At 73.2% G+C, this 112,893-nt stretch carries 96 protein-coding genes and 8 pseudogenes; 58 read left to right on the forward strand and 46 right to left on the reverse strand.

Translation table 11 applies throughout. The features are described from left to right. Window positions 1-114: 114 nt before the first annotated feature. Genes IE313_RS29005 through IE313_RS29015 form a run of 3 tightly spaced genes read right to left on the reverse strand, consistent with a single transcriptional unit; the run spans window position 115 to window position 4,099 of the window. Window positions 115-2,217, reverse strand: coding sequence for a dipeptide ABC transporter ATP-binding protein (locus IE313_RS29005; RefSeq protein ID WP_229925049.1), 2,103 nt, complete (start codon window positions 2,215-2,217; stop codon window positions 115-117). Continuing rightward, on the reverse strand, window positions 2,214-3,116 hold the full coding sequence (locus tag IE313_RS36080) for an ABC transporter permease (RefSeq protein ID WP_189937403.1): 903 nt from the start codon (window positions 3,114-3,116) through the stop codon (window positions 2,214-2,216). Before IE313_RS36080 ends, IE313_RS29005 begins: the two co-directional genes overlap by 4 nt. 35 nt (window positions 3,117-3,151) lie before the next feature. Further along, window positions 3,152-4,099 carry an ABC transporter permease gene (locus IE313_RS29015; protein ID WP_189937405.1) on the reverse strand — a complete coding sequence of 316 codons (948 nt, stop codon included), beginning with the start codon at window positions 4,097-4,099 and terminating at the stop codon, window positions 3,152-3,154. Between the two features lie 729 nt (window positions 4,100-4,828). Here IE313_RS29015 and IE313_RS29020 point away from each other — a divergent pair. The 6 genes from IE313_RS29020 to IE313_RS29045 all read left to right on the forward strand — a co-directional run bounded on the left by IE313_RS29020 (window position 4,829) and on the right by IE313_RS29045 (window position 10,915). Continuing rightward, the gene (locus IE313_RS29020; RefSeq protein ID WP_189937407.1) at window positions 4,829-6,469 is read left to right on the forward strand and encodes an ABC transporter substrate-binding protein; all 1,641 of its coding nucleotides are present in this window, start codon (window positions 4,829-4,831) and stop codon (window positions 6,467-6,469) included. Between the two features lie 5 nt (window positions 6,470-6,474). Next, window positions 6,475-7,473 (forward strand): Gfo/Idh/MocA family protein, encoded by a 999-nt coding sequence (locus tag IE313_RS29025; RefSeq protein ID WP_189937408.1) that lies wholly within the window; start codon window positions 6,475-6,477, stop codon window positions 7,471-7,473. After that, window positions 7,470-8,225, forward strand: a complete 756-nt coding sequence (locus IE313_RS29030; protein WP_189937410.1) for an SDR family NAD(P)-dependent oxidoreductase — start codon at window positions 7,470-7,472, stop codon at window positions 8,223-8,225. Before IE313_RS29025 ends, IE313_RS29030 begins: the two co-directional genes overlap by 4 nt. A 101-nt stretch (window positions 8,226-8,326) precedes the next feature. After that, window positions 8,327-9,295: a polysaccharide deacetylase family protein gene (locus IE313_RS29035; RefSeq protein WP_189937412.1), complete on the forward strand. Its 969-nt coding sequence runs from the start codon at window positions 8,327-8,329 to the stop codon at window positions 9,293-9,295. A gap of 53 nt (window positions 9,296-9,348) precedes the next feature. After that, window positions 9,349-10,149 (forward strand): sugar phosphate isomerase/epimerase family protein, encoded by an 801-nt coding sequence (locus tag IE313_RS29040; protein ID WP_189937415.1) that lies wholly within the window; start codon window positions 9,349-9,351, stop codon window positions 10,147-10,149. Then, window positions 10,139-10,915: an SDR family NAD(P)-dependent oxidoreductase gene (locus IE313_RS29045; RefSeq protein ID WP_189937417.1), complete on the forward strand. Its 777-nt coding sequence runs from the start codon at window positions 10,139-10,141 to the stop codon at window positions 10,913-10,915. The genes IE313_RS29040 and IE313_RS29045 overlap by 11 nt, the downstream gene beginning before the upstream one ends. Before the next feature lie 58 nt (window positions 10,916-10,973). Here the strand turns inward: IE313_RS29045 and IE313_RS29050 are convergent, their stop codons facing one another. After that, window positions 10,974-11,684: a GntR family transcriptional regulator gene (locus IE313_RS29050; protein WP_189937419.1), complete on the reverse strand. Its 711-nt coding sequence runs from the start codon at window positions 11,682-11,684 to the stop codon at window positions 10,974-10,976. Continuing rightward, window positions 11,677-13,053 (reverse strand): dihydroorotase, encoded by a 1,377-nt coding sequence (locus tag IE313_RS29055; protein ID WP_189937421.1) that lies wholly within the window; start codon window positions 13,051-13,053, stop codon window positions 11,677-11,679. The genes IE313_RS29050 and IE313_RS29055 overlap by 8 nt, the downstream gene beginning before the upstream one ends. A gap of 82 nt (window positions 13,054-13,135) precedes the next feature. Here IE313_RS29055 and IE313_RS29060 point away from each other — a divergent pair, with 82 nt between their 5' ends. Continuing rightward, window positions 13,136-13,900, forward strand: a complete 765-nt coding sequence (locus tag IE313_RS29060; protein WP_189937423.1) for an SDR family oxidoreductase — start codon at window positions 13,136-13,138, stop codon at window positions 13,898-13,900. 65 nt (window positions 13,901-13,965) lie between these two features. Here the strand turns inward: IE313_RS29060 and IE313_RS29065 are convergent. After that, window positions 13,966-14,252, reverse strand: a pseudogene (locus IE313_RS29065) (GTP cyclohydrolase II); the annotation flags it as partial. Between IE313_RS29065 and IE313_RS35680 the strand changes: the two are divergent. Together IE313_RS35680 and IE313_RS29075 are read left to right on the forward strand one after the other, a co-directional pair. Continuing rightward, window positions 14,249-14,930, forward strand: a pseudogene (locus IE313_RS35680) (transposase); the annotation flags it as partial. The pseudogenes IE313_RS29065 and IE313_RS35680 overlap by 4 nt on opposite strands. A gap of 167 nt (window positions 14,931-15,097) precedes the next feature. Beyond that, complete coding sequence (locus IE313_RS29075; RefSeq protein WP_189937426.1) at window positions 15,098-15,601, forward strand: DinB family protein; 504 nt, start codon at window positions 15,098-15,100, stop codon at window positions 15,599-15,601. Here IE313_RS29075 and IE313_RS29080 read toward each other — a convergent pair. From IE313_RS29080 to IE313_RS29100, 5 genes are all read right to left on the reverse strand, one after another. Then, window positions 15,586-16,482, reverse strand: a complete 897-nt coding sequence (locus IE313_RS29080) for a Gfo/Idh/MocA family protein (RefSeq protein ID WP_268256804.1) — start codon at window positions 16,480-16,482, stop codon at window positions 15,586-15,588. The genes IE313_RS29075 and IE313_RS29080 overlap by 16 nt on opposite strands. Window positions 16,483-16,738: 256 nt before the next feature. Further along, window positions 16,739-18,004: an ROK family protein gene (locus IE313_RS29085; RefSeq protein WP_189937430.1), complete on the reverse strand. Its 1,266-nt coding sequence runs from the start codon at window positions 18,002-18,004 to the stop codon at window positions 16,739-16,741. 84 nt (window positions 18,005-18,088) lie between these two features. Beyond that, a complete protein-coding gene (locus IE313_RS29090; protein WP_189937432.1) occupies window positions 18,089-18,955 on the reverse strand; it encodes a carbohydrate ABC transporter permease in 867 nt (288 codons plus the stop codon). Beyond that, on the reverse strand, window positions 18,955-19,971 hold the full coding sequence (locus IE313_RS29095) for a carbohydrate ABC transporter permease (protein ID WP_189937434.1): 1,017 nt from the start codon (window positions 19,969-19,971) through the stop codon (window positions 18,955-18,957). The genes IE313_RS29090 and IE313_RS29095 overlap by 1 nt, the downstream gene beginning before the upstream one ends. A gap of 20 nt (window positions 19,972-19,991) precedes the next feature. After that, the gene (locus IE313_RS29100) at window positions 19,992-21,461 is read right to left on the reverse strand and encodes an ABC transporter substrate-binding protein (RefSeq protein ID WP_189937436.1); all 1,470 of its coding nucleotides are present in this window, start codon (window positions 21,459-21,461) and stop codon (window positions 19,992-19,994) included. 149 nt (window positions 21,462-21,610) lie between these two features. Between IE313_RS29100 and IE313_RS29105 the strand changes: the two genes are divergently transcribed. Genes IE313_RS29105 through IE313_RS29115 form a run of 3 tightly spaced genes read left to right on the forward strand, consistent with a single transcriptional unit; the run spans window position 21,611 to window position 24,813 of the window. Then, the gene (locus IE313_RS29105; RefSeq protein ID WP_189937438.1) at window positions 21,611-22,657 is read left to right on the forward strand and encodes a zinc-dependent alcohol dehydrogenase; all 1,047 of its coding nucleotides are present in this window, start codon (window positions 21,611-21,613) and stop codon (window positions 22,655-22,657) included. A gap of 12 nt (window positions 22,658-22,669) precedes the next feature. Beyond that, a complete protein-coding gene (locus IE313_RS29110) occupies window positions 22,670-23,470 on the forward strand; it encodes a sugar phosphate isomerase/epimerase family protein (RefSeq protein ID WP_189937440.1) in 801 nt (266 codons plus the stop codon). Then, complete coding sequence (locus IE313_RS29115; protein ID WP_189937442.1) at window positions 23,467-24,813, forward strand: MGH1-like glycoside hydrolase domain-containing protein; 1,347 nt, start codon at window positions 23,467-23,469, stop codon at window positions 24,811-24,813. The genes IE313_RS29110 and IE313_RS29115 overlap by 4 nt, the downstream gene beginning before the upstream one ends. Window positions 24,814-25,384: 571 nt before the next feature. Here IE313_RS29115 and IE313_RS29120 read toward each other — a convergent pair. From IE313_RS29120 to IE313_RS29135, 4 genes are all read right to left on the reverse strand, one after another. Then, on the reverse strand, window positions 25,385-25,570 hold the full coding sequence (locus tag IE313_RS29120; protein WP_189937444.1) for a hypothetical protein: 186 nt from the start codon (window positions 25,568-25,570) through the stop codon (window positions 25,385-25,387). A gap of 251 nt (window positions 25,571-25,821) precedes the next feature. Then, a complete protein-coding gene (locus IE313_RS29125; protein WP_189937446.1) occupies window positions 25,822-26,190 on the reverse strand; it encodes a DUF3618 domain-containing protein in 369 nt (122 codons plus the stop codon). Further along, on the reverse strand, window positions 26,187-26,603 hold the full coding sequence (locus IE313_RS29130) for a phage holin family protein (protein ID WP_229925050.1): 417 nt from the start codon (window positions 26,601-26,603) through the stop codon (window positions 26,187-26,189). Before IE313_RS29130 ends, IE313_RS29125 begins: the two co-directional genes overlap by 4 nt. Before the next feature lie 96 nt (window positions 26,604-26,699). After that, window positions 26,700-27,875: a YihY/virulence factor BrkB family protein gene (locus IE313_RS29135; protein ID WP_189937465.1), complete on the reverse strand. Its 1,176-nt coding sequence runs from the start codon at window positions 27,873-27,875 to the stop codon at window positions 26,700-26,702. Between the two features lie 99 nt (window positions 27,876-27,974). Between IE313_RS29135 and IE313_RS29140 the strand changes: the two genes are divergently transcribed. Further along, window positions 27,975-28,454: an MSMEG_6728 family protein gene (locus IE313_RS29140; protein ID WP_189937467.1), complete on the forward strand. Its 480-nt coding sequence runs from the start codon at window positions 27,975-27,977 to the stop codon at window positions 28,452-28,454. Here the strand turns inward: IE313_RS29140 and IE313_RS29145 are convergent. Then, window positions 28,409-29,551: an MGDG synthase family glycosyltransferase gene (locus IE313_RS29145; protein ID WP_189937469.1), complete on the reverse strand. Its 1,143-nt coding sequence runs from the start codon at window positions 29,549-29,551 to the stop codon at window positions 28,409-28,411. The two genes, IE313_RS29140 and IE313_RS29145, sit on opposite strands and share 46 nt — an antisense overlap. Window positions 29,552-29,889: 338 nt before the next feature. Here IE313_RS29145 and IE313_RS29150 point away from each other — a divergent pair, with 338 nt between their 5' ends. From IE313_RS29150 to IE313_RS29160, 3 genes are read left to right on the forward strand one after another with little or no spacing between them, the layout of a single operon-like run. Further along, window positions 29,890-30,699 carry an SDR family NAD(P)-dependent oxidoreductase gene (locus IE313_RS29150; RefSeq protein WP_189937471.1) on the forward strand — a complete coding sequence of 270 codons (810 nt, stop codon included), beginning with the start codon at window positions 29,890-29,892 and terminating at the stop codon, window positions 30,697-30,699. Window positions 30,700-30,703: 4 nt separating this feature from the next. Continuing rightward, window positions 30,704-31,717, forward strand: coding sequence for a DMT family transporter (locus tag IE313_RS29155; protein WP_189937473.1), 1,014 nt, complete (start codon window positions 30,704-30,706; stop codon window positions 31,715-31,717). Further along, complete coding sequence (locus tag IE313_RS29160) at window positions 31,714-32,487, forward strand: polysaccharide deacetylase family protein (protein ID WP_189937475.1); 774 nt, start codon at window positions 31,714-31,716, stop codon at window positions 32,485-32,487. Before IE313_RS29155 ends, IE313_RS29160 begins: the two co-directional genes overlap by 4 nt. A gap of 31 nt (window positions 32,488-32,518) precedes the next feature. On the opposite strand, the gene hypE is transcribed toward IE313_RS29160, so the two are convergent. The 6 genes and pseudogenes from hypE to IE313_RS29190 form a co-directional block, all read right to left on the reverse strand. Then, window positions 32,519-33,580: a hydrogenase expression/formation protein HypE gene (gene hypE, locus IE313_RS29165; protein ID WP_308439224.1), complete on the reverse strand. Its 1,062-nt coding sequence runs from the start codon at window positions 33,578-33,580 to the stop codon at window positions 32,519-32,521. After that, entirely contained in the window at window positions 33,573-34,727 is a 1,155-nt protein-coding gene (gene hypD, locus IE313_RS29170; protein ID WP_189937477.1) for a hydrogenase formation protein HypD, read from the reverse strand. Before hypD ends, hypE begins: the two co-directional genes overlap by 8 nt. A gap of 206 nt (window positions 34,728-34,933) precedes the next feature. Next, window positions 34,934-35,206, reverse strand: a pseudogene (locus IE313_RS29175) (HypC/HybG/HupF family hydrogenase formation chaperone); the annotation flags it as partial. Continuing rightward, a complete protein-coding gene (locus tag IE313_RS29180) occupies window positions 35,169-37,601 on the reverse strand; it encodes a carbamoyltransferase HypF (protein ID WP_373317086.1) in 2,433 nt (810 codons plus the stop codon). The pseudogene IE313_RS29175 and the gene IE313_RS29180, both read right to left, overlap by 38 nt. 86 nt (window positions 37,602-37,687) lie before the next feature. Beyond that, entirely contained in the window at window positions 37,688-38,572 is an 885-nt protein-coding gene (gene hypB / locus IE313_RS29185; RefSeq protein WP_189937481.1) for a hydrogenase nickel incorporation protein HypB, read from the reverse strand. Then, window positions 38,572-38,928: a hydrogenase maturation nickel metallochaperone HypA/HybF gene (locus tag IE313_RS29190; RefSeq protein ID WP_189937483.1), complete on the reverse strand. Its 357-nt coding sequence runs from the start codon at window positions 38,926-38,928 to the stop codon at window positions 38,572-38,574. Before IE313_RS29190 ends, hypB begins: the two co-directional genes overlap by 1 nt. Window positions 38,929-39,298: 370 nt before the next feature. On the opposite strand from IE313_RS29190, the gene IE313_RS29195 reads away from it, so the two are divergent. The 10 genes from IE313_RS29195 to IE313_RS36085 all read left to right on the forward strand — a co-directional run bounded on the left by IE313_RS29195 (window position 39,299) and on the right by IE313_RS36085 (window position 48,671). Next, window positions 39,299-41,020: a hydrogenase maturation protein gene (locus tag IE313_RS29195; protein ID WP_189937485.1), complete on the forward strand. Its 1,722-nt coding sequence runs from the start codon at window positions 39,299-39,301 to the stop codon at window positions 41,018-41,020. A gap of 89 nt (window positions 41,021-41,109) precedes the next feature. After that, entirely contained in the window at window positions 41,110-42,165 is a 1,056-nt protein-coding gene (locus IE313_RS29200) for an NADH-quinone oxidoreductase subunit B family protein (RefSeq protein WP_229925051.1), read from the forward strand. A gap of 162 nt (window positions 42,166-42,327) precedes the next feature. Next, window positions 42,328-44,076 carry a nickel-dependent hydrogenase large subunit gene (locus IE313_RS29205; RefSeq protein WP_229925064.1) on the forward strand — a complete coding sequence of 583 codons (1,749 nt, stop codon included), beginning with the start codon at window positions 42,328-42,330 and terminating at the stop codon, window positions 44,074-44,076. Beyond that, window positions 44,073-44,627 carry a NifU-related iron-sulfur-binding protein gene (locus IE313_RS29210; RefSeq protein WP_189937490.1) on the forward strand — a complete coding sequence of 185 codons (555 nt, stop codon included), beginning with the start codon at window positions 44,073-44,075 and terminating at the stop codon, window positions 44,625-44,627. The genes IE313_RS29205 and IE313_RS29210 overlap by 4 nt, the downstream gene beginning before the upstream one ends. Next, entirely contained in the window at window positions 44,624-45,433 is an 810-nt protein-coding gene (locus IE313_RS29215) for a DUF5947 family protein (protein ID WP_189937492.1), read from the forward strand. The genes IE313_RS29210 and IE313_RS29215 overlap by 4 nt, the downstream gene beginning before the upstream one ends. Beyond that, entirely contained in the window at window positions 45,426-45,635 is a 210-nt protein-coding gene (locus IE313_RS29220) for a hypothetical protein (RefSeq protein ID WP_189937494.1), read from the forward strand. The genes IE313_RS29215 and IE313_RS29220 overlap by 8 nt, the downstream gene beginning before the upstream one ends. Beyond that, window positions 45,632-46,480: a DUF6084 family protein gene (locus IE313_RS29225; RefSeq protein WP_189937497.1), complete on the forward strand. Its 849-nt coding sequence runs from the start codon at window positions 45,632-45,634 to the stop codon at window positions 46,478-46,480. Before IE313_RS29220 ends, IE313_RS29225 begins: the two co-directional genes overlap by 4 nt. Further along, a complete protein-coding gene (locus tag IE313_RS29230; protein ID WP_189937499.1) occupies window positions 46,468-47,526 on the forward strand; it encodes a hypothetical protein in 1,059 nt (352 codons plus the stop codon). Before IE313_RS29225 ends, IE313_RS29230 begins: the two co-directional genes overlap by 13 nt. An 88-nt stretch (window positions 47,527-47,614) precedes the next feature. Beyond that, window positions 47,615-48,514, forward strand: coding sequence for a hydrogenase maturation protease (locus IE313_RS29235; protein ID WP_189937501.1), 900 nt, complete (start codon window positions 47,615-47,617; stop codon window positions 48,512-48,514). A gap of 25 nt (window positions 48,515-48,539) precedes the next feature. Further along, window positions 48,540-48,671, forward strand: coding sequence for a DUF6893 family small protein (locus tag IE313_RS36085; protein WP_268256803.1), 132 nt, complete (start codon window positions 48,540-48,542; stop codon window positions 48,669-48,671). 173 nt (window positions 48,672-48,844) lie between these two features. Here IE313_RS36085 and IE313_RS29240 read toward each other — a convergent pair whose 3' ends face one another. Continuing rightward, on the reverse strand, window positions 48,845-49,660 hold the full coding sequence (locus IE313_RS29240; protein WP_189937503.1) for an enoyl-CoA hydratase: 816 nt from the start codon (window positions 49,658-49,660) through the stop codon (window positions 48,845-48,847). 393 nt (window positions 49,661-50,053) lie between these two features. Between IE313_RS29240 and IE313_RS29245 the strand changes: the two genes are divergently transcribed. The 19 genes from IE313_RS29245 (at window position 50,054) to IE313_RS29335 (ending at window position 80,167) form a co-directional block, all read left to right on the forward strand. Beyond that, a complete protein-coding gene (locus IE313_RS29245) occupies window positions 50,054-51,226 on the forward strand; it encodes a fumarylacetoacetate hydrolase family protein (RefSeq protein ID WP_229925052.1) in 1,173 nt (390 codons plus the stop codon). Next, window positions 51,223-52,692: an FAD-binding oxidoreductase gene (locus tag IE313_RS29250; protein WP_308439225.1), complete on the forward strand. Its 1,470-nt coding sequence runs from the start codon at window positions 51,223-51,225 to the stop codon at window positions 52,690-52,692. Before IE313_RS29245 ends, IE313_RS29250 begins: the two co-directional genes overlap by 4 nt. A gap of 640 nt (window positions 52,693-53,332) precedes the next feature. Beyond that, window positions 53,333-54,829: a 3-phosphoshikimate 1-carboxyvinyltransferase gene (locus IE313_RS29255; RefSeq protein ID WP_229925053.1), complete on the forward strand. Its 1,497-nt coding sequence runs from the start codon at window positions 53,333-53,335 to the stop codon at window positions 54,827-54,829. After that, window positions 54,810-56,324, forward strand: a complete 1,515-nt coding sequence (locus tag IE313_RS29260; protein ID WP_229925054.1) for an aspartate aminotransferase family protein — start codon at window positions 54,810-54,812, stop codon at window positions 56,322-56,324. Before IE313_RS29255 ends, IE313_RS29260 begins: the two co-directional genes overlap by 20 nt. After that, a complete protein-coding gene (locus IE313_RS29265) occupies window positions 56,321-57,538 on the forward strand; it encodes a Coenzyme F420 hydrogenase/dehydrogenase, beta subunit C-terminal domain (RefSeq protein ID WP_189937507.1) in 1,218 nt (405 codons plus the stop codon). Before IE313_RS29260 ends, IE313_RS29265 begins: the two co-directional genes overlap by 4 nt. Further along, a complete protein-coding gene (locus IE313_RS29270) occupies window positions 57,535-58,677 on the forward strand; it encodes a 3-hydroxyacyl-CoA dehydrogenase NAD-binding domain-containing protein (protein ID WP_189937509.1) in 1,143 nt (380 codons plus the stop codon). Before IE313_RS29265 ends, IE313_RS29270 begins: the two co-directional genes overlap by 4 nt. Beyond that, the gene (locus tag IE313_RS29275) at window positions 58,674-60,653 is read left to right on the forward strand and encodes a non-ribosomal peptide synthetase (protein ID WP_189937511.1); all 1,980 of its coding nucleotides are present in this window, start codon (window positions 58,674-58,676) and stop codon (window positions 60,651-60,653) included. Before IE313_RS29270 ends, IE313_RS29275 begins: the two co-directional genes overlap by 4 nt. Beyond that, a complete protein-coding gene (locus IE313_RS29280; protein WP_189937513.1) occupies window positions 60,646-65,463 on the forward strand; it encodes a type I polyketide synthase in 4,818 nt (1,605 codons plus the stop codon). The genes IE313_RS29275 and IE313_RS29280 overlap by 8 nt, the downstream gene beginning before the upstream one ends. A gap of 2 nt (window positions 65,464-65,465) precedes the next feature. Then, window positions 65,466-66,497 (forward strand): MupA/Atu3671 family FMN-dependent luciferase-like monooxygenase, encoded by a 1,032-nt coding sequence (locus tag IE313_RS29285; RefSeq protein WP_189937515.1) that lies wholly within the window; start codon window positions 65,466-65,468, stop codon window positions 66,495-66,497. Further along, window positions 66,494-67,888 (forward strand): condensation domain-containing protein, encoded by a 1,395-nt coding sequence (locus tag IE313_RS29290; RefSeq protein WP_189937517.1) that lies wholly within the window; start codon window positions 66,494-66,496, stop codon window positions 67,886-67,888. Before IE313_RS29285 ends, IE313_RS29290 begins: the two co-directional genes overlap by 4 nt. After that, complete coding sequence (locus IE313_RS29295; RefSeq protein WP_189937519.1) at window positions 67,885-68,886, forward strand: acyl carrier protein; 1,002 nt, start codon at window positions 67,885-67,887, stop codon at window positions 68,884-68,886. The genes IE313_RS29290 and IE313_RS29295 overlap by 4 nt, the downstream gene beginning before the upstream one ends. A gap of 97 nt (window positions 68,887-68,983) precedes the next feature. After that, window positions 68,984-69,949 (forward strand): acyl carrier protein, encoded by a 966-nt coding sequence (locus IE313_RS29300; protein ID WP_189937521.1) that lies wholly within the window; start codon window positions 68,984-68,986, stop codon window positions 69,947-69,949. A 6-nt stretch (window positions 69,950-69,955) separates the two neighbouring features. Beyond that, window positions 69,956-70,270, forward strand: coding sequence for an acyl carrier protein (locus IE313_RS29305; RefSeq protein ID WP_229925055.1), 315 nt, complete (start codon window positions 69,956-69,958; stop codon window positions 70,268-70,270). After that, window positions 70,267-71,610 carry an MFS transporter gene (locus IE313_RS29310; RefSeq protein WP_189937524.1) on the forward strand — a complete coding sequence of 448 codons (1,344 nt, stop codon included), beginning with the start codon at window positions 70,267-70,269 and terminating at the stop codon, window positions 71,608-71,610. Before IE313_RS29305 ends, IE313_RS29310 begins: the two co-directional genes overlap by 4 nt. Further along, window positions 71,607-74,837, forward strand: coding sequence for a non-ribosomal peptide synthetase (locus tag IE313_RS29315; RefSeq protein WP_189937525.1), 3,231 nt, complete (start codon window positions 71,607-71,609; stop codon window positions 74,835-74,837). The genes IE313_RS29310 and IE313_RS29315 overlap by 4 nt, the downstream gene beginning before the upstream one ends. Before the next feature lie 139 nt (window positions 74,838-74,976). After that, window positions 74,977-75,951: a GNAT family N-acetyltransferase gene (locus tag IE313_RS36090; RefSeq protein ID WP_189937527.1), complete on the forward strand. Its 975-nt coding sequence runs from the start codon at window positions 74,977-74,979 to the stop codon at window positions 75,949-75,951. Between the two features lie 642 nt (window positions 75,952-76,593). Next, complete coding sequence (locus IE313_RS29325; RefSeq protein ID WP_189937529.1) at window positions 76,594-77,766, forward strand: hypothetical protein; 1,173 nt, start codon at window positions 76,594-76,596, stop codon at window positions 77,764-77,766. 218 nt (window positions 77,767-77,984) lie between these two features. Next, window positions 77,985-79,061 (forward strand): hypothetical protein, encoded by a 1,077-nt coding sequence (locus tag IE313_RS29330; RefSeq protein ID WP_189937531.1) that lies wholly within the window; start codon window positions 77,985-77,987, stop codon window positions 79,059-79,061. Between the two features lie 176 nt (window positions 79,062-79,237). Then, a complete protein-coding gene (locus IE313_RS29335; RefSeq protein ID WP_189937533.1) occupies window positions 79,238-80,167 on the forward strand; it encodes a DNA repair protein RecN in 930 nt (309 codons plus the stop codon). A 104-nt stretch (window positions 80,168-80,271) separates the two neighbouring features. On the opposite strand, the gene IE313_RS29340 is transcribed toward IE313_RS29335, so the two are convergent. From IE313_RS29340 to IE313_RS29360, 5 genes are all read right to left on the reverse strand, one after another. Further along, a complete protein-coding gene (locus IE313_RS29340) occupies window positions 80,272-81,159 on the reverse strand; it encodes an aldo/keto reductase (protein WP_229925056.1) in 888 nt (295 codons plus the stop codon). Then, window positions 81,152-82,018, reverse strand: a complete 867-nt coding sequence (locus IE313_RS35695) for a TetR/AcrR family transcriptional regulator (RefSeq protein WP_229925057.1) — start codon at window positions 82,016-82,018, stop codon at window positions 81,152-81,154. Before IE313_RS35695 ends, IE313_RS29340 begins: the two co-directional genes overlap by 8 nt. Window positions 82,019-82,264: 246 nt before the next feature. Beyond that, complete coding sequence (locus IE313_RS29350) at window positions 82,265-83,176, reverse strand: alpha/beta hydrolase (protein ID WP_189937537.1); 912 nt, start codon at window positions 83,174-83,176, stop codon at window positions 82,265-82,267. Between the two features lie 43 nt (window positions 83,177-83,219). After that, the gene (locus IE313_RS29355; RefSeq protein WP_229925058.1) at window positions 83,220-83,873 is read right to left on the reverse strand and encodes an alpha/beta hydrolase; all 654 of its coding nucleotides are present in this window, start codon (window positions 83,871-83,873) and stop codon (window positions 83,220-83,222) included. A 356-nt stretch (window positions 83,874-84,229) separates the two neighbouring features. Continuing rightward, on the reverse strand, window positions 84,230-85,087 hold the full coding sequence (locus IE313_RS29360; protein WP_189937539.1) for an NAD-dependent epimerase/dehydratase family protein: 858 nt from the start codon (window positions 85,085-85,087) through the stop codon (window positions 84,230-84,232). A 356-nt stretch (window positions 85,088-85,443) separates the two neighbouring features. On the opposite strand from IE313_RS29360, the gene IE313_RS29365 reads away from it, so the two are divergent. Further along, window positions 85,444-87,537 (forward strand): SpoIIE family protein phosphatase, encoded by a 2,094-nt coding sequence (locus IE313_RS29365; protein ID WP_189937541.1) that lies wholly within the window; start codon window positions 85,444-85,446, stop codon window positions 87,535-87,537. A 493-nt stretch (window positions 87,538-88,030) separates the two neighbouring features. On the opposite strand, the gene rpsR is transcribed toward IE313_RS29365, so the two are convergent. Genes rpsR through rpmG form a run of 4 tightly spaced genes read right to left on the reverse strand, consistent with a single transcriptional unit; the run spans window position 88,031 to window position 89,933 of the window. Further along, window positions 88,031-88,273: a 30S ribosomal protein S18 gene (gene rpsR / locus IE313_RS29370; protein WP_189937543.1), complete on the reverse strand. Its 243-nt coding sequence runs from the start codon at window positions 88,271-88,273 to the stop codon at window positions 88,031-88,033. 58 nt (window positions 88,274-88,331) lie between these two features. After that, on the reverse strand, window positions 88,332-89,486 hold the full coding sequence (locus IE313_RS29375; RefSeq protein ID WP_189937545.1) for a CobW family GTP-binding protein: 1,155 nt from the start codon (window positions 89,484-89,486) through the stop codon (window positions 88,332-88,334). Further along, on the reverse strand, window positions 89,483-89,737 hold the full coding sequence (locus IE313_RS29380) for a type B 50S ribosomal protein L31 (protein ID WP_189937547.1): 255 nt from the start codon (window positions 89,735-89,737) through the stop codon (window positions 89,483-89,485). Before IE313_RS29380 ends, IE313_RS29375 begins: the two co-directional genes overlap by 4 nt. 31 nt (window positions 89,738-89,768) lie before the next feature. Continuing rightward, window positions 89,769-89,933 carry a 50S ribosomal protein L33 gene (rpmG, locus tag IE313_RS29385; protein WP_189937549.1) on the reverse strand — a complete coding sequence of 55 codons (165 nt, stop codon included), beginning with the start codon at window positions 89,931-89,933 and terminating at the stop codon, window positions 89,769-89,771. A gap of 65 nt (window positions 89,934-89,998) precedes the next feature. Here rpmG and rpmB point away from each other — a divergent pair. The 4 genes and pseudogenes from rpmB to IE313_RS29405 all read left to right on the forward strand — a co-directional run bounded on the left by rpmB (window position 89,999) and on the right by IE313_RS29405 (window position 92,593). Further along, window positions 89,999-90,234, forward strand: a pseudogene (gene rpmB, locus IE313_RS29390) (50S ribosomal protein L28). Next, window positions 90,234-90,539: a 30S ribosomal protein S14 gene (gene rpsN, locus IE313_RS29395; protein WP_189937551.1), complete on the forward strand. Its 306-nt coding sequence runs from the start codon at window positions 90,234-90,236 to the stop codon at window positions 90,537-90,539. Before rpmB ends, rpsN begins: the two are co-directional and overlap by 1 nt. A 522-nt stretch (window positions 90,540-91,061) precedes the next feature. Beyond that, the gene (locus IE313_RS29400) at window positions 91,062-92,015 is read left to right on the forward strand and encodes a phosphotransferase family protein (protein ID WP_189937553.1); all 954 of its coding nucleotides are present in this window, start codon (window positions 91,062-91,064) and stop codon (window positions 92,013-92,015) included. Between the two features lie 152 nt (window positions 92,016-92,167). Further along, window positions 92,168-92,593 carry a pyrophosphohydrolase domain-containing protein gene (locus tag IE313_RS29405; RefSeq protein WP_189937555.1) on the forward strand — a complete coding sequence of 142 codons (426 nt, stop codon included), beginning with the start codon at window positions 92,168-92,170 and terminating at the stop codon, window positions 92,591-92,593. 298 nt (window positions 92,594-92,891) lie between these two features. On the opposite strand, the gene IE313_RS29410 is transcribed toward IE313_RS29405, so the two are convergent. The 3 genes from IE313_RS29410 to IE313_RS29420 all read right to left on the reverse strand — a co-directional run bounded on the left by IE313_RS29410 (window position 92,892) and on the right by IE313_RS29420 (window position 95,613). After that, window positions 92,892-93,773 (reverse strand): metal ABC transporter permease, encoded by an 882-nt coding sequence (locus IE313_RS29410; RefSeq protein WP_189937557.1) that lies wholly within the window; start codon window positions 93,771-93,773, stop codon window positions 92,892-92,894. Beyond that, the gene (locus tag IE313_RS29415) at window positions 93,770-94,582 is read right to left on the reverse strand and encodes a metal ABC transporter ATP-binding protein (protein ID WP_189937607.1); all 813 of its coding nucleotides are present in this window, start codon (window positions 94,580-94,582) and stop codon (window positions 93,770-93,772) included. The genes IE313_RS29410 and IE313_RS29415 overlap by 4 nt, the downstream gene beginning before the upstream one ends. 83 nt (window positions 94,583-94,665) lie before the next feature. Further along, the gene (locus IE313_RS29420) at window positions 94,666-95,613 is read right to left on the reverse strand and encodes a metal ABC transporter solute-binding protein, Zn/Mn family (protein ID WP_189937559.1); all 948 of its coding nucleotides are present in this window, start codon (window positions 95,611-95,613) and stop codon (window positions 94,666-94,668) included. Window positions 95,614-96,158: 545 nt separating this feature from the next. Here IE313_RS29420 and IE313_RS29425 point away from each other — a divergent pair. Beyond that, window positions 96,159-96,389, forward strand: a pseudogene (locus tag IE313_RS29425) (ANTAR domain-containing protein); the annotation flags it as partial. Between the two features lie 53 nt (window positions 96,390-96,442). Then, the gene (locus IE313_RS29430) at window positions 96,443-96,667 is read left to right on the forward strand and encodes a hypothetical protein (RefSeq protein WP_189937561.1); all 225 of its coding nucleotides are present in this window, start codon (window positions 96,443-96,445) and stop codon (window positions 96,665-96,667) included. A gap of 109 nt (window positions 96,668-96,776) precedes the next feature. Here the strand turns inward: IE313_RS29430 and IE313_RS29435 are convergent, their stop codons facing one another. After that, window positions 96,777-97,790 carry a proline racemase family protein gene (locus IE313_RS29435; RefSeq protein WP_189937563.1) on the reverse strand — a complete coding sequence of 338 codons (1,014 nt, stop codon included), beginning with the start codon at window positions 97,788-97,790 and terminating at the stop codon, window positions 96,777-96,779. 102 nt (window positions 97,791-97,892) lie between these two features. Between IE313_RS29435 and IE313_RS29440 the strand changes: the two genes are divergently transcribed. After that, window positions 97,893-98,816 (forward strand): ornithine cyclodeaminase family protein, encoded by a 924-nt coding sequence (locus IE313_RS29440; protein WP_189937564.1) that lies wholly within the window; start codon window positions 97,893-97,895, stop codon window positions 98,814-98,816. A gap of 36 nt (window positions 98,817-98,852) precedes the next feature. Here the strand turns inward: IE313_RS29440 and IE313_RS29445 are convergent, their stop codons facing one another. Then, window positions 98,853-99,791 (reverse strand): LysR family transcriptional regulator, encoded by a 939-nt coding sequence (locus IE313_RS29445; RefSeq protein WP_229925060.1) that lies wholly within the window; start codon window positions 99,789-99,791, stop codon window positions 98,853-98,855. 84 nt (window positions 99,792-99,875) lie between these two features. Here IE313_RS29445 and IE313_RS29450 point away from each other — a divergent pair, with 84 nt between their 5' ends. Continuing rightward, on the forward strand, window positions 99,876-101,189 hold the full coding sequence (locus IE313_RS29450; protein WP_189937566.1) for an aspartate aminotransferase family protein: 1,314 nt from the start codon (window positions 99,876-99,878) through the stop codon (window positions 101,187-101,189). 134 nt (window positions 101,190-101,323) lie between these two features. Here IE313_RS29450 and IE313_RS29455 read toward each other — a convergent pair whose 3' ends face one another. Together IE313_RS29455 and IE313_RS29460 are read right to left on the reverse strand one after the other, a co-directional pair. Next, a complete protein-coding gene (locus tag IE313_RS29455; protein WP_189937568.1) occupies window positions 101,324-102,568 on the reverse strand; it encodes a cytochrome P450 in 1,245 nt (414 codons plus the stop codon). Between the two features lie 64 nt (window positions 102,569-102,632). Then, window positions 102,633-102,830: a ferredoxin gene (locus tag IE313_RS29460; RefSeq protein WP_189937569.1), complete on the reverse strand. Its 198-nt coding sequence runs from the start codon at window positions 102,828-102,830 to the stop codon at window positions 102,633-102,635. A 159-nt stretch (window positions 102,831-102,989) separates the two neighbouring features. Here IE313_RS29460 and IE313_RS29465 point away from each other — a divergent pair, with 159 nt between their 5' ends. Next, window positions 102,990-103,478, forward strand: coding sequence for a MarR family winged helix-turn-helix transcriptional regulator (locus IE313_RS29465; RefSeq protein ID WP_189937572.1), 489 nt, complete (start codon window positions 102,990-102,992; stop codon window positions 103,476-103,478). Window positions 103,479-103,619: 141 nt separating this feature from the next. On the opposite strand, the gene IE313_RS29470 is transcribed toward IE313_RS29465, so the two are convergent. Together IE313_RS29470 and IE313_RS29475 are read right to left on the reverse strand one after the other, a co-directional pair. Next, window positions 103,620-105,041, reverse strand: coding sequence for a M20/M25/M40 family metallo-hydrolase (locus tag IE313_RS29470; protein WP_189937574.1), 1,422 nt, complete (start codon window positions 105,039-105,041; stop codon window positions 103,620-103,622). Window positions 105,042-105,194: 153 nt separating this feature from the next. Further along, complete coding sequence (locus IE313_RS29475) at window positions 105,195-106,292, reverse strand: esterase-like activity of phytase family protein (protein ID WP_189937576.1); 1,098 nt, start codon at window positions 106,290-106,292, stop codon at window positions 105,195-105,197. A gap of 914 nt (window positions 106,293-107,206) precedes the next feature. Between IE313_RS29475 and IE313_RS29480 the strand changes: the two genes are divergently transcribed. Beyond that, the gene (locus IE313_RS29480; RefSeq protein ID WP_189937578.1) at window positions 107,207-108,139 is read left to right on the forward strand and encodes an RNA polymerase sigma-70 factor; all 933 of its coding nucleotides are present in this window, start codon (window positions 107,207-107,209) and stop codon (window positions 108,137-108,139) included. Between the two features lie 193 nt (window positions 108,140-108,332). Here the strand turns inward: IE313_RS29480 and IE313_RS29485 are convergent, their stop codons facing one another. Then, a complete protein-coding gene (locus IE313_RS29485) occupies window positions 108,333-109,094 on the reverse strand; it encodes a sigma-70 family RNA polymerase sigma factor family protein (protein ID WP_189937580.1) in 762 nt (253 codons plus the stop codon). Between the two features lie 436 nt (window positions 109,095-109,530). Continuing rightward, complete coding sequence (locus tag IE313_RS29490) at window positions 109,531-109,956, reverse strand: VOC family protein (protein WP_189937583.1); 426 nt, start codon at window positions 109,954-109,956, stop codon at window positions 109,531-109,533. A gap of 158 nt (window positions 109,957-110,114) precedes the next feature. Here IE313_RS29490 and IE313_RS35700 point away from each other — a divergent pair. Beyond that, window positions 110,115-110,210, forward strand: a pseudogene (locus tag IE313_RS35700) (short-chain dehydrogenase); the annotation flags it as partial. 73 nt (window positions 110,211-110,283) lie between these two features. Here IE313_RS35700 and IE313_RS35705 read toward each other — a convergent pair. Further along, window positions 110,284-110,643, reverse strand: a pseudogene (locus IE313_RS35705) (hypothetical protein); the annotation flags it as partial. Between the two features lie 133 nt (window positions 110,644-110,776). Between IE313_RS35705 and IE313_RS29500 the strand changes: the two are divergent. Further along, window positions 110,777-111,619 carry a TIGR03621 family F420-dependent LLM class oxidoreductase gene (locus IE313_RS29500; protein WP_189937587.1) on the forward strand — a complete coding sequence of 281 codons (843 nt, stop codon included), beginning with the start codon at window positions 110,777-110,779 and terminating at the stop codon, window positions 111,617-111,619. A 50-nt stretch (window positions 111,620-111,669) separates the two neighbouring features. Here IE313_RS29500 and IE313_RS29505 read toward each other — a convergent pair. Further along, window positions 111,670-112,021, reverse strand: a pseudogene (locus IE313_RS29505) (SCO5918 family protein). A gap of 313 nt (window positions 112,022-112,334) precedes the next feature. Next, the gene (locus IE313_RS29510) at window positions 112,335-112,538 is read right to left on the reverse strand and encodes a cold-shock protein (RefSeq protein WP_189937589.1); all 204 of its coding nucleotides are present in this window, start codon (window positions 112,536-112,538) and stop codon (window positions 112,335-112,337) included. Window positions 112,539-112,893 lie beyond the last annotated feature (355 nt).

A 112,893-nucleotide genomic window follows, 5' to 3' on the forward strand; every position in this document is an offset into this window, starting at 1 on the left:
GGAGCTGAGACCGCGCCCCCCGGGGGGCGCGGTCTCAGCTCCGCGTACCCGGCGGAGGGCCGGACCTACGCGTGGACGAGCCGTCCAGGGCTCGCCCTGCCCTGGACGGCTTGCTCAGCGGTCCTCGCCCGCGGGCTCGACCACAGGCTGCGTGGCGGTGCTGTCGAGGGGTCCCCGCTGGATCTGGAGGAGTTCCTCGGGGGCGATATGACACCGGTACGTGTTCCCGCCCGGGGCGTGCTGCCAGGGCGGCTGCACGGTGCCGCAGATGTCGCCGATCCGGCGCGGGCAGCGGGTGTTGAATCGGCAGCCGCTCGGGGGTGCCGCCGCGTTCGGGTAGGAGCCGTCGAGCCGGATGCGCTCCTGGGCGTCGTCGGAATCCAGGGAGGGCGCGGCGGACATCAGCGCTTCGGTGTACGGATGGTGCGGGGGCTGGAAGACCGCGTCGGCCGTCCCCGTCTCCATCATCTGCCCGAGATACATCACGCCGACGCGGTCTGCGATGTAGCGCACCACCGCCATGTCGTGGGAGATGAAGATATAGGAGACACCATGGGACGCCTGGAGGTCGACGAGCAGGTTGAGGATGGCTGCCTGTACCGACACGTCGAGCGCGGAGACGGGTTCGTCGCACAGCACCAGCGAGGGAGACCCGGCGAACGCCCTGGCGATGGCCGCGCGCTGCTTCTGGCCGCCGGACAGCACGGTCGGCCGGGACCGCAGATGACGGTCTTCGAGTCGTACGGAGTGGGCGAGGTCGGTGACCCGGTTCTCCCTGTCGGCCCCCCGCACTGTGCTGTCGAGCAGGGAGAGCGCACGCCGCAGGATGCGTCCGACCGTGTGGCGCGGGTTGAGCGCCGTGTCCGGGTTCTGGAAGACCATCTGGATCTTCCGTCGGGTGTCTCGCTGTGCGCGGCGAGCGCGGACGGTGAGCGGGACGTCCTCGAAGGTGAGGGTCCCCTCCGACGGGTCGAGCATGCCCACGATGCACTTGGCGAGGGTGGTCTTGCCGCTGCCCGACTCGCCGACGAGGGCGAAGGCCTCGCCCCGGTGCACCTCGAAGGACACGTCCTGCACGGCGGTGATCTCGTGGCCACCCGACCGGTAGCGCTTCGTCAGGTTCTCCACCCGCAGTAGCACGTCCGTGGTCGCGGGGGAGGTCGGGGACGCCGCTTCGGCCACGCTCTCGATGCACTGGGTGCGCGTGTGGTGGAAGCATCGCGCCAGCCGACCGGGGGCCACCGGCTCCAGGACGGGGACCTGGGTGTGGCACTGGTCCGTCGCGATCGCGCAGCGCGAGGCGTATGGACAGCCCGGCAGGTCGGCGCCGAGCGGGGGGAGCGAGCCGGGGATCGAGTCGAGGCGGTTGCCGGTCTTGGTGTGACCCCAGCGCGGTGCTGCTCGCAGCAGGCCGAGGGTGTAGGGGTGGCGGGGGTCTTTGAACAGCCGCTCCGCGGGTCCCTCCTCGATGAGGCGCCCGGCGTACAGCACGCCGACCCGGTCGCAGACGCGCGCCACGACACCGAGGTTGTGGCTGATGAAGAGCACGGCGGTTCCGTACTCAGCGCGCAGGGCCACCACGAGGTCCAGCACCTCCGCCTCGACGGTGGCGTCGAGACCTGTCGTGGGCTCGTCCATGATGAGCAGATCTGGGCTGGTGGCCAGGGCCATGGCGATCATGACACGCTGCTGCTGGCCGCCGGAGAGCTGGTGCGGGTAGCGTGCCATGGCGGCCACCGGGTCGGGCATCCGGACTTTGGCGAGCATGGCCTCCGCTGCCGCCCTGGCCTCGGGTTGCGTCATGGCGGAGTGGGTGCGGAAGATCTCGGCGAGTTGTGTGCCGATGCTCATGGAGGGGTTCAGGGCGCTGCCGGGGTTCTGGTAGACCATGGCGACCCGGTTGCCGCGCCAGGACCGCAGGGTGGGCTCGTCCGCCGAGAGGAGGTCCTCGCCGGCGAACGTCACCCGGCTCGCACCGTCGACGACGGCGTTGTCCGGCAGATACCGCATCAGTGACATGGCCACGGTCGTCTTGCCGCAGCCTGATTCGCCAACGAGGCCGTACGCCTCGCCCGGCCGGATCTGGAACGAGACGTCGTGCACCACACGCGCCGGTCGTGTGCCACGTCGGTAGTCGATGCTCAGGTTCGCCACATCGAGGGTCGGCCTGGGGGACGCAGCGGACATGTGGTTCGCCTCCTCGGCGGTCGTGGTCATGCCTTCACCGCCTGGGAAAGGCCGTCGGCAACGAGGTTGACGGCAACCACCAGTGTCGCCAGGGCCAGTGCGGGGAACAGCACGATCCACGGGGCGACTTGAAGGTTCGCCTGCCCGAGCGAGATGGTCAGCCCCCAGTCCGGCGAGGGCTGCTGGATGCCCAGAGACAGGAAGGACAGCGTCGCGGAGGTGAAGATCGCATAGCCGAGGCGGACTGTGCCCTCGACGATGATCGGGCCGAGGACGTTGGGGAGGATCTCAGCGACCATGATCCGTGGCCCCGACTCGCCCTGGAGCCGCGCGGCCGCGACGTAGTCGAGGTCGCGCTGCGCCAGCACCGCGGACCGCACCGTGCGGGCGACCAGCGGGGTGAACGTGACACCGATGAGGATGATGACGTTCAGCTCCGACGGGCCGAGTGTGGTGAGCACCAGCACCGCGAGGATCACCAGCGGGAAGGCGAGGAACGCATCCACGACGCGCATCGCGACATCGTCGACCAGCCCGCGGTAGTACCCGGTGACGAGGCCGAGTGCAACGCCGCCGAGCAGGCCGAGCGCGGTGGCCGCGGGCGCGACCGTCAGTACGGTGGACGCCCCGGCCAGCAGGCGCGACAGGACGTCCCTGCCCAGGTTGTCGGTGCCCAGCAGGTGGGCGGCCGAGGGGCCCTGAAGTATCTCGGGGAAGACCTTCTGGGGGTCCTGGGGGGCCAGGAACGGCCAGAAGATTGCGTCCACCACCCAGAATAGAAGGACGAGTGCCCCGGCCAGGAAGGCGGGCGAGCGGAACAGGCCGCGGGCCACCTGCCGGCGACGTGGCTGTGCCGCGCGGGCGGTGCCGCCGGGGCCCGGGGCATCGCCCACCGCCAGGGCCGCGGTGGCAGGCGGAGTCGGCGTCATGGTTCTCCCTCTGTCGTGTCGCACGGCGTTCCCGATCACTCGGACGTCAGGCGGATGCGGGGGTTGAGTACGCCGTAGAGGAGGTCGGCGCAGAGGTTGGCGACGGTGAACAGTGCCGCGATCATCAGCACGGCCGCCTCCAGGACGGGCAGGTCATGGCCGGTGGCCGAGGTGTAGATCAGTGAGCCGACGCCCGGGTAGTTGAACAGCTTCTCGACGACGACGAGGCCGCCGACGAGGTAGCCGGTCTGCGCGCTGATCACCGTGATGGACGGCAGCAGCGAGTTGCGCAGGACGTGCTGGAAGAGCACTCGCCGGCGGGGGAGCCCCTTGAGGACGGCGGTGCGGACGTAGTCCGACTCCAGGGCCTCGATGGTGCCCGCTCGCGCCATCCGGGAGATGTAGCCGAACAGGACGCACATCAGCGGGATCGACGGGAGCAGCAGTTGTCTGACGATGTCGGCGGGATCGCCGTTCGGGACGGCCGATGAGACCGGGAACCACTTCAGGGTGACGCCGAAGACGACGAGGAGAATCGTTCCTGCCACGAACTCCGGCAGCGCGATGAGCGAGAGTCCCGTGATCGAGATGATCCGGTCGACGAACCCGTTCCTGCGGTGGGCCGCGAGCACACCGAACCCGAGCGAGATCGGCACGATGAGGATCATGGCGAACAGGCCGAGGACGAGCGAGTCGCCGAGGTGGCCGACGACGAGAGCGCGGACCGGTTGCTGCAACAGGTACGAGGTGCCCCAGTCGCCGGTGACGAAGCCCCGGACGAATTCGAAGTAGCGCACGGCCAGGGGACGGTCGACACCCAGTTGCGCGTCGAGCTGCGCTACCTGGGCGTTGGTCGCGTACGGGCCCAGGATGGTCCTGCCGATGTCTCCGGGGAGTACCTGGGCGACCAGGAAGACGACCACCGAGACGAGCAGGAGTGTCAGGAGACTCAGGGCGAGTCGCTTTGCGATGAAGGCGCCCATGTGTCATCCGCCTCCGCCTGGGCGGGGCCGACTTCTTCCAGTCGTCTGATCGTGCACTTCGACCTCTTGGGGGTACGGCCCGGTCGGGGACTGCCGGGGGTGTCGGGTCTGTGACGCGGTGAACGGCCCGGGGCCGTGCGGCGCCTCGACGAACGTTGTCGCTGCTTCTTGAGTCTCGCTCTTGCCCGTGGCGCGGCCGGGTGGGGGCTCCCAGCGGCCGCGGAACTTGGTGTTCGGTGGTCGTCGGCCCCTCTGCCATAGGCGGACGGGTGAGGGTGTCCCCCGACCGTGGATGCCGGGCGGGACGGGCCCCGAGGCCCTCGGGTGGCGGACACGATATTCCGTATAGCGCATCTCGGCAAGCGGCGCCTTCTCCGGTATCCGGTGGGCAACACGGCGCTCTGGGTCCCGATTTTCATGGACGACACATGAAGGGAACAGGGAAGACTCAATCGCGTCCGAGCTTGGACCCGTTCGGCGAAATTCCTCGAAAGACCTCATTGCCCCACGAGGGAGCCAAGGATATGGTGCCTGGAATATCAGATCTCAGGCGGTCGGCCGAGGAGGCCGTGCGGACGGCCCGAGCCGGTTTCACCGGGTCGGCGGGTGCCACCGCCGAAGCGATCGATCCTCTGAGCCCCGCTCCACAGCGACGCTGTGTCCGGGGGAGTCTCGTCCACAGCCGCCGCGGTCGCCGTCGGTCGGCAGCACATCTGAGTGAGGCACCACATGGATGAATACGAGCACCACCTGCTGGAGGAGTTGCGGGCGCGTCGCCTCAGCCGCCGGCGCTTCCTGATGAGAGCGAGCGCCGCGGGGCTCGCCGTCCCGGCGGTGAGCTCCATCCTCGCCGCCTGCGGCCCGTCGGACACGAGCCCGCAGCAGGGCACACCGTCGGGCAAGCCCCGCCGCGGTGGTACGGCCAACGTCGCGATCACCAAGCCCGCCTCCGTCGTCGACCCCGTCACTCTCTACAACCAGGGCGGCCAGACGACCGCGCAGATCGCGGGCGAGTACCTGTGCTTCCCCCGCGCCGACTACACCCTCGATCCGCGGCTGGCCGTGTCGTGGAAGGCGAAGAAGCCCGACGAGTGGACCTTCGTCCTGCGCAAGGGCGTCAAGTGGCACGACGGCAAGGACTTCACCGCCGACGACGTCGTATACACCATGAACCTGCTCACCGATCCGAAGGTGAACTCCTCCGCGCTCTCGGCGTTCAAGGGGATCTTCTCCCACGGGAACATCGAGAAGGTCGACGACCACACGGTGACCTTCCACCTGGACACGCCGTTCGTCGACTTCCCCTACCTGGTGTCGTCGTTCAACTTCAACGCGATCATCCTGCCCAAGGGCTACCAGGTCGGGGACTTCGCCAAGGGCCGCATCGGTACCGGCCCGTTCATCATGACGCAGTACCAGACGGAGACCGGTGCCACCTTCGAGCGCAACCCCCACTACTGGGACCCGCGCTACCCCCTCCTCGACGGCATCAAGCTCACGTACTACGCCGACGACGCGGCCATCGCGCTGAACATGCAGGGCGGTAAGGAGCAGGTCTGGCAGGTCGCGCCCTACCAGAATTCCCAGGCCCTGCTGAAGAACCCGAATCTGACCGTCATCAAGAGCAAGTCGAGCGGCTACCGCGGCGTCCACATGCGCACCGACCAGGCGCCGTTCGACAACCAGCACCTGCGCGAGGCCGTCGCGCTCTGCATCGACCGGCCGTCGCTGGTCAAGTCGCTCCTGGGCGGATTCGGAAGCGTCGGCAACGACCACTCCTTCGCGCCGGTCTACCCGCTGGCCGCCGACGCCCTCACGGGGATCCCCCAGCGCAAGCAGGACTACGCGGCGGCCAAGGCCGCGCTCGCCAGGGGCGGCAAGCCTCGCGGCTTCTCCGTGACCCTCACCACCGAGCAGTACCTGGAGATACCCCAGTACGCGGTGCTGATCAAGCAGGCGTGCAAGAAGGTGGGCATCGACATCAACCTCAACGTGATGCCCCAGAGCGCCTACTACGGAAACGGCGGGAACCAGCCGTGGCTGCAGGTGCCGATGGGCATCGTGGACTGGGGCGCGCGCGGCGTCCCGAGCCAGGCCATCCTGCCCGCCTACACCGCCCATGGCATCTGGAACTCGGCGCACTGGGCGGACCCGGAGTTCGACAAGCTCTTCGTCCGGCTCAACGGCACGCTCGACGAGCAACGGCGGCTGAGCATCGCCAAGCAGATGGCGGGCATCCAGCACGAACAGGTGCCGGAGCTGATCGGCTACTGGATCAGCAACCTCAGGATCACCAGTTCCAAGATCGGCGGACTCGCCGCCGGTCCCTCCGACCACTTCGATCCGCGCACGCTGTACATGAAGGGCTGACGCACATGGCAGGCATCTCCTCTCGCCTGCGGGTCGCCGTCATCGGGCTCGGCTGGATCGGCGAGGCGCACCTCGCCGATCTGGCCGGCCGCGACGACGTGACGATCGCCGCCGTGCACGACGTCGACCCTACGCGGGTCAGTGACTGCGCGGACCGTTTCGGGGCCCGCGGGTACACCGACGCCGCAGAGCTGTTCGCGCACGAGTTGCTCGACGCGGTGTGGATCTGCACACCGCCCCAGCACCACCTCGACCCCACCCTGCTCGCCGTCTCGCACGGTGTGCCGGTGTACTTGGAGAAGCCCGTCGCGCGGGAGCGCGCCGACGCACTCAGGATCGTCGAGGCGGTGGCCGACAGCGGCCTGGTGTGTGCCGTCGGGTACCAGTGGCACGCCCTCGACCTGCTCACCACCGTGCGTGGGGAGCTCGCGGGCCGACCCGCCGGGTTCCTGCTCGGCCAGAGCTTCGGCCCGACCGCGGCCCGGCCGTGGTTCCTCGACCGGAGCCAGGGCGGGGGCAACCTACTGGAACGCGGCAGCCACCACATCGACCTGGTGCGTGCCGTGGCCGGCGAGGTGACCGCGGTCCAGGCGGCCGCGAGCACGGTTCGCCTGGCGCGGCCCGAGGCCGGGGAAGGGGACATCGACGACGCGCTCACCCTCGTACTGCACCTGGCCTCGGGGGCGATCGCCACCATCGTCGTCGCGTGGACCCGGGACGACGGCCCCGCCCGGTACGGCCTGGACGTGGTCGCGAGCGAGAGCGTGTTCCGCATCGAACTCGACCCGCGTTTCCGCCTCTCGGGCCGCAGCGGAGGGGGCGACATCGACGAGAGGGCCTCCTGCGCCCCGTTCACCGCCTCCATCACGAAATTCCTCGACGCGGTCCGCGCGGGCGACCCCGGTGCGGTCGCCTGCACGCCCGCGGACGCGCTGCGCACCCTGGAGGTGGCGCTGGCCGGTGAGGAGGCGCTGGCCAGCGGCGCCACGGTGCGTGTTTCATGAGCACCGCACCGCGTACCGTCCTGGTCACGGGTGCGGCATCCGGTATCGGGCTCGCCGTCGCCGAGTCCTGCGTCGAAGGGGGCTTCGCGGTCGGCGCCGTCGATGTGGACGCCACGGCGCTCGCCGCCGTGGCCACACGTCTCGGCGACCGCTTCGTGGCCGCCGACGCGGACGTGTGCGACGAGACGTCTGTGGCGAGCGCGGTCGGTCTCCTCGCCGACCGCCTCGGCGGCTTCGACGCCCTCGTCAACTGCGCGGGCGTGGGCGGCTATACCGGGGATGTCACCGAGACCTCCCCCGCCCAGTGGCGGCGTGTCCTCGACGTCAACCTCACCGGCGCCTACCTGGCGTCCCGGGCGGCCCTGCCCTGGCTGCGGGGCCGCCCGGGAGCCGCGGTGGTGCACGTGAGCTCGCAGTACGGGCAGGTCGGCGGCGCGGGCTTCCCCGCGTACTGCGCGGCGAAGGCCGGTGTCATCGGGCTGACCCGGGCCATGGCGGTCGACCACGCCCCGGAGGGCATCCGCGTCAACTGCGTCTGCCCGGGCCCCACCGACACCCCGATGCTGCGGCGGAGCGCTGCGTCGCCGAAAGTACGCCACCGTGAGGACGACCGGGTGGCCGGGCGCAGCCTTCTGCCCTCCCCGGCCGATCCCGCGCGGGTCGCGGACGTGATCGATTTCCTGCTGGGGCCTGGTGCCGCGAACGTGACGGGCGCCGTCGTACCCGTGGACGGCGGGTGGACGGCGGGTTGAGGTCCCACCGGCGACCGGCGCCGGGGGTCCAGGCCCGCCGCCCCGGCCCCGCGACCACCGTCGCACGACGCCACAACAGACCGAGAAAGAACGTGCCAGAGATGTCATCCTTTTCTCCCTTCACGCCACCCGCGCAGGATCGTCCTGACAAGCGGCCCCGGGACTTCGTCGGCTACGGCCAGCATCCGCCGCAGGTGCGTTGGCCGGGCGGCGAGAAAGTCGTCGTCAACATCGTGGTCAACTACGAGGAGGGCGCGGAGTACTCGATCCCGGACGGCGACGGCCGCAACGACGGCTGGGGCGAGTACGACTACGAGATCGACGGGTCGGTGCGCGACCTCGGCAGCGAGACGCACTACGAGTTCGGCAGCCGCGTGGGGATCTGGCGCCTCGCCAGGATCTTCGACCGCTACGACGTGCCCGTGACCATCGGCGTGTGCGCGGTGGCGCTGGAACGCAATCCGGCCGTCGCCGGGTGGATCGCCGAGCGCGGTCACGACGTCATCGGCCACGGTTACCGCTGGCTGGAGTACAGCAGGGTGAATGAGGAGCAGGAGCGCGAACACCTGCGGCTCGCGATCCGGTCCATCGAGGAACTCACCGGGGAACGCCCGCTCGGCTGGTACTTGCGGTCCTTCCCCAGCGAGAACACGCTCGACCTGTTGGTCGAGGAGGGCGGCTTCCTCTACGACTCCGACCCCTGCAACGACGAACTGCCCTACTACACAAGGGCAGGCGGCAAGGACCTGCTGATCCTGCCGTACTCCAAGGTCTACAACGACACCCGCTACCTGCTGAACCCCACGTACAGCACGCCCCACCACTTCTTCGAGAGCCTGCGACTGGGCCTCGACTACCTCTGCGACGAGGTCGACCAGGGCCTCGGGCCGCGGATGATGACGGTGGGTCTGCACCCACGCTGGAGCGGCCAGGCCAATCGGGCGGGCGCGGTCCGGGACTTCGTCCGCTACGTCGACCAGAAGCCCGGGGTGTCGTTCATGCGCAGGCTGGACATCGCGCGTTGGTGGGACGCGCACCACCACGAGTGGTCCACCGGCGGCTCTCAGTGACCGCCCGGGCCGCGCGGGCTCTTCCGCCGTCCGCTGTCCCCGAGGGGCGCCGCTTGCTGGCCATCGCCAGCGCGGCGTTGCCCGAGCACGACCCCGAGCAGGTATGCGCGACCGCGGCGCTGTCCGGTCTGACGGCCGTGGAGTGGGGGGCGGGACCGGGTCAGGCACTGCCCCTCGACGCGCCGGACGCCGCGGTTCGCCGACTGGTGGAGGCCACCTCCGGGGCCGGGTTGCTGTGTTGCGGGCTGTCGGTGCACGACGACGTGGTGCTGGCCTCGCCGCTCGGCGTGTGGCAGCGTCTCGTGGCTGCCGCCGCCTCACTCGGGGCCCCGCACCTGCGCGTCTACGCCTGCCCGCCACAGGGGACGTTCGCCGAGGACTTCGCGTTGCTGCGCGAGCGGTTCGCGGCTCTGGCGCGGATCGCCGCGGCACACGATCTGCGCCTGCTGATCGAGCCGGCGCCGGGGACGCTGGTTCCCGGCGTGGTACTGGCACGTGACGCGCTGTCAGGGCTGACCCCCCGCCACGCCGGGGTCGTCTACGACCCGGGAAGCCTCGCGCGCGAGGGCTGGCTCGACCCGTTCCTGGCCGTCGACGTGCTGGGGGAGATGCTGAGTCACGTACACGTGAAGAACACGGCGCCGCAGCGGACACCGGAGGGCGGGTGGACCTGGCAACGCGCTTCCCTGGACAGCGGGATCGTCCACTGGGCACGAGTGTTCGCCGCGCTGCGCCAGGCGCGCTACGCGGGGTGGATCGTGCTCGACCACCTCAGTTCGCGGGAGGGCGACAGTCTGCGTCGCGACCTCGCGCACCTGCGCACCCACTGGGGAGAGGAGTCACATGGCGATTGATCTGACCGGGCGGACCGCGATCGTGACGGGCGCCGCCTCCGGAATCGGCCGGTCCGTCGCCGTGCGCCTCGCGGCGGCGGGCGCCTCGGTCGTGATCGCCGACCGCACACCCCTGCCCTGGCACGGCGGGCCGTCCACCGAGCACCTTGTCACCGCGGCGGGCGGCACGGCGGAGTTCATGGCGTGCGACCTCGCGGTGACCTCGTCGGTCGAGGCGATGTTCGCGCGCGCCGAGGCCCGATGGGGCCACGTGGACATCGTGGTGAACAACGCCGCCGTCAGCACCGGGACGTCGTTGACCGACACCGACGACGCGGACTGGAACCACGTCCTCGCGGTCAATGTCACCGGGGTGTTCACCCTGTGCCGCGCCGCGGTACGGCACATGCTCGATCGGCCGCCCCGCGGCGAGGTGCGCGGACGGATCGTCAACATCACCTCTCAGCACGGGATGGTCGCAGCGCCCGAGGACATCGCCTACGGTGTCTCGAAGGCCGCGGTGGCGCAGCTCACACGGCAGATCGCCGTAGAGTACGCCGCGCAGGGCATCGTGTGCAACGCCGTCGCGCCCGGCAAGATAGAGACCGGACCCTCCGCCCGCGCGGAGGATCCCCGCTGGCACGAGTACTGGACCTCGCGGACTCCGTGGCCGCGTCTGGGCCGTCCCGAGGACGTTGCCGGAGCGGTGCTGTTCCTGGCGAGCGACGAGGCGTCCTACATCACGGGCGTGAACCTGATGGTCGACGGTGGCTGGATGGCTGGTTGACAAACCGACGGGCGCCGTCGTGAGGGTACTTCCTCACGACGGCGCCCGCCTCGGACGTTCAGTGGGCGTCGGCGAACTGCGCCAGCACTTCCGCGCCGACGTGCCGCACATGCTCAGACATCAGGCGGTGCGCCTCCGTGGCGTTGCGCTCCAGCAGGGCGGCGGCGATCTGCATGTGTTGCTCCGCGCAGAGCGGGGAGGCGTCCATGCCCGGGATGTCGCGCTGCCGCAGCGCCGTGACGAGGGCGTTGATGTCGTCGAGCAGCCGGGCGAGGTGATCGTTGCCGCCGGCGGCCGCGATCGTCCGGTGGAACGCCTCGTCGGCCTCCCGGTAGGCGGCGTTGTCCCGCCGGTCGGCCGCGACGACCGTGCGCTCGGCCTCGCGCTGGGCCGTTATCAGCAGTCCCCGCTCACCCCGTTCGGCGGCGAGCCGGGCGGAGGTGGATTCCAGGGACTCGCGCACCTCGTAGGCGTTGCGGGTGATCTCCAGGGAGGGGGAGACGATGCGTCCGGTCGTCGGGCCGTTCGCCTCGATGAGGCCGATCTCCTTGAGCCGCAACAGCGCCTCGCGTACGGGTGTCTTGCTGACGCCCAGTTCCTTGGCGAGTCGCGCCTCGGTCACCTTCGAACCCGCGGGAAGCTGGCCCTCGATGATGGTCTGGCGGATGGTGTTGTACACCCAGAGGGCGAGGCTGTCGGGGCGCTGAGCCAGTTGGGCCGCGTTCAGCGTGACCGCGGGACCGATTCGCAGCTGCGAGGTGTCACTCATGCCCGCTTGTATCCCTTCTCGGCACCACCAGGCGTCCCCGCTCGGGAGTTGACGCCATTTCCCCGTCCCGCGCCAGTACACGGCCACGCAGCGAGACCAATCTTACCCGGCCCTTGACCCGCCTGCCCTCGTACGGGCTGGTTCCCGTACCGTCGCGGAAGGAGTCGGCGTCGACCGTCCATTCCGGCTCGGGGTCCCAGACCACCAGGTCGCCGTCGCTGCCCGGTGCGATCCTGCCCTTGGCGGGCCCGTAGCCGAAGCTGTCGGCGGGGCCCGTCGACAGGACGTGGGACAGCCGCTCGATGGGGATGCCCCGTGCAAGGCCCCACGACAGCAGCAGCGGCAGCCTGGCGCCGATGCCGGCGATCCCGTACTCCGCGTCGCGGCAGGGGCAGATGCGTTCGTCGACCGCGGTGCGCTGCTGGGAGTGGTCGGAGCCGACGGTGTCCAGGGTGCCGTCGGCGAGCGCCTGGCCCACCGCGTCGACGTGCTCGCTCGTGCGCAGCGGGGGTGCCACCAGCAGTTCGCCCGCGGCGGGGGACGTGTACTCGTCGACGCTGAGCAGGAGGTGGTGCAGGCACGCCTCGGCGCCGATCTCGACGTGGCCACCGGCTCGCGCCCTGCGGACGTGGCCGATCGCGCCCGTGCTGGACAGGTGGGTGATGTAGACGCGGGACCCGGTCAGCTCCGCGATGGCCAGCGCGCGGTACACGGCGACCTCTTCCAGGACCGGGGGGCGGACCTCCGCGAAGGCGACGGGCCCGCTCCTGCTGCCCTCCGCCGCCTCCTCGACCAGGGCCTCGATCAACTCGCCGTCCTCGCAGTGCACTTGCACGGGGATCCCGGCGCGCTTCGCGGCGGTCATGACCCGGTGCAGACCGTCGCCCGTGGCCATGATGCCCAGCTCCGGGTAGGCGAGGAACACCTTCACCGCGTCGGCGCCCAGCTCGGTGAGGCGTGCCACGTCGGCGCCGGTGAGCTCATTGGGCTGGTAGCACATGGCATGCAGGCCGATGTCGATGAGGGACTCGCCGCCGGTCACCTGCGCACGGGCCCGCTGGAAGGCGGAGACGGTCTCCTCGCCTTCACGGGGCAGCGAGAAGGACAGGGCGGTGGTGGTGCCTCCGAGGGCGGCGGCGATGCTGGCCTGCCCCAGGTCGGCCATCAGGTGGCAGTGGGGGTCCACCCCGCCCGGCAGGAGGTAGCACCCCGCGGCGTCGACGACTTCGCGGGCACCCGCGGCGTACGGGGCGCCGACGTCGGGACCGACGGCCCGCACCACACCGTCGGCGACCACGACGTCCCCGGTCCTCACCCCCTCGGGGGTCACGACGTGCCCGCGGAGTACGACCAAGTCAGCAGTTGTCACGGGGTTACAGTACACGACACAGCCCAGATCTCGTGCATGAGATATCGTATGCAAGCTGTTGATGGTGGAGTAAGGAGTGCTCATGGACCTCGGGCTGCGAGATCGCGTTTATGTCGTCACCGGTGGTACGTCCGGGCTCGGCCGGGCGACCGTCGACGCATTGGTCGCTGAGGGGGCGCGCGTCGTCGTCTCCTCGCGTGATGCGGGCAAGGTGGCGGAAGTCGCCGACCGCTTCCCGCGGAGCGTGGTGGGCATCGTCGCCGACAACGCCGACCCCGAAACACCGGAAAGACTCACCACTCTCGCCCAGGACACGTTCGGGCGCGTCGACGGCGCCCTGGTGAGCGTCGGTGGTCCGCCCCCCGGGCGGACCACGGCCCTCACCGACGAGGCGTGGCGGGAGTCCTTCGAAAGCGTCTTCCTCGGCGCCGTGCGGCTTGCTCGCCACCTCGCGCCGCTGCTGAGCACCGAATCCGGGCGCGAGGACGGTGGCGCGCTGGGCTACGTGCTGTCCAGTTCCGTCAAGACCCCGCTGCCGAACCTCTCGATCTCGAACGGCCTGCGCGCGGGACTCGCGATGCTCATCAAGGACTTGGCGGACGAACTCGGACCGCAGGGCACCCGGGTCCTCGGCCTGGTGCCCGGGCGCATCCTCACCGCGCGCACGGTCCAACTGGAGCGCGGTGACCCGCAGGCGCGTCAGCGGAGCGAGGCCGTCATCCCGCTGCGCAGGCTCGGCGACCCGGAGGAGTTCGGTCGCATGGCCGCGGTGCTCCTGTCGCCCGCCGCCTCGTATGTGACGGGCTCGCTCATCCCGATCGACGGCGGCATGATGCGCGCGCTGTGAGCCGGTGAGGCGGCGGCGCTCACCGAGACATGCCGCCGCACGGGGCCAAGGCGCGCCGCCTCCCGGTTCGCGGCGAACGTGTCCAGGCCCTGGTCCTGGAGACAGTAGGCGTCGAGTTTGTCGTACAGCCCGATGCCGCGCCCTTCCTGGCGGAGGGACAGCGGGATTCCGCCCGTTTCGGCGCACAGGTCGACTCCTTCGGCGCGTTGCGGTCCGCAGTCGCAGCGGGCGGAACCGGACACATCTCCCGTGAGGCCTTCCGAATGCACGCGCACGAGGGGCACGGAGCTCCCGGCGGGGAAGACGACGGCGATGTGCTCCCGCCGTGGGCGAGCCCGTTGAAGCTGATCATTCGAGCAGGCCGTCACCGACGCCGGCGAGAAGGCCGCCGCCAAGGCCCGGCCCAAGCCCAAAGCCCAAAGCCCAAAGCCCAGGCCAACTTCACCGACCCCGACTCGCGGATCATGAAGAACAGCGACGGCGCCTGCATTCAGGCGACAGCGCCCAGGCCGTCGTCGATGAAGAGCACCAGGTCATCACCGCAGCCGACGTGACGACCAACCCCTCCGACGCGCTGAACTGCACCAGCATGCTCGACCAGTTCGCGGCGAACACCGGCGTCCACCCCAAGCAGGCACTGGTCGACGCCGGGTACTGCTCCGAGACCCTGAGGCCGCGCGAGAGCGCCAACTGGCCTGCGGCACCGACACGTTCATGGCCACCGGCCGACTCGCCCACGACGAGCAGGTCCCGCCCGCACCACGCGGACGCATCCCCGCCGGCGCCACCCTCAAGGAGTGCATGGCCCGCAAGCTGCGGACCAAGCCCGGCAAGGCCGCCTGCAGCCGCCGCAAGGCCATCGTGGAACCCGTCTTCGGACAGGTCATGACCTGCCAGAACGGCCGCCGGCTCCTCCTGCGCGGCGAGGACGGAGCCCGCGGCGAGTGGCGACTGCCGGCCGCCCGCCCACAACCTCCGCAAGATCTTCCGACACGCCGGGACCACCGGGCTCGCCGCCCTGGCCGGCTGACCGGCCAGGCACCCTGACCACGCCACGAGCCCTACCAGCCGAACACCTGCCGGGCAGGACCCAACCATGGCCTCACAGATGCCCACGGGACGGCCACGACCGATCCCATTGATCACAGCCAGCAGGCCCCTTGCTCGTTACCGAGACACGCTCCTGGCGTCCGCCGCATGGCAGAACGCATACCGCCGTACACCGGCACCGAGAAGGAGAACCTGTGCGCCGGCCTGGCCAGACACCGCGAGGCGGTGCTGCGGAAGGTCGAGGGACTCAACGACGAGCAGTTGAGACGGCCCATGACGCCGTCAGGGACCAACCTCCTGGGCCTGGTGAAGCATCTCGCCGCCGTCGAGTACGCCTGGTTCTGCGAGACCTTCGGCAGAGGGACGGAACCCCTGCCCTTCGACCCGGACGACGAGAACGCCGACCTGCGGGTCACCGCGCAGGAGAGGACCGCCGACATCCTCGCGTTCTACGAGCGGGCCCGCGCCGCCGCCGACCGGACCATCGCAGAACTGGACCTGGACACCACGGGCACCGCATGGTTCGGCGAGCCGGTCTCCCTGCGGTGGGTGCTCGTCCACATGGTCGAGGAGACCGCACGGCACGCCGGGCACATGGACATCGTGCGCGAGCTGATCGACGGCGCGAGCGGTGATCACCGCAGGACCTGAGTCCCCAGGGCCATCTCCAGCAGTTCCTGGAGCCGCAGCCCACGCGCCGCGTCGAGCGGCGAGGGCCGGCCCGAGCGGACCGCCGCCGCGAACTCGCGCCGCAGCACCGGCCAGCACTCCTCGTGGTCCATCCCCGCCGTGTCGTACACCAGCGGCTCACCGGGGCCGAAGAGCTCCACCCGGGTCTGTGCGTCGGCCAGGCGCACGGCACCCGACAAGGACGCCTGGCTGACCGCTCCGTTGGTGTGTTCGCAGCTCAGCTCGATCCAGCGGCGGGAGTCCCCGGTGGCCCGTATGGCCGCGATGGGGCCGATCGCCGCGTCCAGCAGGTCCAGCAGGTGCGGCCCCAGATCCAGCAGCGCACCCTGCTCCAGCCGCCACGAGGTCGCGAACTCGCCGCCGAGGAAGGCCCCGTGGAGGTAGCAGGAGCGGGCCCCGGTGACCACCGTGTCCGCGGCGGCCCGCAGGAAGGCACGGGTCACCGGGTGGTAGCGCTTGGTCAGCACCAACTGGGAGACCACACCGTTTGCGGCCACCGCGTCCGCGACCCGGCGCGCCGACGCCAGGTCGCCGCCCAGCGGCTTCTCCAGCAGCAGCGCCTTGCCCGCCGCGGCGGCCCGCACCGCGTACTGCGCCTGCACCGCGGGCGGCACCGCGAACGCCAGCGCCTCGCAGCGGTCGAGGAGTTCCTCGAACGAGGCGGCCACCACCGCACCGTAGGGGCGCGCGGTCTCCTCGGCGGCTTCCGTCCGGCGCGCCCACACCGCCGTCAGCGCGGTCTCGGGCCCGGCCGCGATGATCCGCGCGTGCATCGTCCGAGCCCACGGGCCGGCCCCGACCAGACCCACCCGCAGCGGCGGCGCCGCGACACTGCCGTGCAGGGCCTCGGCGGCGGCCGGCTCCCGCGCGGCACCGGGAGGAACGGTGTCCGGCGCGGTGACGTGCGGCGCGGCGGGGTCCTGGGCCCCCACCTGCCGGGCGGGGGCGTCGGAGGCGGCGTCGTCCGAAGGGAGCGGGCCGGAGGCGGACGGGCGAGCCGGACGGCTGGTTGACACAGGACACTCCAGGGTGTGCTCGGGATCGTTGCAGGAGAAGGGCGGGGCGGCCGTCCGGGCGGGACGGGGCCCGCCGTGCGGCTCAGCCCCCCACGAGTGCCGCCAGCCGTGCGTCGGCGCGGTCCGGCGCGTACAGGTGCTCCACCACCATCGCCCCCGCGCCCGCAAGGGCCGCATGGTCGCCGAGCCGTGAGGTCACCACATCCAGATGGACGGTCGTACGGGGCATGGCACGCTGGTAGAGCAGTTCGCGCACCCCGGTCAGGAACGGCGTCCCGGCCAGATCGCCGGCGAGCACCAGCACCCCGGGATTGAGCAACGTCACCACCGTGACCAGTACTTCACCGACCCGCTGCCCCGCCTCCCTGGCCAGCCGCACCGCATCCGGCTGGCCCGCCGCCAGATGCCGGCGCACATCGGAGCCGGACGTGGTCGACGTGCCGCAGGCACTGAGCCGCCGCGCGATGGCCCGTCCGCTGGCGACCGCCGCCAGGCAGCCGTACGAGCCGCACATGCACAGCGCCTCCGGCTCGTCGTGCAGCCTGATGTGCCCGATGTCGCCGGCCCCGCCGTCGATGCCGCGGTACGGCTCGCCGTCGACGACGACCCCCGCGCCGATCCCGGTGGAGACCTTCAGCAGCAGGAACGCCGAGCAGTCCGGGTAGAAGCGGCGCTGCTCCGCGTAGGCCATCAGATTGGCGTCGTTGTCGACGAGCACCGGCACGGGGGCGGCGCCGGGCGCCACATGGCGTGCGTACGCCTCCTGCATCCGCTCAGGAACGGGGTACTGGTCCCAGCCGGGCATGATCGGCGGCTGGACGACCCGGCCGGTGGCCCAGTCCACCGGGCCCGGCACCGAAAGACCGATCCCGCAGACCCGCGAGGCGTCCGTGCCCGCTTCGTCGAGCAGCGGCGGGAACCACCGTGCGAGGGTGTCGAGCACCTTGTCGGGGCCGTCCGCGACCAGCAGCGGTGCGGTGTGCTCGGCGAGCAGGCGGCCGTCCAGGTCGAGCACCGCCGCCTGGGCGTGCCGGGTCTCCACGTCGACGGCGAGCACGACCGCGTGCGAGGAGTCGAACTCCAGGCGGGCGGAGGGCCGTCCACCGGTGGCCGGCGGACCCGAGGAGGCCCGGCCCGCCGCCGCCCGTGCCGCCACCGCCACGGCCGGCACCGCACCCGGCACGCCGTTGGCCTCCCGCAGCCAGCCCGCACCGAAGAGCTGGTCGAGCCGGTGGCCGACGGTGGACCGGGACAGTCCCGTGGCGTGCTGGAGCTCGCCCCGGGTGGTGGCCCGCCCGCTGCGGATCAACTGCAGCAGATGGCCTGCGCTCGCCTGACTGGCCGGCATGGTCGGTACTCCTCGCTCGTCCCTGGCTCGTCCTGACGCTGCGCACGGGCGGCACCCGGACGCCCCCGTGGGCCACGGCCGCGGCTACGCCTTGTCCGCGCCGCTCGTCAGCCCCTCCGTCAGCAGCCGCTCCGCAGCGTAGAACAGCACCACCACCGGGATGGTCAACACCACGGACCCGGCCATCAGCACCGTCTTGGGCACCTCGATGCCGCCCGCGAGCTGCTGCAGCCCCAGCGGCACCGTCCACCTGTCCGGCGATGCCGCGAGGAACAGCAGGGCGAAGAGGAACTCGTTCCAGGCGATCATGAACACATAGAGCCCGGTGGCCATCAGGGACGGCAGGCTCAGCGGCAGCACCACCCTGTACACGGTCTGCAGCCGCGAACAGCCGTCCAGGGCCGCCGCCTCCTCGATGCTGTACGGGATGGTGGCGAAGTAGTTCTTCATCATGTAGATGGAAACGGGCACGGTCTGGGCGATGTACACGATCGCGAGACCCACCAGGCTTCCGGAGAGGCCGACCTTGGCGAACATCACGAACAGCGGCACCGCGAGCAGCGTCGCCGGGAACAGGTAGACCGCGAGGAAGAGCGCGCTGACCTGCCGGCTGCCGAAGAACCTCAGCCGGCTGACGGCGTAGGCGCCGGGCACGGCCGCGGCCAGGGTCAGCAGCACCGTGCCGAGTGCCACCAGCGCCGAGTTGAGCAGCATCCGCAGGAACCCCTGGCCGCCCTCGGAGGTCGGCTTCAGCACACTGCGGTAGGTGTCCAGGGTGAAGTCCCGCGCCGACACCCAGAGCGAGCCCGGGTCGAGCAGCAGCGCGTCGATCGGCTTCACCGACAGCATGAGCATGTAGTAGAAGGGCACGATGGTGATGATCGCCAGCACGGCGATCGTCACCCAGCGGGCCACCCCGAAGAAGCGCTCCTCGAACTGTGCGCGGCTCATCACGCCTCCTCCTGGGTCTTCCTGGCGAAGAACGCGAAGTACAGGCCCAGCAGGACCATCAGCACCACGGCCAGGACCAGGGCCTGGGCGGATGCGGCGCCCACGTCGAACCGGGCGGTCAGGAAGTCGTAGACCCGCACGGCCACCACATCGGTGCCCGAGCTGCCGCCGGTGAGCAGGTAGACGTCGTCGAACTTGTTGAACGTCATGATGAAGCGCAGCACGGACAGCAGGGCGATGACCGGCATGAGCTGCGGCAGCAGCACGTAGCGGAACCGCTGGGTGGGTGTGGCGCCGTCGACGCGGGCCGCCTCCTCCAGACCGGGCGGGACCGCCTGGAGCCGGGCCAGCAGGAACAGGAACGCGAAGGGGAAGTACCGCCAGGTCTCGAAGGCGACGACGGTCAGCAGCGCGAGCGGCACGCCGACGTGCCAGCCCAGCAGGTCCACCTCGTAACTGCGCGTGGACAGGAAGGCGATGGGGTCGTGCCAGCCGAGGAAGCGGGTCCCCCAGTTGTTGACGATGCCGTACTGCGGGCTGAGCGCCACCTCCCACACGAAGGTGACCGCGACGACCGGCGCCACGTACGGCAGCAGCATGGTGCCGCGCAGCAGTCCGCGGCCGCGGAAGGGGCGGCGCAGGGCCAGGGCCGCTATCAGGCCGAGCACGAGGGAGCCGGCGGTGCCGCCGACCGTGTAGACCAGGGTGGTGAGCAGGCTGGACCAGAAGCCGGGCGAGCTGAAGACCTGGGAGAAGTTCTGGAGCGACCAGTTGCCGAACAGGCCCATGCCCTGGATGTCGACCAGCCGGGCCCGCTGGAAGGCGAGCAGAACGGTCCACAGGATGGGCACGATCACCACCACCAGCACCACGACGAAGGTCGGGGTGACGAAGGCGAGTCCGGTGCGGTTCTCGCGCTGCGCCCCGGTCAGCGGGCGCTTTCGCCGGCCGCCGGGCCGGGCGTGCGTGCCGGCCGTGCGGGGTGCTCTGGTGGGGCGGGTTGCGGGTGTGCTCATGGGGATTTCCTCGGCGGCGGCTACTGGAGGGACTTCTGGAGTGCGGACACCTCGTCCTGGGCGTCCTGCGCGGCCTGGCGGGGCGAGGTCTGGCCGCTGGTCATCGCGGTGAGCGCCTTGGGCACCGGCAGCTCGCCGTTGATGGCGCCGACCAGGGCGCCCTGGCCCTGGGTGATGCCCCACCGCTGCATCGTGCCGACACCGGCGACGAGCTGGTCGAGCAGGGCCTTCGGGTACACCTGGTCGAGCGGCTTGAGGGTGTCCACGCCGATCTTCGCGGACCGCCAGGCGGCCTGGTACTGGTCCGGGTGGGCCGCGGTGCCCTTGCGGACCGGGATCTTGCCCTCGGGCGCCATGCCGAACCAGTCCTCGTAGCCCTTGTTCATCATGTACGTGATGAACTTCTCGGATGCTGCGGTCTCCGCGGTCTTGCTGACCGCCCAGGACGTCACCTCGCCGAACTGCGCGGGCCTGGGGTGGCCCGGGCTCGACAGTGCGGTGACCAGGCCGCTGTGCGAGGCGAGGAAGCCCTTGTCCTTCTTGCACTCGGGGCAGCTCGGCAGCGCGTCGGAACGCAGTCCGGCCAGCTCGTCGAGGAGCGAGGACGACCAGAGGACGATGGACGACTGCCCGGCGAAGTAGGTGGCCCGGGTGGAGTCGACGGTCTGGGTGCCGGGGGCGCCGTAGTCGGCGGCCAGCTTGTCGTAGGTGCTGAAGGCGGTGCGGCAGGCGGGGGAGTCGAGGGTGACTGCGCCGCCGCCGTTCACCAGTTGGCAGCCGCCGGCCAGTGCCAGGTCCTCGAAGCTCTGCTGGGTGAAGGGGTCGGAGGCGTCGGTGGCGACCGAGGTGCCGTACTTCCCGCCCTTGGTGAGGGCGGCGGCGTCCTTGACCAGTGAGGCGTAGGTGTCGGGGACCGGAAGGTGCGCCTTGGCCAACCGGTCCTTGCGGTAGACCAGCAACTGGAGCCAGGCGTCGGAGGGCACGGAGAGCTGCGTGCCGGAGTCCGAGGTGAGCCGCAGCGCATTGGCGTCGAAGGTGCCGCGCCCCAGGCCCCGCACGATGTCCCCGCTGACCTTGGTGTTCAGCAGGCCGTTGCTGTACATCTGCCAGATCTGGCCCATCGGCACCGCCCCGAGCACATCGGGCAGCGTGCCGGAGGCCGCGGCGGACATGATCAACTGCGGGAGCTGGGCCTCGTCGACCCCGACCAGCTTCACCTTGATCCCGGTGTCGTGCTCGAAGCGGTGGATGATCTTGTTGGTCACCGCCATCCGCGGAGGCAGGTTCTCCTCCGACCAGACCGTGATGGTGTTGTCCGGCGCGGCCGGTCCGGTGTGCGTGGCGCACCCGGCCAGCAATCCCGCGCCGAGCGCCGCCGCGAGCCCGGTCGCCAGCAGCGGCCGGGCCCTGCCCGGCAGCCGGGACGCCCTGCCGCGCCGGGCCTGTCCGGCAGCCGGAGCCGTTGTCGAACGGCGGATCCACCAATGCATGTGCTGTCCTCCCCCTACTTTCGCTGGGTTCTGACGCATCTCAGCATTAGTTTTGCGTATTGACAAGACATAAGTCGCAGGTATCTTCGACGTTGTCCCAACGGCTGGGTCTTTCCGGCCGACTGAACCTGAGCCCACGGAGTCGCCACGTGGAACGTGTCGTCCAGTTCACCGGCCCACGACAGGTGGAGGTGGCCGAGCATCCGCGTGCCGCGCTGCCCGCCGGGCACCTGCGGGTGCGCACCCGTTACTCGGGTGTGTCCGCGGGCACCGAACTCACCGCCTACCGCGGCACCAACCCGTACCTGACCCGCACCTGGGACGCCGAGGCCCGGATCTTCCGGGACGGCGCGGCCGGCATCCAGTACCCGGTGGCGGGCTGGGGCTACTCCGAGACGGGCGAGGTCACCGAGGTCGCCCCGGACGTCGCGGGCGCGCCCGGCGTGCCCGCGGTGGGAGACCTGGTGTTCGGCATCTGGGGGCACCGCAGCGAGGGCGTCGTGCCCGCCGAGCGCCTCCTCGGGCACACCCTGCCCGCCGGGTCCGACCCGCTCGCGGCCACCTTCGCCCGGGTCGGCGCGATCGCGCTCAACGCCGTCCTGGCCGCCGACATCCACCTCGGCGAGGACGTCGCCGTCTTCGGCCAGGGTGTCATCGGCCTGCTCACCACCCGCCTCGCCCAGCTCAACGGCGCCCGGGTCACCGCCGTCGACGCCCTGGACGGCCGTCTGGCCACCGCGCGGACCCACGGCGCCACCGCCACCCTCAACGCCCGCACCGACGCCGTCGCGGAGACCCTGCGCGCCGCCACCGGCGGCCGTGGCGCGGACGTCGCCATCGAGATCAGCGGTGCCTACCCTGCGCTCCACGAGGCGCTGCGCTCGGTCACCACCGGTGGCCGCGTGGTGGCCTCCGGCTTCTACCAGGGCGACGGCATCGGGCTGCGGCTCGGTGACGAGTTCCACCACAACCGCATCCAGTTGATCTGCTCCCAGATCGGCGGCGTGCCCCCGCAGCTCGCGCCGCGCTGGAGTGTCGAACGCCTCCAGCAGACCTTCCTCGCGCTCGTCGCCGAACAGCGCGTGGACGTGGCCTCGCTGGTCAGCCATGTCATCCCGGCCGCCCGGGCGGCCGACGCCTACGTCCTGCTCGACGAGCGCCCCGCCGACGCCCTCCAGGTCGTCCTGGAATTCTGAGAGGCCCCCCACATGCTGAAGACCGCCTGCCAGGAGCAACTGCTGCCCGGAACGACCCTCCAGGAGAAGTGGGAGTTCGCGCAGAGCGCCGGATACGACGGCATCGAGCTGCGCGCCAAGGGCGACCTGCACTTCCAGGGGCGGCTTCCCGAGCTGCGCAGGGCCCTCGCCGACGGTGTCGTGATGCCCACCGTCTGCGTCGAGATGCTGCACTTCTTCGGGGCCTTCGACGCCGAGCAGCGCCGTGACGCACTCGTGCAGATGAAGTCCCAGCTCTCCGTGATCGCCGAGCTGGGCGGCCTGGGCGCCCAGACCCCCGCCTCGTACGGGATGTTCTCCCGCCGTCTGCCGCCCTTCGAGCCGCCGCGCGGCGAGGAGGAGGAGCGCGCCATCCTGGTCGAGGGCCTCACCGAGCTGGGCGAGCACGCCCGGGCGGAGGGCGTCACGCTCTTCCTGGAACCGCTCAACCGCTACGAGGACCACATGGTGAACCGCCTCGACCAGGCGGTGGACCTGATCCGGGCCACCGGTCTCGACTCGGTGCGCATCGGCATCGACAGCTACCACATGAACATCGAGGAGGCCGACCCGCCGGGCGCCATCCTCGCCGCCGCCCCCTACATCGGCCACGCGCAGGTCAGCGACTCCAACCGGTTCCAGCCCGGCGCGGGACACCTCGACTGGCCCGCCTGGCTCGGTGCCCTGGAAGCGGCCGGGTACGACGGCTACCTCGCCGTCGAGTGCCGGCTCACCGGTGACCCGGTCGACGCGGTCCGCTCCGTCCCCGCCTTCCTGCGCAGGAACGGCGCATGACCCGGACCGCCCTCGGCGCCCCGGCCACCCCCATCCCCACCGGCCGTTCGCAGCGCAGCAGCGCGGTGAGCGTGCTGCTGTCCCACTGGACGGGATCGGGCACCGTGCCCTCGCTCACGCTCTACCCGCACCAGTGGAGCTGGGACTCCGCGTTCATCGCGATCGGCCTGCGCCGCCTGTCGCCCTACCGGGCGCAGCGCGAGCTCGAAACCCTGTGCGGGGCGCAGTGGGGGGACGGCCGCATCCCGCACATCGTCTTCAACCCGGCGGTGCCCCCGGGCGCCTACTTCCCGGGTCCCGCCTTCTGGCGCTCGGGGCAGGCGGGCGCCGCGGCAGGCGCGCCCGCCGGGATCGACACCTCGGGGATCGTCCAGCCACCGGTGCACGCCCTGGCGGCCTGGCTGGTCCACGAGAGCGATCCTGAGCTGTCCCGCCGGCGCGGTTTCCTCGCCCGGCTCTACCCGCGGCTCGCCGCCTGGCACGGCTATCTGGCGGACCACCGCGACCTCGGTGGGCAGGGCCTGGCCGCCGTGGTCCACCCGTGGGAGTCCGGCATGGACAACAGCCCCTGCTGGGACGGGCCGCTGGCGCGCGTCGAACCGGCGCCGACCGGCTCCTTCCGGCGCGCCGACCTCACCCACGGCGCCGCGGCCGACCGGCCCACCGACGAGGACTACGGACGCTACGTGGGGCTGGCCGCGCGCTACCGCGACCAGCACTACCGCGATACCGCGGCCTCGCACCCGTTCGCCGTCGAGGACCCCGCGTTCAACGCCTTCCTCGCCGTCTCCGAGCACGCACTGGCCTCGATCGCACAGAGCCTCGGAAGGAGCCCGGTGCCGCACCGGGCCAGGGCCGGGGCCCTGACCGAGGCGCTGGTGGCGCGGCTCTGGGATCCGCAGTCGGGCCAGTTCCTCTGCCGCGACCTGGTCCCGGACGCCCTCGTGGCCGAGCGCAGCGTCAGCGGTCTGCTGCCGCTGGCCGTGCCCGGCCTGCCCGATCCGGTGGTCCGCGCCCTGCTGGACACCCTGTCAGGACCGCACTTCGACCTCGGCGCGGGCAGCACGGGACTGGTGCCCAGCTACGACCTGCTGGGCGGCGCCCACGACGCCTCGCGCTACTGGCGGGGCCCGGCGTGGTTCAACGTCAACTGGACGCTGGAGCGGGGCCTGCGGCAGTACGGCGCGCGGGCCGCGGCGGACCGGCTGGCCGGGGCCATCCTGACGACGGCAACCGCCTCCGGGTTCGCCGAGTACGTCGACGCCCGCACCGGACAGGCCCTCGGCAGCCGGGACTTCGGGTGGACGGCGGCCATGGCGCTGGACGTGCTCGCCCGCTCCTGACACGGACGAGCGCATCCAGAGCGCGACACGCCGGCCGACCCCGCACCGGGCCGGCCGGGCAAGTGACGCGCACCCCCTCCGCCCGGGCCGACGGGCCCGGGCGGAGGCACTCCCGCGGGGTGGCGCCGGGTCGCTGTACCGCTGCCCGGCCACTCCGGGGAGCACGCCGGTGCGCCCGGCCGCTCCGCGAGCGGGCCCGTACCGGGTGCCGCCTGAAAGACCCTGCGCACCCGCGGCCGCGCGACCTGCCCGCCGCGCCCCCTTCACTGGGCGCCCGCACACCGCCAGGCTCCTGCTGAGCAGGCCCCTGCGGAGCACACGCCCCTGCTCAGCAGGGCCGTGTCCTCCGCAGGGCTGATGTCTTCCGCAAGGCTCTGTGCGGGGTCACGGCGACGAAGTGCGGCCGGGTCCTGGTGTCCCTCCGGATGCGCGGAACGGGCCGGCAGGTGCACGGCACCGGCCGGCCCGCAAGGGACCGCTCGTGATCTCTCCTGGGCCGCCCGCTGCCCGATGGCTCCGCCCGCCCGCGGTCCCGCCCGGCGGGAGCGTCGGCACGGCAGGCGGCGCGGCGTCAGTCCTCGCCGCGCACGATGTGGGAGTCGGGATCCGCCTCGGCGGGCTCCTGGTAGCCACCGCGACCGCGCAGGGCCGGGATGCAGGTACGGACGCCTCCGCGTACCTGCCGGGGACCACGTGCGAGGGCCCCCGGCGCTACCGGACGGGTATACGCGTGCTTCTGCTTGCGGGATATGTCCATGGTCGGTCATCGTCCTTCTTCGTCGAAGCTGAAGACCAGCACGTCGATCGAGTGCCCCAAAAGGGACGTTCCTAACGGAAGCGCGGACACTGCCGGCGGCCCGGGCTCGCCCGACCCGGCTGCCCGCGCCGGTTCCTGACGTGGCGCGGGCAGCCGGGTCGGACGCGGTCCGCAGCCGCCGGACCCGCGGTGGGCCCGGCGGCTGCGGACATGCCCTGCGTGGCCGAGCGGGCTCAGCGTGCCGAGCGGGCTCAGCGGCTCCGGTGGCAGTAGCGCTGGCGCCCCACGGCGATCGCGATGCCCGCGGCCGTCGCCACGGCGAGCGCGATGAGCAGGCGTTTGTCCTTCATGACGGGTGCGGTCGATGCGCCCTTGCCACCGCTTCCCCCCGAGGCCGCACCGCGCGGATGCCGCAGGTGCGACGCCCTGCTCCTGGCATGCGTGGTCCGCTCGTGCATCTGCTCCTTGACCTGGGCCGCCCGCTGCTGGGCCCGGGACTTGACGTCCGCCTTGGCGGCCAGCGCCTCCACGGTGTGGCCCAGCTCCGCCCTGAGATCCTCGACCTGCGCGCGCAGTTCGGCGGGCGTGGCGGAGGATCCGGGATGTGAGTTGCGGTTCATCGGTGCGCAGCCTCCTTCAGCTCGGCCACATCGGTCTTGACGCTGGCGATGGCCTGCCGTGGCGCCGCGGGTGCGGCCCGGCGCATCTCCAGCCGGCCGGCGATGCCCAGCGCGCCCGCGATCAGCAGCAGCGCGCCGACGACGACCAGGGCGGCGGCCCACACCGGCAGGACCACCGTCACAGCGGCGATCGCCGCGGCCACCAGCGCCTGGAGGGCGAGGAAGGCCATCAGCCCCGCACCGGTGAACAGGCCGCCGCCGATCCCGAACCGTTTGCCCTTCTGCCGCATCTCCACCTGCGCGAGCTGGAACTCCTGACGCACCAGCTGCGACACCTGCTCCGACGCACGGGAGACCAGCACGCCCACCGACTCGTCGGTGGTGCCCTGCCCGTCGTGATAGGCGGTGCTCACGCCCCTCACCTGCCTTTCCCTGCCGATGGTCGCTTCAGCAGCACGGGGTACCCACGACATCGGCGACGATGCCGGGGGCCGGACGCCGGCGGGGCCTCACTCCTCGGCGCGCCGCCGGTCCCGCGCGCTCCACTTGCGGGTGCCCCTGGGCTCGGCGTACCTTACGCGCCTGCCGCGACCGGTGAGGGCGCGCTCCCTGGCCAGTTCCGAGTCGAACTCCAGGCCGAGCAGGACCGCCAGATTGCCGATCCACATCCACACCAGGAAGACGATCACACCGGCGAGTGCGCCGTAGGTCTTGTTGTACGAGCCGAAGTGCGCCACGTACACCGCGAATCCCGCGGAGGCGGCCATCCAGATCAGCAGGGCCAGGCAACTGCCCGGTGCGACCCAGCGCACCCCGCGGGCCTTCACGTTCGGGCTCGCCCAGTACAGCAGCGAGATCATGGTGGACACCAGCACCACGAGCACCGGCCACTTGGCCACCGACCACGCCGTGAGCGCCGTGTCCCCCGCGCCCAGGGCCGATCCCGCACGGCGCGCCACACTGCCGGTGAACACCACGATCAGCGTGCTCGCGCAGGCCAGCAGCGTCAGCGCCACCGTCACCCCGAGCCGTACCAGCAGCACCTGCCACGCCGGGCGGCCCTCCGGGATGCCGTAGACCGCGTTGGCCGTGCGGATGAACGCCGCCACGTAGCCCGACGCCGACCACACCGCACCCAGCAGGCCGACGACGGCCAGGGCCGAGCCGACGGAGGAGTTGGCCTGCACGTGCCGCACCGCTTCGGTGATGGTGTCCCCGGCGGAGGCGGGCGCGAACCTCCTGAGCGTGTCCACGACGTGTCCGGTCGCGTCGTGCCCGGCGACGCCGAGCAGCGAGACCAGCACAAGCAGGGCCGGGAAGAGCGAGAGCACGCCGTAGTACGTCAGCGCCGCCGCCCGGTCGGTCAGCTCGTCCTCCCCGAACTTGCGGGCGGTGCGGCGCAGCACCGCCCATCCGGAGGGTCCGCGGCGCCGCGCGGGGCCACCGCCCTGGCCGGACCCGGCCCGGGCGCCACCGCCGCCGCGGTCGTGCCCCGCGTCCCCGGGCCCCTCACCCCCGTCCCCCGATCCGTCCCGAGTCCCGTTCCCGGCCCGGTCCTGCGCCCCTTCGCCCGAGTGCTCGGGCGGCCCGTGCCGGCCGTCGCCGTCCGTGCGGCCGAGCGCCATGTAGCCGTCCCGGGCGCGACCGTGCCGTGCGAGGTGTCCGATGTGCGTCAGCCGTGTCATACCCGTACGGATAACCCGAGTGGCCGCGAACAGCCCCCGCCGGCCCACGCCGCCGCCGCGTCCCGCGCGGCGGCGGTGCCCGGCGGGTACAGCACCCCCATGCAGACGTTCCTGCCGTACCCGGACTTCGCCGCGACCGCGGCCGTGCTGGACGACCGGCGGCTCGGCAAGCAGCGCGTGGAGGCCCTCCAGGTGCTGCGGGGCCTGACCGTGCCCGGCCACGGCTGGCGGCGGCACCCCGCGGTGCGGATGTGGCGCGGCTACGAGGAGGCGCTGGTCCGCTACGGCCTTCAGGTGTGTGCGCGGTGGACGTCACAGGGACGCGCCGACACCTGCGCGGCCTCCCTGCTGTCCTCCTTCGCGGGGGACCGCGCAGGCCGTCCGGTGCGCCCGCAGCCGGAGCTGGCCGCGGACGGCGAGCTGCCGCCCTGGCTGGGCGAACCGGACTTCCACCGCAGCCACCGGTCCGCCCTGGTCCGCAAGGACCCGGAGCACTACGCGGAGCTCTTCCCCGGTGTGCCGGACGACCTGCCCTACGTGTGGCCGGTCTCCGACCGCGACCCCGAGGCGGGTGCGTGAGGAGGCGCGCCGGCGGCCGGCGCGGCCAGATCCCGCAGTGCCCCGACCGCGTCGGCGCCCAGCAGCGCCTGCCCCGCCGCGACCCGCCGGTCACGGACGGGACCGGGGGGAGCGAGCGTGTCCAGGGAGCGGATCAGGGACCACGAGTCCCAGGCGTGGTCGCTGAGCCCCAGTTCGGCCATGGTCCTGACGCCCGCGACCCCATGGCCGGGAATGGGCCGGTAGCCGATCACGGGCACACCCGCCGCCAGCGCCTCGAGCGCGGTCTGCCCCGCGGCGTTGTCGATGAGCGCGCGACAGGCGCCCAGCAGCCCCGGCATGTCGTCGACCCAGCCCAGGGCGAGCGCGCCGGGCTCCCGGGAGACCTCCCGCCGCAGCCGGGCGTTGTCCCCGCACAGCACCACCGGGAGGTACCCGGCCGCGGACACCAGCCACGCCGTGTGCGCGACCCGGGTGCCCACCCCCCAGGCACCCGCCGACAGCAGCACGGGGCCGCCGGGCGTGCCGGCGAGCCGCGCCCGCCACCGTGGCGCGGTGGGCGCCGGGCCGAGGAACCGCTCGCCCACCAGCGGCCCCGACACGACCGCCGGGCGGCCGAGGGCCTCCTCGACCCGCTCGGCGATCGCCGGAGTGAGGCAGAGCTGGAGGTCGTTGCCCGGATGCAGCCACTGGCGGTGCGCCGCGAAGTCGGTGATCACCACCGCGGCGGGTACCGGCAGGGCACCCCGGGCCCGTAGCCGCCCGGTGAGCTGGGCGGAGAGGTGGAAGGTCGCCACGACCACATCCGGCCTCTCCCGCGCGACCATGTCGAGCAGGCTGCGCTCCGCGAGGGCGGCCAGCGGCGCACTGCCCGGCCGCGGCCCGCGCCCGGGCCGGAAGAACGCCGCGTACACCCCGGCGTACACGGCGGGGAAGCGGCCGACGGCCGTGCGGTAGAAGCCGCGCAGCCCGCTCCCGAGACTCCCGGGGAGCAGGTCGAGGACGTCGGCGCGTGCGGTGTGGTGGCCCGCGGCACGCAGCCTGCGGGACAGCTCCGCCGCGACCGCGTCGTGTCCGCGGCCCATGCTTGCGCTCAGAACGAGGAATCGTGCGGGCATCCGCCGTCCTCCGGTTCGTCGTGGGCGCCCGCCGGCGGACCGGCGGCGCCCTGCTGTCCGGCGCGGCGCGGCCCGGCGGCCGGTCGCGCCCGGAGGGCGCCCGGGTCTCCTCACCCGTACACCCTCGCCCCGGGGTATCCGCGGCGGCCTAGCTCAAACGGCCTTCCCAAACGTGCCGGCCCCCGATGTCCCCGGTTCGGGGCCCAGCGCTGCTGCGGACGGCCCCGGCCGAGGTTTACGAGGACCCGGGCCCGGCTACTCCAACACGACCCCGCACGTCGTGCCGCAGCGATCGACCTGGTGCACCGGCGCGACCACGGCGGACGGAGGCAGATGTCATGGCCCGTACGGATTCCGGCGTCTCTTACCGGCCGGTCCCGGAGCTGACGGAGCACGGCGCCGCGCACGGAGTGGCCCTGGTGACCGGGGCGTCGTCGGGCATCGGAGCGGCCGTGGCACGGCAGCTCGCCGCCGACGGCGGCTGGCGGCTGCTGCTCACCGGCCGGGACCGGGACCGCCTCGACGCGGTGGCCGAGGCGCTCTCGGCCACCGCCGTGCGCGCCGACCTGGACGACCAGGACGAAACCGAGCACCTGGTCGGCGAGGCACTGCGGGCCACGGGCCGGATCGACCTGCTGGTCGCGGGCGCGGGCATCGGCTGGGCCGGGCCCTTCCACACCATGCCGCTGTCCGCGGCCACCCGGGTGGTGTCCGTGGACCTGGTCGCCGTCATCCGCCTGGTCAGGCTGGTGCTGCCGCACATGCTGGCGGCCCGCAGCGGCCACATCGTGCTGATCGGCTCGGTGGCCGGTACGTTCGGTGTGCGCGGCGAGGCGGTCTACTCGGCGGCCAAGGCCGCCGTCGCCACCTTCGCCGACGCGCTGCGCTACGAGCTGGACGGCACCGGGGTGCACCTCACGCACATCCTGCCGGGCGTCGTCGACACCCCCTTCTTCGAGCGGCGCGGGGCCCCCTACACCCGAAGCAGGCCCCGCCCGATACCGCCGGAGAAGGTCGCCGACGCGGTGTGCACCGCGCTGCGGCAGGGCCGTCACGACGTGTACGTGCCCGGGTGGCTGCGCCTGCCGGCCTATGTGCGTGGTGTCGCCCCGGGCCTCTACCACCGACTGGCCGCACGATTCGGGTGATGGTGTGAACGCGCTCACGGTGGCCTTGGCGCTGCTTGCGGCGACGGGCAACGGCGCGGCATCGGTACTGCAGCGGCGGGCTGCCGTCGACCAGAAGGACGAGGACACGCACCACCCGCCCGCCGGACCGCCCCTCAGGCGCGCGGTGCGGCGGCTGCTCGGGCTGCTGCGGCGGCGGTACTGGCTGGCCGGGTTCGCGGCGATGGTGCTCGCCGCCGCTTTCCAGGCCGGCGCCCTGACGGTGGGCGAGCTGTCCGTGGTGCAGCCGCTGCTCGCCAGCGAGCTGCTGTTCACCCTGCTGCTCGGCAGCCTGGTCTTCCGGCACCGGCCGGACGTCATCACCTGGCTGTCGTTCCTGATGCTCGCCGTGGGCCTGGGCCTGTTCATGGGAGCCGCGGCGCCGACCGGCGGGTCGGCGACCTCCGACGTGTCGCACTGGCTGCCCGTCGGCGCCTGCCTCCTCGCGGCGGTGGCGGTGCTCGGCGTCGTCGCCCACTCCGTCCACGGCACCCCGCGCGCCACCGTGCTCGGTGCCATCACCGCCGTCGGCTTCGCCTGCACGGCCGCGCTGATCAAGGAGGTCACCGGCCGGCTCTCGGACGGCGAGTCCGCCGTGTTCACCAGCGGCTACCTGTACGCCACGGGTGCGGTGGGACTGCTCAGCTTCCTCATGCTCCAGGCCACCCTGCGGGCCGGCACCCTCGCCGCCTCGCAGCCCGCCCTGACCCTCGGCGACGCGCTGGTGAGCGTGGTCCTCGGGTGGGCGCTCTTCGGCGAGAAGGTCTCCCTCGGCGGCCATCCACTGGCCGGGGTCCTGGGCGTCTGCCTGATCGCAGGCGGCACCACGGGCCTCGCGCGCTCTCCCGCGGTGCACGGAGAGTGGGACACCGCGCCCGACGGGGGCGCCCGACGGGCGTCCTCCAGCCTGCGCCGCGCGCTGCGCCTGCGCATGCGCGGGCCCGCGCGTCCTTCGCGCGGCCGGCGGCGCGGCCGGGCACGACGCAGGGGCCGGCGGTGACGGCCGGGCGCGGGCGGCGGCACCCGCGGGCACAGGCGGCCCTGACCGCCGGGCCCGCACTGGTCCTGGCCGCGCACGTCGCACCGGCCGGCACCTGGCTGCCCTGGGTGCGCCGGGCCCTGTGGCCTTCGCTCGCCGGCCTCGGGGAGCGCGGGCACGTGGCCCTGACCTTCGACGACGGGCCGGACCCGGGCAGCACCCCGTACTTCCTCGACGCCCTTGAGCGGCTCTCGGTGCGCGCCACCTTCTTCGTCCTCGGCGAGGAGGTGCGGCGCCACCAGGAGCTGGCCCGCGAGACGGCCCGCAGGGGCCACGAACTCGCCGTGCACGGCTGGGACCACTCGCCGCCCTGGCTGCCCGCACCGGGCCGGGACGTCCGGGACCTGGGGCGCGCCCGGGCGGTGGTCGGCCGGGCCTCGGGCGCGGCGCCGCGGTGGTACCGGCCGCCGTACGGGATCCTCACCGGCGGGCGCTGGGCCGCCGCGCGTCGCTGCGGGCTGCGGCCGGTGCTCTGGACGTCGTGGGGCCGGGACTGGACCGCCGACGCCGCGCCCGCGGCCGTGCTCGCCGCCGTCCGCCGGAACCTGCGGGGCGGCGGCACGGTCCTGCTGCACGACACGGACCGCACCGCGGCACCCGGCGCCTGGCGGGCCACACTGGCGATGCTGCCCGAACTGGTCGGGCACTGCCGGGCCGCGGGTCTGAGCGTGGGACCGCTGGCGGAGCACGGGATCGACGGGCACGGCCCCGCGCCCGACGGCCACCGGTGAGGCCGGGCCGGGCGGGGCCGGCACCGCTCCCTCAGCAGATCCGCGGGAGCTGTTCGCCGACGGGCAGGTCGACCACCCTGGTGCCGCCGAACCGGGAGCGGGCGAGCACGCCGCCGGGGTGGTCGGCCACACAGGCGCCGATGGCGGTGGCCGCGGTGCCGCAGGGGTGGGCGCGCATGGCGGCCAGCACCGCCTCCGCGTCGGCCGCCGGCACGCAGGCGACGAGCCGGCCCTCGTTGGCCACGTACAGCGGGTCGAGCCCGAGGAAGCCGCAGGCGTTCGCGACCGGCTCGGGCACGGGCACCCGGTGCTCGTCGATGACGATGCCGCAGCCGGCGGCGGCGGCGATCTCGTTGAGCGTGGTGGCGAGGCCGCCGCGGGTCGGATCGCGCAGCGCGTGCAGATCGCCCGCCACCTCCAGCATGCTGCTGACCAGGCCGCCGAGCGGTGCGGTGTCACTGGTCACGTCGGCCCCGAACTCCAGGCTCTCGCGGACGCTGAGGATGGCGATGCCGTGCATGCCCACGGGCCCGCTGACGAGGACGACATCGCCCGGCGCGGCCCGCTGGGGCCGGATGTCGACACCCCGGGGGATCAGGCCGATCCCGGAGGTGGTGACGTAGACGCCGTCGCCGTGCCCGGAGTCCACGACCTTGGTGTCGCCGGTGACGACGGTGACGCCCGCCGCCCGGGCCGCCGCGCCGATCGCCTGCGCGATCCGGCCCACCACCTCCAGCTCCGTGCCCTCCTCCAGGATGAACGCACACGACAGGAAGGCCGCGCGGGCGCCGGACATGGCGAGGTCGTTGACGGTTCCGTTGACCGCGAGGTCGCCGATGCAGCCGCCCGGGAAGAACAGCGGCCGCACCACGTAGGAGTCGGTGGACAGTGCGAGCCGTGTACCGCCGAGTTCCACCGCGGCGGAGTCGGCGAGGTCGGCGAGCACGTCGTTGCCGTAGGCCGGTGCGAACAGGTGCTCCATCAGCTCCGCCGACAGGGCGCCGCCACCACCGTGGCCCATGACGACGACGCCCTGCTCGCGCAGCGGTGCCGGGCACGTCCAGGCGCTCGGGTCGAGCACGGTGTCAGCCAACGGGGGTCGCCTCCTCGGTGCTGCCCGCGTCCTGTGGGGCGCGGGCGGTGGCGGCGGCCGGCCGCAGCCGCCGGTAGTGGTAGTACGCGGCGCAGGCCCCCTCGCTGGAGACCATGGTGGCGCCGAGCGGCGTGCGCGGGGTGCACAGTGTGCCGAACGCCTCGCACTCGTGCGGCTTGACGAGCCCCTGGAGCACGTCGCCGCTGCGGCACACCGCGGGCTCCTCGGTCGTCACCCCGGTGACCTGGAAGCGGTGTTCCGCGTCGAAGGAGCGCCACGCGGGCGCCAGGCTCCAGCCGCTGTCCGGGATCCTGCCGATGCCCCGCCAGGACCGGTCGGTGGTGACGAACACCTCGGCCAGCATGGCGAGCGCCGCGGGGTTGCCCTCGTCGCGCACGGCGCGGGGATAGGCGTTCTCGACCCGGTGCGTGCCGCGCTCAAGCTGGTGCACGGCGCGCCGGATGCCTTCGAGGATGTCCAGCGGTTCGAAACCCGTGACCACGATCGGCACCCGGTGGCGCTCGGCCAGCGGCGGGTACTCGGCCAGGCCCATCACGCTGCACACGTGGCCCGCCGCCAGGAAGCCCTGCACCCGGCACTCGGGGGAGCGCATGATCGCCTCGATCGCGGGCGGCACCCGTACGTGCGAGACGAGCATGCTGAAGTTGCGCAGCCCAAGGCGGTCGGCCTGGTGCACCGCCATCACGTTGGCGGGCGCGGTCGTCTCGAAGCCGATGCCGAAGAACACCACCTCGCGGTCCGGGGTGCGCCGGGCGATCCGCACGGCGTCCAGCGGCGAGTAGACCACCCGCACGTCGCCGCCCGCGCTCTTGACCCGGAACAGGTCGCGGTCCGTGCCCGGTACCCGCAGCATGTCGCCGAAGGAGCAGAACACCACCTCGGGCCGGGACGCGATCGCAAGCGCCTTGTCGATCATCTCCAGCGGGGTCACGCAGACCGGGCAGCCGGGGCCGTGGATGAGCTCCAGGCCGTCGGGCAGCAACTGGTCGATGCCGTGCCGGATGATCGAGTGGGTCTGGCCCCCGCACACCTCCATGAGCGCCCAGGGGCGGGTGGCGGTGGCACGGATGTCGTCCAGCAGCCGCCGGGCCAGCGCCGGGTCGTTGAACTCCTCGACGTACCTCATCGTGTCCCCTCCGCAATGCGGGCATGGGCCCCGGCACGCGGCGGTGCTGCGGTGGGGGACGCGCCGTCCGGCGGGGTGACCGGGGCCGTGCTGCCGTCCGGTGGGGTGGCGGGGGCCGTGCTGCCGTCCGGTGGGGCGCCGCCTGGGGGCGCGTCGGCCTCCTGGGCCCGCGGCGTGCGCGCGAGCGCGCCTGCGCCGTCGGCGGGGCCCGCCTCCGCAGCGGCCCGTTCCCAGGCGTCGCCGAACTCCTCCTCCAGCGCGCCGATGCGCCGGAAGAGCTCCAAGGTGGCCAGCGCCGACTCCTCGTCGAGGCGTTGCAGGGCGAATCCGACGTGGACGACGGCGTAGTCGCCGACCTCGATGTCCGGCAGGTAGGCCAGGCACACGTCCTTGACCACACCGCCGAAGTCGACCTTCGCCATCGGGATGCCGTCCCTTTCCTCAGTGGCCACCACTTGGCCGGGCACTGCCAGGCACATGGGCATGTCCTCCTCGTGTGGGGTGGTGAAGTCCTTGGGCGGCGCCGGGGGCTCGCTGCTGCCGCCTGGCCGCGACCAGGAGCTGACCGAGCGCCAGGCCGCCGTCCCCGCAGGGCACGGCCCGGTGCCGCAGCACGGTGAACCGCTCGGCCCGCAGCCTGCGGGTGCACGCCTCCTCCAGCAGGGTGTTGGCGAACACCCCGCCGGTCAGTACGACGGTGCCGACACCGGTGGCGCGGCGCCCGGCGCGGCAGGCGCCGGCGACCGCGTCGGCCACGGCGTGGTGGAACCGCGCGGCGAGCACATCGGCCGGGGTACCGGCGCGCAGGCCGTCGGCGAGTGCGCGCAGCACGGGCGCCGGGTCCAGCAGTCCGTCCGCCGTCCGCCCGAAGGCGCGGGCCGGCCCGCACCGCTCCATCGCGCCGGCCGCGCACGCCTCCAGTTCGACGGCCGCCTGCGCCTCGTGGCCCGCCCGGTGGCAGACGCCCAGCAGCGAGGAGACCGCGTCGAAGAGCCGTCCCATGCTGGACGTCGGCACGCAGGCGACACCGCGCTCCAACTGGCGCCGCAGCACCTGCCGCTCACCGGGCGGGCAGGCGGCCACGCACGGCAGGCCAGGACACCAGTCGACGCCGGCTGCCCGCAGGTGCGACAGGGCCATCCGGTACGGGCGGCGCACGGCGGTGTCACCACCGGGCAGCGGCACGTACGCCAGCCGGGTCAGCCGCCGGTAGCCGTCGTAGTCGGCGAGCATGACCTCGCCGCCCCACACCGCGCCGTCGTCGCCGTAGCCCGTGCCGTCGAAGGCCACCCCGATCACCGGTGCCAGGCCGTCGAGGCCCGCGTCGCCCATCGCGGAGGCGATGTGGGCGTGATGGTGCTGCACCTGGTGCAGGGGGCGGCCGCGGGCTTCCCGCCGTGCCCAGCGGCCGGAGTGGTAGCCGGGGTGGCTGTCCGCGGCCAGCAGCTCGGGACGCACACCGGTGAGGGCGCCGAGGTGGCCGAGCGCCTGCTCGAAGACCCTGACCGCCGCCGGGTCCCCGAGGTCGCCGATGTGCTGGGACAGCCAGGCGCTGCGCCCCTCGGCCAGGCAGAACGCGTTCTTCAGGTCCCCGCCGACCGCCAGCGACGCCGGCACCTCGAACGGCAGCGGTACGGCCTCGGGCACGAAGCCGCGCGAGCGGCGCAGCAGCAGCGGGGTACCGTCCGGCCGTACCCGCAGTACCGAGTCGTCGCACGGGGTGCGGATGCCGCGGTCGTGCCAGAGCCAGGCGTCGGCGATCCCCGCCAGCCGTTCGAGGGCCTGCGCGTCGTCCGTGACGATGGGCTCGCCCGACCGGTTGCCGCTGGTCATCACCAGCACCCGGGGCCCGGGCGGATCACCGGGCAGCCCGAACAGCAGATGGTGCAGCGGTGCGTACGGGAGCATCACCCCGATGTCCGGGCTGCCGGGGCAGACGGTGTCGGCGAGGGGCGCCGCCGGCGGTCCCGACCCACCGGGCGGTCCTGGTGCCCCGGGAGGCCCGGACGTCCCGTCGGTGGCGCCCGTGGCCCCCGGCGCCGGGCCGCGGCGCAGCAGCACGATGGGCCGCCGCCTGCTGGTCAGTGCCTGTTCCTCGGCGGTGCCGAGCGGTGCGAGGGTCCTCGCGGTGGCCGGATCGGCGGCCATCACGGCGAACGGCCTGGTGCCTCGTTCCTTGCGGCTCCGCAGCCGCGCCACCGCGGCCCCGTCGCCCGCGTCGCACACCAGGTGGTAGCCGCCGACTCCCTTCACGGCGAGCACTGCCCCCGAGGCGAGCAGTTCCCTGGCCCGGGCCCGCGCCGCGTCACCGTCGAGCCGGGGGCCGCCGTCCGCCCCGCTCAGGTACAGCCGGGGGCCGCACTCCCGGCAGGCGACCGGCTGGGCGTGGAAGCGCCGGTCACCGGGGTCCGCGTACTCCCGTGCGCAGCGCCCGCAGAGCGGGAAGCCGGCCATGGTGGTGTTCGGCCGGTCGTAGGGCAGGCCGGTGACGATGGTGAACCGCGGCCCGCAGTGGGTGCAGGTGACGAAGGGGTGGCGGTACCTGCGGTCGGCCGGATCGGCCAGCTCGGCCGTGCAGGCGTCGCAGACGGCGGAGTCCGGCGGCACCAGCGTACGGCCCGTGCCCCCCTCGGACGGCCTGATGACGAACTCGGGCGCACCGCCCCGGGGCGGCAGCGCGCACCGGGTGACGCCGGTGACGGACGCGAGCGGCGGTGCGTCGGCCCGCACCCGTTCGCAGAACGCATCCACCAGGTCTTCGGCGCCCTCGACCTCCGTGACCACACCGCCGGGGTGGTTGGTGACGTGGCCGCCGAGCCCCAGGCTCCCCGCCAGGCCGTGCACGAAGGGCCTGAAGCCCACTCCCTGCACCACACCGCTGATGGTGAGCCGCAGCCGGACCGGGGCGGCTGCCCCGGGCGGCCGCCGGTCCGGGGCGGGCCCGGGCGGATGTCCCACGGCTACCGGGCCTCGGCGGGCTCGGCGCGCCGGGGGCCGAGCGGTCCGCTGTCCTGCGGCAGGCCGTCGTGCCGGGGCGCGTCGCCGCGGTGCCGCTGCGCCCCGCCGTCGTGCTCGTGTGCCCCGCCGTCGTCGGCCTGCGCCCGGCCGCCGTCCGCGTGTGCCTCGCCGCCGTGTCCGTGTCCGAACTCCGCGAGGTGCCGGGACGCCAGCACGGGCCGGTGGGGCGCGGCCCCCCTGCACACCGCCGCGACCCGGGCCGCGAGCGCGTCGACGCCCTCGCCGTCGCGGGCCGACGTCCTGACGATCTCCACGCCCGGGTTGACGGCCGCGACGTGCCGCTCGAACGCCGCGGCGTCGAACCCGGCCGCGGTGAGCAGATCGGTCTTGGTGAGCACCACCAGATGGGCGAGACCGAAGGCGGCCGGGTACTTCAGGGGTTTGTCCTCGCCCTCGGTCACCGACATCAGCGCCACCCGCAGGCTCTCGCCGAGGTCGTAGGCGGCCGGGCAGACGAGGTTTCCGACGTTCTCCACGAACAGCACCTCGGTGCCGTCCGGCAGCCAGCCGTCCAGATGCGTGCGCAGTTGCGCGCACTCCAGGTGGCACAGGCCCCCGGTCAGCACCTGCCGGACCGGTGCGCCGGAGCGGGCGAGCCGCCGGGCGTCGTTCTCGGTGGCGAGGTCGGCGGTGAGCGCCGCGACCTTCACCCCCTGCTCGCCGCAGCGCCGCAGCAGGCGCTCCAGCAGCGCCGTCTTACCGCTGCCGGGGCTCGACAGCAGATTGACCAGCACCGTGCCGCGGGCCGCGAGGGAGGCTCGCAGCGCGGCGGCCAGGGTGTCGTTCTCGGCGAGTACCGCCTGCCGGACATCGACGACTCGGCACATCACAGGGCTCCTTCATCCAGTTCGACGGCGGTGATCTCCAGTTCCCGGCCGCTGACCACGCCGGACGCCGGCGTGTCGCACCCCGGGCACCACAGGAACGGGGGAGTGCCGACCGCGAAGGCGGTGCCGCACGGCTCGCAGCGGGCCCGGGCAGGCACCTCCTCGACGAGCAGCAGCGCCGCATCGGCCGCCGTGCCCGCCCTGGCCAGCCCGAACGAGAACCGCAGCGCGTCCGGCACCACCCCGGCCAACTCGCCGACCCGGATCCGCACGGTGCGTACCGGCGCGTCACCGTGCCGCCGCGCCACCTCCTGGACGCGTTCGACGAGGGCGGTGGCGATGGACAGCTCGTGCATGGGGCTCCTCGCTCCCGCCGGCCGAGCAAGGTGCGGGGTCAGGGGACATGCGGTACGGGACGGGCGGCTCCCGCCGTACGGGCTCAGGGCGCGCACGCTGTTGCGGTGGCGCCCTGAGCCCGGGCACCGGAAGGGGCCGTACCGCGCCGGCCACTCTAGGAACGGCGCGCGCACCGCAGCGGTGCGCGCGCCCGGCGGGAGCACGGGTTCCCCCGTCCGGCGCAACTGCTCTTGCGCACCGGCCGGGCCGCACCGGAAGTCGGCTCATCACACGGCACCATCGCTGTGTCGCGCCCGCACCGCCGCGGGCCGCCCGCCCGGCGCCGTGGCACACCGAACCCGACGCGGCACACGTCACCAGGAGGTCGTGGTGCGGATCCTGCTCATCGCAAGCGCGTTCAACAGCCTCACCCAGCGGGTGCACGCCGAGCTGCGCGACCGGGGCCACACCGTCGCCCACGCGGTGGTGCGCGACGGCGACTCGGTACGGGCCGCGGTCGAGCGGCACGACCCGAAACTGGTCATCGCCCCGCTGCTGAGGACCGCGATCCCCGAGGACGTGTGGTCCCGCCGCACCTGCCTCGTCGTGCACCCGGGCCCGCCCGGCGACCGCGGCCCCTCCTCACTCGACTGGGCGATCCAGGAGGGGCAGGCGGCCTGGGGCGTCACCGTCCTGCAGGCGGACGCCGTGTTCGACGCGGGTGACGTCTGGGCCTCCGCCTCCTTCCCGATGCCGGCGGCCGCCAAGAGCGACATCTACCGCGGCGAGGTGTCCGACGCGGCCCTGGAGGCGGTGATGCTCGCCGTCGGGCGCTTCGCATCCGGCGCCTACCGGCCGCGCCCTCAGCAGGACCTCAAGGTCCGCACGCGGCCGGTGCTCGACCAGTCGAGGCGCCGCATCGACTGGAAGGAGGACAGCACCGCCACCGTGCTGCGGACCCTGCGCGCGGCCGACTCGCGGCCCGGCGTCCTCGACGAACTGCTCGGCGAGGAGTGGTACCTGCACGGCGGCCATCCCGAGGACCAGTTGCGGGGCCGCCCCGGCGCGCTCCTCGCCACCCGCGCCCAGGCGATCTGCCGGGCCACGGTCGACGGCGCCGTGTGGCTCCCGCAGCTACGGCCGCGCCGTGCCCCCGGCGGCCCCGCCACCTTCCGGCTGCCCGCCACCCTCGCCCTCGACGACCGGCTGCCGCCCCTCCCCGAGGTTCCCGCACCCCTGGAACTGCCCGCGGGCCGCCGTACGTACAGCGAGATCCGCTACCAGGAGGAGGACGGCGTCGGCTTCATCAGATTCGCCTTCCCCGGCGGCGCCATGAGCACGGTGCAGTGCCGCAGGCTGCTCGCGGCCTACCGGTTCGCGTGCACCAGGCCGACCCGGGTGCTGGTGCTCGGCGGCCGCCGGGACTTCTTCTCCAACGGCATCCACCTGGGCGTCATCGAGGCCGCCGGCAACCCGGCCGAGGAGTCCATGGCGAACGTCAAGGCCATGGACGACGTGGTGGAGGCGGTGCTGACCACCACCGACCGGCTGGTCGTCGCGGCCCTGCCCGGCAACGCGGCCGCGGGCGGTGTGATGCTCGCCCTCGCCGCCGACGAGGTGTGGTGCAGGTCGGGCACCGTGCTCAACCCGCACTACAGGCTCATGGGCCTGCCCGGCTCCGAGTACTGGACCTACACCTTGCCCCGCCGGGTGGGCGCGGAGACCGCCGAGAGCCTCACGCGCGACACGCAGCCGCTCAGCGCGGCCGCCGGGCGCCGGCTCGGCCTGGTGGACCACATCCTGCCCAGCACGCCGCAGGCGTTCGCCGCCCAGGTCGCCGCCCGCGCCGCGGAACTGGCCGGCGACCCCGGCACCCACCAGCGCGTGACGGACAAGAAGAAGGCCCGGGCCCGCGACGAGGCGATCAAGCCGCTCGCCGCCTACCGCACCGAGGAACTGGCCGCCATGCGCCGGGTCTGCCACGACCCGGCCGCCCCCTACCACGCCCTGCGCCGCGCCTTCCTCCGCAAGGAGCCGCCGCCGGGTGCCCGGCGAGTCCGGCCCGCCGTTGCGCCATCCGGTGGACACGACGGGCAGACCACCACATTGTAGGGATATGAGTGGTATGTGAGATTCAACGATGCGCAGGGGATCGTGACCCGCCGGCCCCGGCCCGGTGGCGCAGCCGAAGGGACGGCCTCATGGAGACCGAGACGATGACGACCACCACCGGCCTCGACGAGGTGCACATCCTGTGGACCTCCGAAGGCATGAGCTGCGACGGCGACACGGTCTCGGTGACCGCGGCCACACTGCCCAGCCTGGAGGACGTCCTCCTCGGCGCCGTGCCCGGCCTGCCCAGGGTGCACCTGCACAACAAGGTCCTCGCCTACGAGACCGGTGAGGACTTCCTCACCCCCTTCCGCCGAGCCGCCCAGGGCGACCTGGGCCCGTTCATCCTGGTCGTCGAGGGCTCCATCCCCAACGAGGAGATCAACGGCGACGGCTACTGGTCCGCCATGGGCAACGACCCGGAGACCGGCCAGCCGATGACGCTCACCGAGTGGATCGACCGGCTCGCGCCCAGGGCCTGGGCGGTCGTCGCCATCGGCACCTGCGCCACCTACGGCGGCATCCACGCCATGGCCGGCAACCCCACCGGCTGCATGGGCCTCGCGGACTACCTCGGCTGGGACTTCCGCTCCGCGGGCGACCTTCCGGTGGTGAACGTGCCCGGCTGCCCCGTCCAGCCCGACAACTTCATGGAGACCCTGCTGTGGGTGCTGCACCAGGCGGCGGGCCTCGCCCCCACCATCCCGCTGGACGACCAGCTCCGCCCCACCTGGCTGTTCGGCAAGACCGTGCACGAGGGATGCGACCGCGCCGCGTACTACGAGCAGGGTGACTTCGCCAAGGACTACAACTCCCCGAAGTGCCAGGTGAAGATCGGCTGCTGGGGCCCGGTGGTCAACTGCAACGTCACCAAGCGCGGCTGGATGGACGGCGTCGGGGGCTGCCCGAACGTCGGCGGCGTCTGCATCGGCTGCACCATGCCCGGATTTCCTGACAAGTTCATGCCGTTCATGGACGAGCCGCCCGGTGGCAGCGTGTCGTCCGGCCTGATGAGCCTGTACGGGCCCTTCGTCAGGACGCTGCGCTCGGTCACCAACGCCACCGTCAACAAAGAGCCCAGGTGGCGCCGCAGGGAGCCCGCGCTGACCAGCGGATACCAGCCGCGCTGGACGGGCCGCGGCTGAGCCCGCGAGCCCACGGCGGCCCGGCGCGACCCGGCGCGGCATCCGGAGCCGGCCCCTCACCACCGCCCCGCAGCACCGCAAGGCCATCCGCGAGAGGACCCCCAAGTGGCGACCGCCCAGAACACCCACGCGGCCCAGCAGCCCGACCTCACCGACCGCGATCTGACCGACGTGGCGTTCGACCCCATCACCCGGATCATCGGCAACCTCGGCATCTACACGAAGATCGACTTCCCGGCACGGGAGGTCGTCGAGTGCCGCAGCACGTCGTCGCTCTTCCGCGGCTACAGCGTCTTCATGAAGGGCAAGGACCCGCGCGACGCCCACTTCATCACCAGCCGGATCTGCGGCATCTGCGGAGACAACCACGCCACCTGCTCGCTCTACGCCCAGCAGATGGCCTACGGTGTCAAGCCCCCGCCGCTCGCCGACTGGATCATCAACCTCGGCGAGGCCGCCGAGTTCATGTTCGACCACACCCTCTTCCAGGACAACCTGGTCTTCGTCGACTACTGCGAGCGCATGGTCAAGGAGACCAACCCCGGCGTCCTCGAACAGGCCGAGCGCACCCCCGCCCCGGGCGCCGACCAGCACGGGTTCAGGACCATCGCCGACATCCTGCGCTCCTTCAACCCGTTCGAGGGCCGGACCTACAAGGAAGCCCTGCAACTCAGCAGGCTCACCCGCGAGATGTGCTGCCTGATGGAGGGCCGGCACGTGCACCCCTCGACGCTCTACCCGGGCGGCGTCGGCACGGTCGCCACCCCGCAGGTCTTCACCGACTACCTGGTGCGCCTGATGCGCGCCATGGACTTCGTCAAGCGTGCCGTGGCCATGAACGACGACGTCTTCGACTTCTGGTACGAGGCGCTGCCGGGCTACGACCAGGTGGGCCGCCGCCGCACCCTGCTGGGCTGCTGGGGCTCCTTCCAGGACCCCGACGTCGTCGACTACGACTACCGGCACATGAACGACTGGGGCAACGCGATGTTCGTGACCCCGGGCATCATCGTCGACAACGAACTCGTCACCACCAACCTCGTCGACATCAACCTGGGTATGCGGATCCTGCTCGGCAGCTCGTACTACGAGGACTGGACCGGCGAGGAGACCTACGTCGACAAGGACCCGCTCGGCAACCCCGTCGACAAGCGCCACCCCTGGAACCAGACCACCGTCCCCAAGCCGCAGAAGCGCGATCTTGACGGCGGCAAGTACAGCTGGGTGATGAGCCCGCGCTGGTACGACGAGCGCACCGGCGACCATCTCGCGCTCGACACCGGGGGCGGCCCGCTCGCCCGCCTGTGGTCCACCGCCCTCGCCGGCAAGGTCCGCACGCCCTATGTGCGCTCCACCGGCCAGGGCATCGAGATCGACCTGCCGAAGACGCCGTCGAGCCCCGAGGCGCACCTGCGGTGGAGCCCGCCGCCCTTTCCCAACACCCTGGAACGCAACCGCGCCCGGATGTACTTCGTCGCCTACGCCGCCGGCATGGCCCTCTACTTCGTGGAGCGCGCCCTCGCCGAGGTCCGGGCCGGGCGCACCAAGGTCTTCGAGGACTTCAAGGTGCCCAAGGAGGCCATCGGCGTCGGCTTCCACGAGGCGGTGCGCGGCGTGCTCTCGCACCACCTCGTGATCCGCGACCGCAAGATCGCCAACTACCACCCGTACCCGCCCACCCCCTGGAACGCCAGCCCCCGCGACCACTTCGGCACGCCGGGGCCCTACGAGGACGCCGTCCAGGGCATGACGATCTTCGAGGAGAACGGGCGGGAGGACTTCAAGGGCATCGACATCATGCGCACCGTACGCAGCTTCGACCCCTGCCTGCCCTGCGGAGTGCACATGTACCTCGGCGGCGGCAGGACCGTCACCCAGAGCCACGCGCCGACCCTGGGGGCACTGGCGTGACGGGACCCGGGGGCACGGCCGTGGACGACGGCGAGCTGCGCAGCCACGTGGCGCGCACCGAGGCGCTGCTTCGCCGGCTCCACGAACTGCCCGACCCCGCCGTCCGCGCGCAGGCCCTGGACGCCGTCGGCGCCCTCGTCACCCTCTACGGCGCCTGCCTGGAGCGGGTGCTGCGGCACACCGGCGAGGACACGGCCCGGACGCTCGCCGCCGACGAACTCGTCGGTCACCTGCTCCTGGTGCACGAACTGCACCCCGACCCGCCCGCCACCCGGATCAGCCGTGCCCTCGCCCAGCTCCCCGGCCCGTCCAGCGCCGAACTCCTCGCACTGGACGGGACCACCGCCCGTGTGCGGGTACGGACCTCGGGGTGCGCGAGCGCAGGCTGCGGCTCCGCGAACGACGGGCCGCGGGAACAGGTGGAGGCGGCGATCGCCTGGGCGGCCCCGGAGGTCGAGCGGGTGGAGCTGGCGCAGGACGCGGCACCCGGGACGCTGATCCCGGTCGAGGCGCTGCTGCGGTCCCCGGTCCTGGAGGGCGGTGCCCGGTGACGCCCGCCGCACCGCCCCGCGCCCCGCTCGCCGCCCCGGCGCTGCGCGGCCTCGCCCGCCGGCCGCTGCCGCCCGCGACCGTCCCCGCCGCCGAGGAGCGGTGCGACGTGTGCGCGCAGCCGGTGCCCGAGCAGCACCGCCACCTCCTGGACCCCGCGGCGGATACCCTCCTGTGCGCCTGCCAGGCATGCGCCCTGCTGTTCACCGCCGACATCCCCGGCACGGCCGGCATCCCCGGCACCACGGGCACGGCCGGCACCGCGGCCACCGCCGCACCGGCGGGACCGGTCGCGGCCGGTGACCGTGAGGCGCCCGGTGGGCGCCCGGCGCGCGGGCCCCGCTACCGGCTGATCCCGCAGCGCCGCCTGCGGCTGGCCGGGACCGTCATCGACGACCTCGGCTGGGCCGCACTGCGCGTGCCCGTCACCCTCGCCTTCTTCGTGGTCGCCGCACCGCCCGGCGACGGGGTGGAGGCGGGGTATCCGAGTGCGCTCGGCGTCACGCGCGCCACCGTGGACCGGGCGGTCTGGGACGCGATCACGGCACGCCACCCGGTCCTCGGCGGTCTCGCGCCGGGCACCGAGGCCCTGCTCGCGGACCGCTCCGGCGGCAGGCGCGAGCACTGGATCGTCCCACTGGACGACTGCTACCGGCTGGCCGCCGTGCTGCGGACGCAGTGGCGGGGTTTCACCGGGGGAGCGGAGGCGGAGGAGCAGGTGCGGCGCTTCCTGGCCGGGCTCGACCCGTCCGCGCCGGACACGCGCTCCTCTCAGACGACCGACGGAGAAGGGAAGGCCCATGGCTGACATCGAGGTCGGAGAGCCGGACGTGCGGCTGGATGCACCCGCGCACACCCCCGGGGTCCGGCAGGGCAACCACGAGGGGCTGCACAAGCGCCAGCCCGGTCACCTGCCCGACGACCGTTCCACCGCCCGCAGGTCCACCGGCATCTGCCCGGGCTCCAGGAACCCGATCCTGCCCGGCATGCCCAACCTCTCACCCGCATGACGCCGGCCGAGCACCAAACTGCGCCCGGCGCGTCGTCAGGTCCTGCGTCCGGCCCGGGATCCGGCCCGGCGCCGGACCCGGCGTCCGGCTCGCAGTCCGCGGGCCGCGGGCACCGCGGATCCAGCGCCGCTGGCGCACGCGCCGCCGGGCCCAGGGCGCGCCCCGACCTGCCCCAACTGGCCTTCACGGTCGCCGGCATCCGGCCGCTGGAGCACGCCGCGGTGCCCACGCTCGCGATCCGGCTGACCGTGACACGCACCGGCGGCGGCCCGGTGCGGTCCGTGCTGCTCACCACCGCGATCCGCATCGACGCCGCCCGGGGACCGCACGAGCACACCGACGCGGCCGCCCTCGCCCCGCTCTTCGGCCAGCCGGAGCAGTGGGCCACCAGCATGCGCCCGCTGACCTGGGCCCGGCTGACCACCGTCCTGCCGCCGTTCGACGACCGCAGTCACACCGACCTGGCGGTGCCCTGCACCGGCGACACCGAGCAGGCCCTGCGGACCTACTTCCGCGCCGTACGCGACGCGGACGTGCCCCTGGACCTGCTGTTCAGCGGCACCGTCTTCCACCGCGACGCGGAAGGCCGGCTGGCCACCGCCCGGATCCCCTGGGACACCGAGGCCACCTGCCTGCTGCCCGCCGCGCTCTGGCACGGCCTGACGGAGCGGTACTTCGGCCCCGGCAGATGGCTGAGAGTGAGCCGCGGGACCGGCGAGCGGCTCGACGCCTACGGAGCGGCACACGGACTGGTCGACACGGAGTCGAGCGTGGTGGCCCTCCTGGACGCCGCCGGCCCTTTCGCCGCGGCCGACGAGCCCGTGGAGGCGGCATGGACCCGCTAGCCGCGGTGGAGAAGATCGCCCGGACCTGCCTGTACGAGGGGTACCTCCTGTGGCCCTACCGCAGGTCCGCGCTGAAGAACGCCAAGCGCTGGACCTTCGGGGGCGTCTACCCGCACTCCGTGGCCGGGGCGCTCGGCGAACCGTCCCGGATGCGCACGGAAGTGCTGCTGGAGAGCGGGCCCGCAACGTCCGTGTCCGTGCAGGTGCGGTTCCTCCAGGTCGTCCACCGGCAGGTGTACCGCTGCGGGCCCGGGCCGGCCGGGGCGCGGGAGGCCGTCGACCGGCTGACGGTCGGCGACACCACTCATCTGACGTGGCAGGAGGCCACCGAACGCATCTGGACGCTGCCGCCCTGGCGGCCCGGCGGCACCCGCGTGCACCACATGGACGTCGAGTCCGGCACCGACGAGGAGCCCCTCCTCGATGCGTCCGGCCGGCGGGCGGGACTGCTGGTGCGGAGCTGGGAGCACCTGACGGCCCGCGTCGAGCTGGCCGCCGCACCCCTGAGCGCGACCACCGCCCGTGTCGCGGTCGGCGTCACCAACACCACCGCCTGCCCGCGGCCGGTCCCTGACCCCCGTGACGGCCGCGACCTGCTCGCCCCCTACGCGCTGGTGTCCACGCACACGGTGCTCACCGCCCGGGCGGGCACCTTCGCCTCGCTCGTCGACCCGCCGGACGGGCTGCGCGAGGCGGCCGCCGACTGCCGCAACGAGGGGACCTGGCCCGTGCTGGTGGGCGGGGAGCCCGGGGCGGTGGGTCACGACCCGCACCACTCCCGCACCGTGCTCTCCTCGCCGGTCACCCTGTACGACTTCCCCGGCGTCGCCCCCGAGAGCCCCGGCGACCTCTTCGACGGCGGAGAGATCGACCACCTGCTCATCCTCAACGTGCTCAGCCTCACCGCCGAGGAGCAGCGCGAGGCCCGGGCCACCGACCCGAGGGCCCGGGAGATCCTGGACCGCTGCGCGGCCCTGGCGCCCGGCGACCTGATGGCACTGCACGGCACGATCCGCGGCCTCCGACCGGCGCGGGAGGGCGCGTGAACGCGCGCGGCGGACCGCTCCCGCCCCGCACACGCCCCGCACCGCTCCCGCCCCGCACGCGCGCGGCGGACCGCCGCCGGGAGGCGCCATGACCCCGCACACCCCTGAACCTGCCGCTCCCGCCACCCCGGCGGCCGGCACGCACGCCCCGCGCACCGTGACCGTCGACGGCATCCCGCTCTCCCGCGGCAGCCGCGTCCTGCTCCGGCCCCGCGCCCGCGGCGACGTCCTCGACCTGGCGCTGACGGGCCGGCCGGCCGAGGTCGAGGACGTCGAGGAGGACACGGAGGGCCGCATCCACGTGGTCGTCACCCTGGAGGCGGACGAGGGCCGCCACTTCACCACGGGCCTCGGGCACCGCTTCTTCTTCGCACCGGACGAGGTGGAACCCGCGGGCCCGCCGCGGAAGCACACCGCCCGGCTGCTGGTCGCCGGGATCGGCAACGTCTTCCTGGCCGACGACGCGTTCGGTCCCGAGGTCATCGCCGCCCTCGGGACCGGCCCCGGGGGACTGCCCGCCGGTGTCCAGGCCGCGGACTTCGGCATCCGCGGCCTTGATCTGGCCTACCGGCTCCTCGACGGCTACGACACCGCCGTGTTCGTCGACGCAGCACCACGCGGCGCCGCCCCCGGCACCCTGCACCTGATCGAGCCGGACACCGCGGACGGCGCGGGGCTCGGAACGGCGGCCCCGCAGGGACACGGAATGGACCCGGTCCGGGTCCTCGCCCTCGCCGCCCGCCTCGCGGAGGACGCCGGAACGCCGTTGCCGCGGGTGGTCGTGCTCGGCTGCGAGCCCCTGGTACGGCTGCGCGGTGACGAGCCCGACGTCACGGTGGGCCTGAGCGCTCCGGTCCGTGCCGCGGTCGACGAGGCGGTCGCCCTGCTCCACCGGGTCGCCGCGGCCCTGCTCGCCGACCCCCGGGCCGCTCTCGACAGCCTGCTCGCGGGGGGCCGTTCGGGCCCCTGCCCGCGGCCGGCACCGTAAGGAAAGAAAGAAGGAGGTGAATGGCATGAAGCACGGCATCCGCATCCCGGCGACGGCCGTACGCGTCATGGTGGGCGCCCTCGCGGCGAGCACCCTGCTCGTCGCCGCCTTCAGCGCGCCCGACCTGGTGCGCTACCTGAAGATCAGGAGCATGTAGCCGCTGCGGTGCCGGGCGCACCCGGCGCCGCAGCGGCCGCCACCGCGGCGCTGCCCGTCGGCGTGCGGGCACCGCCGCGCGTACAGCGGCGCACCGCCGAGACCCCCCGGGGCCCGGTGCCCCGCGCAGCATCGCCGAACAGCCGCGGGCCGCGGGGCGCCGCCCGCGGCGGCTCACCGCCCCTGCCAGTCGGGCGGGCGTTTGCCGAGGAACGCGGTCACGCCCTCGTGGAAGTCCCGGCTGCCGTAGCACATTTCGTAGAGGTCGTCGGCGTGGCCCGGGTCGGCGGCGGCCAGCACCCGCCGGTCGGCCTCCTTGAGGGCCGCCAGGGTCAGCGGCGCACACCGGGCGATGTCGGCGGCCAACTCGTCGGCCCGGTCCTCGATGACGTCGGGCTCGACGACCTCCGTGACGAAGCCGGCCTCCTGCGCCTCCCCGGCGGGGATCAGCCGGGCGGTGAGCAGGGCACGCAGCGTGCGGGCCCGGCCCAGGCACGCGTGGAGGCGGGCGACCGCGGACGGCGACAGGCAGTTGCCGAGCGAGCGCCCGATCGGTACGCCGAACACCGCGTCCGGTGTGCACACCACCAGATCGCAGCAGGCGGCGATGACGAGCCCCGCACCCACCGCCGGACCCCGCACCACGGCCAGCGCGGGCATCCGCAGCCCGGCGAGGCGGGCCACCGCGCGGCCGACGCGCCGCTCGTAGGCGACGCCGTCCGCGCCGGAGGCGACGGCCCGGAACTCACGGATGTCGGTGCCGGCGGCGAAGGCGGCCCCGCCCGCACCGCGCACCACCGTCAGCCGCACCTCGTCGTCCGCGTCGATCTCCTCGCAGGCCCGCTCCAGTTCCTCGTACATCCGCAGGGTGAGGGCGTTGCGCTGACGCGGGTTGGCCAGGGTCAGATGGGCCGCGTGGCCGCCGGTGCCGGGCACGGGGCGCTTGGCCCAGTGCACCCGCGGCGCGTCCTGCGGTGTGCCGCCCGTCATGCCGCGGTGCCGTTCGCGGCGCGGGCCCGGGGGAGTGTCCCCGCGCTCGTGCGGTATCCGGCCCCACGGTGCTCGCCTCTGCGGTACCCGTCCGTGCGGTGCTCGTTCACGTGTCTCCCTGGTCGTCGTCGTGGTGCTCGCCCCGGCGGGGCGGGTGGCGGCGGATGCGCGCCGGCGTGCGCCCGGTCCTGGGGGAGAACCGAGCACCCGGCTCATGCCCTCCGTAGGGGGATCGGACTCCTTCGCCCGCCACGGGACCCGACGCGGGGTGGAGGCGCCGCGGGAGGGCGGCGGGCGCCATGGTCTGATGACAGGGGACGACGGTATCCGCCCCCACCGGTCTGCCGTGTCCCGAAAGGACAGCGCCACCCGAACCACTCAGCAGGAGGAACGTTGGACCCGAACGCCCTGTCGCCCGGCTCTGTGCTCCCCGTGGACCCGGACCGCGCCACCCTCGTCGCCCGTGTGCACGAGCCGGAGTGGGGCGGGCCCTGTGTGGCCGCGGTGCGCGGCGAGGAGGTCGTCGACCTGACCGCACTCGCACCCACCGTTACCGACCTGCTGGAGCGCGACGACGCAGGCGACCTCGTACGGGGTGCCGCGGGCGGGCGGACCTGGCGGCTCGGCGACCTGCTGGCCGCCACCGCCGCCGGCCGCCGCGACGTGCCTCGCCTGCTGGCGCCCGTCGACCTCCAGCTCGTCAAGGCGGCCGGTGTCACCTTCGCCCGCAGCATGCTGGAGCGGGTCATCGAGGAGCGCACCGGTGGCGACCCGTCGGGAGTCGAACGGGTGCGCGAGATGGTCGGACAGGCCGTCGGCGGCGCCCTCGCCCGCGTCCGGCCCGGCTCCCCGGAGGCCGCCAGGGCCAAGGAGCTGCTGATAGCCGAAGGGCTCTGGTCGCAGTACCTGGAGGTCGGCATCGGCCCCGACCCCGAGGTCTTCACCAAGGCGCCCGTGCTCTCCGCGGTCGGCACCGGGGCCGAGATCGGCATCCTCGCCTCCTCGGTGTGGAACAACCCGGAGCCCGAGGCCGTCCTCGCCGTCGACTCCCGCGGCCGGGTCCGCGGCGCCGCACTCGGCAACGACGTCAACCTCCGCGACGTCGAGGGCCGCAGCGCGCTGCTGCTGCCACGCGCCAAGGACAACAACGCCTCCTGCGCCATCGGGCCGTTCGTCCGGCTCTTCGACGACGGCTTCACCCTCGACGACGTGCGCGCGCTCGACATCGAGCTGCGGGTCGAGGGACAGGACGGCTTCGTGCTCCAAGGGCTCAGCTCCATGCGGGAGATCAGCCGCGACGTGCTGGACCTGGTGGCCTCCGTGCACGGCGCCCACCACCAGCACCCGGACGGCTTCGTGCTGTTCACCGGAACGCTCTTCGCACCCACCGAGGACCGTTCGGTGCCCGGTGAGGGCTTCACCCACGAGCCGGGGGACCTGGTGCGGATCGCCAGCCCGCGGCTCGGGGCCCTGGTGAACACCGTCACCACGAGCGAGACCGCGCCGCCGTGGGAGTTCGGGATCACCGCCCTGATGCGCAACCTCGCGGCACGGGGCCTGCTGTGAGCACCGACGCCCCGCAGCCGCCCGCCGGAGCCGAACCCGCACCCCCCGCCGGTGCCGCGCACCCCGCCCCCCTGCGCACCGCACTGGCCGAGCTGACCGCGCGGCTTCCCGCCGGCACCCTGGTCACGGACCCGGACGTGCTCGCCGCGCACCGCAGCGACCGCGCACCGTTCTGCCCGAGCGGCACGCCCGCCGCCCTGGTGCGCGCCCGCAGTACCGAGCAGGTCTCACTGGTGCTGGGGACCGCACACCGGTACCGCGTCCCCGTGGTGCCGCAGGCCGCGCGGACCGGTCTGGCCGGCGGCGCCAACGCCGTCGACGGCTGCATCCTGCTGTCGGTGGAGCGCATGGACCGCATCCTGGAGGTGGACACCGTCGACCAGGTGGCGGTCGCCGAAGCCGGCGTCGTCAACGCCGTCTTCTCCCGGGCGGTCGCCGAGCACGGCCTCTTCTACCCGCCGGACCCGTCCTCCTGGGAGATGTCGACGCTCGGCGGCAACGCCGCCACCAACGCCGGGGGCCTGTGCTGCGTGAAGTACGGCGTCACCGCGGACTTCGTCCGCGGCCTCACGGTGGTACTCGCCGACGGCTCCGTGCTGCGCACCGGCCGCCGCACCGCCAAGGGCGTCGCCGGATACGACCTCACGCACCTGTTCGTCGGCTCCGAGGGCACCCTGGGCGTCATCACCGAGGTGACGCTCGCCCTGCGGCCCGCCGCCCGGGCGCCGCTCACCGCCGTCGCCTTCTTCCCGGATCCGGCCGCGGCCTGTGCCGCGGTCGCCGACTACATGGCGGACGGCACCCGGCCCAGCCTGCTCGAACTCATGGACCGACCCACCATGGACGTCGTCTCCGCCTACCGCGACCTGGGTTTCCCGCCGGACGCGGGCGCGGTGCTGATCGCCCAGTCGGACCGCGGCGACCAGGCGCCCGGGGACCTGCGGAGGTTCGCCGGGACCGCTTCCAGGCACGGCGGGGACGCCGTCGTCGCCGAGGACCCGGCCGAGGCCGAGTTGCTGCTCGCCGCCCGGCGCCTGGTGGCCGTGGCCACCGAACGCCTCGGCGCGTACCTCGCCGACGACGTCTGCGTACCGCGCCGGGTGCTCGCGGACCTGGTCGACGGGGTCGCGGAGATCGCCCGCGAGCACGGCGTGCGGATCACCTGCGTCGCACACGCCGGGGACGGGAACCTCCACCCCCATGTGCTCTTCGATCCCGCGGACCCGGCCGAGGCGGAGCGCGCGCACCGGGCCTTCGGCGCGGTGATGGACCTCGGCCTGGCCCTCGGCGGCACCATCACCGGCGAGCACGGTGTCGGTGTGCTCAAGCGCGACTGGCTGGGAAAGGAACTCGGGCCCATCGGCCTGCGCGTACACCGCGACATCAAGCACGCCCTGGACCCGTACGGCATCCTCAACCCCGGCAAGGTCCTCCCCGCGGCGCACGACGCCGGCGCGGTCCACTAGCCGCCGCCCCGCTTCGGGCGCCCGCCCGAGCGGGGCCGGCGGATGGCCCCCGCGGGGTTGGCGGGGGAGCCGACACCGCTGTGCTCGCGGGCCGGTCGGGCCCGCCGGCAGGAGTTCCCGCACGAGCGCACCCTGATCGGGGAGCTGGCTCCTCCCGCTCGGCAGGTGCCGGGCCACGTGCCCCGGTCCCGCCCCGGAGATCACTCCACATCGGCTCCCACCAGGGCGGATTCGGCCTTTGTCGCCCGGCCTCCGCCCCGGTCATGACCTGATCACCTGCCGTTGACACCTGCTCGGTGGGGATGGTTGAGTCGATCTCGCCGGAGTTGATCGCCCGGTTCGCACTACTCCTCCCCGCGGGGCGCCCTACCACCCGACACCCCCTGACACCTCGGCGGACCGCCCCCCTCCCCGCTCACACCCCCACCCCACCCCTTTCTCCTCCCTCTCCTCTTCTTCCCCTCCTCTCCCCTTCTTCTCTTTCTTCTCTTTCTTCCCTTCTCCTCATTCTTCGTTCTCTTTCGATGTCGGTGCGTGGCCTGCGTCCACGTACACATGAACGTCTTGGGGATCGGAACGACCCGCTTCGAGGCCGACGTTGTGCTCGCCGGACCTTGGGGTCGATCCCGGAAACAGGAGCATGCTGTTGCTTGAGAGCCGGAAGACCGTTCAGGAAGCCCGCAGCAGGAACCCAGAAGAAACCGACGGCCCGGGGGAGTTCGACCGGCCGGCGACCGACTCGGCGCACCTGGTCGTGGACGGTGGCCGGGAACCGCCCGCCGACGGCCCGCTGTCGGTCACCGTCGCCGGAGACAAGTCGGTGAGCCACCGCGCGCTGCTGGCGGCGCTGTTACCGGGTGCGCCGCCCGTCCTCAGCGTGCGCAACGCGAACGCCGGTGGTGCCGTTCGCGCGTTGCTGCCCGCACTGGGCGCCCTCGGCCTGCGGGTCGACGCGGACGGAGACACCCTCGTCGTGCGACGGCCGGTGGCGCCCGTGCCGCAGCGCACACGGGGACACCCCGCCATCACCTCCTGGCCCGAGGACGTCCCGTACCTGGAGACGGGCGGTTCCAGCGCCGCCGCCCGGTTGCTGATCGGCATACTGGCCGGCACGGGCACCCGTGCCGTGGTGGACGGCGACGACGTGCTGCGCCACCGGCCCATGGAATGGCTGGTCGAGCCGCTGCGGGAGCTCGGGGCAGACCTGGAGTACCTGGCGGAGCCGGGCCGCCTGCCCGTGTACGTACGGGGACCGGTGTGCCGGACCCGAACGGTGGAGCTGTCCGTGGGCAGCGCGCAGGCGCGTTCCGGCGTACTGCTCGCGCTGGCCGCGGCGGATCTGCCGGCGACCGTACGGCACTCCGTCCGCTCGCGGGACCACACCGAGCGGATGCTCACCGCCTTCGGCGGCAGGCTGAGCGAGGCTCCCGGCGAGACCCGCTGGGCGGGTGGGCCCTGCACGATCCCGTCCGTGATCGACGTGCCGGCCGACCCCTCCCTCGCCGCGTATCCCGTAGCGGCCCATCTGATGTGGGGCGGCACCCACGCGCTGCGCGTCCCCAACGTCTGCCTGAACCCGACCCGGCTCGGCTTCTTCGAGGTGCTGCGGCGGGCCGGCGCGGACATCGCGTACGAGGATCGGCAGGTCACCGGCAGCGGTGAGCCCTGCGGCACGGTGGTGGCCAGGGGCGGCCTGAACGGCATCGACTCCGTACGGGTCGACGAACCCGCCGTGCTGCACTCGCTGCTCGACGAGGTGCCGCTGCTGGCCGTGGTCGCCGCCCGGCTGCCCGGCACGTCGTGGATCGGATGCGCCGAGGAACTGCGCTTCAAGGAGACGGACCGGCTGGACACCACCGCCCGCATGGCGACCGCGTTCGGTGCCAGTGTCGAGCCGGCCCCCGACGGGCTGACGGTGGTCGGTGGCGCCGCGCTGCGTGCCGGGCCCGTACCGGCCTTCGAGGACCACCGCATCGCCATGGCCGCCGGCACGCTCGCGATGTGCCTGCCCGGCCGTACGACGGTGTGGGGCGGTGCCTGCCACCGCACCTCGTTTCCCGACTTCGCCGAGGTGCAACGCGCCATCGGTGCCCGGATCGCGGAGGAGGAGGTCAGCGATGACCGAGGTGACGACTGACACGACGACCGGCGCAACGGCGAGGACGACGCCAGGCAGGCCGGCCGACACGGCGACGGGTACGCCGGCCGACACGGCGACGGGCACGGCGGCCGGGGCGCCGACCGGCACGCGGACCGCGGCGACCGCCGCCGGGAGCCGGCCGCCCGGTGTGCCGGACGGCCGCCGCACGGTGGAGGCGCGCTCCACGGGCACGACGCTCGGCCCCGAGTTCACTACCGGCAGCGGCCCCTGGCTCCGCACGGAGGACGGCACCGCCTGGTTCGACGGCACCGCGGGCAGCGGCGCCGCGACCCTCGGCCACCAGCACCCCGAGGTCACGGCGGCAGCGGCGGCCCAGCTCGGCCGACTGACCCACACCGCCTGCAAGCTGGGGTCCGACGTCCGTACCCGCATGGTCGAGCGGATCGGTGCGCTCTCCCCCTACGCGCAACCCGCGGTGCTGCCGACCGCGACCGGCGCGGAAGCCGTGGAGTCCGCCCTGAAGATCGCCCGGGCCGCCACCGGGCACCAGGCCGTGGTCACCTTCCGCTACGCCTACCACGGCAAGACGGCGGGCGCGCTGGCACTGACCTGGCGCACGGACTTCAAGGCGCACAGCGCCCCCCAGCCCGACTCGGTCGTCACGGCGGAGCTTCCCGATCCCCGTGTCCCGGGCGAGGCCGACGGCATGGCGCGCTTCGCGGCCGGGCTGTCCACGGCCCTGGACGCCGCCGACCTGCTCGGCGGCACGGCGGCCGTCGTCCTCGAACCGATCCAGGTGACCGAGGGCGTGCTTCCCGTCCCGCCCGCGGTCCTGGACGAGATCGCCCGGCAGGCCCACTCCAGGGGCGCGCTGCTGGTGCTGGACGAGATCTACACCGGACTGGGCAGGGCCGGACGGCTGTTCACCGCCGAGCTGATGAGCGGCCCCCCGGATCTGACCCTGCTCGGCAAGACCCTGGGCAACGGCTTTCCGGTCGGCGCGGTGGTGGGCGAGCGCGCGGTGGTGGACGCGCTGCCGCCGGGCGTCCAGACCTCCACCTTCTCCGGCCACCCGGTCTCCTGCGCCGCCGCCACCGCGGTGCTGGACGTCCTCGTGCGGCAGGACGTGGCGGGCCGGGCGCGGACACTCGGAGAGCGGCTGCACGCCGACCTCACGGCCCTGGCCGCCCGGCACCCGTGGATGCGTGCCGTCCGCACGGCCGGCGCTCTCGCCGCCTTCGACTGCGCGCCCGACGGCGCAGGGGGACCCGACCCCGCGCTGGCCAAGGCGGTCACGACCGGCGCGCTGCGCCAACGGCTGCTGCTGTTCGGCGGCGGGCCCGAGGGAGCGACGGTCAAGATCGTGCCGCCGGTGCTGCTGTCGGACGGCGAGTACCGCTGGATGGTGTCGGCGCTCGCCTCGGCGGTGTCGTCGGCGGAGGCGCACATGACGGGGCAGGCGGCGGAACGGACGGCAGGAGGGGGAGCGCCGGCGGTCGGCGGCACCTCCGCGAAAGGCAGTCGAATATGACGTTCCAGCAGTTGGAGAAAGACGTACTCGAACCCGAGCTGTGCACCGTGTGCGGTGCCTGCCAGCTCGCCTGCCCCGCAGGAGTGATCGGATTCGACGGGCTGGACCCGGTGCTCACCGCCGAGGACTGGACCGCCTCCGACTGCGGGGACTGCACCGACTGCCTCGACGTCTGCCCGGGCGCGGACCCCGGCACCCCGGCGACCGAGGAGCGCCTCTTCGGCCGCACCCGTACGGTGCAGGAGCGCTGGACCGGGGTCTTCACGGAGGTGGTCGCCGGGCACGCGGTCGACCCCGTGGTGTACGAGGCGTCCGCGAGCGGCGGCAGCCTCACCGCCCTCCTGCAGACCGCCATGCGGGAACTGGACGTGGCGGTGGTGCTTTCGATGGGGCGGGACGAACGCGAGCCCTGGCGGGCCGCGCCGGCGCTGCTGCGCGATCCCGACGAACTGGTGGAGACCGCCCAGTCGACCTACCAGCTCGCCCCCTACCTCGGCGCGTTGCGGCGCGTCATGATCGAGGAACCCGACGCCAAGGTGGCCATGTCCGGGGTGGCCTGCCACATCCAGGCGATGCGCAAGCTCCAGGCGATGGACACCGCGGCGGGCGGCTGGGCGCGGGACCACGTGGTGCTCCTCGTCGAGCCCGCCTGCTCCTCCAGCACCCGCCCCGAGGGCACGGCCGCGGTGATCAGGGAGCGCGCCCACGTCCTGCCCGACTCCGTGGTCCGGCTGCGCTACCGCGAGGGCGCCTACCCCGGCGACATCGGCATCCGTACGGACGACGGCGAAAGCCACCGGGTGGCGTTCTGGCAGGCGGTGCGGGACTTCGCGGGCAACAAGACGCACCGCTGCCTGTCCTGCGGCGACTGGATGTCGGGACTGGCCGACGTCAGCGTCAGCGACGGCGACCCGAACATCTTCGCGGCGAGCGTGACCGGCACCGAGCAGCCCAAGCACGGCCGGGTGTTCATCCGCACGAGGGCGGGCGCGGCAGCGGTCGCCGCCGGGCGCGAGCACGGACTGCTCAGCCACACGCCGGTGGACCTGACCGGCCTCAACCTCGGCCTGGAGCGCAAGCGCAACCGCCGGGCCTCCTACGAACGCTCCGGCAGGCCCGTCCCGCTGGGGCCGATACCCGGCTACCAGGAGGAGCTGGAGATCGTGCCCGACGAGAAGCTGATCGCGGCGCCGGCGGGGGAGCAGGACACATGACGCGGACCTACGGCGGATCCGCCGTTCACGAGGGCGCGGAGCCGGCCCGTGCGGCCGCCGCCGGGTCCGCCACCGCCCTGCCCGTACGGCAGCTCGTGGCGGCAGGCTCGGCCGAACCGGTCGTCGAGGAGGTGCGGCGCGAGCCGCCGGGACGCGGTGAGGTGCGGCTGCGCGCGGCCTGGAGCCTGGTCAGTCCGGGAACCGAACTGCACTACCTGGATCGCAGCGCCCGGACCGGCGAACGCTTCCCGCTCGGCTACTGTTCGGCGGGCGTGGTGGACGCGGTGGGCCCGGGCGCCCCCGGGTTCGCGCCGGGCGACCGGGTGATCGCCATGGGCTGGGCCGAGGCCGTGCACAGCGACGCGGTCACCGTGCCCCACCGACTGTGCCGCCGGGTGCCGGACGGCCTGGACCTCGCCGACGCGGTGGTGGCCAACCTCGCGGCGACGGCCGTGCACGCGGTGGACCGGGCGACGCTCGACGCCGCCGACGAGGTGGCCGTCGTGGGGGCCGGCATGGTCGGGCAACTGGTGGCGCAGACCGCGGCCGCCGGCGGGGCCCGGGTGACGCTGCTGGACGCACGGCGGGAACGGCTGCGAACCGCGGCCGCCCTCGGACTGGCGGCCGCCGACGCCGTGGACTTCCTGGCTCAGGACGGCCGGGGCGCCTTGGGCGCCGGGCCTTCAGCGGCAGGCACACGGGGCGGCAGATGCGTGTTCCTGTGCGTCACCGGAGAAGCGGGCGACACCCTCGCGGCGGCGGCCCGCTGGGCAGGCCGGGCCCCCGGCCGGCCCAGGCTGGTCGGCGTCGGCCGCTTCACCGCGCACGTCGACTTCAGCGTGGAGCTGGGCAACCTCGACATCCGCTTCGCCGCCCGCTGCGGTGCCGGCTACCGGGACCCGTCGTACGCCCGCGGGCTCAGCGAGGTCGCGGTGCCGGACGGCGAGGCGACCGTCACCGAGAACCTCCAGCGCGCCCTGGACCTGATCGGCGCGGGCGCCGTCCGCCCCTCCGCGATGGGGCTGCCGCGCCTCCCGCTGTCACGGGCCGCACAGGCGTACGGCGAGCTGCGGGAGCGCCCCGCGCACCCCGCCGTCCTCTTCGGCTACGGCGCCCACGAGGAGAGCGGAGCAGAGTGACACCGCAGAGCACCCACAGCGCGCGGCGGGCGGCGCACCCGGCCGCCACCGCGGTTCCGGCGGCGCCCACGGGGCACCGCCCGTTCCCCACCGCGGACCGCGCCATGACACTGGCGCACCGCTTCCTGGCCCAGGCCGCCGAGCACCCCGAGCGTCAGGCCGTGGTCACCCCGGAGGTCCGCTGGACCTACCGCGAGACCGCGCTGCGCTCGGCCCGGGTCGCCGCCGCGCTGGACGCGGCCGGGCTGTGCCCCGGCGACCGGGTCGGCCTGCTCTTCTCGCACGGCGCGCAGATGATCGCCGCGCTCCTCGGGGTGCTGCGGGCCGGCATGTCCTACGTACCGCTCGACGCCGCGTACCCCCAGGCCCGGCTCGGCTTCATGGCCGAGGACGCGCGCCTGCGGGCGCTGGTCACCGCCGGGAGCACCGTGGGGACGGCCCGTCGACTGGCCGGCGGGCGACCCGTGCTGAGGTACGAGGACCTGGTCGCCGCAGAAACGGCAGGATACGCAGAGGGCCCCCGGGCGGAGCCCGGCGGCGAGGCGTACGTCCTCTACACCTCCGGATCCACCGGCCGCCCCAAGCCGGTGGCGCAGACCCACCGCAACGTGCTGCACCACACCCGGGCCTGGACCGACGGGCTGGGCATCGGGCATCTGGACCGGGTCACCCTGCAGTCCGCCTACAGTTGGGACTCGGCCGTCCAGGACACCTTCTCGGCCCTGCTCAACGGCGCCGCGCTGTACCCCGTCGACCTCAAGTCGCTGGGCGTGGCGGGTCTGCTGGAGTGGCTGGCCGCCGAGCGGATCACCGTGTACCACTCCACGCTCCCCGTGTTCAGGGCCCTCACCGGGGCCATGGAGTCGAGGGGCACCGCGCTGCCCGCGATGCGCATGCTCGCACTCGGCGGGGACACCGTCCACCTGGCCGACCTCGACGCCGCCCGACGCCGCTTCGGTGCGCACTGCCGCATCGCCGGCGCGTACGGCTCGACCGAGTGCTCGTGCGCCCTGCTGCGCGTCGCCGACCGGGACTACCGGCCGCCGACCGGGGTCTTCCCGCTGGGCTTCGCGGTGGCCGAGACGGACGTATGGCTGCGGGACGCGGACGGGGGCCGGGTCGAGGGGCCGGGCGAGGGAGAGATCGTCGTCGAGAGCCCCTACCTCGCGCCCGGCACGACCCCCGACGGCCGGACCTACCGCACCGGCGACCTCGCCCGGCGGCTGGACGACGGCACGCTGCTGCTGATCGGACGCCGCGACTTCCAGGTGAAGATCTCCGGGATCCGGGTGGAGACCGGCGAGGTGGAGAGCGCGCTGAAGGAACTGCCCCAGGTGCGGGAGGCGGTCGTGATGCCGTTCGCCGACCGGCTGGGGGAGCGGCAACTGGCCGCCTACCTGGTCGCGGCCGACGGCGCGGCACCGGAGCCGACCGCGCTGCGGGCGGCCCTGCGGGCCGTGCTGCCCGACCACGCCGTACCCACCGCGTTCGTAGCGCTGGACACCCTTCCCCTGACCCCCAACCACAAGATCGACCGGGCCGCCCTGCCCGACCCGCTCGCGGCGGGCGCGGCGGCATCTGCGGCGCCGCCTGCGGACGGAACGCGCGCGGAGCCCGCCGGCGCCGGCCCGCTGGAGCGCGTGGTGGCCGACGCCTGGCGCGAGGTGCTGGGCATCGGCGCCGTCGGCCCGGACGACAACTTCTTCGACCTGGGCGGCACCTCGCTGCGGGTGGCCGCCGTACACGAACGGCTCACCCGCACCGTGGCGCCCGGACTGCGGATGACCGACCTCTACCGCGCCCCGACCATCCGCCGTCTGGTGCGGCTCATCGACAGCGGCCGAGGGGACCCGTCGGCCGGCGCCACCCGGGGAGCCCGCCGGCGCACCGCCCAGCTCGCCCGGCGCGCCGCGCCCCGCACCCGCAACACACCCCCGCTCCCGGACGACCGGCCATCAGGAGGCACCCGTGACTGACCGTCCCCACGACGAGACACCCGACGGGACGGCCCCGGACCCCGCCGGCACCGACGGCCGGATCGCCGTCGTCGGACTGGACTGCCGGCTGCCGGGCGCCGGGAACCACACCGAGTTCTGGCAGAACCTGCTGGCGGGCACCGAGCACCTCACCGACATCGACGAGGAGCGGCTGCGCGCTGCCGGGATCCCGCAGGAGTCGCTCGCCCACCCCCGCTACGTCCGGCGGGCCGCGGTGGTGGAGGACGCCGATCTCTTCGACGCGTCGTTCTTCTACCTCAGCGCCCGCGAGGCCGAGCGCATGGACCCCCAGCTCCGGCTCTTCCTGCAGTCCTCATGGGCCGCCCTGGAGCACAGCGGCCACGACTCCGAGCAGTACCGGGGCCGGATCGGCGTCTTCGCCGGCGCGCTGGCCAGCACGTACCTGCTGAACAACGTGCTGACGGGGGAGCGGGGCTTCAACGGATCGCTGCACCGGATGCGCCAGGACCTGTCCACCATGATGGGCAACGATCCCAACTACCTGGCCACCCGAGTCTCGTACCACCTCAACCTCACCGGCCCCAGTGTCTCGGTGCAGACGGCGTGCTCCACCTCCCTGGTCGCCGTGCACATGGCGATGCAGAGCCTGCTGGCGCACGAGTGCGACGCCGCGCTGGCCGGCGGTGTCGCGCTGCGCTTCCCGCAGGAGGCCGGGTACCTCCACGAGACGGACGGGATCGCCTCGGCGTCCGGCCGGGTGAGGCCGTTCGACGCCGACGCGGACGGCACGGTCTTCGGCAACGGCGTGGGCGTCGTCGTGCTCAAGCGGCTCGCGGACGCGCTCGCCGAGGGCGACACCGTCTGGGCCGTGCTGCGCGGCTCCGCGATCGGCAACGACGGTGCCGACCGGATCGGCTACACCGCGCCCGGGGTCGACGGCCAGGCCAATGTGCTGGCCGAGGCGCTGGCCGTCGCGGACGTGGACCCCGCGACCGTGAGCTACCTGGAGGCGCACGGCACGGGTACCAGGATGGGTGACCCCATCGAACTGGCCGCCGCCGCCCAGTCCTACGAGATCGCCGGCGCCCCACCGCTGACGATCGGGTCCGTCAAGGCCAACCTCGGCCATCTGAGCACCGCGGCCGGGGTGACCGCGCTGATCAAGTGCGTGCTGATGCTGCGCCACCGCACCCTCGTCCCCACGCCGCACTTCGGGCGCTGGAACCCCGAGTGCGATGTCGCCGGCACCCGCTTCCGCGTCGGTACGCGTACCGAGCCGTGGCACTCCCCGGACGGCGGCCCGCTGCGCTGCGCGATCACCTCGACCGGGATGGGCGGGACCACGGCGCACGTCCTCCTGGAGGAGGCACCGGCCCCGGCCGTCCCGGCCACGGCACCCGCGCCACCGGTGGTGCTGCTGCCGGTCTCCGCGAAGTCGCCCGCCGCGCTGGAGACGGCGCGCCGGCAGCTTGCCGACCACCTGGAGGCGACGGCGCCGGGGACGGCGGCCCCCGAGGAGCAGGCGGCCCTCGGTGACTCCGCCCTCCATGACGCCGCCTACACCCTCGCCACCGCCCGCCGCACCTTCAACTACCGCGCCGTCGTCACCGCTCCCGACCGGCAGACGGCGGTGCGCGCCCTGCGCAGCGCCGACCCGCGCTTCACCCACCAGGACAGCGGTCAGCCCGCCGACCGGCCGGTGACCCTGCTCCTTCCGGGCCAGGGCGTCCAGTACCCCGGCATGGGACAGGGCTGGTACGAGCACCTGCCCGCCTTCCGCGCGGTGCTCGACGAATGCGCCGAACTGCTGCGCCCGCACCTGGGCCTGGACCTCAGGGACGCCCTCTACCCCCGGCTGCGCGGGTACACCGGCGAGCCGCACGACCTCAACCGCACCCGGCTGACCCAACCCGCCCTGTTCGCGGTCGAGTACGCCCTCGCCCGGCAGTGGGCGGTCTGGGGAGTGCGGCCCGCCGCGCTGATCGGGCACAGCGTCGGCGAGTACGTCGCCGCCACCCTCTCCGGCGTGTTCCGGCTGCCCGACGCGCTGCGCGTCATCGCGGAGCGCGGCCGGCTGGTGGACGCACTGCCGGGCGGGGCTATGGCGTCGGTGATGCTCTCCCCCGACGAACTGGCCCCCTACCTCGAAGGCGGCGGCGTCGCGCTCGCCGCCGTGAACGAGCCGGCCGTGTGCACCGTCGCCGGCACCAGTCAGGACCTGCGCGAGCTCACCGGGCGGCTGAGTGCCGACGGCGTCGCGCACCGCAGGGTCGTCACCTCGCACGCCTTCCACTCTGCGATGCTGGAGCCGGCCGTCGCCCCGCTCACCGAGGTGCTGCGGGGTGTCGGACTCCGGCGCCCGCAGGTGCCCTTCCTCTCCAACGTCACCGGCACCTGGATACGCGACGAGGAGGCGACGGACCCGGCGTACTGGGGCGCCCACCTGCGCGCCACGGTGCGCTTCGCCGACGGTGTCGCCACGGTGCTCGCCGACGGCGACCACGTGTTCCTGGAGGTCGGGCCGGGCCAGACCCTCGCCACCTTCACCCGCCGGCACCCGGACCGGGAGACGGGCGTACCGGTGCTCACCTCCGCCTCCCGCGGCCGGGACGCCGGTGCCGACCTGACCGCGGTGACCGCCGCGCTCGGCCGGCTCTGGGCGGCCGGCCTCGGCGTCGACTGGCAGGGCTTCTACGCGGACCGCGGACGCGGCCGGGTGCCGCTGCCGACCTATCCCTTCGAGGGCACCCGCTACTGGGTCGAGCCCGGCAGCAGCCGGATCGGCGCGGACACCGCCGCGGGCGGCCTCGGGGGCCGGACGACCAAGCTGCACCTGGACGACTGGTTCTCCGCCCCCGTGTGGCGGCAGGCCGTCGGCACCCTCGACACGGCCCCCGAGCCGATCGCCGACCCCGTGCTGCTCTTCGCCGACACCGAGGGCACCGCCGCCCGGCTGGCCGGGCACGCCTTCACCGGCGAGGTGCTCACCGTGACCGCGGGCACCGCCTACCTCCGCAGCGGGGACACCTGGACACTGCGACCGGACTGCGAGGAGGACCACGGCAGGCTCGTCGCCGACCTGCTCGCCGAGGAGCGGCTGCCCGACCGCGTCGTACACGCCTGGTCCACCGCACCGCTGCCCGGCGCCCGTGGCAAGGAGCGCTTCGAACGGGCCCAGCGGCACGGCCTCTACAGCCTGATCGCCCTCGTCAAGGCGCTCAGCGAGCACGGCGTCACACGCCCGCTGCACCTCGACATCCTCAGCGCCGGCGCCTTCGCCGTCAGCCCCGCCGAACCGGAACCGGTGGCCGAACTGGTCCCCCTGTCCGTCGCCGCCCGGGTGATCGGGCAGGAGCACGGCAACATCGGCGCCCGGCACTTCGACCTGCCCGCCGCCCCCGACGACCGGTCGCTGCGGGCGCTCGCCGCCGAACTGGCCGGACTGCGCCGCCCGGAGGTCGCCACCACCCTGCGCGGTGCCACCCGCTGGATCGCCGACCTGGCGCCCGTACGGGCCGACTGGACGGCCAAGGCGGCCTCCCGGCTGCGCGACGGGGGCGTCTACCTGATCACCGGCGGGCTCGGCGAGATCGGCTCCACCCTCGCGCGCTGGCTGCGCCGCGAGTGCCCCGGCGCCCGGCTGGCCCTGCTCACCCGCGACCCGCTGCCACCGCGCGGCACCTGGGACGCCTGGCAGGCCGAGCACGCGGCGGACGACGGGACCGCGCTGCGCATCGAGCGGCTGCGCACCCTGGAGGCCGACGGCGCGGAGCCGTTGCTCGTGCACGCGGACGTGGCCGACGAGGACGCGCTGCGCGCCGCCGTCGAACAGGTCACCGGGCACTTCGGCGGACTGGACGGCGTGGTGCACGCGGCCGGGCTGCCCAGCGAGCAGTGGGACCGGGCGGTCACCGCCTCCAGCGTCGAGCAGTGCCAGTGGCACTTCGCACCCAAGGCACACGGCCAGCTCGCCCTGGAGAAGGTCCTCGCCGACCACCCCGTGGACTTCTGCCTGCTGATGTCCTCGCTGGCCGGTGTCCTCGGCGGCCTGCGGCTGCTCGGCTACGGCGCCGCCAACCACTTCATGGACGCCGCGGCCGAACGGGCCAACCGCGGCCTTGACCGAACGGTGTGGATCAGCGCGGCCTGGGACGTCTGGCAGCACCACCAGGACGAGAAGCGGGCCATCTCCGCCATCGGCCGCAGCATGGACGACAAGGCCATCCAGCCGGAGGAGGGGCTTGAGGCCGTCCGCCGGCTCCTGACGCTGCGTGACGTCTCCCATGTCGCCGTCTCCACCTGGGACATGGCCCACCGGCTCGACCAGTGGGTGCGCGACGAGCGGATCGCCTCCCCGGCCGCCGGGACCGCCGGCCCCGGCGCCGCCACGGGCACCACCGATCACGACGGCGCGGACGGCGACCTGGCCGACCAGGTGGCACGACTGGTGCGGGAGGCGCTGGGCAGCGAGGACATGCCGCTCGACGGCGACATCTTCGAGTTCGGCGGTGACTCCCTGCTGATCGTGCGGCTGCTTTCCGACGTGCGTGACCGCTTCTCCGCCGAGGTGCCGCTCGCCGACGTGCTGGGGGATCCGACGCCGCGGGCGCTGGCCGGCTTCGTGCAGCGGCGCATCGAAGCGCGCGCCGCTGCGGAGGCACCCGGCACCGCGTCCGACCCCGCGCCCGAACAGGCGGCCCGCGCGGCGGACGGCGACGACGACATCGAGGCGCTGGCGGCCGACCTGGCCCTGCTCGACGCCGACGAGATCGAACGGCTGCTGGCCGAGGCCCAGCAGGACGCACCCCGGCAGGAACAGGAAAGCTGATCGTGGACTTCAGCCTGATCTTCTTCTCCGGCGACGAGAAGAACAAGTACCGCTTCGTGCTCGACGCGGCCCGCTACGCGGACCAGAACGGCTTCACCGCCATCTGGACCCCGGAGCGGCACTTCCACCGCTTCGGCGGCCTCTACCCGAACCCCTCGGTGCTCGGCGCGGGCCTGGCGATGGCCACCCGGCGGCTGCAGATCCGCGCGGGCAGCGTCGTGCTGCCGCTGCACAGCCCGATCCGGGTCGCCGAGGAGTGGTCGGTGGTCGACAACCTCTCCCGCGGACGGGCCGGCATCGCACTGGCCACCGGATTCAGCCCCCTGGACTTCGCCATCAGGCCGGACGGCTGGGAGGACCGCAGGCAGAGCACCTTCGACGCGGTCACCACCATCCGCGAACTGTGGGAGGGCGCGCCGGTCTACGTACAGGACGGCCTGGGCAACCACGTCGAGGTGGAGCTGCACCCGCAGCCCGTGCAACCCGAACTGCCCATCTGGCTCACCTGCACCAAGAGCCCCGACACCTTCGAAACGGCGGGGCGGCTCGGGTGCAACGTGCTCACCGCGCTGATCGACATGACCAACGAGGAGCTGGAGGAGAAGCTCGCCCTCTACCACCGCACCCTTGAGGAACACGGCCACGACCCCGAGAGCGTCACCGTCACGCTGATGCTGCACACGTTCATCGGCACCGACCTGGAGGAGGTCCGGGAGACCGTGTGGCCGCCCTTCAGCGACTACCTGCGGTCATTCTTCACCGTCATCGACTCCCAGAAGAAGAACCTCGCCCCGGGCGCCGGCGTACGGGACATCTCGGCCGGCGACCAGGACGAGCTGATCAGGTTCGCGTTCGACAAGTACTTCGAGAAGGGGGCGCTGCTCGGCACCCCGGACTCCTGCGCGAAGGTCGTCGACCGCTTCCAGGGCATGGGCGTCAACGAGATCGCCTGTCTGATCGACTTCGGGGTCGACGAGGACCTCGTCGTGCAGAGCCTCAGCCATCTCAACGAACTCCGGAGGCGCTACGCATGACCGCCGACCTCGTCGCCCGGCTCGCCGCCCTCTCACCCGAGCAGCGCGCCCGGATCCGCGCCGGCCTCCCCCGCGGGCGCGCCGTCCGGCACCCGCTGACCCCGGGACAGTTGCGGCTGTGGCGGACGCACCAGCAGGTGGCGGGCCGCCCGGTGGACGTGGTCTGCCAGGCCGTCCACCTCACCGGCGGCCCCGTCGACCTCGACCTGCTCGCCGAGCGGGTCCGCGGATTCGTCACCGCCCACGAGGCGCTGCGCACCACCTTCGAGCCGGTCGGCGGCGCGGCGGACGACGGCGGCCGGGACGGTGCGGGAGTGCGCCCCGTCGTCCACCGCGAGCTGCCGCCCCGTATCGTGCGGGCGCGCTGCGCAAGCGCCGACGAGGCGCGTGCGCTGGCCCGCGAGATGGCCGCCGAGCCCTTCGACCTGGCGAGCGGCCCCCTGCTGCGGGTCGCGCTCGCCGAGCGGACCACCGCAGGGCACGGGCCCGCCGAGGAGGCGTGGCTGCTGGTCGTCGTGCACAACCTCGTCTTCGACGCCTGGTCGTTCGAGCTGCTCCTGGACGAGCTGGGCCGGCCCGCGGACGGCGAACCCGCCGCCGCGCCCCCCTTCAGCGGCTTCGCGAGCGACCAGCGGCGGTGGCTGGAGAGCGCCGACGGCCGGGCGGCGGCCGCGTACTGGCGGGCCGAGACCGCAGACCCGCCACCCCCGCTGCCCACCGACCGGCCCCGTGGGCGGGGCACCGGCCGGACCGGCGAGCGGCTGGACTTCCGGCTGCCGCGCGAGGTCGCCGACGGGATCGCCGCCGCCGCCCAGCGGTCCGCGGCGAGCGCCTACACCGGCTGGCTCGCCGTCGCCTGGGCCGCGCTCGCCGAGTACGGCGGCAGCGAGGACCTGCTGCTGGGGACGTTCACGGCGGGCCGGGACCGGCCGGGCACCGCCGACGTCGTCGGCTACCTCCTCAACGTACTGCCGGTGCGTCTGCGCGATCCCGGTGACGGCTCGCACGCGGCCCGCACCCGGGCGGCCCGGGACGCCACCAGGGCCGGCCTCCCGCACGCCGCCTATCCCGGCGAACTGATCACCGGGCGGCGGGTGCCGGGCACCCACCCGCTGCTGGACGCCGTCTTCGTCTTCGACAACCTGGGAGAGGGCGGCAGGCGTCTCCAGGGAGCCCGCGCCCGCACCGCGGACCTGGACAAGGGCACCGCACGCTTCGACCTGACGCTGGCCGTCTACCCGGGTCCCGACGGCGCCGAGGGATGGCTGGAGTACGACACCGAGCTGTACGAGGAGGCGACCGCCAGGCGGATCGCCGAGCGGTTCACGGCCCTGGCACGGTCGGCGGCCGAGTCGGCCGCCGGTACGGACGCGGGGGCGGGCCGCGGATGAGCGTCACCGCACGACTCTGCGCGCCCGCCTACGAGCTGGGCGAGTACGCCGACCCGGTCACCGGGCTCCCCGAACTGGAGGACGACCCCGCGGCCTCGGCCGAACTGACCGCTCCGGCGGCCGGGTTCGCCACCTACCGCTGGTCCGACGCCCCGGTCACGGAGCTGATGTCCGCCGCCGTACAGCGCACCCTGGGCGAGTCCGGCGTCCCGGGCGGCGACGTCGACCTGGTGCTGCTGGCCACCGATTCGCTGCCGCCGGGCCGCGCGGCCCACCGCGACGTCGCCGAACTTCTCGCCGACGCGGGTCTGGAGCGCGCCACGGCGAGCACGCTCGGCCTGATGGACTGCGCCACCGCCACGGTCGCCGTGGGCACGGCGGCCTCCCTCGTCAGGGACGGCAGCGCCCGCCATGTCCTGGTGGTCTCCGGGGACCTGGCCGACCGGGCGACCGGTGGCGAGCGCATCGTCGCGGGCGGCGCGGCCATCGCGAGCGACGGGGCCGCCTGCGCGCTGGTGTCGGCCACGGCGGCCGGGCTGCCGGTGCTCGGCATGGCCCACCACACCTCCTCCGAGGCGGGTCAGGGCGGTGGGGCGCGGCAGGAGCTCGCGGCACGCATCGCCGCACACCGCGAGCTGTTCGCCCGGCTCGCCGCACACCACCCGGTCCGGCCCGCCGACGTACGCGCCGTGCTGGCCAGCAACTTCGCCCGCAACGTGCTCGACATCTACCTCTCCGACGTCGGTTACGGGGGTGAGCGGCTGGTGTCGGACAACGTCGGGCGGATCGGGCACTGCCTGGGCAGCGACCCGCTGATCAACCTCGCCGACTGGCTGGCCGGCCCGGGGGCCGCCGACCCGGCGGCGTCCGGCGGCGCACCGGGGGCCGAGGATCCGCAGGGCGACCGGCTGGTGCTGCTGGGCGCAGGGATCTCCCACCTGGCGGCCGTCCTGCTCGCGGCGCGCCCCCTCCCGCACGCACCGGAGGGATCCTCGTGAGCCGCGGCCGTCGGGCCCGCACGCCGGTGCCCGCCGCCACCGGCCGCCTGGGCGTCCTCGGCGCGCGCGGACCGCTGCTCGGCGCCGGGGAAGCGCCGTGACCGCCGCACCGCCGGCGCCGGGCGCGTACGTCACCGGGTGCGCGGCGGCGCTCGGGACACGGCGGGCGAAGGTCGCCGAGCTCCCCGCGTACGCGCACGAGCCGCCGCGCGCCGGGGCACGCTTCGGCGAGTACCGCGAGGCCGACGGCACCCTCCTCGACCTGCTGCGGCCCGCCCTCGCCGAGGCACTGGACGCCGCAGGCACCGACCCCGCGACGGTGGACACCGTCCTGCTCGCCACCGAGTCGCTGCCCCGCGGTGACGCCTCGGCCACCGCCGTCGCCGGGCTGCTGGACGACCTGGGGATGAGCCGCGCCTACCCGCTGACGCTCGGCCTCGCGGACTGCTCCACGGCGACGGCCGCGCTGGAGACGGCAGCCGCACTGGTGCGTTCGGGCTCCGCACGGGCCGTCGCCGTGCTCTCCGGCGACCTCGTGGAGACGGTACTGCCGGGCGGCCGGGTCATCATGGGCGGCTCGGCGGTCGCCGGGGACGGCGCCGCCGCCGCGCTCGTCTGCGGGGAGCGGCGGGGCTGGGAGGTGGCGGGGGGTGCCAGAAGGGTGTCCCACGACCTCCTGTCGTACGGCCTTCCCGGGCAGGACCCGCCGGTACGGGGCTCGGCGGTCCACCGGATGAGGGCCCAACTCGCGGTGTACCGCGAGCTGTTCGCCGACCTGTGGTCGGCCACCGGCCTTTCGCCGCGCGAGGTCGCCGCGGTGCTGCCCAGCAACATGGCCGCCGACACCCTGGAGATCCTCCTGGGCGAGGCGGGCTTCGCACCCGAGCAGATCTACCAGGACAACGTCGCGCGGATCGGCCACTGCCTGGGCAGCGACCCGTTGATCAACCTCGTCGACCGCACGGAGTCGGGCGCCACGCGTTCGGCGTACCCCGTCGTCGTCCTGCTGGGATCGAGCGCGGCACATCTCGCCGCCGTACTGCTACGCGCCGTGGAGGACTGAGGGACCATGATGCCGACCGAAGAGAGGATCGCCGCGATCTGGCGTGAACTCCTTGCACGTGACGGGGCGGGCCCGGGCGCGGACATCGGCCCGGACGACGACTTCTTCGCCCTGGGCGGTACGTCCATGCAGGCCATGGCCCTGGTGCAGCGGCTGCGCGAGGAGTTCGGCGTCCAGGTGGGGCTCGGAGCCGTTCTCCAGGACCCCACGCTGCGCGCCGTCGGTGCCGCCGTCACCGCCGCGGGCGGGGCCCCGGAAGCGGCCGCACCGGCCGGCACCCGTGCCGCCGCCGAAGGAGATGGGGGGACCGGCCGGCCGTGAGGATCAAGTCAGTGGCCGCCCTGGGCGGACTGCCGCCGCGCATCCGGGTGGTGATGGCCGCCAACCTCATCAGCTCGGTGGGCACCGGCCTGGTGCAGCCGTTCCTCGTCCTGTACCTCACCGAGGTGCGCGGACTGCCGGTCGGCACCGCGACGGCCGTCATCTCGGTGATCGCGGCGGCGTCCCTGGCGGGCAGCGTGGCCGCGGGCCGGCTCATGGACGGCCGCTCCGCACGCGCGGCCGCGGGCGCGGCCATGACCGTCGCCGCAGCGGGCACCGCGGGCTTCGCCCTGGTCACGACGGCCTGGGGCGCGGTGCTCGCGGGGCTGGCCTACGGGCTGGCGTACGGGGCGATGGTCTCCGTGTGGAACACCGTCATCGCCCTGGGCGCGCAGGGGGAGCACCGGGCCACGGCCTTCGGCCTGCAGTTCGTGGGCCTGAACGCGGGGGTGGGGCTGGGCGGTGTGCTTGGCGGGGTCTTCGCCTCCACCGCCGACCCGGACCGCTTCACGTTGCTGTACGCCGGCGACGGACTGTCCTTCCTGGTCGCCGGGGTGGTGCTCGTGCTCGCGATCGGCCGGCAGCAGGCCCCGGACCCAGGCGCCGGCGCACCCGCCGGGCCGCGCGGCTACCGGGTGGTCCTGCGGGACCGCGGCCTGCTCCAGGTGCTGGCCTTCACCGTCGTCCTCATGGTCGTGGGGTACGGGCAGTTGGAGTCCAGCATCCCGGGGCTGGTCGCGGTCGAGCACATGGACCCCAGGACCATGGCGTGGGCGTTCGTGGCCAACACCTGCTGCATCGTGCTCATCCAGTTCGCGGCGATCACCCGGATCTCGCGGGGCGGGCCCGCCAGGCTGCTGGCCGGCACGGCCGGAAGCTGGGCGCTGTGCTGGCTGCTGCTCCTGCTGACGACGACGAGTGCGCGCACGGGGTTCGCGACCGGGCTGGTCGTCACCGCCCTGGCGGTCTTCGCCGTCGGTGAGGCGCTGCTCTCCGTGGCCCTGCCCACCCTCGTCAACAACCTCGCGGACGACGCCGTACGCGGCCGGTACAACGGCGCCTACTCGGCCGCGATGTCGGCGGGCCTGGTCATCGGCCCGCTGCTGGGCGGCGGGCTGCTCACCGGCGGGCCCCCCTGGCTGCTGGCCTCGGTACTGGGACTCGGCTGCGTGCTGTGCGCATGCTGCGCGCTGCTGCTGGGCCGGCGGTTGCCGCAGGCCCGGTGGGCCGCGTCCGGTGGGGCCGGCGACCCGCGTGGCGCGGAGAACCGAAGGCAGCGGTCGCGGGAACCGGGGCCGTCGGAGGCGTTGCAGAAGATGGAGGCCGGAGGGACGCGATGATCGAGCCAAGCAGCGGGCCGGACGGCGGTGCCGGCGTCATCCACGAGATCTTCCGCCGGCGGGCGGCCGAGCGCCCGGGGGCGACCGCCCTGATCCACCGGGACACCGCCGTCGACTACCGCACCCTGGACCGGGCCTCGGACGCCTTCGCGGCGGAGCTGGCCGGGGCGGGCGTGCGCCCCAAGGACATCGTGCCGGTACTGGTGCCGAGGTCACCGCGGTTCGTCGCGACCGTGCTCGCGGTGCTCAAACTGGGCGCCGGCTACGCGGCCCTCGACCCGCGCTGGCCGCGCTCGCGCATCACGGAGCTGACCCGGCTCGCCGCCGCCCCGCTGATCGCCGCGGCCCCCGAGCACGCCGAAGGGCTGCCGTGCCCGGTGTGGGTGCCCGAGGCCGACCTCGCCCGGGTCGCCGGCTCCGCCCCGCCCGCGGCCGCCCCGCCCGCCGCCCTCGTACGGGAGACGGACACGGCCTGTGTCTACTTCACCTCGGGCAGCACCGGTCGGCCCAAGGGGGTGCTGTCCCCGCACGCCGGTACGGTACGGCTGTTCGCGCCGACCCGGTTCGTGTCGATCGGCCCGGGCACGGTCATGCCCCAGGCCGCCCCGCTGCCCTGGGACGCCGCGTCGCTGGAGCTGTGGTCGGTGCTGCTCAACGGCGGCACCAGTGTGCTCGTCGACGAGCCCTACCTGACCGTCGACGGGCTGCGGTCCCTGGTCCGCGGGGCGGGCGTCGACACGCTCTGGCTCACCGCCTCCGTCTTCCACATGCTCGTCGAGGAGGACCCGGGCTGCTTCGAGGGCGTACGCCAGCTCATGGCCGGCGGTGAGCGGCTCTCTCCCGCGCACGCCCGCCGGTTCCTGCGCGCACACCCCGGCACCGCCCTGGTGAACGGCTACGGTCCCGCCGAGGGCACCATCTTCACCACCACACACCGGGTGACCCCTGCCGACTGCGCACCCGGCACGGAGCAGCGGGGGATACCCGTGGGCCGGCCGGTCGCCCGTACCGAGGTCTTCGTCCTCGACGACGAGATGCGGCCGTGCCCGCCGGGCACCACGGGGGAGATCTGCGTCGCGGGCGCCGGCCTGGCCAACGGCTATCTGGCCGACCCCGAGCAGACCGCACGGAGCTTCGTCGAGGCCGACCTCACGGAGCTGGACGGCGGTGGCCCTCGCCGGATCTACCGGACCGGCGACCTCGGGTTCCGCTCCACCGACGGACTGCTCCACTACGCGGGCCGTGCCGACCGCCAGGTGAAGGTGCGCGGGCACCGCATCGAGCCCGGGGAGGTGGAGGCGCGGGTGACGCAGTTGCCCGGGATCCGCGGGTGCGCGGCGCTGCCCCTGATGGAGCGGGGCGGCTGCGTGGGACTGGCGGTCGCCTACACCGTCGCCGACGGGGCGCCGGTGAGCGAGGACACCGTGCGCGAGGTGCTTGCCGAGCGGCTGCCGGCCTATCTGATGCCCAGGGTGCTCGCCGCCGTCGACGCGTTCCCCCTCACCGGGAACGGAAAGCTCGACACCGCCGCGCTGCTGGAGCTGCTGAGTGAGCGTGCGGCGCCCGTGGCCGGCGACCGGGCGGGACCCGCACCGGGGACCGGCCCCTCCAACGCCGCCGCGCACGCCGCCGGCTCGCCGGCCGGCATCGTCGAGCGGGCCTTCGCGGAGGTGCTGGGGACGGCCGGGGCGGTCCCGCACGACACCTCCTTCTTCGAGCTGGGCGGTGACTCGCTGGACGGCGCCCGGCTGTGCGTACGGATCGGGGCGCGCACCGGCGTCCCCGTGCCCGCCTCCGTGTTCATCACGGGCCCTACCGTCCGGAAGCTGGCGCGCTGGATCGCCGACCAGGGGAGCGTGACGGACGAGGAGCACGGGGCGGACCGGGCCGGCGCCCCCGCCCCGTCGGCCCCGGCCGACGCGCCCCCGAAGCCCGGCGAGCCGCTGCCGCTGCTGCCCGTGCAGAGCGGATTCCTCTTCGGGCAGCAGCTCGACCCCGCCGACACCTCGGCCCACTGCGAGCTGGTCTGGCGGGTGACGGGCGACTTCGAGCCCGGGGCGTTCCGCGCCGCGGCGGCTGACGTGCACCGCAGGCACCAGTCGCTGCACGCCCGCTACGTCTTCGACCGGCGCCCCGTCGCGCTGCTGGACGCGGAGCCGGTTCCGGTGGACGTACGGGAACTGGATCCCGCGGCCGACCGGGCGAGCGCCCTGGCGGCCGTCCGTGCCGTCCTCGCGCAGCCCCTGGACATCGCGGCGGGCGTCGACTGGCGGTGCGTCGTCGCCCCCCTGGCGTCGGGCCGGGAGTGGCTGCTGGGCGCCGTCGTCCACCACATCGCCTTCGACGGCGGTTCCGAACGCCCGCTGGCCGAGGACCTCTCGACGGCCTATGCGGCCCGGCTGCGCGGCCGGGCGCCGGACGCCGAACCCCCCGCCCCGCTGGCGGCCGTCCTCGCGGGCTACCGGGGCCGGCGGGAGGCGGCCGAACTCGCCGAGCAGCGCGCGTACTGGACCGGTGAGCTGACCGGCGTCCCCCCGCTCACCGTGCCCGCGCCCGACCCGGGCACGGACCCGGACGCCGCCGCACACCCCCCGCGCTTCGTCGTGCCCGCGACCGACTGGGCCGCCCTGGAGGCGCTGGCCCACCGCATGGGCAGCACCCGCTTCGCCCTCGCCCTGGCCGCGTACGCGGAGGCGCTCGCGACGGTGACCGGGGACCGGGACCTGGCGATCGGCGCGCCCATCGCCAAGCGCTACCACCCCGACACCGCCGACGCCATCGGCTGCCTGATCGACGTGGTCTGCTTCCGCATGCGCCCGGCCGGGGACGGAACCGCACGCGCGCTGCCCGCCCTGTTGCGCGGCGTGCGGGCCGGACTCGCCGCCCAGGACGTGCCGTTCGAGGACGTCGTGCAACTGGCGGCGGACCCCGGGCGCGACCGGGCCAGGCACCCGCTCTTCCAGACGCTGTTCGCCCTGCAGAGCCCCCGGGGACAGCACCTCGCGCTCGACGGGTGCGCGACCGGGTCCGTACGGCTCGCGGCCGGGGCAGCCCTGCACGAACTGGAGGCCGAGGTGTGGCCGGGTCCCGAGGGAGACGCCGAGGTCGTCTTCGGGTACCGCCGTGACACCACCTCGGCCGGCTTCGTGGCGAAGGTGGCGCGGGCCTACGGCGAAACGCTGCGCACACTGGCGGCACGGGCGCGATCGGGGGCGGCCCCCTCGTGAGGGGTGTGCCCGCCGGCGACACGCACGCCGAAGGACGGCCTGGGGGCGCCGACGCGGTGCCCCGGGACGGCATCATCGACGACCGCGGCACCCCACGCGAGGGAGCGCGCAGGCGAAGGAATGCGAAGGAGAGGCAGTCATGCACGAGATGCGCCGGGCCACAGCGGCCGACCACCCCGCGTTTGCGCAGTGCGTCCGGAAGTGGGGCGGCGACTTTGGCCCGCCGTCGGTGCCGCTGCCGCGGCTGCTGGTCGAGCACGCCGCGGCCACCAGCCTGGTGCTGGAGGACGAGACCGGCGTGCGGGCCTTCCTGATCGGGCTCCACACCGCCGGCGCCCCTGGCGCACCGGCCGCCGCGGACCCGCGCGAGGCGTGCGTCCACTTCGTGGCCGTCGACCCCGGGCTTCGCCGGCAGGGAATCGGGCGCGCGCTCTGCACCACCTTCTTCGAGCGCGCCGCGGCCGCCGGCAGCACCGCGGTGCGTGCCGCCGTCCCGCCGGAGAACGCCGCCCTCGCCTTCCACCGCGCGCTGGGCTTCCAACCGGCCGACGGGGACCGCCGGGCCCAGGGCCTGCCCGTGCACAGCGACTACGACGGGCCCGGCCAGGACCGGGTCGTCCTCCGCCGGGAGCTCGACGCGCCCGCCCCGCCCGCCCCGCCTGCCCTGGCGCCCTTCACCGTGCGCCGGGCGAGGCCCGAGGACTTCGACACCGTCATCGCCGTGGTCGACGACTGGTGGGGCCGGCCGGCCTCCCGCGACCTGACCCGGCTCTTCGTCGGCCACTTCTTCTCCACCAGCCTGATCGCCGAGCGCGACGGCGCACTTGCGGGCTTCGTCATCGGTTTCCTCTCGCCGTCCAAGCCCGAGGAGGCGTACATCCACTTCACGGGTGTCGCCCCGGCCTGGCGCCGCTCGGGCCTCGGCCGCTTCCTGTACGAGCGGTTCTTCGCGGCAGCCCGCGCCGACGGCCGTACGGTCGTCAAGGCGATCACCTCGCCCCAGAACTCGCGCTCCATCGCCTTCCACAACGCCATGGGCTTCGCCGACTCCGACCCGATCCCGGACTACGACGGCCCCTCCCTGCACCGGGTCACCTTCACCCGCCCCCTCTGAAGCGGCCCTGGTCAGGGGAGCCGCCCCGGCCAGGACGTCCGCCCGTCCGACGAAGCCAGGACGTCCGCCCGTCCGACCAAGCCAGGGCGTCCGCCCCGGCAGGGGCCGCACTGCCGCCCTGCGCGCGCTGCCCGCCCGCTCCTGAGGTGTCCTGCGAGTCCCGGCGCCATCGCGACCGCCTCCTCGCCAGGGCCTGGGCCGACCCGTGTCAGCCACCGGGGCGGCCCCCGGGCGAGGGCGCACGGGAGCCCCGGGCCGTCGTCGGGGCGTCGTCCGGGCGTCGGCCGGCAGACGCACTCCCCGCGGGCCCGCGTCGTGCCCGGAGCGCTCCTCGACGGTACGTACGCGCACACGTCGCCGTCGATGACGGCGTCCACGGCGCGCGGTGGACGGCCGCCGGTCAACCTGCCACCCCCGGGCCACCCTACGGTCCCACTTCGCCACCTGTGATCACAGCCTCCTCCCACACGATCAAGGAGGGCACGTGCCTCGGGCGCTCCGACGCACGCCGTTACCGGGCCATGCCGCCATTTGCCGCTGTGGAACGTATCGGCGACGAATCCCGATGCATCGGTTCCCAGGTCTCCTCATGCGTCCGGATGGACGCATGGGCCTCTTTCCACGAGCGAACAGGGGATTGTCATGGCAGGTACCGCCTACGGTCCGCCCGCTGCTTTTCTGCACGCGGACACGGGCTTGTACGGCATCGCGGGTGAAGCGTGGCTGCGCGTTCCCGTGTACGTCAGCGGACTCCTCAGGTTTCCGCTGAAGGACAACGACTTCAAAGAGCAGTACGGCGACATCGGGGACGCCGCCGAGCACAAGCTGCTCGTTTCGGCGGTCAAGGAAGCGCAGGATTTTCTCACGGCGTACGGGGACCCCGTCACGCTGACCAAGAAGATCGCCCACGACGGCGATTACCTGAAGAAGACGACTCCGCCGCCTGAGTTCTACGCGCAGGCGGTGTGGGCGGCCTACCGGGCCCAGCACGCGGCGAACCAGTTCGCCTCCCGCGCCCGAAGCCTGCGCGCGACGCTGGAGAAGTCCCCTCACGACTTCGCGAAGAACGCCGCCCTCGTCCGGGGGGCGTTCACCGGGGCGGGCGGCCTGTCGTCGCTGAGCGCGGAGCAGAAGGGCTGCTTCGCCGAACTCCTGCGCACGGCTAAGAGGACGCCCTCGGCCTTCCAGGGCGTGCAGAAGGCCCTCGCGGACCGGATGGGCACGAAGTCGAAGACCTGTGTGAGCGCGAGGGAGGCGAGCAAGGAGTACGAGGGCCAGGCCCTCGCCTTCGACGGCGCGGCGGACGAGGCGTGGGCGGAATGGCTGGAATACCGCGGCGCCCAGCCCTCCCAGGCACTGGACGTGTGCGTCGTGAACGTGGCCGTCCCGGTGGGGACCGCCGACCTCGGGGGCCAGGCGCCCAAGGCCAAGGCCCTTGCGGCGCGCAGTGCGTACAACGTGCTGCTGGACGCCCTGGGCAAGGCGTCCGACGAGGTCGCCTGCAAGGCGTGCCTGGCGGCGGACCTCGGCGGCTTCGACCGGCAGTCGCAGGCGCTGCCGGACGCGCTGAGCAGCCTGCACCAGTGGGCGGGCGCCATGGCCGCGGGGTGGGACGACGTCTTCGCCGGGCTCGCACGCGCCTGCGCCCTCTCCGACGACGTTCTGGGCGATCCGGCGAAGCTGAACGGGGCGCTCGCCTTCGACGAGGGCGCGAAGGCGTGGGAAACCCTCGCCACTGCCACCGGCAGGTTCACGGAGAGTGCCCTCGTCGGCCTGGTCTTCGAGCCGTGGGGCCTCCCCCTCAGCGCGAGCTGACGCCCGCCCCGTGAAAGAGGGACCGGGGGCGGCCGGACGCCGATGCCCGTGTGCGCCGCTTCGCCCCGCAGCCCACCCGTGATGCCCCAGACCCCGAACGGAGACGTCTCATGACCGCCGCGACCCTCCTGCCTCCGCCGAAGCTGCTTCTCAAGACCGAGACCAAGAAGGATGCGAACCAGCCGGACTTCACCTACGCCGCGTTCGGTGACGACTGGTTGCACATCCAGGTGTTCGTCAACGCGATCCTCAAGATGCCCATCGCGACCAGTGACTTCACCAAGCGCTACGGCACCTTCAACAACGAGGATCAGGACGAGATCAAGAAGTTCCTCGCGGCCGTGAAGAGCATGCAGGGCCTGTCGCTGCGTTTCGGTGATCCGGTCACCATCACACAGCGTATCGCAAAGGACGGTGACTACATCACGGGGGCCAACGCGCCGGCCGAGCTGTACGCCCACAACATGTGGATGGCCAATCAGGTCAACGGTGTGGCGGCCAAATTCCACAACCGCTGCGGCCTCATCACCGGCCATCTGGAAGACGGCAAGGGGGCGATCAAGCAGAACGCGGCGATTGTACGGCAGTTCCTGACCGGCAAGGACGGTCTGAAGGACCTGGTGGACAAGCTCCATGGGCAGCTCAAGGACCTCATCCAGAAGCTCGCCGCGTTCTCGGGTGATTTCCAGACGCAAAATGAGAAGTTGAAGCTCTTCGTGGCCAAGGAGGGGAGGATCTACTCGCACGCCGCCAATGCCCGCGACGAATGCAAGGCGGAGGCGGAGGAGTTCCAGCGCGAGGCCGACCTCACCTACAGCAAGTGGAAGAAGGTGTCGATCGCCGAGAGCGCGCTCGCCCCGCTGGGCCTGCTGGGCGGTCTCGTCGCGCTCGGCCTGGGCGTCTGGGCCGCGCAGCTCCAGAAGAAGTACAAGGCCCTCGTCGACAAGGTCAACAAGGCGAAGGACGAGCAGCAGAAGAAGATCCAGCTCCTGACCGATCTCGACGGCTTGCAGACCCAGGTCACGCCCTTGACGAAGTACACCGATGACTTCAAGGCCAAGCTCGACGTCATCGAGGGCAAGTGGCTGAACGCGAGCAACGCGATCTCCCAACTCGCCGGACTGGACGACCAGAAGCTCGGCGACAAGGACAACATCAACCACGAGCTCGACCTGGAGGGCGCGGCGCAGGAGTGGAAGAAGGTGGCCGACGCGACGAGCTGGTTCACCCAGAACGCCCTGGTCTCCCCCAGGGACATCGTCTTCGGCGCTGATCTTCCCCTTCAGGGCGGCTGAGACCGCGAACGCCGGCTGACCTCTCCCGGCGCGGTCCGTCCGAGCCGACCGGGCCTCGGGCACGGCGCGTCCGGACCGGCCGTGCCCGAGGGCGCCGACGCGTGCTCCGGCCGAGGTGCCGGGGCGCGCGTGACCGCCCGGAACACCTCCCTACTCCCGAAATCCGAGGACACGGCATGCGACCGGACATCACCGCACACTCCTGGGACCTCGACGCCGCGCGCACGGCGATCAAGGTCGTGGGCGCCTACGCGGATCAGACCGAGGCGACAAGGAACACCCTGGTGGGCACCCTCGACCGCCCCGATCTGAAGAGGGACATCGTCTGCTCCAACGCCAACGGCAACGGCACCGGCCTCGACCAGCACCCGTGCTTCTCCTTCAGGGCCGAAGGGTCGCGGCTTCGTGATCTGCTCACGCGCGTGACGGACCTCGACGCCTCCAACGCCGACGACATCCACGCGGTCCTCAAGAAGGCGGCGGACGATCTCCAGCCCGTCACCGACCAGTACCGGACGGTGGCCGACGCGCTCGCCGCCGCCGTCCGGGAGGTCCACCAGGGAGCACTCGCGCCGCAGACCCGCGAGCGCCTCTGCGAGGCACTCGGCACGTTGCAGAAGCTTCTGCGGCCCGCGCACCAGTGGACCGCCGCCAAGGAGCAGCTCGCCCGGCGGACCGACCAGAACCGGCAACTGGTGGACCAGATCACCACGGCCCAGCAGATCTTCAGGAAGAGTGGTGCCAAGGAAGCGGAGATCTACGAGGCCCTCGCCAAGGAGGGGAACGCCGCATGCGGCCGGGACGCCCTGAACCGCTACGCCTCCGACGTCCGCACTGCGGTCGCACAGACCGTCTCCGATCAGTCGGGTGCGGTCGGCGACGCCCTCCGCCACGCGACCAGCGCCGCCACCTCCCTCGCCACCCTCATCGGCACGCTGGAACACTTCTCGAACAGCTACCGGACGGCAGCCGAGGAGATCAGGGACGCGAGCATGCAGGAGGTCGGCAGCGTGCTCCAGCAACTCGACTTCGAATCGTCCCGCGGGATCTGGGACGAGTACGCCGACACGGTCAGGAAGCTCGGCGGGGACCGCGGCGGCCGGTGACGTCCCGTGCGGCCGACCGACGCCCGGTACAGGAGGGGACCTCGCCCCTGTCCTGGCAGGCAGGTGCGTACCGCAGCCAGGCAGGGATGAGGAGCGCCACCCGGTCAGGGCTCGGTGGTGATCGCGGTGATGGCCGTGACCTCCTCGTCGGACAGCTTGATCGACTGGGCCGCGAGATTGTCCCGCAGGTGCGCCAGCGAGGTGGTGCCCGGGATGGGCAGCGAGACGGGCGAGCGGTGGAGCTGCCAGGCCAGCGCGATCTGCTGCGGGGTGGCCCCATGCCCTGCGGCGATCGGGGCGATCACCTCGCGAGCCCTGTCGGGGCCCGGCGCGGGCCCGTCGGTGAGGGTGACCGGGTGCCAGGGAGAGAAGGCGATGCCCTCTTGTTCCGCGACGCTCAGCAGGTCGGCCCCGATGCGCACCGTCACGTTGTAGAGGGCCGTCACGGCGACGATGTCGGCGATGCCCTGGGCGGTGCGCAACTGTTCCAGCGTGATGTTCGACAGACCGATGTGGCGGATGAGCCCCTGCTGCTGCAGCTCGACCAGTGTGCCGATCTGCTCCTCGAACGGGACGTCGGTGGCCCGCCCGCTGTGCAGGTAGTACAGGTCGATGGTCTCCACTCCGAGCCGACGAGCGCTCATGTGGGCGCTCTGACGCAGGTAGTTGGCGTTGCCGACGGCGTCCAGCGTCCCGTAGTCGAAGCCGCCGCGCACGAATCCGCCCTTGGTCGCGATCCTCAGGCCCCGCGGGTAGGGATGCAGGGCGTCGCGGATGAGGATCTCGTTGGTGTGCGGGCCGTAGACGTCAGCGGTGTCGATGAAGTCGATCCCCTCCTCCACCCCCTTGCGGAGCAGCGCGACGGCCTCCTCACGGTCGGGGTACTCCCCCCACACCTGCGGTCCCGTCAGCTTCATGGCCCCGTAACCCACCCGGCCGACCGTGAAGTCCTCTGCGATGGTGATGCGGCTCCCACCGCTGGTCTCATTCATCGACACGCTCGTTTCCTCGTCCGTGGTCGAAGCGCTCCCCCGATAGGCGGAGCGCGTGTTCATCTTCTGGTGGCAGGGCCGCCCGGTCCGGAACGCCGCGGTGGCGTGGCCGACGTGCTGCGGCCGGGCCGCCATCGGCAGGCCCCCGGGCGGGGCCCGCGGGGGCAGGGGAATCCGGGGAACCGGGGGGAAGGCCGCCGGCCGCAGGGGCAGGTGCAGGTGCACCCGCGATCTCCGGGCACGAGCAACCGGGACAGTGACCGGGGACTACGGCCGGCGCTGCCGCCGGTGGTGCCGCTCCGCGGTCCAGCACCGCCTCCGCCGCGGCGCGTGCCGCAGCGGCAGCGCGGGGATCGCGGTCTGCACGCGCTGCCACGCCCGCGGCGTCGTAGAGCAAGTGCAGCTCGCGTCCGACTGCCGAGGGGTCCACCGCGCCCGCTTCGGCAGCCAGCTCCGTGAGGAGCTCCCTGACCCATGCCCGGTAGGCGGAATGGGCCTGGCCGATGGGGGAGTCGCCTGCGGCCTCCGCACTGGCGGACAGGAAGGGGCAGCCGTTGTAGTCGGGAGCGGTGACAATCCGGCCCAGGATGTCGAAGACCCCGAGCACCCTTTCCCGCGGGGTGTCGAAACGCTCCAGACCCCGTGTGAGGATCTCCTGGACACTCGTACGCCGGGCCTCGAGATAGGCCACGACGAGGGCCTCCTTGCTGCCGAAGACGGAGTAGAGCGATTTCTTGGAGGCGCCGGCCCGCCTGGCGATGCGGTCGACGCCGGTGCTCTGTACGCCTTCGGTGTAGAAGAGTTCGTCCGCCGCCGCCAGGAGTCGCTCTCCGACAGGGGATCCGCTCGTCTCGTGCATGACTTACCTCCTCGGGGACGCGCGGGATCCGACGGTCCCGGTATGTGCCACCCCACCGCCCGTGCCCGCACTGCCTCGGTGGTCATGTGCCGGGCGACGGACTTCGAGGGCGGGCGCCCACTCCTCCGTTCGCCGGCGGCTCGGCGCGGCGGGCGTCGTGTGTGCGCCGTGTCGCCCGGGGCGGCGCGGCGGCCGCTGCCCGGGCGTCGTGGGTCCTTGACCGCATGCCGGACGTCAGCGGGACACTCAGCCGGCGAGGTGCTCCAGGAACCAGTCCCGGGAGGCCCGCGAGGCGATGTCGAACCCTTCACCGGTGTACGCGGCGAAGTGGCCGCCGGGGAGGAACACGATCCTCTTCGGCTCGGCTGCCGTGCCGAACGCCGAGGCCGCCAGATTTCCGCCGGTCAGGCCGTCCTCACGGCCGACGATCATCAGCAGGGGCGTCGGTGTCACGTCGGGGAGGTACCGTGCGGGCTCGTAGCCGTAGAAGTTGTCGAGGCTGCGCAGGGTCACCTCGTTCGGCCAGGACGGGTCGAGTTCCCTTCGGGCGTGGGTGAAGTACGCGTAGGAGTCGGGAGTGGGCAGGCCCACCAACTGGCCCGGGTCGGTTCCCACGACGGGCACGGTGGCCGGCGGCCGGCCCTGGGCGCGGGCGCGCCGGTCGGCGGCGAACACCTCGGGGCCGACCACCTGGTTGTGGACCCGGGCGAGGTTCGCGTACGTGGCACGGCCGCTGATGAACGGCGCCTGTCCGCTGACGGCTTTCACCCTCCGGTCGATCGCCGCGACGACGAAGGCGTGCGCGGCCGAGAAGCTGGTGCCCCAGACCCCGACCCGGTCGGGATCGACGGCAGGGTGGTTCTGGGCCCAGGTGATGGCGTGCTGGTAGTCCCGGATCTGCTCCCACGGGTCGATCTCGTGCCGGGGCTTTCCGGGGGCGGCCTCGGAATCGCCCCAGCCGCGGTTGTCGAAGACCACCACGGCGAGGCCGGCCGCCGCGAACACCTCGGCGAACCTGTCGAGGTACATGAGCTTGGTGGACGACCAGCCGTGGGCCATCACGACGCAGGGAGCGGGGCCCTCCCGGGGCTCCGGCTCGTAGAACCAGCCGCGCAGCAGAGCGCCCTCGGCGTCGAACTCGATGGTGTGCCGCAGCATTACTGATCACCTCTCACACTGTGGATGGGTCCCGGGGCGTCCCTCAGGCGACCCGGGCGCGGACGAACGCCGTCAGGTCGTCGACCTCCCGGCCGGCGACGTCGTGCCCCAGTTCCGGATAAACCCGGATGTCTGCGTCCGTGTGCTTGCGCGTCCAGGAATCCGTCCGCGCGATCGCGTCCCGCGGGATCACCCCGTCGAGACCGCCGCGGCCCCAGAAGAGCGGCGGTCTGGTGTCGGCGAGGACCCGATCTCCCGGTCGGCTGTCGTCGACGACGAATCCGCCCAGTTGCACCGCGTAGGAGAAGCGCGACGGCTCCTGCCGCAGCAACTGCAACGCCATCGCGCCCCCTTGTGAGAAGCCGATCAGCCCCACGGAGGAGAACGCGGGCTGTTCGTCCAGCCAGGTGAGCACGGCGCCGGCCATGGCGTTCGCCAGGGACGCCCGCGGGTTGCCGATCGGGTTGCCCCGACTGGGGAACCAGGCGTATCCGCCGGCCTCGGCGAAGGGGGCGCGCAGCGACGCGACGACCAACTCGCCGTGCAGGGGCGAGGTGATGCGGAAGAGGTGCGTCTCGTCGTAACTCCACCCGTGCATCGCCACCAGCAGGTGCCGGCCGGCGCGCTCCGCCTCGGGCGCTGACCACAGTACGGCCCTGCCGTCCACGGACGCAGAGGGCGCGGCGGAATGACTCACGATCGACTCCTGAAGATTCTCTCGGCTTACCAGCGGTTCTTCTTCGTGGCGGTGGCCCCGGGCACACCTGCGGCTCCCGCCGCGGCCACCACGGCCCCGGACCGGGCGAGAACGTGACGGCAGCGCACGACCTCGTCGCCCCGGCCCCGCACGCACTCGCCCGCCGGCCCCGCGGCGAGTGGGGCGGCGCTCCTGGCAGGCGCGGACGAGAGGCCGCGCCGCCCGAACCCCGCCCGGACCCCTCCGGCTGCGGGAACCGGGCCGGAGCGCGGTGCTGTGCGAGGCCCCACGACGGGACCGGCCGTCAGCGGGACCGGCCCGTCGCCCGTCCGCCCGCGCGCGGCGGGGCGGGACGCTCACTCCAGGGCGAAGACGGACAGCGGGTCCGTGTGCGCGGGCACCCAGCCGAGGTCGGCGCGGGCGCGCGCCGGCGTGAACTGCTGGTCGAGGGCGAAGGCGTCGGCGACGGGGCCCATCTGCTCCCGCGCCTGGTCGATCGTCAGGGACACGGTCTTGCCGGCGAGTCCGGTGCCCAGGCTCAGGGCCTCGGCGACCTCCTTGGCCGTCGGGTTCACACCGCCGACGCCCACGTACACGGCTCCGGCGCGGGCACGCAGGGCTGCCGTGTACAACTCGGCGAGGTCGTCGACGTGCACGAGGGCCCAGTGCTGTGTGCCGTCGCCGATGTAGGCGATGGCGCCGGCCTGCTTGCCGGGCTGGGTGAAGAAGGCGTCGATGAGACGGTTCTCGCCGCCGTACAGCAGACCGGGCCGGATGACGACGGGGCGGCCTCCGTGAGCGGCCCGGGCGAGGACGGCATCCTCGACGGGGTGGCGCCAGGCCACCAGGGCCGGCGGGTTCCACGGGGCGTCCTCATCGGCGACACCGTCGGTGTCGCCGTAGACCCAGGTGCCGCCGGTGTGCACATATGTGCCGGCGCCCACGCCGTCCTGCATCGCGGTGGCCGCGGCGAGGTCCTCCTCGCCCGTCTCGGCCTGCGCGAGGTGGATGACGGCGTCGGCCCGTGCGGCAGTTGCGTTGAGCACGGACAGATCGGTGAGGCTGCCGCGCACCGGCTCCGCGCCCAGCACCTGGAGGGCCAGCGCGGCCCGCTCGCTGCGGGCCAGGGCGCGAACGGTGTGGCCCTGCCGCAGCAGCACGCGGATCACCGCCCTGCCGATGTAACCGGACCCACCGGTGACGAAGACCTTCATGACGTGCGTCCATTCCTTCCAGGAACCTTCTTGCGTCCGGAATCCACCCTGCGGTGGGCGGGGCACCGGCGTCCAAGACCTGTTCCGTCGGCTGTGATGCCGCCTCGGCATCAGGGCAGGCCGGCGGTCGCTGCCGCGCCGCGGCACCGGCGGCACTGCGCGCGGCGTGCCGCCGCCCGCGGCCGCTCGGCGGACCGCTGCATCGGCGCAGTCCGCTTCTTTAGGCCGGCGGGCCGGTGCTTCCTGCTCGTCGATCACTTCGCGTGCCGACTTGCGCGGTTCTTGTTGTCGTTAGGCTGGTAGATGGGCAATCGCCCGTATATGTCTTATAACGCGTGGCCGCGAAGGGTATCGGGATGGAGCACAGGCTTGGGGCCGCTGCCGGTGTGGAGCGGGCCCCTGGTGGTTTCACGCAGGGCACGTCCGACGCCGCTCCGCCCGCTATCGCCGTGGTCGGATCCGACGGGCGGGTCCTGGTGTGGGGGCAGGGGTGCCGGCGGCTGCTCGGCCATCGTGCGGAGGATGTCGTCGGAGCGCCGGTGCGCCGGCTTCTGGCGGATCCTGACCGGGCGGTTTCCTGGTCCGCCGCCTCGGGGGCCGTGGGGCGGCGTGGCGGCGGGCAGACCGCAGGTGCGGTGGTGGAGCTCAGGCACCGGGACGGTGGAGTCCTCCCTCTGGTCGTGGAGATCGCGGCGCTGACCGGCGCGGACGGCGAGTACTGCTGGTTCGTCGCCGCCACGGCGGAAGCCGACGGTGCGGAGCTGACCGAGGGGCGGGAGACACTGCTCGACCGGTCGCCGCTGGCGGTGGCGGTGTGGGACGCCGGGATGCGGCTGGTGTGGGCCAACCGGGCCTCGAAAGGGGTGGCGGGGCTTGTGGACGTGACCGCCTCGGGGCCGTCGGCACTGCGAGCCCTGCGCGGTTTCGACCGCACCTTCACCGAGCCGGTGATGCGGGAGGTGCTGGCGTCGGGAGAGCCTGCCGACGACCACGTGGTGCGGTGGGTGTCGCCGGAGGACGGCCGGGAGGTCGTCTTCTCCTCCTCCCTCTTCCCCCTCGCCTCCGGCGAGGGGACTTCGCTGGGCGTCTGCAGCGTCCTGTTGGACATCACAAAGTGCTGGGAGCGTGAGCGGCTCGTGCTGCTCGGCAGGGCGGCCCACCGCATCGGTACCACCCTCGACGTGATGACGACCGCGCAGGAACTCGCGGACATGGCCGTCCCCGCCCTTGCCGACTACGTCGCGGTCGACCTGGCCGAGGCGGTACCGCTGGGGGAGGAACCGCTGGAGCACATGGCCGCGGGCGAGTTCGGCATCCCCGTCTTCCGCCGAGCGGGCATGGCCTCCATACACGAGGGCGCTCCTGAGGCCCCCTTCTCGGTGGGCGAGGTCGTGTACGTGCCACCGGGGTCGCCGTACCTCGCCGTGCTGCGCGAGGGCAGGTCCCATCTCAGCCCGACCCTGGCACTGGGCCCGGGTACGTGGCTGGAGCGCGACCTCGTCCGCAGGCGACGCGTCCGCGAGACGGGCATCCACTCGCTGATGATGATCCCGCTCAGAGCACGCGGCAGGATACTCGGGATCGCCGTGCTCGCACGGAACGAGGACGATGTTCCCTTCTCCCGGGACGATCTGCTGCTGGCGGAGGAACTCGCCGTCCAGGCGTCGCTGAGCCTGGACAACGCCCGCCGCTACACCCGCGAGCGCACGGCCGCCCTCACCCTGCAGCGCAGCTTCCTGCCGGACCGGCTGTCCGGTGGCGCCGCGGTGGACCTGGCCAGCCGCTATCTGCCGTCGGACCGGCACGAGGGGGTCGGCGGGGACTGGATGGACGCCATCGAGCTGCCGGGCGGCCGGATCGCCCTGGTCATCGGCGACGTCGTGGGACACGGTATCCACGCCGCCGCCAGCATGGGGCGCCTGCGCATGGCGGTCCACGCCCTCGCGGTCCTCGACCAGCATCCGGCGGAGCTGCTCGACCACCTCAACGAGGTCACCGCCCAGCTCGCGCAGTCCGGCACCTGGAGCACGGAACACCCCTCCATCACCGGGGCGAGCTGCCTCTACGCCGTCTACGACCCGGCCACGCGCGTGTGCACGCTGGCCCGCGCCGGTCACCCGCCGCCGCTGCTGGTGACACCCGACGGCCGTGCCGAGATCGTCGACACGCCGGTGGGTCCTCCGATCGGCACCTGCACCGGCCCCTACGAGTCCGTCGACCTCGAACTGCCCGGGGGCAGCGTGCTCGCCCTGTATACTGACGGACTCGTCGAGTCCCGCCGCGTCGACATCGACACCGGCCTCGACCGACTGCTCGCGGTACTGGAGCGTCCACCGGCTGATCTGGACGACCTGTGCTCCCGCATCGTCACCCGGCTCACCGCGCACGCTCCGCCGGAGGACGACGTGGCCCTCCTGGTCGCACGCACCCGCACCACGGGCGGCGGCTAGGGTCCGCCTCTTCGGCCCGGATCGAAGGCGTGTCCGACCCGGTCGGCCGCGCCTTCGACGCTCCGACATCGCCGCTGTCGCCGCCGTCGCGCCCGAGACCCTGCCCGCGCCCGAGGCGCACGCCGGCGCCCTGTGTGCGCCCACCGGCCCCCGGGCCCTCACAGTCGGCGAGGTCGCCGACACCACCACCGCCGTGAGGGGCCGGACCGCCGCGACCACGACAGCGACCCGGACGCCTGGACCGCCCGCGCGGTCGCCGCCGGCCTCGTCCCCACCGACTGCGCGGTGATGCTCCGCTCGGGGACCGGCGCCGTCATCCCCGGCGACGGCTCCACCCCCAACGGCGACATCGAGCCGGCCACCGGCCGGCTTCCGCGACCTTCGCCCGGCGCAACGCCCGTGTTTGGACCGCCCCGGCGCACCGGTGGCCAGGTCCGTCACGGCCGTTCGAAGCGGGTTCGTGCGCTTGCACGCCGGCAGATGTCCGGGGACGTCAGTCCGGCCTGCCGGAGTAGGGCAGCAGGGCCATCTCGCGGGCGTTCCTGATCGCCCGGGCGAGCAGGCGCTGCTGCTGGGCGGTGACGTGGGTGACGCGCCTGCTGCGGATCTTCCCGCGGTCGGAGACGAACTTCCGCAGCAGATCGGTGTCCTTGTAGTCGATGCGGGTGATGCCGGCGGCGTCGAGCGGGTTGGTGCGGCGCTTGGCCGCCTTGCGGGCGTCGTTACGGCGGGTCATGCCTCTCCTCGAGCGGGTGGCCACCGGTGGTCGCCGGTGGGTTGCGCGGTCCTGGGGGTCATGCGGGGTCGAGCAGGGAGTCGAAGGCTCCCGGCAGGCTCTGCCAGCCTTCGGGTCCGGTCGCGTACTCGGCGTCGGTGAGCAGACAGGAGTCGAGGAGCCGCACGGTGCCGGTGCGGTCCAGCCCGGGAGAGGTGAAGACGAGGTGCTGGCAGCGGTCACCGTGCTCCGGATGCCAGTCCAGGGCGGCGGCCGCCCGTCGTGCCGGCGGGACCAGCTCCCACGCCGCGTCGGGCAGGGAGGCCAGCCAGGGGCCTGCGCTCTCGACGCAGAGAGCACCACCGGCCGCGTCCCAGGAGAGCAGGGTGTCCGGGCGGTCCGCGAGCCAGAACCGGCCCCTGCTGCGCGCCGCCGCACAGCACAGGTCCTCCAGCGCCCGGTAGAGGCGTTCGGGGTGGAACGGCCTGGTGCGGTGCCAGACCAGGGTGGCCACGCCCGCCTCGTTCGCCTCCTGCGGCAGGAGGGCGCACGCCGGGTGCTGCGCCGCGGCCGCCGCCTCCGCGTCGAAGCCGGCGAACGCCGCCTGCGCCAGCTCCGCACCGGCCGCGTCGACGTGGCGCGCGGTGGGGTGCAACTGGGCCAGCAGGGCGTGGTCCCGCCGGTCCGCGTCCGCACCGTCCACGAGGGCGAGGACGGGGGCGTACTCGACCTGCCGGGCCCAGGTGTCGGCGACTGTGCGCTGATCCGTTGCCGCCGCGGCGAGTCCGGCCTCGGACAGGTCGTCGCCGTTGGCGAGGTAGGGCAGGACCAGCGCGGGCTCGACCGCGGTGATCACGTTGGCGAGCGTCAGGCCGCCACGGCTGTGCGCGGCCACGACCTCGGCCATGGCCTTGGGCTCCACCGAGTCCCACAGCTCGACGATCGCCAGCCGGGCCGGCCCCTGGGCGGCGAGGCGCTCCAGCTCCGGAAGGAGGTCCTCGCGCAGTGCGCAGCAGGCGCAGTCGTTGACGAGCGGAGCGGCGCCCGACGCCAGGACGCCCGATGCGTCGCGCACGTGCCGGCGCACGGTTCCTTCGCCCGCGGTGGCCAGGTCGTGGTGGAGCGCGACACTGCCAGGAACGGCTTCCAGGAGCCGGTCGACGACCCGTGCACGGGCGTCCGCGTGCAGGCCCCCGACGATGACGACCGGCAGCCGGTCCTCTTCGGGTGTCATCGGCCCTCGAAGCGACCGTAGCGGCGTTCGAAGCGCTCCACGCGGCGCGCGGTGTCGAGGACCCGGGCCGTGCCCGTGTGGAAGGGGTGGCTCGCCGAGGAGGTCTCGACGTCCACGACGGGGCGGGTGCGGCCGTCCTCCCACTCGGTGGTGGTGCCGCCGGTGAGCGTCGAGCGGGTCGGGAAGGCGAAGTCGGCGGCCTTGTCGCGGAAGACGACGGGACCGTACGCGGGGTGGGTGTCGGGCTTCATGGCGGGCACTCCGGTGTGGTGGGCGATCGGGTCAGCGTTCTTCGCGGAAGTCGACGTGCCGACGTACGAGGGGGTCGTACTTGCGCAGCACCAGGCGGTCCGGGTCGTTGCGGCGGTTCTTGCGGGTCACGTAGGTGTGGCCGGTTCCCGCTGTGGAGCGGAGCTTGATGACGGGGCGTAGTTCGTTGCGAGCCATGGGGACTAGTATATGGGAATGATTTCCATTATCAATAGTCGCCCGCGAGAGAGGCAGGTACTCCCGTGTCCGCCCACTGCCTGCTGACCGGTGCCGAGCCGGGCTTCGGCAACCGCATCTCCCACTCGCACCGGCGCACCTCGCGTCGCTTCGACCCGAACATCCAGCGCAAGCGGTACTGGCTGCCCGGAGAGGGCCGCCATGTGCGCCTGACGCTCAGCGTCCGCGGCATCAGGATCGCGACACCATCGGCGTGGAGGCGGCCGTGGCCCGCATCCGCGCGCGGGGGGTGAAGGTCTGATGGCCAAGCGAAGCAGGATCGCCAAGAACGAGAAGCGCAAGGCCGTCGTCGCGCGGTACGCCGCCCGGCGTGCCGAACTGAAGGAGGTCATCCGGCACCCCGGCTCGACGGAGGCCGAGCGCAGCGCCGCGTTCGCCGAACTGCGCCGCCAGCCGCGCGACGCCGGCGCCACCCGCGTCCGCAACCGCGACGGTGTCGACGGCCGCCCGCGGGGATACCTGCGGAAGTTCGGACTCTCGCGTGTCCGCGCGAGGGCACAGGCCCATGCCGGCTTCCTGCCCGGCGTCACCAAGTCGTCCTGGTGACAACCGCTCCGCCGTCCTGACCGGGAGCGCGGGTGCGCGCCCCGATCCCCGGGGTGCGCACCCGCGCGGGCCGGTACCGGGCCTGTTCCGGGGGGTGGGGCCGGGACGTGGAAGGGGCGTCGGAGGGGCGGGCGGAAGCGCACGCACGGGTGATGTCCTGCTGGGCGCACACGGTGGTTCTGTGCGCACAGCAGCGGTTCCGACCCGGGTCCGTGAGGCGTGCACGCCGAAGAGATGGTGTGGACGGCAAGGAGCCCCGGGATCGAGATCGTGCCACAGTAGCGGGATGCCTGGATCGTCCTTGCCCGGTCGTTCCCTCCGTGACGTGGTGCGTACCGGCACCACCCACCACCGGCGCGCCGTCCCGCGCCGGCCGGTACGGGGTTCGTCGGCGAACTGGCGAAGACGTCCGAGGCCGGCGGCGGGCCCGGTGCACCGCGGGTTCCATGACCTCACGGCAGGCACGGCACCGGCCTCCCCACATGGGGCAACCCGCCGCTGTCCGGATGACGAGGTGGCACCGTGACCAACCACGATGAGGCGACGGCTGTCCGGCCGTTGACACTGGCTTGGGTGAACCGACACCTGGAGGCCGGTGAACGGGTCGTCAGGACCGGGGTGCTGCACGGCGGCACCACTGCCGAGATGCGGAGGCTGACCATCGGCACACGGGACGGAGGCATCCGTGACCTGGTTCTGCGGACCTTCGTCGACGTGGAGCACGCGGAGGACTGGCTCACCAGGGAAGCCGACGCCCTGGCCCTGCTCACGGGGACCGGCGTGCCGGCTCCCGGACCGGTCGCGGTCGACCCGGCCGCCGCGCACTGCGAGTACCCATCGCTCCTCATGACACATCTGGCCGGCCGGACGGTCCTCGACGACGGGGCCCTGGAGATGCGGGTTCCCCTGCTGGCCCGTCAGCTCGTGGCGATCCACGCGGTGCGATGCGCCAAGCGGCCCCGGAGGTTCGTGGCGTTGACGACCGCTGACACCGTCGTGACCCCGAAGGGCGCCGACGCGGCGGTATGGACCGCGGCGATCGATGTCATCCGGGGGCCCGCGCCCTCCTATGAGGGGCGATTCCTGCACCGGGACTTCCAGCCCGGCAATGTGCTCTTCGACGTGCCGCCCTCAAGGCCGGCGGGTGCCCGCATCACCGGTGTCGTCGACTGGGCTGCCGCCTCCTGGGGCCCGGCGGATCTCGACGTGGCGCACTGCTCCGTCAATCTCGCGCTGCTGCACGGCCCGGTGTGGGGTCTGCGGTTCGCCGAGGCGTACGAGGAGGCCGGCGGGGTGCTGGCCGCGGCCGCGAGCGAGCGGCTGTACTGGCAGGTGCGGGACGCGCTGGCCGCCTCGGAAGAAGTGCAGTCGGTGTCGCAGCCATGGCGGGAGGCAGGGCGGACGGAGCTGACGGCACGAGTCGTTCGGGAGCGGCTGGATGCCTATGTCACCGCCCTGATGGACGCGCTCGGCTGAGCCGGGGCGGGGGGCCGCAGCCGTGTCGCTCTGCCCAGTCATCATGTCGCGGCCACGGGGGAACGGGCCCCGGCCCCGGCGCCGGCCGGCTGCGGCCCGCTGCGCGTCCGCGCGCCCCGCTCGCGCCCCGGGCGAGCACCTAGGGTAGGCGCATGGACCACGAACCGATGCGGCGAGTCGCTGCGTTCCGTGAGGTGTTCGACGGCGAGACCGAGGCCGAGCACCCCGAACTGGCGGAGCACCGCCGGACGTTGCTGGCCGAAGAGGCGCAGGAGGCTGCCGAGGCGCTCGGCGACCTCGCCAAGGTCCTGCGGTCCGGCGGCGACCCGCTCACCGCGTACAGGGCGGTGGCCAAGGAACTGGCCGATGTCCTCTACGTCACCTACGGTGCCGCGGATGCGCTCGGGATCGACCTGCCGGCCGTCTTCGTCGAGGTGCACCGGTCCAATATGAGCAAGATCGACGCGGACGGCAGAGCCCTGCGCCGGGCCGACGGCAAGGTCCTCAAGGGCCCCGGCTACCGACCGCCGATCCTCGATGGCCTCGTCGAGTGGCCGCCACCCGGTTGCCCGAGCTGATGTGGAGTCGTCCCGGCCCAGGGCGGACCTGCTCGTCGGCCCTGCGCGGTGTGCCGAGGCGCAGCGCCTCCGCGCGCCGGTGGGTGCCCGGTGAAGACCGGCTCCTGCCCACCGGGCGCCCGGAGGCCGCGGCGGACCGGTGGCGGGACCCGCACCGTGCCCACCCGAGTGCGACCCGCACGGGCCGCCGCGGCCGCCACCCGCGCCGCACCCACGGATGGCGGCCCCGCCGGGGGAGCGGCGGGGCCGGGCTGCTGATCCGCCCGGGAAGGGCACGGGCCCTGCGCGGCGCGGTCGCTCAGACGGGTCGCGGCACCGCCTTCCTGGCCCCCCACCGCCGGGTGCGGTAGGCGCCCGCCAACCTGCACGCAAGGTAGATCGTGAACGAGATCGTCGTGACGTAGGGGCTGATGGGGATGCTGCTCCCGAGGGCCAGCAGGATGCCGCCCTCGATGGAGGCGACGGCGAAGACCACGCTGAGGAGGGGCAGCAGCACGGGCGACGCCGTGACGCGGGCGGCGGCCGCGGCGGGTGTGACGACGAGCGTGAGGACCAGCAGGGCACCGACGATCTGCACCGACGCGGCGACCGAGAGCCCGAGCACGATCATGAACACGATGGACAGGGCCCGCACCGGTACGCCGCGGGCCTCGGCGACGTCCGGGTCGGCGCTGGCGAAGGCCAGCGGCCGCCAGATGGCCGCCAGGGCGACGAGCACGACGGCACAGGTGCCGAGCAGCCATGACATCTGAGGGGTGTCGACGGCGACGATCTGGCCGGTGAGCAGGCCGAACTTGTTGGCCGCCCGGCCCTTGTAGAGGGCGAGGAAGAGAACGCCCAGGCCCAGGCCGAACGGCATGATGATGCCGATCACCGAGTTGCGGTCCCGGGCGCGCACACCCAGGACGCCGATCGTGCCGGCCGCGACGAGGGAGCCGGCGATCGAGCCCACGACGACGTTCGCCCCCAGCAGCAGCGCGGCCGATGCACCCGCGAAGGACAGCTCGCTGACGCCGTGTACCGCGAAGGGCAGATCGCGCATGATGACGAAGACGCCGCAGAGGCCCCCGATCAGGCCGAGTGCGGCTCCGACCACGAGGGAGTTGCGGACCAGCGCCAGGAGTGCGCCGTAGTCGTCGAAACTGAAGATCTGGTGCCAGAACCCGTCGGCGAGCGTCATGGGCGGACTCCGTCGCTCTCGTGGATGTGGTGCGGCGGTGCGGGTGCGATCGGCTCGTCGGGCGCTCCCACGACCACGACCCGGCCGTGCACACGTACGACGTCCACCTCCGTGCCGTACAGCTCCGAGAGGGATGCCGAGGTCAGCACCTCCTCCGGTGTTCCGACCCGGTAGCCGCCCCGCGCCAGGTACAGCACCCGGTCCACCAGTGCGAGAACCGGGTTGATCTCGTGGGTCACGAAGACCACCGCCGTGCCGTGCGAGCGGCGCCGGGCGTCCACCAGCTCGGTGACCGCCCGCTGGTGGTGCAGGTCCAGGGAGAGCAGCGGCTCGTCGCACAGCAGGATCCGCGGGTCACTCGCCAGCGCCTGCCCGATGCGTACGCGCTGCCGCTCGCCCCCGGACAACAGGCCGAGGGGGACGTCGGCGTAGGCCGAGGCGCCCACCGCTTCGAGGATCTCCTCCACTCGCCGGCGGACCGCGACCGTGCGCGGCCTCGGCCAGAAGCGGTGCCCGTCGATCCCGAAGCGCACGAGGTCGCGGGCGCGCAGCATCGTCTGCGCGGTCAGCGCGGCCTGCTGCGGGACATAGCCGAGGTGTCCGCTCGCCTCGCGCGGGTTCCGGCCGAGCACGGACAGCGTTCCTGCGGACAGCGGCTGCCGGCCCAACAGGGCCCGTACGAGGCTGGACTTGCCCGATCCGTTCGGACCGAGCACGGCCAGGAACTCCCCGGGCCGCACGTCGAGTTCGAGGCCCTGCCACACCACGCGCTCGCCATAGGAAAGGGCGGCACCGCGCAGGCTGATCACCGCGCCCGTGTCGCGGCGGCCATCCGCGGTGCGGGCCCGGCGGTCCCGGCAGGCCCGGTGTACGGTGGCCACGTCCGGCCGCCTCACTTGTCCAGCGCGCTCGCGAGCGCGTCGACGTTGCCGGTCATCCAGGCGAGGTAGTCCTTGCCGCTGGGCAGGGTCTCCGTGACGGGGACGGCGGGGATGCCCGCGGCCCTGGCCGCCTTCTCGACCTTCTGGGTCTGCGGCCCCGAGGTCTGCTGGTTGTAGACCAGCACCTCGACCTTCTTGCCGGAGAACAGTGCCAGCGTGGTCCGCAGGGTCTTCGGCGAGACGTCGTCGCCTTCCTCGACGGCCTCGCTGAACTTCTGCGGCGTCCTGTCGACCAGGCCGCTCGCCTCGGTCATGTACAGGGGCACGGGCTCGGTGATGGCCACGCCTTCACCGCCGTGGTCCTGCTTGATCTCGGCTTCCTTGGTCTCCAACGGCCCCAGCCTCGCCTTGAAGGCCCCGGCGTTCCTCGTGAAGGTGGCCGCGCCACCGGGGTCGGCCCTGCCCAGGGCCGTCGCTATGCGGTCGGCGAGCTCGGCGACGGTCGGGAAGTCGTACCAGACGTGCTCGTTGAGCTCCCCGCCCTTCGGTGCTCTGTGACCGGAGACCTGGACGGCGTTGATCACCTGCGCCGAGGAGTTGCTGCTCTTCAGCATCCGGTCGACGAAGTCGTCGTAGCCACCGCCGTTCTCGACGACGACCTTCGCCCTGGACAGTGTCAACTGGTTCTGCGTGTCGGCTTCGTAGGAGTGCGGATCCTGGTCGGGGTTGCTGATGATCGAGGTGACGTCGACCTTTCTGCCGCCTATCTGCCTGACGATGTCACCGTAGACGTCCGTCGAGGCGACGACCGCGATCTTGGACGACGATGACGAGCCCGAGGAGGCGTGCCCGCCGCCTCCGGAGTCCGACGAGCTGCCGCAGCCTGCCAGCAGGACCAGCGAGGCACCGGACATCAGGGCCAGGAGCCGGGACGGGAACGGAAACGGTGACGAGAGCATGGATCCTCCACGACGGTCGGGCGCGAGGTGTTCGCGGGAGCCGGATCACCGGCGGGGGCCGGGCCGGGTGGATGCCACGCTAGATGAAAATGAATGTCAAGACCAGAATCTAAGTCTGGTGATATGAAAATCGTTGCCAAGTGGTGATGGGCTGGGTCGCGGTTCGTGCTGTCGCCGATGGCCTGTATGTCGCCTTTGCTCCTCCTCTTGTGGTTCTTTCGATGTGATGTCGAGCCCAAGGGGGTCGGGGGCGTCCGGGCAGGGGCGCGGTCGTTCGGCCTGGCGACGCCGGGCCGCGCGTCCGCCCCGGCCCGTGTCCCTGTGGTCGCGCGTGCTGCCGTGTCCCGCCCCGACGCTTTCTGGGTATTTGCCGATGCAGGGGTGGCTATGTCATCTCAGAGGGGGCAGGCGCAAGGTGAGTCCCGACGACCCACACCACAGAGGAGGCAGCATTGGAGCACGTCGCCGACCAATTCCTGGGCCGACAGCCGGCGGCCGGGGCCGATCGGATCAGGCAGTTGGAGGGGTAGGTCGCCCAGCTCCAGCAGGCTGTGGACTCCCACGCGGTGATCGACCAGGCCCTCGGCGTCATCGTCGCCGTGGGACGGGTCTCCCCGGCCGAGGCATGGGACATGCTTCGCGAGACGTCCATGTGCACCAACATCAAACTGCGTCACGTGGCCGAGGCGGTCGTCGCCTGGGGCGAGACCGGCGCCCTTGCACCGGATATCCGCGACGAGCTGACCCGCAGGCTCGCCCCGCACCCGCGTCGGTGACCGCCCGGGCGGCCGTCGCGGCGGGCCGGTGGGTCCCCGCGGACACCGGCGGGGTGGGTGGCCGCAGCGGTCGGCCGGACCTCCTCCAGTACCTCGGCGACGCCCACCACGCCGAGGACGATCTCCGTGCCGCCCACGATGCCTTGCACCACGCCCTCGGCATCCTCACGGAACTCGTCCACCCCCACGCCGACCGGCTCCGCGCCGAACTCGCCGTCCGGAGCACGCCCCGTCAGCCGAACAGCGGGGCCGAGGTGCTCGCGCCCCGACGTCCGTAGCGTGCGCAGGGCCGCAGGGCCGCAGGGCCGCGTCGAGCCGGGGTGTACGCGCACGTCGACCCAGCGGCGCGGGGGCCGACTGCGGGGCTCCGACGGGTGCGGGGGCGGCTCAGCGCAGTACGAAGCCGGTGGCGAGGTCGTCGTACGGATCCAGCGTGAAGACGGCGGTGCCGGTCCGGTAGGCGTTGCCGCGGACCTCGGTGACCACCGTGTCGCGGTCGCCGTCCCCGGCGGTGGACAGGACCCTGCCCTCGAAGGCGGTGCCCACGATGGACTCGTGCCGCAGCGTCCGGCCGACAGGCAGCGTGCCGTCGCCGACGAGCAGGGCAAGGCGTGCCGAGGTGCCGGAGCCGCAGGGCGAGCGGTCGGCCTCGCCGTCGGCGAAGACGGTGATGTTGCGTTGCCGGACACCCTCGGGCGTCGTACCGAGGTCGTCGTAGAGGACGGTGCCGTACACGCCGTCCAGTCGTGGGTCGTGGGGGTGCCGCGCCCACGCGGTCCCGTTCAGCGCCCACTTGACCTCGCGCCCGAAGGCGACCAGCTCGGTGTACCTCTCGGGCGAGACGGCCAGCCCCACCGAGGAGGCGGCGACGCAGGCGTACAGCGCCCCGCCCCAACTGAGGTCGGCCCTGATCGGCCCGCGTGTGGTGTCGAGTTCGACGTCCCTGGCCACGACGTGGGCCGGGACGTTGCGGAACGCCACCGTGACGACCCGGCCGGCCGCGCAGGTCACGCGCGCGGTGACGCGGCCGGAGGGCACGTCGATGCGTATGTCCGTGTCGCCGTCCGGATCCGCGGCCACCAGCCCGCTGTGCACCGCGAAGGCGCCCAGGGCGATCGTGCCGTGCCCGCACGCCGTCGAGTAACCGTCCTTGTGCCAGAACAGCACACCGAAGTCGGCTCCCTCGTCGTCGGGAGGCACCAGGAAGCAGCCGTACATGTCGGCGTGCCCCCGCGGCTCGTTCACCAGCAGCCGCCGTACCGCGTCCACCTCGGGGGTGGTGCGCGCGTACTCGCGGCGCTCCAGCACCGATGCTCCCGCGATGTCCGGCACTCCCTCGGTGACGATACGGAAGGGTTCACCGGCCGTGTGGTAGTCCACCACCCTCATATCTGTCGTCATCGCCAACCGGCCTCTCTCGCTGGATATGTGTATGTGTGATGTATCACTTATAAGGTGAAAGAGCCCTGCTTTTCGGTGTGTTGTCGGTCGAAGGAGTTCGCCATGCCCGCCCTGCCCCACATCGACGCGGAGACGCTGATGTCCCTGGTGTCCTGGCACGAGGCGATGGCAGCGCTCGAACGTGCCGCGTGCGGCGCCGGCACCGCAGCACCGCGGACGTCGCTGCCGGCCCCGGGCGGCCACCTTCTGGTGATGCCTGCGGTCTCGGTCGGGTCCGCAGGCGTGAAACTGGCGGGAGTCGCACCGGGCAACCCGGCTCTGGGACCGCCCCGCATCCAGGCCGTGTTCGTCCTCTTCGACGCCGCGACGCTGGCGCCCCGTGCCCTGGTCGACGGAACGGCGCTGACGCTGCTGCGTACTCCGGCGCTCTCCGCGCTGGCCGTACGGGCGCTGGCGGCGCCGGACTCCTCGGTACTGACCGTCTTCGGTACCGGGCCCCAGGCGTGGGAGCACATACGGGCCGTCAGCGCCGTCCGGGACATCCGCCGGGTCCACGTGGTGGGACGGACCGCGCGGCGCGTGGCGGGATTCCTCGGACGGCTGCGTTCCGAAGGGGTCGAAGCGGCCGCCGCCTCGCCCGAGGACGTGGCCGAGGCCGACGTGGTGGTGTGCGCCACCAGCGCCACCCGCCCGGTGTTCGACGGCTCGCTGCTCAAGGACGGGGCCTGTGTGGTCGCCGTCGGCTCCCATGAACCGGGGGCCCGCGAACTCGACGACACGGTGTTCACCCGGGCGTCACGCGTGTTCGTGGAGGACATCGCGACAGCGCTCCGGGAGGCCGGGGACGTCGTCCAGGCCCTGTCCTCGGGAGCCGTCACCGACAAGGGGCTGACTGCGCTGGCCGACCTGCCGAGGACACCGCCCGCGGGCGGGATCAGTGTGTTCAAGAGCGTCGGCATGGGCTGGCAGGACCTCGCCGTGGCGGAGGCGGCGTACGCCGCGTGGAGCACCGGGCCGCGCCTGTAGCCGAGCGGGGTGGACGAGCGTGCCGCGGGCCTCGCCTCATCCGCGGGCATCTCCCTTGAGTCGCTGGTGCGGCGTGGACAGGGCCGGGATCTCGGGATGGTCGCGCAGCGCGGCGACGACCGCGTCGACCGCGGCGCGCTGCGTCGTGCCGCGCCGCACCACGATGGTGACGTTGCGGTGCACGGGCGTGCTGAGCTCCCGGGTGACGACGGCCCGCTCCGGTGTGACGGCCAGGGCGGGCAGCAGGGCGATCGACCGTTTCGACTCGACGTGTTGCAGCAGCATCAGATAGTTGCTGAACCGGCATGCCACCCGGGGCTCGAACCCGGACTCGCGGCACAGCCGCGCGGTCAGGTCGGCCATGTACGACCGCGGACGGTCGCACGCCCAGGTCTCCTCCTTGCACGCCGCGAGGTTCACGGTCGTGCGGTCGGCGAGAGGATGTCCACGGGGCAGCACCAACACGATCGGGTCGGATCCCAAGGGGATGACCCCGAGGTCCGCGCCCCACGAGAGGCCCCCGTAGTCGGTGGTGGTGACGATGATGTCCGCCTCCCCCGAGCGCAGGGCCGGTCCGCTCTCGTGCGGCTCCAGCTCGATCAGTTCGAGGTGCAGACGGGGGTGGGTGTCGGCCAGCCGCGTCGCCGCAGGCACCGCGAGGGGGTAGATCGCGCTCTGGAACACCCCGAGCCGGACGGTGCCGATGGGCTCGTCGTTCAGGGCGTGCAACTCGGCCTCGGCCTCGGCCATCTGGTCCAGGATCTCCCGGCCCCGGCGGGCCAGCAGGAGTCCGGCCGGGGTCAGCCGCACCCGCCGCCCGGTCCGCTCCAGCAGTCGGCACCGGGTCTCCGCCTCCAGCACGGCGAGTTGCTGGGACACCGTCGACGCGCTCAGATGCAGCGTCTCGGCGACCGCGCGGACGGTACCCAGCGATTCGAGCAGGCTGAGCATCCGAAGCCGCCACGAGTTCAGCACTCGCCGATTGTACGGTTCGGCCGTACAGGACGGTCGGATACGTGAGATGGACGCGCGCAGTGGTGCGTCCCTAACGTCGGTCACATGCTTCCCGAGACATCCTGCGGCGACCCGGAGCGCCACCTGATCCGCTACAGCGGCCGTGCCGCGTTCACGCCGGAGGTCATCGCCCGCGCCGCGGGCACGTCGGTGTTCACCGAGGGCGGTCGCGAACTGCTCGACTTCACCTCCGGCCAGATGAGTGCGATTCTCGGCCACTCCCACCCGGCGATCGTCGCGACGGTTCGCGAACAGGTCGCCCTCCTCGACCACCTCCACAGCGGGATGCTCAGCCGCCCGGTCGTCGACCTCACCCGCCGGCTCGCCGGCACCCTGCCCGATCCACTGGAGAAGGTGCTGCTCCTGACCACCGGGGCGGAGGCGAACGAGGCCGCGGTGCGGATGGCGAAGCTCGTCACCGGTCGCCATGAGATCGTCTCGTTCGCCCGGTCCTGGCACGGCATGACCCAGGCCGCCGCGAACGCCACCTACAGCGCGGGGCGCAGGGGCTACGGTCCCGCAGCACCGGGCAACTTCGCGCTGCCGGTCCCGGACCGCTTCCACCCGGGCATCGTCGACGCCGAGGGCTCGCTCGACTGGCGCCGCCAGTTGGATCTCGGTTTCGACCTCATCGACGCCCAGTCGGTCGGCAGCCTCGCCGCATGCCTGGTCGAACCGATCCTCAGCTCCGGCGGCGTCATCGAACTCCCGCCGGGCTATCTCGCCGCCCTGGCGCAGAAGTGCCGGGAGAGGGACATGCTGCTGATCCTCGACGAGGCCCAGACCGGGCTGTGCCGTACCGGCGACTGGTATGCCTTCGAGCACGACGGCGTCGTCCCCGACATCCTCACGCTGTCCAAGACGCTCGGCGCGGGGCTACCGCTGGCCGCCGTGCTGACCAGCCCGGACATCGAGCAGCGGGCGCACGAGCGCGGGTTTTTGTTCTTCACCACCCATGTCAACGATCCGCTGCCGGCCGCCGTCGGCAACACCGTCCTCGACGTACTGGTCCGCGACCGCCTCGACGAGCGTGCGCGCCGGCTCGGCACGGCACTGCGCGCTGACCTCGACGAGCTGGCCCGCCGGCACGACATCGTCGGGGACGTCCGCGGCCGGGGGCTGCTGCTGGGGGTGGAACTGGTCGGCGACCACGTGCTGGGCGCCGGTGGCGCCGACCGGCTCGGCGCGGCCGTCACCCGGCGCTGCTTCGAACTCGGGCTGCACATGAACATCGTCCAGTTGCCCGGGATGGGGGGCACCTTCCGCATCGCGCCCCCGCTGACCGCGAGCGACGAGGAGATCGCGCGCGGCGCCGCCATCCTGGACGAAGCCCTCACCGAGGCCGGCAGGGACCTGTGAAGCCGCACCGGCTCGGCCCTCGGGCCGTGCGCGGTATCGACCTCAGGCCCGGCGGGCGCCGCCCGCCGGGCCGGGCGCCGCCCGCCGGCGTCGGGTACGAGCGGGCCGGGGCGACGGCGGGCGGCACGGGGCGGCTACCAGGCGACGGGCAGCTCGTAGACGCCGTAGACCACCGCGTCGTGCTTGTAGCGGATGGCGTCCTCCTCGATCGCCGGGCGCAGGGTCGGGAAGCGGCGCAGCAGTGCCGGGTAGGCGAGCTGGAGCTCGGTGCGCGCCAGGTTCTGGCCGAGGCACTGGTGGGTGCCCTGCCCGAAGGCGATGTGGTGCCGCGCGTTCTGCCGGGTCACATCGAGGCTGTCGGGGTTGTCGAAGACGGTCGCGTCGCGGTTGGCCGAGTCGTTGGGCAGGATGACGCCCTCACCCGCGCGGATGAGCTGCCCGGACACCTCCACGTCGGTGAGGGCGACGCGCCGCCTGCCGGTGTGCACGATGGTCAGGTAGCGCAGCAGTTCCTCGACGGCGAGGGCGATGTCCGCAGGGTCCTCGGTGTCGCGCACGGCGGCAAGCTGCTCCGGGTTGCGCAGCAGGGCGAGCGTGCCGAGGGCGAGCATGTTCGTCGTCGTCTCGTGGCCGGCGATCAGCAGCAGGATCGCGTCCTGGACCAGTTGCTCCCGGCTGGTCGCGCCGCTGCGCACATGGTCGGCGAGTACATGGCTGAGCAGGTCGTCCTGCGGGTCGCGCTCCTTGGCGGCGAGCAGCCCCTCGAGGTAGTCGGTGAGCGAGTCGATGGCCCTGAGGACGTCGTCGATCTCGGAGTTCATCGAGATGAGCACGCGCGACTCGCGCTGGAAGAGCGGCTGGTCCTCGCGCGGCACACCCAGGATCTCGGCTATCACGAGCGAGGGCAGCGGAAGCGCGAAGGACGAGACCAGGTCCACCGGCGGTCCAGCCGCCTCCATGCCGTCCAGCAGATCGCCGATGATCTCCTGGAGCCTCGGCCGCAGCGCGCGGGCCCGCTTGACGGAGAAGTAGGAGGTGAACATGCGGCGCACCCGGTTGTGCTCCGGGTCGTCCATGGAGATGAAGGGCAGCCGCTTGCCGTTGGTGCGGCGGGCCGCGACACCGGGGCTCTGCATGGGGAAGCCGGGACGCAGGGGGTTGGCGCTGAACCGGTCGTCGGCGAGGATCGCCCGCTGGTCCTCGTAGCGGGTGACGAGCCAGGCGGTGGTGCCGTCCCAGATCCGCGCCCGGGAGAACGGCGCCTCCTCGCGCAGCCGCGCGAGCTGGGGCGGCGGGTCGAAGGGGCAGCCGGACGCGCGGGGCATGGGGTAGTCGAGCGGGGCCTCGGTGGCGGTGGCGGCGACCGTGGTCTCTGTCATACGAGGTGCTCCTGACCGAGATGGGGGGTGGTGGGTGACGTCTGAGGTGTGCGGGGCGCCGGCGTCACGAACCGACGACGGTGATGGCGGCGGCGGGGCAGAGCGCGGCGGCCTCGGCGGCGCGGGCTGCCGCGTCCCCCTCGGGGTTCGCGTCGAGCAGCACCACGACACCGTCCTCGTCCCGCTGGTCGAACAGATCGTCCGCGACGAGTACGCACTGGCCTGCGGCGCAGCACCGCTCCTGGTCGATTTCGAGGTGCATCGTGTTTCTCCTCCTGCACTCGGGCCCGAACCGCACTCGGGACCCGAAGACATTACGTAACCTAAGTACTTGATACCCCTGTGACCCTCGGCGGTGCAACGGCCTCTCGGGCTCGGGCTCATGGTTGGCCGGAATCGGATGGTCCGGCATGATGCCCCTGTGGAGACGACCCCGACCCGGGCGGAGGCCATTTCGGCGCTCCAGTCCGTAGTGAGCGCACTGGCCTACAGGCTGACCCGAAGACGGCTGCACGAGCAGCTCGCGGCGGCCGCCGGTGTGCCGATCGACCGGCCGGGGCTCGCCGTCCTGCGGGTGCTCGCGGAGGAGTCGGCGCCGCTGCGGCTGGGGGAGATCGCGGCACGGCTGGACGTCCGCCATCCCCATGTGACGCGGCAGGTGCGGCAGTTGGCGGAGCAGGGGCTGCTGGCCCGGGCGGGCGGTGACGACCGCCGGGTCCAGATGGTAGAGCTGACCCGGCGGGGCCTCGACACCCTGACGCGTGTGACGGCGGCGACGGAGGCGAAGCTGGCGGAGGGACTGGCGGACGTGGAGGTCGAGAAGATCGTGGCCACGGCCGAGGTCCTGATGCGGCTGGGCGTCGGCTGGGGACCGGAGTCCGGCACCGGGGAGAGCACACCGCGCAGGTGAGGCCGCGGGCGCGCACGGGGGCGCGCCCGCGGCCTCACGGCCCGGTGCGGGGCGCGGTCAGGGCGTGGGACGAGGTGTGGAGAAGGCCGCGGAGGGGGCCCGCCGTCGCGGTCCGCTGCCCGAACGCCGCACTGCGGCGGATCAGTTGCCCGGCGCCGGGGATGCCACGGGACTGCGGTGGCCGCTGCGGCTCACCGCCCGGATGCCGAAGAAGACGTTGTCCTTGGACAGGTGCACCGTGTGGGCGCCCACGCGGCCGACCTCGATGACATGGGTCCATTCCGGGGCCGTCGTCTCCCGCCACACCACCTCGTACCCGGCGAGGCCGGGCTCCGTGCCCTGTTCCCAGACCAGTTCGGTGTCGTTGGTCAGATTGCTGGTGACGATCCTCGCACCGCGCGGGGTGCCGGGCGCCTGCGCGAGGCTCCACAACGTGGCACCGTTGACCCGGGCCACGCCCGCGACGTATTCGAAGTCGCAGAACTCGGGCAGGTCCCCGTACTGCTTGCCGTCCTCGACGCGCACGTCCTGGTGCTGGTGGGCGAAGTCCTCCGCGGGCTCGGTGAAGCGCGCCGCGGGATAGGCCCGTTCGAGGAACGGGATGTGGTCACCGCCGCGCAGATAGCGGTCACGCCGGTAGACCATGCGCACGTGCAGACCGGTGGCGTCGTTGTCCGCCACGTCGCGCACGAACCGGGCGAGCTGGCGCGTGGGCGAGTCGTTCTCGCCGCCGACCTTGAGCCGCACACCGGCCTGCTCGGGCGTCTCCGAGGTGGGCACCCCCTCCGCGAACAGCCGTACGGTGTGCGGGTCGCGGGTGCCGTCGTCGGCGCGCGAACTGCCCACGATGTCGTTGGTGAACATGCCCTGGACGTCCGCGCCCGCTGCCCTGAAGGACTCGGCCAGGTGCGTGGCACCGTACAGGCCCTGCTCCTCGCCAGCGACGGCGGCGAAGACGAGCGTGGCGGCCGGCCGCCGCCGCGCCATGACCCTGGCGAGCTCCATGACGACCGCGACCCCGGAGGCGTCGTCGTCGGCGCCCGGCGCGTCGCCGGTCGCGTCCATGACGTCCGTGCACCGGGAGTCGTAGTGGCCGGAGACGACGTAGATCCGGTCGGGGGCGGTGGAGCCGCGGAGGGTGGCGACGACGTTGGTGATGCGGGTCGCGGTGGGGATGCGGGAGGCGGGTTCCTGTACGTAGGACTGGAGTTCGACGGTCATCCGGCCGCCGGAGGCCGCCGCGTGGGCGCTCAGCTCGCCGTGTATCCAGTCGCGTGCGGCGCCGATGCCGCGCTCGGGGTCGTCCTGGGCGGAGAGCGTGTGGCGGGTGCCGAACGCGGCCAGTCTGCGTATGGTCGCCTCGATCCTGTCCCGGTCGATCTCGCCGAGGAGTTCCCGCAGCTCCCGGTCGGGGCGCTGGGCCGTGGCGGAGCGGTCGGCGGTGCGCCGCGCGGGGGCCGCGGCGGCGGGCGTGGTCCCCGCGGCGAGGGGCACGCCCGCCGCGACCGCCGCGGCGGCGGTCGACAGCACGGCTCTTCGGGTGGCGGGGGTGGGATCGGACATGGCGGGTCCTTTCCATGGCTGCGGGGGGTGGCGCTTCGAGCTGCCATGGTCATGGACGGGACAATCCGCCACAAGACCGCGACCGACCGCGCCCCAGGGCCCGTGGTGGAGGGGACCGCCCCTGGCACGTGGTGTGCCCGCCGCCGCGGGGGTTCAGCGCCTCGGCAGCCGGACGGTCAGCGCGTAGAACCGGGTGGTCTGCGTGGCGCCCTGGTTGTCGTCGCTGACCATGAGCAGCCGGAGCCGCCCGCCCGGCTCGTGCCCGGTCACGGCCATGCCCTCGATGTTGTCGAGCAGCGGGTTGGGCTGGGGCTGCTTGGCCGTGGCGCCCAGCGACGGGCAGTCGCCGACGTCCGCGAGCAGCGTCCTGCGCACGAACCGAACGCCCTGGTGCCCGGTCAGGTCGGTGACACCGCTGACGTCCGTGGCACGGGAGGGGTCCGCCAGGTACAGACGTATGGTGTTGCCCACTCCGCTGGTGAAGCCGCGCTCCAGCACCAGCAGCCGGCCGTCGCCAGCGGCCGCACTCTCGGAGACGCCGAGGACGGTGCCGTGGGCGTCGGTGTCGACGCGGTACGCGTACTGCGGGCCGAGCCGGAAGTCACGTCCGGAGCCGACGCGCCGCCAGGTCTGGAAGCGCACGGTGGTGGGATCGTCCCCGGCCAGCGCGCCCTCCATGGAGGCCACCAGCGTCCGTCCGTCCGGCTGGAGGGCCAGTCCCTCGAAGGTGAGGTTGCCGGTGGCGCGGCCGGCGGGGGCGACCCTCAGCTCCCGGGGCACCGGCAGGCTGCCGAGGAGGGTGCCGCCGTCACGGCTGTAGCGGCGGATCGACGGTTCCACCTCGGAGGTGACGAGGCGGGTGCCGTCCCGGTCCACGACGAGGGCCTCGGAGTCCAGCGGCTGCCCCTTCTCGTCGGCGAGCGGGACGACCTTCTGCGGGCGCACGTCGTCCGGGGTCCGGCCGCTCAGGGTGAACAGGGCGGAACGGTCGGAGAGCGCGTCGAGGGTGCCGTGGGCGTCCGGGGCGAGCGCGGAGAAGTTGCCCACGAACGCGCCCTGGAAGGTGGTCTTGTCGAGGGCGTCGGAGAAGCCGTCGAGGGTGACGGAGTCCGAGCAGCGTCCTGCCGCCGCCACCGGCGCGGGACGGTGGCCGGCCCGGCCTGCGTGTGCCTGGACCGGTCCGGCGGCGGTCAGGCACGCCGCGGCGGTCAGGACGGCGGACGAAGCTGCGAGAAGTGCCTTCATGCGCACGGTGGTACTCCATCTGGGCAGGGAACGGATGACATCGTCGCGGTTGCCGGTCGGCGGCGCGGGAGCGCGGTACCGACCGGCTGCCGGCCCGGACAGGGGGGAGGCCCTGGGGGCGGGGGTGGTTCGATCTGCGCTCGCGTCAGGCGGTGGGAGCGGTGGGAGCGAAGGCGGCCGCCGTGCCCGTGGCGGAGAGGCGCGGGTGCGCTCGGCGGTCACGTCGGCCCATGCTACCGATGGCGTCGCACGTCTGTTCATCAGGTGATGCATCACCTGATGAACGGACGGCGGGGAGCGCGCACCTCCCGCACAGCGCGGCAGCATGTGCTCTCCCCCTTCGCGTGCACGCTCGCCCTCTGGGCGTGGGGGAGCACGAGTGAGGACGGGTGCCGGGGGACCGGCCGAGGCGCTGTCCGGGAGCCGCGGCGCCGCGCCGAGGCGGCCCGCCCCGACCAACGGCGAGGGTCCACCCGGTGCGTCGGAGGCCGCCGGGTACAGAAGGCGGTTGGCCGGAACTCATTGCCCTGCCATGGTGTCACCTCCAGGTGGAGCCCCTGTGCGGACGTCTCACGGTTACGATCCGAGCCGACGTTCGGCCACGGGCCCACAACGCCGCGCCCGCCCAGAACCCGCCTCCGCGCTCCCCGAGAGGTGGACGGCGATCCAGGACCGGGCCCTGTCACAGAATCGGGCCGATCCCGGTCTATGGAGCAGATGCGATGGGAGCAGCCGTGGCGATGAGTGACCACAGTGCCTGCGGCAACGGGGGAGGTGCGGCCGCCACCGACGTGTGGCGCCGCCCCGGTTCACCGGGGCCTGCCCCGGAACCGGTTGCCGGAGCCGTCTGCGACCACGCGACAGCCGGCATGGTCGCGTGACCAGAGCAGCGCGACCGGAGGAACGGAGACCCCGGGTTCATGCAACGTGAGCCGTCCACCCCGACAAGCACCCTTGATCAGGCCGTTTCTGTCTTCGTGGAGCTTCGGCCACGGCTTTTCGGTATCGCCTACCGTGTGCTCGGAAGCGCCGTCGAGGCCGAGGACGTGGTCCAGGAAGTGTGGCTGCGCTGGCAGAGGACCGACCGCTCCGTGGTGATCAGCCCTGCGGCCTTCCTGTCGAGTGCGACCACCCGCCTCGCCATCAACGTCGCGCAGTCCGCGCGTGTGCGCCGTGAGACCTACATCGGGCCCTGGCTGCCCGAGCCCATCGACACGAGCTGCGACCCGGAGGTGGGCGCCCAGCGCGCGGAGGCCCTGGAGCTGGCCCTGCTGCTGGTACTGGAGAAGCTGAGTCCTACCGAGCGGGCGGCATACGTGCTGCGCGAGGCGTTCGACTACGGCTATGCGGAGATCGCCGACATCCTTCGACTCAGCGCTGTCAACGTCCGAAAGATCGTGAGCCGTGCACGCCGGCATCTGTCGGCCGAACGGCGGGGGACCGTGGACGCGGCGGAACACCGCCGCCTGCTGGAGGCATTCGTCTCGGCCGCCCGCACGGGAGACGTCGCCTCGTTGGAGGCACTCCTCGCCCCGGACGCCGTCAGCCTGACCGACGGGAACGGCGTCCGGGGCGCGGCTCGTGTCCCGGTGCTGGGCCGTGCGCGCGTGGCCAACCTGGCCACTGCCTACCCGAGGTTCTGGCGCGGCGCGGATCTGCGGACCGTCGAGGCCAACGGGCGGACGTCACTGATGATCTACCGGGACGGCGAACCCACGGCGTTCGTGACGATCGCCGCCTCGCGGGACGGCATCCACCGGCTGTTCTGGGTACTGCACCCCGGCAAGATCGCGGCGTTCCTCGGTTCCCGTTCCCGCTCCACCTCGGTACTCGGCGGCCCGGGCACCTCCTGACCGGGGCAGCAGCGGCTGAGGCGGCCTGTTGCGGCTTGGGCGACGGGAGGGGAGCCGGCTCCCCTCGGGGGCCGGTCGGCGAGGCGCCGCGGAGCCGGTCCTGTGCGGTCGCCGGCCGGACCGTCCCGCCCGGCCGGACCGTCCCGCCCGGTACCTCGTGCACCTGGCGCCGCGGCACCGGCCGCGTCGGTCATCAGCCGTCGGGGGAGGACCGGGGCTGGTTCCAGGCGCGTAGTTTGTCGGGGTTGAGGATGATCCAGGCCTGCACCACTCGGCGGCGGGCGACATCGAGGCCGATGATCGCGGCCACCTGGTGGTCGTACCGGGCAACGAGACCGGTGCGGCCGTTGACGGAATGGGTGTCCAGCGTGGCGCACGGGCGCGGTACGGTGTGCGCAGGCGGGGCCAGCAGTGTCAGCAGGCGAAACGCGACCTGCCGCCTGCCGTGGACCGGTCCGGCCGTGACCCGGACCCTGCCACCGCCGTCGAAGAACGCCGTGGCGTCGGGTGCCAGCAAGGACGCCAGAAGTCCGGCGTCCCCCGTCACACAGGCCCGCCGCACAGCACGGGCGACCATGTCGTGCTGCTCCGGGGTGGCCGGACACGAGCGCCGGACCGAGAGGCTGCGGCGCGCGCGGTCGGTGAGCTCGTCCGGTGTCCTGCCCGCGGCCCCCGTGCCCCGGCCGGCGCCGTCACCAGGGCCGGCGGTCCCGCTGCGATCAGGCGAGGCCGGCCGGGCCAGGCAGATCTGCCCCGCGGTCTTCGCGAGCCAGCCGCGGGGTGCCGTGATCTGCGCGCGCGCCGCGTCGGACAGGCCGTACCACCGGCGGTAGGTCTCGGCGACGACGGCCTCCGCCGCACCGCAGGCGCCCAGCACCCGGTGGGCGATCTCCAGCAGATGCCGCCGTTCGTCAAGCAACTCCGCGAGCGGCACCACGTCAGCAGCGTGATCCATACTGCGTCCCCCCTCTCGCACGGCACCGCACGTCGGAGCCACCGCATCGGTCGGCTCCCGCCGTCGGGAGGGCAGTGGCAGGCCCGGCCCACCGGTCGGCGGACGCCTCCCCGTCCGCACGCCCGGCGAAGACGGCGCAGCAGTCGACGGTGCCCTCGCGCACAAGGTGCTCTCTTTCCTGTCGCCCTGACAACGCAGACCGGACGGACGCAGATCCTGTGACACCGATGGGCGGCGAGCCCACCCGAGGGGACGCGGCAGTGGCCTCCGCCGGGCGGGGATCGCCGGGACCCCTCCTCCCGCTGTGCGAGCCGGCCGGCGCAGCGGGTCGTGGCGAGGTCCGCGGTGGCGCCGGCACCGCAGGGCGGTTTCCCGTGCGGCGCGAGGACGGCCCCTGCCGCAGGGGGCCACCGCCCCGCCACGGTCTGGTGTCCTGTCAGACGACGGGCTCTCCGATGCCCAGCAGGTTTCCCTCGCTGTCACGGAACCAGGCCGCGCGCTCCCCCCGAGCGCCCTTGCTCGGGTAGTGCCCGTCGATCTCGGCGATCCCGTCCCGCGTACGGAACCCGGGGACGTCGACCTCTTCGAACGTCACACCGCGCCGTCTGAGCTCCGACACGATCGTCTCGACGTCGTCGACCTCCCAACCCATCTGCGTGAAGGTGCCCGGTGCGGTGCCCGCCGACTCGAACAGGGCGAACTCCGTGCTCCCGCACCGGTACAGCAGCCCACCGGGCCGTTCGTCGACGGGCTCCAGACCGAGCCGCTCGGCGTAGAAGCGCCGCGCCCGCGCCAGATCCTGGGCCGGGAGCCTGGTCGCCACGCGTCCCCGGGCCAGAATGTTTCTTCTGTCTGCGTCCATACCCTTTACTGTGCCGTGCTCCGGGCCCGGACGAAGGCGCGACAGGCGTGCGCCGCGGTCGGCAATCCAGGGCTTCCCGTCCTCGGGAACGACCCTCGGGCAGGACCCGGGTACGCCCCTCGGGCAGGCCCCGGGTACGACCCTCGGGCAGGACTCCCGACGTCGCAGCGCTGGCCGTACACATCATGTGCAATGACGCGCTCACCGGCGCGACGTACGACATCGACGGAGGTCAGCAGCTCGTCTCCGGCTGACGGCCGGGGTGCGGGCGGCAGGGACGCAAGGGATGCGGCCCGGTGGGCGGCGGACCGCGCGGGCGAAGTCCCCGTGGTCCAGGCACTGCTGGTGGTCGTCCGTCGCGATCAGCGTGGCCCGGGCGAACAGGGCCGGTGGCAGTTCGTTCTTGTGGGGTATGTCGGTGCCGATTGCCGTCATGTGCGTGCCCTCGCGGACGCGGGCGGCCCGCAGGACGGGGACGGTGGCGGGCGTGGCGGTGATGACGATGTCGGCCCCGGCGCCGGATCTGGATCGGGTTCGGGATCCGGCGGCGGCGCACCACCCGCAGGCACCCGGTCGGCCGGGGCCCGCGGCCGGCTCTGCGGTGCCGCCCCGAGGCGCAGACGGCACCGGCGGCCTTGAGGCGGTGCCGGGTTCCGGCGGGTTCCCGAGGTCCGCCACGGCCGGCACGAACGGCGTTTCACCGGTTCAGCGGCCGTCCACAAGGTGAGATTTCCTCCGGGGGGCGAACGCCGCCGTGCGGGCGCACGTTGTGGGTGTGGAGGCCTGTCGGCTCATCCGCTCATCAGCACGAAGGGCTGTCATGACCAATCACCCGTTCCGTTTCGGCGTCAGTCTCTTCCAGGTCGGATCCCGGTCGGCCTGGCGCGCCCGTGTGCGCGAGGTGGAGGACCTCGGATACGACGTGCTCCAGGTGGCCGACCATCTGGGCGTGGCCGCGCCGCTCCCGGCCTTGGTGGCCGCGGCCGACGTGACGGGCATCCGGTTGGGCACGTTCGTGCTCAACGCCGGCATTCTCAGCCCTGCATATCTGGCCAGGGACGTCGCCGATGTGCACCGTCTCACCGACGGCCGCTTCGAGCTGGGGCTGGGCGCCGGTTATGTCCCGGCCGAGTTCGAGGCCGTGGGCCTGCCGTTCGGCACCGCGGGGGAGCGCCTGCGGAAACTGGAGACGACCCTGGCGGCGACGCGCTCGCTGCTCGCCGCGGAGGCCGACAATCCCCAACCGCCCATCATGCTGGGCGGCGCCGGCGAGCGCATGCTGCGTCTGGCCGGACGCGAGGCCGACATCTTCAGCTTCTCCATCATGGCGGGGGTGACCGAGGGTGCCGCCCCCGAGGAGGCATTCGCCCGCCGCATCCGGGTCCTGCGGGAGGCCGCCGGCGACCGCTTCAAAGACATCGAGCTGAACCTGTTCATCGCGGCGGTGGGCGAGAGCGCGGACAAGGTCGACCTCGCGATCATCCGCCAGGCCAGCGGACTCGACGACGCCCAGCTCACCCGGCTGCCCGGCGTCCTGATCGGCTCGCCACGTGAGATCGCGGACCGGCTGCTGCGCTACCGGGAGGAGTTCGGTATCACCTACGTCAGCGTCCTGGAGCCCCACATGGCCGCCTTCGCCGAGGTCATCAGGCTTCTGCGCTGACGCTCGGGCCTGGCGGGTGAGGGCCGGACCGGCCCTCACCCGCCAGGGCCTCATCCGTGTGCTGTTCCTGAGCCGGCAGAGTGGGCCGCCGGTCGGAGCGACTCAGAGGTGCCAGGCATCGCCAAGGCTCTCCGGAGCGGGGGCGAGAACATCTCCGGAGGGGGCCGGGGGGACGGTTCGACAGGTGAAGCCGAGGGCCGTCATGGCCCGGATGACTTCGCCGGCGCTGAAGTCGCGGCGGTCCTGTCCGGTGATGACCTGGCCCACTTGTTTGACGGGGTACTGGCGCCGGCCGATGATCACGGACTCACCGGTGCAGGGTTCGGGCTTGACACCCTCCATCGCGGCCAGCACGTCGCTCCTGGTCAGGTCGAACGGAAAGCGGGCGATGATGAAACGCATGAGAACCTCGTAAGTCGCGAGAACGGGCCTGAGTGAAAACGAGAGCAGTGGCGGACCCGGCGCACCGGCGAAGAAGTGGCTGATCACCGGAATATCCGGGTTCGTCGGCACCACGGGCCCGATCTGGAAAATCATGCGGAATGTGTGACCGGACCGTGCCGGACCGGACGGGGCCGTTCGCCGTGCGATGAGCCGACGGGTCGGAGAGCGCCTCCGCAGCATGCGGCCCCGAGTAAGGGAGGTTGCTCTCTCGTTTTGCACGAGCGGGGGCCCGCACCCCGAGGTGCGGGCCCCCGCTCACCTCACGTGTGTGTCAGGCGGGCACGATGTTCTCGGCCGTCGGGCCCTTCTGACCCTGGGCGATGTCGAAGTTCACCTTCTGGCCTTCGAACAGCTCGCGGAAGCCCTGGGCGGCGATGTTCGAGTAGTGGGCGAAGACGTCGGCGCCGCCACCGTCCTGCTCGATGAAGCCGAAACCCTTTTCCGCGTTGAACCACTTCACGGTGCCAGATGCCATGTCATTCTCCTTCGAGGAGGTACCCGGAGTCCGCACTGTGTGGACTCCGCGTCGCCGCGATGATCACCCTCCGGAAATATGACCGGGCACACAAGACGCCCTCATCGGCAGTGGAGAACCGTCGAGGCACGTGGAGTTTTCGGGAACCACAACTGCAACCGGAACCGACAGTAGCATGCCGGGCTGGGCCCCGCCCGGCGCGAAGAATAGGCTGAGTGCGGCGGTGCGAGAAATCCGCACCGTGTTTTGCGCTGATTTCTTGCTTCCCGGCAACGGAATTCCGGATCCGGCTGGAGGAAGCATCCCGTGAGGGGCTCCGCGTGCCCGCTGCGGGGCCGACCCCGCAGCGGGCACG

It is taken from the genome of Streptomyces sulfonofaciens, from assembly GCF_014656295.1.
GTDB lineage: Bacteria > Actinomycetota > Actinomycetes > Streptomycetales > Streptomycetaceae > Streptomyces > Streptomyces sulfonofaciens.

What these genes read in the sequence shown, in the direction of transcription:
- IE313_RS29005 (WP_229925049.1), bottom strand. Translation starts at nt 2,217, where the DNA reads ATGACCACGACCGCCGAGGAGGCGAACCACATGTCCGCTGCGTCCCCC.
- IE313_RS36080 (WP_189937403.1), bottom strand. Translation starts at nt 3,116, where the DNA reads ATGACGCCGACTCCGCCTGCCACCGCGGCCCTGGCGGTGGGCGATGCC.
- IE313_RS29015 (WP_189937405.1), bottom strand. Translation starts at nt 4,099, where the DNA reads ATGGGCGCCTTCATCGCAAAGCGACTCGCCCTGAGTCTCCTGACACTC.
- IE313_RS29020 (WP_189937407.1), top strand. Translation starts at nt 4,829, where the DNA reads ATGGATGAATACGAGCACCACCTGCTGGAGGAGTTGCGGGCGCGTCGC.
- IE313_RS29025 (WP_189937408.1), top strand. Translation starts at nt 6,475, where the DNA reads ATGGCAGGCATCTCCTCTCGCCTGCGGGTCGCCGTCATCGGGCTCGGC.
- IE313_RS29030 (WP_189937410.1), top strand. Translation starts at nt 7,470, where the DNA reads ATGAGCACCGCACCGCGTACCGTCCTGGTCACGGGTGCGGCATCCGGT.
- IE313_RS29035 (WP_189937412.1), top strand. Translation starts at nt 8,327, where the DNA reads ATGTCATCCTTTTCTCCCTTCACGCCACCCGCGCAGGATCGTCCTGAC.
- IE313_RS29045 (WP_189937417.1), top strand. Translation starts at nt 10,139, where the DNA reads ATGGCGATTGATCTGACCGGGCGGACCGCGATCGTGACGGGCGCCGCC.
- IE313_RS29050 (WP_189937419.1), bottom strand. Translation starts at nt 11,684, where the DNA reads ATGAGTGACACCTCGCAGCTGCGAATCGGTCCCGCGGTCACGCTGAAC.
- IE313_RS29060 (WP_189937423.1), top strand. Translation starts at nt 13,136, where the DNA reads ATGGACCTCGGGCTGCGAGATCGCGTTTATGTCGTCACCGGTGGTACG.
- IE313_RS29075 (WP_189937426.1), top strand. Translation starts at nt 15,098, where the DNA reads ATGGCAGAACGCATACCGCCGTACACCGGCACCGAGAAGGAGAACCTG.
- IE313_RS29085 (WP_189937430.1), bottom strand. Translation starts at nt 18,004, where the DNA reads ATGCCGGCCAGTCAGGCGAGCGCAGGCCATCTGCTGCAGTTGATCCGC.
- IE313_RS29090 (WP_189937432.1), bottom strand. Translation starts at nt 18,955, where the DNA reads ATGAGCCGCGCACAGTTCGAGGAGCGCTTCTTCGGGGTGGCCCGCTGG.
- IE313_RS29095 (WP_189937434.1), bottom strand. Translation starts at nt 19,971, where the DNA reads ATGAGCACACCCGCAACCCGCCCCACCAGAGCACCCCGCACGGCCGGC.
- IE313_RS29100 (WP_189937436.1), bottom strand. Translation starts at nt 21,461, where the DNA reads ATGCATTGGTGGATCCGCCGTTCGACAACGGCTCCGGCTGCCGGACAG.
- IE313_RS29110 (WP_189937440.1), top strand. Translation starts at nt 22,670, where the DNA reads ATGCTGAAGACCGCCTGCCAGGAGCAACTGCTGCCCGGAACGACCCTC.
- IE313_RS29115 (WP_189937442.1), top strand. Translation starts at nt 23,467, where the DNA reads ATGACCCGGACCGCCCTCGGCGCCCCGGCCACCCCCATCCCCACCGGC.
- IE313_RS29120 (WP_189937444.1), bottom strand. Translation starts at nt 25,570, where the DNA reads ATGGACATATCCCGCAAGCAGAAGCACGCGTATACCCGTCCGGTAGCG.
- IE313_RS29125 (WP_189937446.1), bottom strand. Translation starts at nt 26,190, where the DNA reads ATGAACCGCAACTCACATCCCGGATCCTCCGCCACGCCCGCCGAACTG.
- IE313_RS29135 (WP_189937465.1), bottom strand. Translation starts at nt 27,875, where the DNA reads ATGACACGGCTGACGCACATCGGACACCTCGCACGGCACGGTCGCGCC.
- IE313_RS29140 (WP_189937467.1), top strand. Translation starts at nt 27,975, where the DNA reads ATGCAGACGTTCCTGCCGTACCCGGACTTCGCCGCGACCGCGGCCGTG.
- IE313_RS29145 (WP_189937469.1), bottom strand. Translation starts at nt 29,551, where the DNA reads ATGCCCGCACGATTCCTCGTTCTGAGCGCAAGCATGGGCCGCGGACAC.
- IE313_RS29150 (WP_189937471.1), top strand. Translation starts at nt 29,890, where the DNA reads ATGGCCCGTACGGATTCCGGCGTCTCTTACCGGCCGGTCCCGGAGCTG.
- hypD (WP_189937477.1), bottom strand. Translation starts at nt 34,727, where the DNA reads ATGAGGTACGTCGAGGAGTTCAACGACCCGGCGCTGGCCCGGCGGCTG.
- hypB (WP_189937481.1), bottom strand. Translation starts at nt 38,572, where the DNA reads ATGTGCCGAGTCGTCGATGTCCGGCAGGCGGTACTCGCCGAGAACGAC.
- IE313_RS29190 (WP_189937483.1), bottom strand. Translation starts at nt 38,928, where the DNA reads ATGCACGAGCTGTCCATCGCCACCGCCCTCGTCGAACGCGTCCAGGAG.
- IE313_RS29200 (WP_229925051.1), top strand. Translation starts at nt 41,110, where the DNA reads ATGGAGACCGAGACGATGACGACCACCACCGGCCTCGACGAGGTGCAC.
- IE313_RS29220 (WP_189937494.1), top strand. Translation starts at nt 45,426, where the DNA reads ATGGCTGACATCGAGGTCGGAGAGCCGGACGTGCGGCTGGATGCACCC.
- IE313_RS29225 (WP_189937497.1), top strand. Translation starts at nt 45,632, where the DNA reads ATGACGCCGGCCGAGCACCAAACTGCGCCCGGCGCGTCGTCAGGTCCT.
- IE313_RS29230 (WP_189937499.1), top strand. Translation starts at nt 46,468, where the DNA reads ATGGACCCGCTAGCCGCGGTGGAGAAGATCGCCCGGACCTGCCTGTAC.
- IE313_RS29235 (WP_189937501.1), top strand. Translation starts at nt 47,615, where the DNA reads ATGACCCCGCACACCCCTGAACCTGCCGCTCCCGCCACCCCGGCGGCC.
- IE313_RS36085 (WP_268256803.1), top strand. Translation starts at nt 48,540, where the DNA reads ATGAAGCACGGCATCCGCATCCCGGCGACGGCCGTACGCGTCATGGTG.
- IE313_RS29240 (WP_189937503.1), bottom strand. Translation starts at nt 49,660, where the DNA reads ATGACGGGCGGCACACCGCAGGACGCGCCGCGGGTGCACTGGGCCAAG.
- IE313_RS29255 (WP_229925053.1), top strand. Translation starts at nt 53,333, where the DNA reads ATGCTGTTGCTTGAGAGCCGGAAGACCGTTCAGGAAGCCCGCAGCAGG.
- IE313_RS29260 (WP_229925054.1), top strand. Translation starts at nt 54,810, where the DNA reads ATGACCGAGGTGACGACTGACACGACGACCGGCGCAACGGCGAGGACG.
- IE313_RS29265 (WP_189937507.1), top strand. Translation starts at nt 56,321, where the DNA reads ATGACGTTCCAGCAGTTGGAGAAAGACGTACTCGAACCCGAGCTGTGC.
- IE313_RS29270 (WP_189937509.1), top strand. Translation starts at nt 57,535, where the DNA reads ATGACGCGGACCTACGGCGGATCCGCCGTTCACGAGGGCGCGGAGCCG.
- IE313_RS29290 (WP_189937517.1), top strand. Translation starts at nt 66,494, where the DNA reads ATGACCGCCGACCTCGTCGCCCGGCTCGCCGCCCTCTCACCCGAGCAG.
- IE313_RS29295 (WP_189937519.1), top strand. Translation starts at nt 67,885, where the DNA reads ATGAGCGTCACCGCACGACTCTGCGCGCCCGCCTACGAGCTGGGCGAG.
- IE313_RS29305 (WP_229925055.1), top strand. Translation starts at nt 69,956, where the DNA reads ATGATGCCGACCGAAGAGAGGATCGCCGCGATCTGGCGTGAACTCCTT.
- IE313_RS29315 (WP_189937525.1), top strand. Translation starts at nt 71,607, where the DNA reads ATGATCGAGCCAAGCAGCGGGCCGGACGGCGGTGCCGGCGTCATCCAC.
- IE313_RS36090 (WP_189937527.1), top strand. Translation starts at nt 74,977, where the DNA reads ATGCACGAGATGCGCCGGGCCACAGCGGCCGACCACCCCGCGTTTGCG.
- IE313_RS29325 (WP_189937529.1), top strand. Translation starts at nt 76,594, where the DNA reads ATGGCAGGTACCGCCTACGGTCCGCCCGCTGCTTTTCTGCACGCGGAC.
- IE313_RS29335 (WP_189937533.1), top strand. Translation starts at nt 79,238, where the DNA reads ATGCGACCGGACATCACCGCACACTCCTGGGACCTCGACGCCGCGCGC.
- IE313_RS29340 (WP_229925056.1), bottom strand. Translation starts at nt 81,159, where the DNA reads ATGAATGAGACCAGCGGTGGGAGCCGCATCACCATCGCAGAGGACTTC.
- IE313_RS35695 (WP_229925057.1), bottom strand. Translation starts at nt 82,018, where the DNA reads ATGCACGAGACGAGCGGATCCCCTGTCGGAGAGCGACTCCTGGCGGCG.
- IE313_RS29350 (WP_189937537.1), bottom strand. Translation starts at nt 83,176, where the DNA reads ATGCTGCGGCACACCATCGAGTTCGACGCCGAGGGCGCTCTGCTGCGC.
- IE313_RS29360 (WP_189937539.1), bottom strand. Translation starts at nt 85,087, where the DNA reads ATGAAGGTCTTCGTCACCGGTGGGTCCGGTTACATCGGCAGGGCGGTG.
- IE313_RS29365 (WP_189937541.1), top strand. Translation starts at nt 85,444, where the DNA reads ATGGAGCACAGGCTTGGGGCCGCTGCCGGTGTGGAGCGGGCCCCTGGT.
- rpsR (WP_189937543.1), bottom strand. Translation starts at nt 88,273, where the DNA reads ATGACCCGCCGTAACGACGCCCGCAAGGCGGCCAAGCGCCGCACCAAC.
- IE313_RS29375 (WP_189937545.1), bottom strand. Translation starts at nt 89,486, where the DNA reads ATGACACCCGAAGAGGACCGGCTGCCGGTCGTCATCGTCGGGGGCCTG.
- IE313_RS29380 (WP_189937547.1), bottom strand. Translation starts at nt 89,737, where the DNA reads ATGAAGCCCGACACCCACCCCGCGTACGGTCCCGTCGTCTTCCGCGAC.
- rpmG (WP_189937549.1), bottom strand. Translation starts at nt 89,933, where the DNA reads ATGGCTCGCAACGAACTACGCCCCGTCATCAAGCTCCGCTCCACAGCG.
- rpsN (WP_189937551.1), top strand. Translation starts at nt 90,234, where the DNA reads ATGGCCAAGCGAAGCAGGATCGCCAAGAACGAGAAGCGCAAGGCCGTC.
- IE313_RS29405 (WP_189937555.1), top strand. Translation starts at nt 92,168, where the DNA reads ATGGACCACGAACCGATGCGGCGAGTCGCTGCGTTCCGTGAGGTGTTC.
- IE313_RS29410 (WP_189937557.1), bottom strand. Translation starts at nt 93,773, where the DNA reads ATGACGCTCGCCGACGGGTTCTGGCACCAGATCTTCAGTTTCGACGAC.
- IE313_RS29420 (WP_189937559.1), bottom strand. Translation starts at nt 95,613, where the DNA reads ATGCTCTCGTCACCGTTTCCGTTCCCGTCCCGGCTCCTGGCCCTGATG.
- IE313_RS29435 (WP_189937563.1), bottom strand. Translation starts at nt 97,790, where the DNA reads ATGACGACAGATATGAGGGTGGTGGACTACCACACGGCCGGTGAACCC.
- IE313_RS29440 (WP_189937564.1), top strand. Translation starts at nt 97,893, where the DNA reads ATGCCCGCCCTGCCCCACATCGACGCGGAGACGCTGATGTCCCTGGTG.
- IE313_RS29450 (WP_189937566.1), top strand. Translation starts at nt 99,876, where the DNA reads ATGCTTCCCGAGACATCCTGCGGCGACCCGGAGCGCCACCTGATCCGC.
- IE313_RS29455 (WP_189937568.1), bottom strand. Translation starts at nt 102,568, where the DNA reads ATGACAGAGACCACGGTCGCCGCCACCGCCACCGAGGCCCCGCTCGAC.
- IE313_RS29460 (WP_189937569.1), bottom strand. Translation starts at nt 102,830, where the DNA reads ATGCACCTCGAAATCGACCAGGAGCGGTGCTGCGCCGCAGGCCAGTGC.
- IE313_RS29470 (WP_189937574.1), bottom strand. Translation starts at nt 105,041, where the DNA reads ATGTCCGATCCCACCCCCGCCACCCGAAGAGCCGTGCTGTCGACCGCC.
- IE313_RS29480 (WP_189937578.1), top strand. Translation starts at nt 107,207, where the DNA reads ATGCAACGTGAGCCGTCCACCCCGACAAGCACCCTTGATCAGGCCGTT.
- IE313_RS29485 (WP_189937580.1), bottom strand. Translation starts at nt 109,094, where the DNA reads ATGGATCACGCTGCTGACGTGGTGCCGCTCGCGGAGTTGCTTGACGAA.
- IE313_RS29490 (WP_189937583.1), bottom strand. Translation starts at nt 109,956, where the DNA reads ATGGACGCAGACAGAAGAAACATTCTGGCCCGGGGACGCGTGGCGACC.
- IE313_RS29500 (WP_189937587.1), top strand. Translation starts at nt 110,777, where the DNA reads ATGACCAATCACCCGTTCCGTTTCGGCGTCAGTCTCTTCCAGGTCGGA.
- IE313_RS29510 (WP_189937589.1), bottom strand. Translation starts at nt 112,538, where the DNA reads ATGGCATCTGGCACCGTGAAGTGGTTCAACGCGGAAAAGGGTTTCGGC.